Source organism: Marinobacter sp. MBR-99 (assembly GCF_040547575.1).
In the GTDB taxonomy this organism is placed as follows: domain Bacteria; phylum Pseudomonadota; class Gammaproteobacteria; order Pseudomonadales; family Oleiphilaceae; genus Marinobacter.
In genome coordinates this window covers 115344-230686 of record NZ_JBEPPY010000004.1, presented here as the reverse complement: position 1 = coordinate 230686, position 115343 = coordinate 115344, and the positions used below count along the sequence as shown (strand labels likewise).

Sequence of the window (115343 nt, the reverse complement as noted above, 5' to 3'; positions counted from 1 at the left end):
AGTCATCCCCATGGCCCGCAGCCATGTTGGCCGGGAAATCGTCAAGCTGGGCGGTGATCCCGTGTACCGTGACGGTGTTACCACCGACAACGGCAATATCATTATCGACGTCCACAATCTGGACATCTCCCGCCCGATCCAGATGGAAGAAAAACTGAACAACATCGTGGGCGTGGTCACCAACGGTCTGTTCGCCCGCCGCCCGGCGGACCTGTTGTTGCTGGGCACCAGCGAGGGCGTGAAGAGCATCCCCCGCAACGGCGCCTGACACCTTACGGACCGCCCCCAGAAAGCTGGCCAACCGGGCCAGCTTTTTTGTGCCCGGCGAAATGCAAACCAAGCGCTTGCTTGGTGACAGAGATTGCGCGACACTCGTCCCATCGAAAAACAAGTACACAGGGAGCGAATCCGTGTCTGACTACTTCAACGAAACCCACGAACAGGTGCGCCAAACCGCACGCAAGTTCATCGAAACCCACGTTCGCCCTCACATAGACGACTGGGAAGAAGCCGGTGAATTTCCCCGGGAAATCTACCAGTTGGCAGGCGATGCCGGGCTACTGGGCATTGGTTTCCCGGAGGCTCTGGGCGGTATCGCTGAGGGCGATATTTTTATGAAAGTGGCGGTTTCCGAGGAACTGATGCGCTCCACCTCCGGTGGTTTTGTGGCCAGCATCGGCTCCCTGGACATTGGCCTGCCGCCGGTGGCCAAGTGGGCAAAAAAAGAGATTCGGGAGCAGATCGTGCCTCCCGTTCTGCGCGGTGAAAAAATCGCTGCGCTCGCCGTTACCGAGCCTGGCGGTGGTTCCGATGTGGCGAACCTGAAAACCCGAGCGGTGAAAGACGGCGATCACTACATCGTCAACGGCAGTAAAACCTTCATCACCAGCGGCATCCGCGCCGACCACTACACCGTGGCCGTGCGCACCGGCGGCGAAGGCCACGCCGGCATCAGCCTGCTATTGATCGACCGGGATACCCCTGGCTTCTCCACCGGCAAAAAACTCAAAAAAATGGGCTGGTGGGCCAGCGACACCGCCGAACTCTTCTTCGAAGACTGCCGGGTACCGGCAGACCGCCTGATCGGCGCCGAAAACGCCGGCTTTATCGCCATCATGAGCAATTTCCTGGCCGAACGCCTGAGCCTGTCCGTCATGGCCTACATGACAGCCCAACTGGCCTACGAGGCGGCCCTGGATTACACCAAACAACGCCAGGCCTTCGGCCGCAACATCGCCGGCTTCCAGGTCACCCGCCACAAGCTGGTGGACATGGCCACCCAGATCGACATCGCCCGGGAATACACCTACCGCTGCGCCGCGTTGATGCAGGCGGGCAAAAACCCGATCAAACAGGTGGCCATGGCCAAGAATTTCTCTGTGGACGTGTGCGAAAAGGTTACCCGCGAAGCGGTACAGCTGTTCGGTGGCATGGGTTATATGCGGGAATCGGTGGTAGAGAGGCTTTATCGGGATGCCAAGATTCTGTCCATCGGCGGCGGCACGACGGAAATCATGAAGGAGCTGATTGCCAAACAAATCAAGCTGTAGCCCTCTTATTCGGTGCATGGGGCATGTTGGGAGCCTTTCCCAAAACACGCTCCTTCGGCACGTCCATGTGGCGCTTGGGCTCCGCCATCCATGGCTCCGCACAGTTTTGGGAAAGGCTCCCAACACGCCCCCTATGAGCTTGGAGGGGCCTCTGAAAGTATGCCTGAGAATTTGGGCGTCGGTGAGGCGAACCTTCCTAAAACGCTTGAGGGCTGGAAGCTACTGCGAAGGTTCGGACGACCATCAGGCAGCACTTTCCGAAAACGTGGAGCGCCATGGACGGCGCGACCGAGCCCTACAGGGATGTATTCACGGGCGTTTTTCGGAAAGTGCTGCCTGATGGTTGTATGCACCACAGTCAACGACCAAGGTTTAGTTTCGAATGGCAAGAGACTTCCGTATAATTGCGCCCACTTTTTGAACGCAGTTAAACGTACCTCAACGTAGCAGGAAGGATCGCACATGCAATTCGACAACATCCCCGCTGGCAAGAACCCGCCAGAAGACATCTACGTAGCCATCGAGATCCCGGCTAACAGCTCCCCGGTCAAGTACGAGCTGGACAAAGACATGGGCGCCCTGCTGGTTGACCGGTTCATGGCCACCCCCATGTTCTACCCGGCCAACTACGGTTTCATCCCCCACACCCTGGCTGATGACGGCGATCCCATCGATGTGCTGGTTGTTACCCCCTACCCCATTCAGGCCGGCTCTGTTATCCGCTGCCGTCCGGTAGGCGTACTGAATATGGAAGATGAAGCCGGTGGCGACGCCAAGCTGGTTGCGGTGCCCCACGACAAGCTGACCACCACATACCACGACATCAAGGAGATCGACGATCTGCCGGAGCTGCTGCGCAACCAGATCCGTCACTTCTTCGAGAACTACAAGACACTGGAACCCGGCAAGTGGGTGAAGGTACAGGGCTGGGGCAACGCAGCCGAAGCCAAAAAAGCCATTGAGGACGCGGTTAACGCCTACAAAGGCTGATCGCACTTCAGGTAAAGAAAAGCCGGGCAGTCATCACAACTGCCCGGCTTTTTTTGTGCGCGAGATCCGGACTCTTAGCCCCTGGACAGCAGATCCCGCATATCACTTATGGCCGCGTTCGCCCGCGACAGATAGGCCGCCATGGTGAGTGAGTGATTCGCCAGCACCCCGAAGCCGCTGCCGTTCAGAATCACCGGGCTCCACATGGGCTGTTGCGTGCCCTCAAGCTCAATAATGATCTGCTTCACGCTGGCCATGGCATTCTTGTCCTGCAACACCTTGCGGAAATCCACCTCAATGGCCTTGAAGATGTGCAGCAATGCCCAGGCGCTGCCCCGTGCCTCATAGAAAACGTCATCAATCTTGGTCCAGGGCGTTTTCACGTCATCACCACCGGTGTCTTCCGCCAGCGGATCATCCGGGTTCAGGTTAGCCAGGGCTTCCGAAACCGAGGCTTTCCCAACACTCTCGCTGAGCGTTCGTGACAGGCTGCCCAACCGGGTTTCAAGGTCTGCCAGCCAGTTATTGAGGTTGTCAGCACGGGCAAAGAACTGGGCGTTAGGCTGCTCCGGGTGAGACAGCCGGTCCAGGTACCGTTTCAGCGCATTGATGCCCCGGCGGTACTCCCGCTCCGTGGAGGGAATGGCCCAGCTACCGCTGTCAAAATGAAACTGCGGTTCGGCGATGATCAGGTCCGCGTCTTCAGCAGACTGGCTCTGGGAGCGGCTGATGTCCTTACGCATAGCTCTGGACAGATCCCGCAACTGCACCAGCACACCAAACTCCCAGTTGGGCATATTGTCCATCCACAACCCAGGCGGGAAGATATCGTTGGAAATGTAGCCACCGGGTTTGTCCAGCAAGGTTTCGGCAATCTTGATCATCGTGGCCGTGGTGGCAAAACCGGTCACCGGCTCCCGGCCCATGTCACTGGCGAGAGCACGGGTGTGCTCTCGCACAGAAAAGGTATCTGGCTCACTGCTCCAGTACATACCGAGAATGGTGGTTACTAGCAGATATACCAACAGGATCGCCAGAACAAACTTGCCAATGACACCGTTGCCTCCGGTGTAATCCTGCATATCGTCTTTCTTGTCCCTGAAGTACTGTGTGATTTTGCCCGGCATAAGGCTGCAAGTCTCCCGTCAGTTGTCAATCAGCGGCAAATGGCCTGCCAAGATGGTATCCCATGGCTCCATCAATACCCAGTTTACAGAGTACCGAGTATTCTGCTGCCGTTTCCACTCCTGTCGCAAAAACCTTCACTCCCCGGCTGCGCGCAATGGCCAGCACGGACTCCAGCCAGAAACGATTTTCATCATGGCTGTCCAGGTTATGGATGAAGCTGTTATCGATACGTATGGCCCGGAACGGCAGATTCTTCAGGTAGCTGAACGGCACGCCCCCCACCCCGAAACGATCCACCAGAACCGGCACCCCGAGCCGGACGAGCTCTCGAACCAGTGTGCTGACATCCTTGCGGTGATGGTGAATGGTCTGCTCGGCCACACCAACCCAAAGACGACTAACCAGAGGCCCTGCCTGCCCAAGACTCGCCAGCAAATCACTCCGGAACTCCGGGTCAGCAACAGACGCACTCCCCAGGGATACCGCCAGGCGCTCCCCTGGATGGCTCGCCAGGCGCTCCAGAACCCGCTCGATCAGCAGCCGGTCAATGTCCTTGATTAGCCCAAGGCGCTCGGCCACAGGTACAAACAAACCTGCCTTGAGAACCCCTTCAGGACTGTTGATACGGGAAAACACCTGATAGTGAACCACCGACTGTTCACCGCCCTGCACCATGGGCTGTAACCACAGCGACAAACTGCGGTCACGTATCGCCTGGCTGATGATCACCCGCCAGGTTTCCATGTTGTGGTGATTTTCCAGGCCGGTTTCGGCCAGCCAGCAGCAGGATTCATCCCGCTGCTGGGCCGCCACCAAGGCCTCATCGGCAGCCGCCAACAGATCCCGGCTAGACAGCCCGTCGGCCGTCACCGCCAGCCCCGCATGCACAATGGTATCCATCGGTGCGGCATGATCGGCGTAAAGCCCGTCAAGTTCCGCCACCAGCTCCTCGGCCCACACCCTGACATCCACCGCTGACGCACCGGGCAGGAAAACAGCGAACTCGGCGCCAGTCCTTCGCCCGGCGAAGGATTCAGCATGCCGTTTGACAAACCTCTGCAGGCAGCCAGCAATCTGTTTCAGGAGCAAGTCACCTTCGCTGCGACCGTAGGCACGATTGTAATCAACGAAAAAACCCAGCTGGATCATGACCAGAACCCCCGGGGCAGCCTTTTCTTCAGACTCAAGCTCAGCCCTCAGCCGCTGATCAAAGGCACTCCGGCTGGCCAGGCCCGTCACCGGATCTTCGTTGTTCACCTTGCGCAAATGCTGGATCAGCTTGCCTTGGCCTTCAAACAACTGGCCGAGGTCGTCTGCCATCAGGTTCATGGCTTCGGTTACCTGATTCAGTTCCCGGGTGGATTTAATATCGACCCGTTTCCTAAAATCCCGCTGCCCCAGGGCTCTGGCTTGGGCCTCCAACGCTTTCAGGGGGCTGAGTATTCGCCCCAGCAACAGGTGCAGGACGACCAAACCGGCACCACCGATCACCAGCACCCCCACCAACAGCCCCACCGTAATGCGCCACAGGTCATCGTAGGCCCGGCCTGGGTGACTGACCACACGAACCTTGCCCAGACGACTCCAGCCACGCACGACTTCGGCCTCAGCCATTGGCCGAGGCAGGGAGGCCAAACGGATAAACCAGTCAGGGGCGGCAGTACCCTGAAGCGGCATTCTTCTGCCCGCAATCAGGCTGTCACTGTGATCAAGGTATTCCACAGACAAGTACCGGCCGCTGTCGAATACGGCATCAATCAGCGACGCAGCTGCTACCGGATCTGAGCCATCAATGGCATTGGATAGGGATAGACCTGTAGCCGTCGCGCCATCGCGGGCATGATCACCAAGTTGATCGGCTACATAGTCCCGGAAATAACCGAAACTGGTGATGAACGCCGCCGTGAGAATAAGCACCAGCAAGCCACCGGTAAACACCAGCAATAGCCCCTGTAGCGTAATCACGCCGTGTTGCTGAGCTCTCTTTCCAAACATCCCCGCCATAGCTGCTGGGGCTCCGGTCCGATAATTGGTTTGATGAGTGTCTGTGACCTGTACCGCAGAGTTGACAAACATTTACATAGCGCAACCTACGCCGACAACATTAAACACTATAGACTCTGCAAAAGGACTAAGGTTAAAAAGTTCGTCCTGCCGGATCGGACCATCAAAAAATGAAAACAGACAGGCCGGAGCACAATGAACGACGAAAGCCAGAAAGAAAAACTCAGGCAGCATTTCGCCCGCCGTGTGACCACCCAGGCCAGGGTGGTTCTGGATACCTGGCAGAAAATTCGCGAAGACCGCAGTCAGGCGGCGGTATACCGTGACGAGCTGGTCTCGGCAACGGACAAACTGGTCCGCTACGCAAAACGCTTTGAAATGGAGAGCCATGCCGCCGCAGCCGAACACATCCTGGGACTGCTGGAGCACTGGCACCAGAGTGATCCACTGGACGATGACCAGGCACGGCAACTGGAAGATGCCACCGAGACTCTGCGCCATTGCACCCAACGCCGTACCGACCAGGAAACCTCCGACACGCCCCAGCAATACCGACGCACACCGGTTTACATTGCGCTGTCCAACGGTGAAATGGCCGCCCGCCTGATCCGCCAGCTGGAATTTTTCGGGTTCCGGGCCTCCGCGTTCAGCAGTGCCTCTGACCTGATTGAAGCCTGCGCCCTGAGCAAGCCGGAAACCATCCTCATGGATGTCAACTTTGGCGGCGACACCAACAGTGGTATTGCCACTGTGGAGCAGCTACAGGAGCAGCACGACACGCCCATACCGATCATCTTCATGAGCGATGAAGACGGCAGCATTGAAACCCGCCTGCGAGCATCCCGGTGTGGCGGCGAGGAGTTTTTCTACCCGGCGGTGGACCCCGGCCAGCTGATCGAAAAGATCGAAACCTACACCCACGGCAATACGGTCGAGCCCTACAAGGTGCTGGTTCTGGATGACTCCCGGGCCCAGGCCAAATACATGGAAACGGTGCTGAAGAAGGCGGGCATGACCGCCCACATCATCACCGATCCGATGCAGATTATTCACGCCCTGGAAGAGTTTTCGCCGGAAATCATCATTCTGGACATGTACATGCCCGGCTGCACTGGTATGGAGATCGCCCGGGTGATCCGTCAGCAGGATCGCTTCCACAGCGTTCCCATCATTTACCTGTCCGCGGAAGAAGACGTCAGCAAGCAGCTGCACGCCATGAGCCTGGGGGGCGACGACTTCCTGACCAAGCCCATCGACCCCAAACACCTGATTGCCACCCTGCACAACCGTGGCCGCCGGGCCCGGTCATTACTGGCACTGATGATTCGCGACAGCCTCACCGGCCTGTATAACCACACCCATACCCTGCATCTGCTGGAGCAGGAAATCGTGCGGGCCCGGCAGAAAGACCAATCCCTGTGTTTCGCTATGCTCGACATCGATTACTTCAAAAAGGTAAACGACACCTTTGGCCATCCCATTGGCGACCGGGTGCTGCGAAGCCTGTCGATGTTTCTCAAGCAGCGACTGCGAAAATCCGATCACATCGGTCGTTATGGTGGTGAGGAATTTGCGATCATTCTGCCCAACACACGGCCCGGTGACGCCCGCAACGTGTTGAATGAAATCCGCGAGCGCTTCTCCGAGCTGGTACAGCCGGCCGGCGACCGGGAATTTAACGTCACCTTCAGTTGCGGCATCTCCGCCTGGCAGGGTGACAGCGCCCAGTCCCTGTGCGAGCGCGCAGACCGGGCGCTTTACACGTCCAAGGAACACGGGCGTAATTGCGTTTCCCTGGCAGAATCCTGATCACTTCGGGCCGGGCGCCCTGCCCGGCCCCATGAAACCAATGTCGAATACCGACACGGCTCACCTTCATCGACAATGATTGTCATCAACGAAATGTCATCGCGTACACGGCGATTGCTGTGTAACCTTTTTAAGACCAATGTACGACAGGCAAGATTGTCAAAAAGTGTTGATCTGAGGCTAACAAGTACGCACCATTGAGGTAACGTGCCGTTATCTTCGGCGATCCTGTAAAACACCAAGGCAGACAGAACCATGTCGACCATACTTGTGCTCCATGGCCCCAACCTCAACATGCTCGGCACCCGGGAGCCCGAGGTCTATGGCTATGAAACACTGGCCGATATTGACGACCGCTTGCACCAGAAAGCGGCCGAGCAAGGTCACCACCTGCTGCATTTGCAATCCAATGCAGAGTACGAATTGATTGAACGGGTACATGAGGCCCGGGGTGAGGGCGTGGATTTTATCATTATCAATCCTGCCGCCTTTACCCATACCAGTGTCGCCCTGCGGGACGCCATGCTGGCCTCCGGCATACCGTTTATAGAAGTGCATTTATCAAATGTGCATGCGCGGGAACCTTTCCGCCATCACTCCTATTTTTCAGATATCGCCGAAGGGGTTATCTGCGGGCTGGGCAGCCAGGGCTACGACCTTGCCCTGCAGGCTGCACTGCAACGAATTCACCGATAGACCAGAGACAACGGGACTGGAACAGTTATGGATATTCGTAAAATCAAGAAACTGATTGAACTGCTCGAGGAGTCAGACGTCGAGGAGCTGGAGATTCACGAGGGTGACGATTCAGTTCGTATATCGCGCCGTCGGGAACAGGCCTCCGGTGGCCATTACGTGAGCCACTACTCAGCACCCGCGCCCCAGGCTCCGGCACCGACCCCAGCACCCGAGGCAGCGCCGGCTGAACAAACCTCTGCGCCAGCTGCCATCAATGGCCATGCAGTGAAATCTCCGATGGTGGGCACCTTCTACCGCTCACCGTCCCCGAGCGCTGCAGCGTTTGTCGAAGTTGGCCAGAAGGTAAACGTTGGTGATGTCATCTGCATTGTGGAAGCCATGAAGATGATGAACCAGATCGAGGCTGACAAAGCCGGCACCATCACCGAAATCCTGGTCGAGAATGGCCAGCCGGTGGAGTTTGACCAGCCCCTGGTCGTCATTTCCTGAATTCGGTGATTGTTAACCATGGCCATGTTAGAAAAAGTTCTGATCGCAAACCGCGGTGAAATCGCCCTGCGAATCCTCCGCGCCTGCAAAGAGCTGGGCATCAAGACGGTTGCGGTGCACTCACAGGTCGATCGCGATCTCATGCACGTTCGCCTTGCTGACGAAACCGTCTGTATAGGTCCCAACAGCCCTACCGAAAGCTACCTGAATATCCCGACCATCATCAGCGCCGCCGAGGTGACTGACTCCGTTGGTATTCACCCGGGTTATGGTTTTCTGGCGGAGAACGCCGACTTTGCCGAGCAGGTTGAGAAAAGCGGCTTTCGTTTCATCGGCCCCCGCGCGGAAACCATCCGACTGATGGGCAATAAAGTTTCTGCCATCGAAGCCATGAAAAAGGCAGGCGTGCCGACGGTACCGGGCTCCGACGGCCCGCTGACGGACGATGACGAGCGCACCCTCAAGCTGGCGAAACAGATCGGCTACCCTGTCATGATCAAGGCGGCCTCTGGTGGTGGTGGTCGAGGAATGCAGGTGGTGCACTCTGAAGCTGCCCTGCTTAAAGCAGTACAGATTACCCAGAGCGAGGCCAAGAATGCCTTCGGTGATCCCACTGTGTATCTGGAGAAGTTCCTGGAAACCCCACGCCACGTGGAAGTCCAGGTTCTGGCCGACATGCACGGCAACGTCATCCATCTGGGTGACCGGGACTGTTCCATGCAGCGCCGGAACCAGAAAGTCATCGAAGAAGCGCCCGCACCGAACGTCAATCCGGAGTCCCGGGAACGCACCCTCAAGGCCTGCGTCGACGCCTGTAAGGAAATCGGCTACGTGGGTGCCGGCACCTTTGAGTTCCTGTACCAGGACGGCGAGTTCTATTTCATCGAGATGAACACCCGGGTACAGGTTGAGCACCCGGTCTCCGAGATGGTGACCGGTGTTGATATCGTCCGTGAGCAGCTGCGCATTGCCAGCGGCCTGCCGCTGCAATACAGCCAGGACGAAATCCACATCTCCGGCCATGCCATCGAGTGCCGGATCAACGCCGAAGATCCGCAGACCTTCGTGCCGAGCCCCGGCAAGGTCAAGCACTTCCATGCACCGGGTGGCAATGGCATCCGTGTCGACTCCCATCTGTACAGCGGCTACACCGTGCCGCCGTACTACGATTCCCTGGTGGCCAAACTGATCACCTGGGGCGATGATCGGGAAATCGCTCGCCGGCGCATGAAGAACGCGCTGGACGAAATGCTGGTCGACGGCATCAAGACCAATCAACCTCTGCATCGAAAACTGGTACGCGATGGTGGCTTTAAACAGGTAGACTTCACCATCCACTACCTCGAGAAACTGATGCGGGATTAACCATGCCCTGGATACAACTCCAGATTCCAGCTGATCCGGACACTGCGGATCAGCTGGAAGACCTGTTAATGGAAATGGGCGCAGACGCCGTTTCCATGGAAGACGCAGCCGACCAGCCCCTGTACGAGCCCGACCCGGGCACCACACCCCTTTGGAGCCAGACCACGGTTACCGGACTGTTCCAGTCTGACCGCAACACCGAGCAACTGTGCGCCGATATCCGCGACGCCTGGCACCAACAAACCCAGCAAACCCTCGCTGAAATCGACGTCACCCTGGTGGAAGACAAAGACTGGGAGCGGGCCTGGATGGACGACTTCCACCCGTTGCAGTTCGGTGAACGCCTGTGGATTGTACCCAGCTGGCACGAAGCGCCAGACCCGGATGCGGCCAACCTGTTGCTGGACCCGGGCCTGGCCTTTGGCACCGGCACCCACCCCACCACGGCCCTGTGCCTGGAATGGCTCGACGGCCAGGATGTCGCGGGCAAACAGGTGACCGACTACGGTTGCGGCTCCGGCATTCTGGGCCTGGCCGCACTGCTACTCGGCGCGGACCATGTGGTTGGTGTAGATACCGATCCGCAAGCCCTGGAGGCCAGTCGGGAAAATGCTCGCCGTAACGGCGTGGAAGACAACCGGCTGGATCTGTTCCTACCGGGCAACGACCCCGACACCCGTGCCGATATCATGCTGGCCAACATCCTGGCCCAGCCACTGATCGGGCTGGCACCAAGACTGGCCGAGCTAACCAAGCCCGGCGGTGACCTGGTGTTGTCCGGTATCCTGTTCAATCAGGCCCGGGACGTCATGGACGCCTACGAGCCCTGGTTCATCATGGACGAGCCGGAACAGAAAGAAGACTGGATACGCCTCACAGGACGGCGCAAGGACGGATGACGAGCCCGGGCTTTACGACTAAACTGCCCCCTTTGTAATGGTAGATGTAGTGATAGATTAATCTTCGAGTATCGATTTATCCGCGATCAAGCTTTCAGGAACGAAGCATGACCCAGAGCAGCCTGCAGACTCAGTGCCCCAATTGCGAAACCCGCTTCCGGGTGACTGACGAACAACTCAGCATCGCCGGGGGTAAAGTCCGTTGTGGCAGCTGCCTGAAGGTTTTTAACGCAATCGAGCATCAGGTTCTTAAATCAGGCAGCAGCTCTGCGCCAGCCGCACCGGGCGAGAAAACAGCCGGGGAGACCGCCACCCCACCCTCGGACACGCAAACCGGGCACAATGAAGACGACTTTATCTTTGCCGACAACCCGGAAGAAGATGCCACAGAAGGCCGCTATGCCGGCAGCAAGCTGACGTTTTCCGATGACGAACTGAGCGACAGTTTCCGCTCGTTTGATGAACCGGAAGAGTCCGGCTACCACGATGACGATCTGACCCCGGAAAAGCAGGACGTTGACGAAAGCTGGGCGGAAGCCATGCTGGCGGACGATCAACCGGTGCGCGCACCGGATAAGCCAGCCGAACCCGAGCCACCAGCACCGAAAACACTGTCTGTTGAAAGCAAGCCTGAACCGGATCGTCAACCGATAGCCCCGGATACACCACCACCCGGCGCACCTTCCGCCGCCGGCAGCGATGAAACACCCGAGCCGCCAGCGCCAGGCAAAAGCGAGCCTGCCAGCCCCGCACCCCCTCCCGAAGAACTTACGCTTGCGGCAACCGATGACGACCGGCCTGTAGTCCCAAAAGAACCGTTACGTAAGGCTGATCAGGCGCCTGACACCCTGTATCGGGATCTGCGCCGCGACCCGGTATCGGTTGGCCAGGGCCGCAGTCGCCTGAGAACAGCCCTGTGGACGCTCGTCGTTGTCGCCTTACTGGGCGCCCTGGTCGCCCAGGTTACCTGGTTCCAGTTTGATCGGCTGTCCGCCGTTCCCCAGCTCAGACCGTTCTACGAGAAAGGTTGTGAGCTGGCCGGCTGCCAACTAAAGCCCCTGATCAACGTCGACGCCATTCAGAGCCGAAAACTGGTGGTCCGGACCGATCCTGACAACCGCACCCAACTGATCGTCGACGCCGTCATCATTAACCGGGCGGCCTTCGAACAGCCGTTTCCGGCCATTGCCCTAACCTTTTCCAATCTCAACGGTGATGTGGTGGCCCAGAGCACGTTTACCCCCGAGGAATACCTGGCCGGTGAAGCGGAAGCCCTGAGCGCCATGCCCCCGGAGACTCCGGTGCGGATTGCCATCAGCATCCGCGATCCAGGCCGCGACGCGGTGAATTACAATCTGAGCTTCCGGCCCTGGACACCCTGAGAGGGAACCTGGACGTCAGTTGACAGCGCAAAAGTCAACCAAAAAGCACGAAAAATAATCAATTTTTTCAGCACTTTTCCCCTTCAATCAGGCCCCCTCCGGCGGTATCATTACCGCCCTTCGGAGACTGAAGCGGTCATAATTTAACCAACCACTTCTATCCGAACCTTGCTTAACTCGCTGTGACACGGACTCAGATCATGCTGCCGACGGCAAAAATCGGGCCGTATACCCTGCCCAACCCATTGATAGTTGCACCCATGGCCGGTGTAACCGATCGCCCCTTCCGGCAGCTTTGCCGGCGGATGGGAGCGGGCCTGGCAGTATCAGAAATGGTCATAGCAGACAGCAAACTTTGGCATACGCGCAAATCCCAGACTCGCCTGAACCATCAGGGCGAACCGGAACCCCGGTCCGTCCAGATTGCCGGTGGCGACCCGGACATGTTGGCCGATGCGGCGCGGCAGAATGCAGCCTTCGGGGCCCAGATTATCGATATCAACATGGGCTGCCCTGCCAAGAAGGTCTGCAACAAAGCGGCGGGTTCCGCCCTGATGAAAGATGAGAAACTGGTCAGGGCGATACTGGAAGCGGTGGCCAGCGCGGTGGACATTCCCGTCACCCTGAAAATGCGCACCGGCTGGGATCAGGACAACCGGAACGCACCGGTGATCGCGAGAATGGCCGAAGACGCGGGCATACAGGCCATCGCGGTACACGGTCGTACCCGTGCAGACAAATACAACGGCGACGCGGAATACGACACCATCGCAGAAGTGAAAGCCAGTGTTGGCATTCCAGTGTTTGCCAACGGCGACATTACCACGCCGGAGAAAGCCCGGCGGGTGTTGGAATACACTGGCGCAGATGGTCTGCTGATTGGCCGCGGTGCCCAGGGCCGGCCCTGGATCTTCCGGGAGATCCTGCACTATCTGACCACCGGAAAACACCTTCCGGAACCGCCTCTGGATGAGGTGGAGCAGATTTTGTCGGAACACCTGGCAGAGCTACATGCCTTTTATGGCGAGAAAATGGGCGTGCGTATCGCCAGAAAACACGTGGGCTGGTATCTGCAGTCCCACGATCAGAGCAAACAGTTCCGTAAACGCTTCAACGCCATCGACGATGCGCTGGAGCAAAAAGACAGCATCGAGCAGTATTTTTCAGGCTTACGAAATGGAGAGGTATTCGCAGCATGACCGCTGAGACTTTGGCAAACGACACTCTGAGCACACCAGCAAACGATGATCTGCATCAGCTGCATACGGTGAATAACAGCGGCAACAGCGTCACCCTGCGTGACAGCGTGGAAGTTGCTCTGAAGAACTACTTCGCGCAACTGGATGGCGCCCCCGTATCCGACGTTTACCAGCTGGTACTGTCGGAAGTGGAAGCCCCGCTGCTGGAGCAGGTGATGAAATACACCCGCAACAACCAGACCAAGGCTTCGACCATGCTCGGACTGAATCGCGGCACCCTGCGCAAGAAACTCAAGCAGTACGGTCTGCTATAATCAGACTTGTCCCTGAAGGGCCTCCCGGATGCGTTCGCGAGGCCCTTGTTCTTTATATCCAGGCTATCCCCGGCTTATCTGAACAGCGAAGAAAGTGACCCATGGCAAACCAGGCTAATACCCCCGTCCGTCGCGCCCTGATCAGCGTGAGTGATAAAACCGGCATCGTCGATTTCGGCCGTGCCCTGACTGAACGCGGCGTTGAGCTGCTCTCCACCGGCGGCACCTTCCGCCTGCTCAAGGAAAACAACGTAGCGGTCACCGAAGTGTCCGACTACACCGGTTTTCCTGAAATGATGGACGGCCGGGTCAAAACCCTGCATCCGAAGATCCACGGTGGCATTCTGGGCCGTCGCGGTACCGATGATGCCATCATGGGCGAGCACGGCATTAACCCCATCGACATGGTGGTGGTGAACCTGTACCCGTTTGAAGAAACCGTTGCCAACCCGGACTGCGATCTGGCCACCGCCATCGAGAACATCGACATTGGCGGTCCCACCATGGTCCGCGCCGCCGCCAAGAACCACAACGATGTGGCCATTGTGGTCAACGCCTCCGACTACGGCCGTGTACTGAAGGAACTCGACAGCAACGACGGCCAGCTGACCTACAGCACCCGCTTCGACCTGGCGGTAAAAGCCTTCGAACACACCGCCGGTTACGACGGAGCCATCGCCAACTACCTGGGCGGCCGCACCCCGGACAACGACAACGCCGACTTTCCCCGCACCTTCAATGCCCAGTTCGTGAAGGTTCAGGACATGCGTTACGGTGAAAACCCGCACCAGCGGGCCGCTTTCTATGCCGAGCGCAACCCGAAGGAAGCCTGTATTGCCACAGCCAAACAGCTGCAGGGCAAGGAGCTGAGCTACAACAACGTGGCCGACACAGACGCCGCCCTGGAGTGCGTGAAGCCCTTCGCTGACCCGGCCTGTGTGATCGTCAAACACGCCAACCCCTGTGGTGTGGCCATCGGTGCCGACATTCTGCAGGCCTATGACCTGGCCTTTGCCACCGACCCCACCTCGGCGTTCGGCGGCATCATCGCCTTTAACCGGGAACTGGACGCGGCCACCGCCAAGGCCATCGTGGATCGCCAGTTCGTGGAAGTGATCATCGCCCCGAGCGTGGCCGCCGAAGCGATTGAGATTGTCGCTGCCAAGAAGAACGTGCGTCTGCTGGCCTGCGGTGAGTTCGACGGCGAGCGCGCCCAAACCATGGACTACAAGCGCGTGACCGGTGGCCTGCTGGTGCAGGACCGTGACCTGGGCATGGTCGCCATGGAAGACGTGAAAGTCGTGACCGAGCGCCAGCCCTCCGAGCAGGAACTGAACGACCTGCTGTTCGCCTGGGAAGTGGCCAAGTACGTGAAATCCAACGCCATCGTGTACGCCAAGGCCGGCCGCACCATCGGCGTAGGCGCGGGGCAGATGAGCCGCGTTTACAGCGCGAAGATTGCCGGCATCAAGGCAGCGGATGAAAACCTGGAAGTGAAGGGTTCCGTGATGGCCTCTGACGCGTTCTTCCCGTTCCGGGATGGCATCGACGCCGCTGCAGCGGCCGGCATCACTGCCGTTATCCAGCCGGGCGGCTCCATGCGCGACCAGGAAGTGATTGACGCCGCCAACGAGCACGGCATCGCCATGGTCTTCACCGGCATGCGCCATTTCCGTCACTGATCAAAGAATTCAGGAGCAACATATGAACATTCTGGTTATTGGCAGTGGCGGGCGCGAACACGCCCTGGCCTGGAAAGCCGCGCAATCCCCGCTGGCAGATAAAGTCTTCGTAGCGCCCGGCAACGCCGGCACCGCCCGGGAGCCGAATCTGGAAAACGTCGACCTGGACGTGATGGACCTGGACGGCCTGGCGGATTTTGCCGAGCAGAATAGCGTGGGCCTGACCATCGTCGGCCCGGAAGCCCCGCTGGTAGCCGGCGTGGTGGACAAGTTTGAAGCCCGCGGCCTGCGCATCTTCGGCCCCAGCGCCGGCGCCGCCCAGCTGGAAGGTTCCAAGGCCTTCACCAAGGACTTCCTGGCCCGCCAGAAGATCCCGACCGCCGACTACGCCAATTTCACTGATGTGGACGAAGCCCTCGCCTATGTACGTGAAAAAGGCGCACCGATTGTGGTCAAAGCCGACGGCCTGGCCGCCGGTAAAGGCGTGATTGTCGCCATGACCCTGGCCGAAGCCGAAGATGCCATCCGCGACATGCTTGCGGGTAACGCCTTTGGCGATGCCGGCAGCCGCGTGGTGGTGGAAGAATTCCTCGACGGCGAAGAAGCCTCGTTCATCGTGATGGTCGACGGCAAAAACGTGCTGGCCATGGCCACTTCACAGGACCACAAACGAGTGGGCGATGGCGACACCGGCCCCAACACCGGCGGCATGGGCGCCTACTCCCCCGCCCCGGTGGTCACCCCGGATGTGCACCAGCGCATCATGGATGAGGTGATCTACCCCACCGTCAACGGCATGGCCGCTGAAGGCCACCCCTACAAGGGCTTCCTATACGCTGGTCTGATGATCGACACCAATGGCGCTCCCAAAGTGATCGAATTCAATTGCCGGTTCGGTGACCCGGAAACCCAGCCGATCATGCTGCGCATGAAGTCGGACTTGGTGGAACTGTGCCAGGCCGCCGTGGATGGCAAACTGGACCAGAGCGACTCCGAGTGGGACGAGCGCGCCTCTGTAGGCATTGTACTGGCTGCCGGTGGTTATCCCGCCGACTACAGCAAGGGCGATGTGATCTCCGGCCTGCCGGAAGGTGAAACAGAAGGTGAGAAAGTCTTCCACGCCGGTACCAAGCTGGATGGTGATAACGTGGTGACTGCCGGTGGCCGGGTTCTGTGCGCCACCGCTTTGGGCAACACCGTGACTGAGGCCCAGCAGCGGGCTTACCAGCTGGCGAAGAAAATTAGTTGGAACGGCATGTTCTATCGGAACGACATTGCCTACCGGGCCATTGCCCGGGAACAGTAGAGCTGCCTGCTAGCGAGTCACAACCCGGCCCCGCGCCGGGTTTTTTATGGCCGAAAGCCAATAGTAAATTTAAATCTACATCATAATAATTTCTTGTTGTTAACGCTTATCATTTGTATAGTTGCAACCCTTATTCAATAACACCTACACAGGATGCGATTATGCAACAACGATTTACCCGCCGTTTTATCGTAGCCGCCATCATGGCCGCCTCCCTTCCTGCCGCTGCCCAGGAGCACACACTGAAGGAGCTGGTCATCATCGGTGACGAGACCTCAGCCGCCAGCCTGCCGGGCTCAGCCCATGTGGTGACAAACGAAGACCTGGAAACTATGAAGTACACCGACGTGCACCGAGTGGTAAAGCAAGTGCCTGGTGTTTATCTGCTCGAAGAGGAAGGCTACGGCCTGCGTCCTAACATCGGTATTCGTGGCTCCGGTTCCGGCCGGTCCGGCAAGGTTACCCTGATGGAAGACGGCGTGCTGATGGCCCCTGCTCCCTACTCTGGCCCAGCCGCTTACTACTTCCCGTCCTTCGGCCGCATCAACGGCGTTGAAGTGCTGAAAGGACCAGACCTGCTCCGGTACGGCCCGGCCACCGTTGGCGGCGCCATTAACCTGCGCTCCACGCCAATTCCGACCACGACCGGCGGCCGGGTAACGGCGGAAGTTGCCGAAGATAACGGCAAACGCATCCATGCCTGGTATGGCACCAACAGCGAACAAGCCGGCTGGCTGATCGAAACTCACCAGCATGAGAGCGACGGCTTCAAAGACATTCGCCAATCAGACCGCGAAGCCGGCTTCGACAAGCAGGATTACGTCGCCAAGCTCCGTCTGAACACCCGCGCAGATGCCGACATCTACCATCAGCTCGACCTGAAAGTGGATTACAGCGAAGAGCTGAGCCTGGAAACTTACCTCGGTCTGACCGACGCGGATTTCAACGCCAACCCGGACCAGCGCTACTTTGCCTCTGAACGGGATAACATGGATACCCAGCGCACCGGTTTCATGGCCCGGCACCTGGTGGATTTCAACAACGATGTAACCCTGACCACCACCGCCTACCGCAACGAATTCAAACGCAACTGGTACAAAGCTGCGGGGCTGAACTCCCTGATCAACGACGCCAATGGTGGTGACGCCCTGGCCCAGCAGCAGCTTCGCGGTGAGACAGACCTGGCCGGCATAGAGATCAAGAACAACGCACGTGAGTACGAATCACAGGGTATCGATTTTGTAGCAGATTGGGGTCTCAATCTGACAGGCATGCGCCACGACCTCACCTTCGGCCTGCGCTACCACGAAGATGAAGTAGACCGCCTGCAGCCGGTAGACACCTTCGACCAGGTGATCGTGAACGGTCGCCCGGTTCTACAGTATGTCTCAACCACCTCCGGAAGCGGCATCAGCGGCAGCAACAATGCCATCGAAAAAGCCGAGGCCTGGAGTGCCTACATTGCCGACCGCGTTGAGGTTAACGATCGCCTTACCGTCACCGGCCTGCTCAGGTACGAGGATATTGAAACCAGTCGTGTTCGCTATCAGCAAGAAGCCCGGACCGATGTGCAAGACCGCGCCTCAAACAGTACCGGTGAACTGCTACCTGGCCTGGGCGCAACCTACAAACTGGATGGCGGCGTAACCCTCCTGGCCGGTATTCATCGGGGCATGGCCCCGGCGGGCGCAGGCAGCACCGATGTTGAACCCGAACTCAGCACCAACTACGAGCTCGGCGCCCGGATTCAGCGTGGCGCCGGTCGCTACGAGCTGATCGGCTTCTACAGTGACTATGAAAACACGGTCCAGAACTGCTCCGTGGCCACCCCTTGCGCTGGCGGCCAGGACACTGGCTCGGTCAGTCAGGGTGAAGCCCGCATTCAGGGTATTGAAGCCCTGGCAGGCTACGAGTTCGCTCTGACCAACGGCCTGTCGGTTCCGGTTGAAGCCACCTGGACCTACACCGATGCCGAGGTCACCAAAGACAGCGATTCCGGTACCGTTCTGAAGGGCGACAACCTTGTCTACCTGCCGGAGAACGTCCTGAACCTGCGCACCGGGCTGCGCGCCGGGGACCAGTGGGACGCCTACCTGAACGTGTCATACGTCGACGAGATGTGTATCGATAATACCTGCGATCGCAGCGGCACCGACAACACCTTCAGAAAGACCGAATCTCTCACTGTAGTTGATCTTTCCGGCAGCTACCGCGTTGCCGAAGGCGCCCGCGTCTTTGCCAAGCTCGATAATGTGTTCGATACCCAAAAAATCATCGCTCGCTCACCGGATGGCGCCCGGCCGAACCTGCCTCGCACCGCATCTGTGGGCGTTACCGTCGATTTCTGATCGAAGTCTCCACGCAAAAGGCTGACGGACCAGCCTGACTCAGGAAAACTTCAGCCCGGCCATTGACCGGGCTTTTTTCTGGGGTAGTGTTAGCGTTCACAACGACCACAATGAAAAGGAGTTCTCCGTGCCCCGAAACGCACTCAACCTTGCCCTGCTGCTTGTCACCACCCTTCTTGTCAGCGCCTGTTCCAAACAGGGCATCTACGACAGCGCCATCGGCTGGGAGCGTTCCAGCGCCGGCCTTGAGACAGCGGAAGTCACAGTCGGCGAGTTGGACATTGCCTATCTGCGCAGCAAAGAGGCTGTAGAAGGTGACACCCTGGTCCTGATACACGGCTTCGGCGCCAACAAGGATAACTGGACGCGGCTGGCCAAGGAGTTCAAGGGCGAGTTCAACGTCTACGCCATCGACCTGCCCGGCCATGGCGACAGCAGCAAGCCTCTGGACATCGGCTACCGGTTTGAAGACCAGGTGAACTACCTGAACCAGATCCTGGCTGAACTGGGCGTAAGCCAGTTCCACATGATGGGCAACTCCATGGGCGGCGCCATCACCGCACTCTACGCCGCCACACACCCGGATCAGATCCAGACTGCCGTTCTGTTCGACCCCGCCGGGATCTTTGAATACGAGAGCGAGCTGGTGGATCTGGTAATGGAGGGCGACAACCCCCTGATTCCAAAAAAGGAAGGCGACTTCGACAAGCTTCTGGACTTCGCTCTCGAAAAGCGCCCGTTCGTGCCCTGGCCGATTTTTGATGTGATGGAAGAGAAAGCCATCGCCAACCGGGAAGTGAACGAGGTTATCTTTGCCGCCATCCGCGACACTGGATTTGAGCCAGACTTCCGCAACGCCATTACCCGAATCCAAGCCCCGGTGCTGGTGGTCTGGGGCAAGCTGGACCGGGTGATCGACTACCGCAACGCCGATGTGTTCGTTGACGCCATCCCGAACGCACGCAAAGTGATCCTGGATGACGTCGGTCATGCCCCCATGGTTGAGGTTCCCGAAGAGTCGGCACAGCTTTTCAGGGAGTTTATGGCCAGCACACAACCCTGAAACCAAGTGCTACTACATTTGGCATCGGAAAAAGGGTAGGCTTCAGGCTTTCTTTTCACCCCTCTACAAGAACATGACATGCCTGAAGCTATCTGGATCACCTTCGCCTTTGTCCTAGGACTGCTCGTAAAAGCTGTTGGCCTGCCCCCGCTGGTGGGCTATCTGGCAGCAGGCTTTGCCTTGAGCGGCATGTCGGCGATGACTGGCATCGAGATTGAAGAAACCGCTGTTTTGCAGCACATCGCGCACCTTGGCGTTCTGCTGCTGCTATTCACCGTTGGCCTGAAACTGAAGCTCCGGTCCATCGTCAGCCCGGAAGTCATCGGCGGCAGCTTGCTGCATTTCTCGATAACCTGTCTGGTCTTTACTCCTGGGCTCTACTGGCTGCTGGATCTGGATTGGACTACGGCACTGATGCTGGCCATCGCCCTCTCCTTCTCCAGTACAGTTCTGGCGGCCAAGGTACTGGAAAGCAAACGGGAGCTCCGCGCGTTCCACGGCCGCGTCGCCATTGGGATTCTGATCATGCAAGACCTGATCGCCCTGGTGGTGATGAGCGTGGCAGCCGGAAAATCCCCTTCCGAGTGGGCGCTGATGATCTTCGGCTTACCGCTGATCAGACCGCTGCTGTTCAAACTGCTGGATGCCAGTGGCCACGATGAATTACTGGTTCTGCTGGGCCTGCTGCTGGCCCTGGTTGTTGGCGGCCTCGGTTTTGAGGCCGTTGGCCTGAGCTCCGAACTGGGCGCACTCATCTTCGGGGCCATGCTCGCCAACCATCCCCGCTCACAGGAGCTGGCCAAATCACTGTGGAGCGTCAAGGAAGTGTTCCTGGTAGGATTCTTCCTGCAGATCGGTATCGGCGGCCTGCCAGATCAGCAGGCTCTGATGTTTGCACTGGTTACCGCTCTGGTTCTGCCGCTAAAAGGTATCCTGTTCTACTTCCTGTTGCTGCTTTTCCGTTTGCGGGCCCGCAGCAGCTTCCTGACCTCTCTGTCTCTGACCAACTACAGCGAATTTGGCCTGATCGTCGCCAGTGTGGCCCTGCCGCAATGGCTGGTACCGCTGGCCATAACGGTATCTCTATCATTCGTGATTTCAGCTCCGCTGAACCGATTTGCCCACGGCATCTATGAGCGAATCGCTCACCGCATTTCACGCTTTGAGAGCCATAAACGCCACCCGGATGAACAACCGATTTCGCTGGGCGACACCCGGATTCTGGTGATGGGAATGGGCCGCACGGGCACCGCCACCTATGACTGGCTGCTGCCTCACGAACCTCGCCTGATGGGGCTGGATTCAGACCCGGCGAAAGCAGAAACACATCAGAAGGAAGGGCGCAACGTGGTGTTTGCCGACGCCGAAGACACGACCTTCTGGGAGGGCTTGCACATGCCGGACTTGGAATCCGTGGTGCTGGCCATGAATGATATCGAGGGCAAACTGATTGCGGCCAGAATGCTCCGCAAGCTGGGCTTTACCGGCTACGTGGTGGCACACACCATGTACACCGATGAAGCAGAGAAAATCCGCGAAGCAGGCGCTGACGATGCCTACCTGACCATGAGCGAAACCGGGGTAGCCCTGGCAAGCCACCTGATGGAGAACACCGAGCTTCAGCCCGCGCAGGTGCGGAACCCGGTATAGACATCACTGCGGAACGGCAGATAAGCCTGCCGGTAGGTGCCACGAATCAGGTTGGATGACGTGACACAGCTGCCACCCTTGGTGACCTTATGGGTGGCAAACTGCAAGGTGGACATAAACGGGTACATGTCCACCTTGAAACCGTCATAGGGCAAGAAGTCGTTGGTGGTCCACTCCCACACCGAGCCAATCATCTGCCGGCAACCCGACCGACTGTCCCCGGCGGGATAATCCCACACCGGATTACAGGCTATGGAGCGGCCGTCCATATCCGCCCTTGAACTGTCCGGAGCCTCATTGCCCCAGGGGTAACGGCGGAACGGTTCCCCGGGCTTATTGCCCAGCGCCGCCACTTCCCATTCGTACTCCGTCGGCAACCGACGCCCCGCCCACTTGCAGTACGCCTCTGCTTCCCAATAGGTGACGTGGGAAACCGGCGCGTCTGGCTCCAGAGACAGCCACCGGTCAAACACTCGCTCCTGCCATTGGCCATCATGCCAGCGCCAGTACAACGGATGCCGGGGTACATGCATCAGAGGCTCCTTTACCCCGTGCACCAGGCTGACATCCTGCTCAGACTCCAGCCATTTCCTGCCACCAAACGACCACAACTCTGGCCGCTGGTAGCCGCAATCGTCCACAAACGCCTGAAACTCCCGATTGCTCACCAGCGTACGACTGATGGCAAACGCCGGTAGTTCAATCTCGAAGCGGGGTTTCTCGGCATCAAAGGCAAAGTCGTCGGTTGCGTAGTGTTGAGACTCGCCGGGCATACCAATTACCCAGCGCCCGGCTGGGATTTCCGCATCACCCGCTATGGCCTCACCCGGTGCCGGACGGTCGCCCTTGAAATCTGCAGGCGCCGGATACCCCACCGTCTGCCGGCACCAGATCAGCGACTCGATGTGCATGTTCTGGTGATAAATCGCGTAGCGGTAGAGATACAACTCCCGCTCGGTCAACTCCCGGTTCTTGATGCGCTCTGCAACCCGATCGTAAATGGCATTGAAGTACGTGAGCGTTTCCTCACGGCCGGGAAACAAATCCCGGCGCCAGCGATCCGTGTGATCCACATGAAAGGAATCCCAGAGGTCGTCCATGGCAGGATTATAACTTAGCGTGCCATCCAGCAGGTTAAACACGAAGACCTCATAGAAGAACGCAGAATGCCCCATTTCCCAGAGCGGAGGGTTCACACCGGGATGGTAGGGAACATCGAGTTGCTGCTCCGCCAGCGTGCGGATCAGTTGCTCCGTGCGGGATCTGGCTAACTCTAACTCTTCCAGCAGCTGAATCTTATTGTCCTCGGCAACCATAAGCCCTAACTCCAAAGCGTCTCACTCCCAAAGTCTGGGAAGACGTGTCGGGAAGGCCTGTCCAAAAATTTGCGGAGCCATGGATGGCGGAGCAGAAGCGCCACATGGATGTGCCGCAAGGAGCGTTTTTTGGACAGGCCTTCCCGACACGGCTTCGCACTCCAATGAAGGATAACAAAGAAAAAACCGCCGAGGTCGGAAACCCGCGGCGGTTTAGTCGCTATCAATACGATAGGCGCTGAAAATCAGGCCACCTCAGGCAGCCTTCTTGCGGTTACGCCGCCAATCGGCAAGATCTTCGATCAGCTTGTAGAACAACGGCACGAAGAACAGCGCCAGGGTACTGGCAGCCAGCATACCGCCCACCACTACGGTACCGATTTCCTGACGGGAAACCGCACCCGCACCGGTACTGAAGGCCAGCGGCATGGAACCCACGATGAACGTCAGTGCTGTCATCATAATGGCCCGGAAACGCTGCCGTGCAGCGGTGCTGGCAGCATCAAAGGAACTCATGCCACTTTTCCGGTTCTGGGCGGCAAATTCCACGATCAGAATGGCGTTTTTCGCAGCCAGGCCAATCAACACCAGCAGGCCCACCTGGAAATAGATATCGTTGGGGAAACCACGGAGTAACGATGCCAGAGCAGCACCAAAGACACCGAACGGCACAGCCGTCGCCACCGCTACCGGCAAGCCCCAGCGCTCGTACTGCGCCGCCAGTATCAGGAACACCAGCAGCAGGCCCATGCCAAAGGCGAGAATGCCGGAATCGGCGGAATCCTGCAGCTGATAGGCTTCACCGGTCCAGCCCAGCAGGGTATTGCGATCAAACTGTTCAGCAGCAACTGCCTGCAGGGCTGTCAGGGCATCACCGGTCGTATAACCGGGCGCCGGGTCAGCCAACAGCTTGGCCGCCGGATACACATTAAACCGGTTCAGGATGTCCGGGCCGCTGACCCGTTCCAGTTCCACCAGGGAACTCAGTGGAATCATCTCGCCGTAGCCCGAACGGACAAACACCCGGCGCAGATCGTCCGGATGACTGCGGAACTCACCCTCCGACTGCAGGTTTACCTGCCAGTTACGGCCCTGCAGAGTGAAGTCATTCACGTACAGGCCACCGAAGGTGCTCTGCATGGTGGTGAAGATCTGATCGATTGGCACGCCAGCTGCCTGGGCTTTTTCCCGATCCACGTTGGCCTGGTAACGGGGAATGCCTGTGTCGAGAGTAACCCGCACGTTTTGCAGCTCTGGCCGGGCATTGGCAGCCTGAGTGAACTGATCAGCGATAGCCTTTATCTCGGTCGACGTCCGACCACCCCGGGCCTGGATGTAGCCCTCGACGCCACCGGTCGTGGACAAGCCCTGAATAGGCGGCGGAGTGAAGGCAATCACGAAGGCTTCCGGCATACCAAAGCCGATGCCCATGATTTTATTGGCAATATCGGCGGCCTTCTGTCCCTCGCCTTCCCGCTCGGCCCAATCCTCCAGAGTCACGAAGGCGACACCGCTGTTGGTGCGCAAGGCGCTGGAGATGATGTCAAAGCCGGCAAAAGACACCACATCTTTCACTTCCGGCAACTGCATCATCTGCTCAGCCAGCTCGTCTCGGGTATTGGCTGTTCGGCTCAGGGCCGATGAAGGAGGCAACGAGTAGGCCGCCAGCACAAACCCCTGATCCTCCTGGGGCACCAGGCCCGAGGGCATTTTGTTCAGCAGAAAGGCAGTGCCGCCAATCATCGTTACAAACAGTAGCACGCCTATAACGGCATGCCTCAGCAGCCAGTCCACTACGGCGGAGAAGCCCTTGGTGAGCTTTTCAAAACCGGCATCGAACCAGCGGAATACGGTCAACTGTTTGCCCTCGTGACCCAGCAACAGAGCACACATTGCGGGGGTCAGCGTGAGCGCCACCACGCCTGAGATCACCACCGAGACAGCAATGGTGATGGCAAACTGCCGGTACAACTCACCACTGAGCCCCCCCAGGAAGGCCACCGGCGCGAACACGGCAACCAGCACCAGGGTGGATGAGACCACCGCGCCCGATACTTGCTGAATGGTCTCCACCGCCGCGTCGTAGGAGGACATGCCCTGCTCTTTCATCAGGCGCTCGGCGTTTTCCATGATGATGATGGCGTTATCCACCACCACCCCGATGGCCAGTATCAGCCCGAACAGCGTCAGCAGGTTGACCGAGAACCCAAGGGCCTGCATGCCGGCAAACGTGCCGATCAGGGATACCGGGATGGCAATTAACGGAATCAGGGTCGCGTTGAAATGTTGCAGGAACAGGAAGGTGACCAGCACCACCAGTAATACCGCCACGATAAAGGTAGAGATCACCTCCTGAATGGAGATATCGATGAACAGGGTCGTATCGTAAGGAGCGTCGTATTCCAGCCCTTCCGGGAAACGTCCCGAAATTTCTTGCATAGCGGCATTCACTGCTTCAGCAGCATCCAACGCATTGGCCCCGGGCTGCAGATACACACCAATGGGCACCGTCGCACCGCCATTGTAGGTGGCCGAAAAATCGTAATTCTGCGCACCCAACTCGATGCGGGCAACATCCTTCAATCTCAAGGATGCTCCCTGTTCATCACTGCGCAGAATAACTTCGCCAAACTCTTCCGGAGTGGTCAGGCGACCCGGGGCCGACACGCTGAAGGTAAATGCCTGCCCCTCCGGTGCCGGTTCCGCTCCGATACGGCCAGCGGCAAACTGGGCATTCTGGGCGCGCAAGGAATTGGCCACATCGTCAGGAGTCAGCTCGAACTGAGCCAGCTTGTCGGGACGCAGCCAAACTCGCATGGAGTAATCCTGGGCACCGAAAAGAGAAGCATCACCAATGCCTGGCAAACGCACCAGCTCGTCGAGGACATTCAGCAGGGCATAATTTGAGATTTCCACCACATCCATGCTGTTATCTGGCGAAGAAAGGGTAACAACCTGGAGGATCGATGTGGAACGCGCCTCTACCTTCAACCCTTGGTCACGTACCGATTGCGGCAAGCGCGCCAGCGCTTGCTGAACGCGGTTATTGACGTTAATGGTTGCCTGGTCAGGATCCGTTCCGATCTCGAAAGACACTGTTATCTGGAAAATGCCTGAGTCGGTGGCGCTGGACTCCATGTAGATCATGTTATCCACACCGTTGATTTCCTGCTCCAGCGGTGCCACCACCGAATCAGAAATCACATCCGCGCTGGCGCCCGGAAAACGCCCATCAACCACAACCTGAGGCGGCACCACATTGGGGTACTGCTCTACAGGCAATCCGATCAGTGCCAGAAGGCCGCCGAGGGTGATGATGATAGAAACAACTGAAGCAAAGATAGGACGATCAATGAAAGTACGAAGCATCAGCCAGCACCTCCCTCGTCGTCCGGGTTGGTCACTTCAACCCGGGAGCCATCGCGCAGGTTAACAAGACCACTTACGATGTAAAGATCTCCGTCTTCCAATCCGCTCAGTATGATCTGGCGGCCGCCACTCACCGGACCAAGCTCAACTTGACGAGCCTGAGCGGTGTTTTCATCACTTACTGTAAATACCACAGGGCCATCAGGGCCCTGAGTCACCGCCTTCTCAGGAATAGCGACGGCATTTTCAAAATTCTGCAATTCAACCCGCACACGCACAAACTGGCCGGGCACAATCTCATTTTCCGGATTGGGGAAGATTGCCCGCGCCGACACCGTGCCTGTTCGAGGGTCCAGAGTGGATGCCGTAAAGTCTATCCGGCCATCCAGCTCATACTCCTGGCCGTCAGCGAGGACAAGGCGGGCAGCCACTTCCTGCTCTATCGCATCGCGCATGCCTTCGCGCGCAGCTCGGCGAATGCTGGCATCGTTCTCCGGCAAAGCAAAGCGCACATGGATAGGATCCAGCTGAACAATCGTGGTAAGCAGGGTACCCGTGCTGATCAGGCTGCCCTCCGGAAAATCCTCAAGGCTGGTGACCCCACTGATCGGGGCTTTCACCGAGGTATAACCAACATCCAGCTCTGCCTGAGAAATCCCGGCACTGGCAACCGCGAGGTTAGCCTGAGCCAGTTCCAACGCTGACTGGGCAGCATCCCTTTCACGCTCACTGACTGCATTACGCTGGAACAAAGACGATATCCTGTTCCACTCGCGCTCCGCCTGGCGCAAATCTGCCTCGGCCATTTGGCGTTGAGCTTTAGCCCCCTGCAGCGCAGCCTCCGCAGGCTTTGGATCGATCCGGAACAGCGAGTCACCCTCTCGCACCATCTGACCTTCTTCGTAAAGGCGCTCTTCAAGAATACCCTGGATACGCGCCCGAACTTCGACCTCCCGCGCTCCACGCGCGCGGCCAGCGTAGTCTTGCCGTACACTGATGTCTGACGCCTTCGCCCGCTCAACTACAACAGCCGCCGGGGGCATACCATCGCCCTGCTGGTCTCCTGCATCGTCGTTACTGCATGCGCTGACAATCAACAGAGAGGACAATACTGCACAAACCTTTGCGGTGCGGGCCCATGGCCCGGATGCGTTATCAATACGCATGGCGGTGTCTCCTGAAAACCGGTTGACTATGTTAAACGCCCCAACTATGAAAGGAGGGCGGATTTCCTATACCCTGAACGTCGTGCCAAAATACATCCAATCATGTATGTAAGCAAACAAGATTCCTTTATACTTCGTTTTTCCACAATTAGATGACTGTGATTTACCATGGCCCGTAAAACAAAAGCCGAAGCCGAAGCTACGCGGGAAGCGATTCTTGATGCGGCTGAATGCATCTTTATGGACAAAGGGGTTGCAAAAACCTCACTGGAAACAATTGCCCGCAAGGCTGGTGTTACCCGAGGCGCCGTGTACTGGCATTTTCGTAACAAGGCAGACGTCCTGGACGCCATGCTCGAGCGGGTCAGGGCGCCGCTGAGCAAGATGATGGATGAAACCGCAGAAGCAGATCAGGGGCTTGAAAGCCTGAAAAACCTGTGCATTATCGCTCTGCGCAAGCTAGCCGAAGATACCCGCTACTTTCGGGTATACAAGATCCTGTTCCATCGCAACGAATCTGACCAGGCCATCGCCAAGCATAGGGAACTGGCCCTGGAAGCCACCGAGTTTTTGACCGAAATCCTGGAGCGCCCGAGCAACCGAGCAAAACTACACCCTGAACTGACTCCGGCGCAAGCCGCCTACCTGCTCCACACACAGATGCTGGGTCTGTTCTTTGACTGGCTGGCAGATCCGGAAAAGTGGCCGCTAAATGACATTGCCCCCATATTTGTCGAAAGTAGTTTCCGTGGCCTGCTGTTACGGCCCTGAACCCTTACGAACCTGCGCATTTGCGCTTTCCTTGCTGATATTGGCAGGCTGCGCCCTGCCAGTTCTCGAACAAAAAACGCAACATTATGTGGCCCCTGATCATGTTACCACTGATACCCGCCTGGGCCGCGCCTGGCTTTCCAAGCGCCAGACCAACCCCGATTTATCCGGCATCCACCCGCTGGCCGATGCTCACGACGCCTTCACGGCCCGAATTCTTCTCACGGGGGCTGCCGAGCAGACGCTAGACATTCAGTACTATATCTGGCGTGCCGACATTACCGGCACGTTATTGCTGGAGTCTTTGTTGTCCGCAGCTGACCGCGGTGTTCGCGTCCGCCTGCTGCTTGACGACAACGGTATTCGAGGCATGGATGACGCCCTCGCGGCCTTGGCTGAACAACCCAACATACACATCCGGCTGTTCAACCCCTTTGTGGTTCGCTCGCCCAAATGGCTTGGCTATATCACCGATTTTTCACGACTTAACCGGCGAATGCACAACAAATCTTTTACCGCCGACAACCAAGTTACTATTATTGGCGGCCGTAACATCGGCGATGAATACTTCGGCGCCACAGACGGCCTGCTATTTTCAGATCTTGATGTCCTGGCTGCGGGCGCGGTCGTGGACGAGGTCTCAGCCGACTTCGATAAATACTGGAACAGTCCGTTCAGTTATCCGGCACAAACACTGCTACCGAAAGCAAGTGGGAGCGCAAAACACATGCTCCACCGGCTCAAGCAACAACAGAATGCCGCCAGGGCCCAACATTACCTGGAAGCCATTGAAAACTCAGAACTAACGGAACAAATAGTTGATGGCAATCTCTCTTTATTGTGGGCACCAACCCGCATGATCAGTGATCCACCCGGGAAAATCGCAGACAAAGCCCAACAAAGAGCCATGCTCAGCCATCAGCTACGTAATGCCATTGGCGAGCCGAAAACCGCCCTGACCCTGATCTCACCCTACTTTGTTCCGACCGCCGAAGGCTTGGATTATTTTCGGAATCTGGCCGGACAGGGCATTCGGGTCCGCATCCTGACCAACTCCCTGGAGGCGACCGATGTTGCCGCTGTTCATTCGGGATACGCAGGCTACCGTAAACCACTGATCAAGGCCGGAGTGGAGCTGTTCGAAATGCGCAAACTGGGCAGCGATTCCATAGAACCCCACGAATCTAAAAGGCCCTTTGGCAACTCAGGTTCCAGCCTGCACGCAAAGACCTTCATTGTGGACCACAGAGACGTGTTTATCGGCTCGTTTAACTTCGATCCCCGGTCAATTAACCTCAACACTGAACTTGGCTTTGTCATTGAAAGTGAAAAACTCGCTGGAAATATGGAACGGGAGATCAGTTCATTGCTGCCGAGCAGCAGCTACCGGGTGCGACTTGATTCCCGCGACCGCCTGTATTGGGTTGAACAGAACCCGGATGGCAAAACCATTCACACCAAAGAACCCTATACATCGGCAGGCATCCGCACACTGGTATTCCTGATGTCACTACTTCCTCTTGAACCGCTCCTCTGATCAGAAACTGAATTGCGATACAGTTCAAGCATCTGAAAGAAAACCCCGCAAAGCAAAAGCCTTGCGGGGTTTCTGGTAGCTGGCAGGCAATGAGTGCCTGCCGGACAACCGGAACCGGTCGATTAACCGAACTGGTTCATGGTGTTGTCTTTACCACCGGCCTTCAGAGCCGCTTCACCAGCGAAGAACTCTTTGTGGTCATCACCGATGTTGGAACCGGCCATGTCCTGGTGCTTCACAGTCGCGATGCCCTGACGGATTTCCTTGCGCTGAACACCTTCAACGTAGGCCAGCATGCCTTCGTCACCGAAGTAGCCTTTGGCCAGGTTGTCGGTAGACAGGGCTGCAGTGTGGTACGTCGGCAGAGTGATCAGGTGGTGGAATACACCAGCTTCACGGGACGCATCACGCTGGAAGTTACGGCACCACTCGTCAGCCAGCTGGCCCAGCTCAGTGTTGTCGTACTCGGCGCTCATCAGCTTGGCGCGGTCGTAGGCAGATACGTCTTTGCCTTCTTCCTGCATGGCATCGAATACCTGCTGACGGAAGTTCAGAGTCCAGTTGAAGGACGGGCTGTTGTTGTAAACCAGCTTGGCGTCGGGTACCACTTCCTTGATGCGGTTAACCATGGCAGCGATCTGGCCAACGTGCGGCTTTTCAGTCTCGATCCACAGCATGTCGGCGCCGTTCTGCAGGCTGGTGATACAGTCCAGAACAACACGGTCTTCGCCAGAGCCCGGCTTGAAGCAGAACAGGCCAGAGGCCAGGCGCTTCGGCTTCAGCAGCTTGCCGTTGGACTTGATCACAACGTCGCCGTTCTCGATCTGGGAAGCGTCTTCGATGTACTCGCCGTCCAGGAAGCTGTTGTACTGGTCACCCAGGTCACCCGGCTCGTTGGTGACAGCGATCTGCTTGGTCAGGCCAGCACCCAGGGAGTCAGTACGGGCAACGATAACACCGTCGTCCACACCCAGTTCCAGGAACGCCAGACGAACCGCGTTGATCTTGGACAGGAAGTCGGCGTGCGGAACGGTTACTTTACCGTCCTGGTGGCCACACTGCTTCTCGTCAGATACCTGGTTTTCGATCTGGATACAGCAAGCACCGGCTTCAATCATCTGCTTGGCCAGCAGGTAGGTTGCTTCGGCATTACCGAAACCAGCGTCGATGTCGGCAATGATCGGCACAACGTGAGTTTCGTGGTTGTCGATCTGCTTGATCAGCTCAGCGGCCTTGGCGCTGTCGCCAGCGTTTTCAGCTTCTTCCAGGGCACGGAACAGGTGGTTCAGTTCCCATGCGTCAGCCTGGCGCAGGAAGGTGTAGAGCTCTTCGATCAGGCCAGATACAGCAGTCTTCTCATGCATGGACTGGTCAGGCAGCGGGCCGAACTCAGAGCGCAGGGCGGCAACCATCCAGCCAGACAGGTACAGGTAACGACGCTTGGTGGTACCGAAGTGCTTCTTGATGGAGATCAGCTTCTGCTGACCGATGAAACCGTGCCAGCAACCCAGAGACTGAGTGTACTGGGAAGAATCGGCATCGTACGCAGCCATGTCTTCACGCATGATCTTGGCGGTGTACTTGGCGATGTCCAGACCAGTCTTGAATTTGTTCTGGGCGCGCATACGGGCAGCGTGCTTCGGGTTGATGGCATTCCAGGTCGGGTTCTGCTTCAGGATGGAAGCGATTTGGTCGACGTCTTGTGCGTAGGGCATGATCTCTATCCTTTCTACGTTTATATTCAAAAGGGTCGGAAACGCTGCTGCCAGCAGCTTCCGGAGCCAGCCACCTGCTTATACAACCCGGCAGGGGATGACGTTGGGCGTAACTTTAGTGCTTTCCGATTTATAATTGAAATTTATATGGTGTATTTTCGGCATTTTTTGTATGAATATGGAAGGCAGGGCGTCGTAGGATTGAGCGGGGTCATTGTCCCGGACGCCCACCATGCTACTATGCCCACTGACCATGACACTTTTCAGAAACGGACGCCGCACCGGGGCAACAAGACTCCCAAGTGTTTTACCTGAAATCGTTTGGCCGCGCACTGCTGCACGCACTCAAGAACCTGCTGCCGATCGTTGTTGTGGTCGCTTTCTTTCAGTGGGTTATCCTGCAACAGATTCCCGATGACCTCGGCAGCATGGCTGTTGGCTTGCTGGTTGTCGCTGTCGGCGTTGCTCTGTTCCTTCAAGGCCTGGAGCTCAGCATCTTTCCCGTTGGTAAAAGCCTTTCCAACCAATTCACCAGGCGCGGCTCCATCACCATATTACTCGGTTTCGGCTTTGCCATGGGATTCTCCGCCGTGATCGCTGAGCCCGCTCTGATTGCCGTTGCCGAACAGGCTCAGAGTATCAGCGGGGGCCGGATTCAGGCCTTCACACTGAGGGTACTGGTGGCACTGTCGGTGGGACTGGTGGTGGCGCTCGGAATATTCCGGACCATCTTCGGCTACCCCCTTCACTGGTTCATGATCGCCGGTTATGTCACCGTGGTGATCGTGACCTGGTTTGCGCCGGAAGAGATTGTCGGCCTTGCCTATGACTCCGGCGGTGTCACCACCAACGTGGTTACAGTGCCTCTCATTGCCGCTCTGGGCATCGGCCTGGCCGCGTCCATCCGGGGGCGCAACCCGCTGATTGATGGCTTTGGGCTGGTTGGGCTGGCGGTCATGGTTCCGATGATTACCGTTCAGATCTACGGCATGGCTGTGTACGCGGGCAGCCCACCAAGCGGTGAACTGCTTATTACCGATGACGGCGACAATGAAGCGCCTGCCGGAGCAGTCGCCATGCTGCTGGATCTCGCGGAACTTGTCCGGGATGTCCTGCCCATCATTCTCACCGTGATAATCTTTCAGTACCTTGTGCTTCGCAGGAAACTGAGTAACCCACGCAAAGTGGCTTTCGGCTTTTTACTGGTGATACTCGGCCTGTACGCCTTTGTCGTCGGCCTGAAAATGGGCCTGTTCCCGATCGGCACCAGCATGGCCGAGCAACTTACGGCCCGGGATAATCTGGCCTACATTTACCTTTTCGCTTTGTTGATTGGCTTTGCCACCACGATGGCCGAACCTGCCCTGATCGCCATCGGCAAACAGGCGGAGGAAGCCGCTGCTGGCGAGATCAACGGAAGTGTCATTCGCTTTCTGGTGGCGGCTGGGGTCGCCATTGGCATTACCATCGGTGTGCACCGCATTATCACCGGAGATTCCATCCACTACTACATCATGGGCGGCTATGTTCTGGTTATCCTCCTGACCGCACTCGCTCCAGGGTATATTGTCGCCCTGGCCTTTGATCTGGGTGGGGTGACCACATCCGAAGTCACGGTTCCGCTGGTGACAGCGCTGGGCATTGGGCTGGCCTCCAGTATCGAGGGGCGAAATGTATTGATTGATGGTTTCGGGTTGATTGCATTTGCATCCATTTTTCCCATTGTTACGGTGATGGCATACGCCATCCTTTCGCAACTTCTTTCAGATCAAAGGAAGGCACTCCAATGAAATTTTCGGCATTGGTCGCGATCGTTCCGGAAGACCTTGAACAGGAATGCATAGACGAAGCCCGGGAACTGGGCGCCGGAGGCATCACCGTGATGTCTGGCCGGGGGATCAGTAACACGGCCCATAAGACGTTTTTCGGACTTACCTACGATGGCAGCCAGAGTGTCTTGGTGATGGTGCTTGAAAAAGCACTGTCGCTGGAGATACTCAAAGCCCTGCAAAAGGTGGTCATGCCCGATCGCAAAGACTCTCAGGGCCTGATTTTCACCGTGCCTCTGGAACATCTCGGGGGCATCGATATGGCCCAGGTCGAAAAGTTCGAACAACACCTGAAAGATTCACTCTGATCGGAGCGCTGCGATGAAGCTGGTCAAAGATGTAATGGTTACCGAGATCATCAGGACTTCACCCTTCTCGACACTGCGTGAGGCCCTGTCACTGATGAAACGCCACAAAGTGAAGTCTCTTGTGGTTGACCGCCAGAACGAGCATGACGCCTGGGGGCTGATCACTTACACCAACGTGCTTAAGGCTGTCATCGCTGAAGACGGTGATATTGATCTGCTGAACGTTTATGACGTGTGCGCCAAGCCGGTGATCAGCGTTGGTGAGAGCCTTTCGCTCCGACACGCCGCCAGCCTGATGACAGAGCATCGGGTAAAGCGCCTGCTCGTTCTGGCAGACAACGAACTGAAAGGCTTCGTGGTGATGGACGACATCATGCAGGCACTTCTGGACACCATTGAATAAGCGCCACCACCACAGGGATATCAATTTCTGGCGAGTACCAGCAACTGGTCACCTTCACCCAGATCCAGATAATAGTTCCGGGGCGGGTTCATCACGAGGCGACGACCACGTTCATCGGCCACCATGCGGTAGAGACCGAGTGCGATCTCCCCTTTTTCCGCGACGATTTTCTCAAGCAACTGGAAATCCGTGCTGGCGGGCAAAGGATAATCGTGAGGGTCGCGGAACTGAATCTCCGCGCCACCCACGGTGAACAGTTCATCCAGCACCACCCGAAGCTCGCGACGCAGGGCGACCTGAGCCAGCACATGACTGAGCACCATGGGTGTAATCAGCATCTCGCTTCGATTCGCGTATAACAGGTGCCGGTTATCAGGATCGCTGAGTTCCATGATCACCTGTGGCCGGCGGGGCGACTCTGCCAGCAGATCTTCCAGCTGCAGGTAGCCCACCATGGCCCTGGCATCGGCTTCTTCACCGGAACCAACCCGATCACTGCTCAGTAGCATAACCGTGTCATAGCTGGCAGGGTCAAGGCGGCGCAGATCATCCTCAACCATGTAATCCGCTTCGAGCAGTCGGCCATTAACCGCCAGCAAGTCTGCGCCATATCGACTGATCTCACGCCGCCGCTCATCAACCGGCACGGTGGATACCAGATCCAGCTCAAACCTCCGGCCACGATAACTGCCGAATTCCGATATAAGGCTCGGTACCCGCCGGCTCCAGCCCAGCACCAGTATCCGCTGCCCTGCGGAAGTACCCTGAACAGGCGGAACCACCTCCCCCCGTTCAATCAGGTCAAGGGACTCGGCCTTCGGATCGGGCCCGGTATCATCATAATCCCTGGCCATCAGAACCACCCGGTCCTCATTACCAACAATGGTATCTGTCGGTGCCAGCAGGTTCACATGCCAGCCACCCTCAGGCCTCGATTGAAGTAGGCCGAGCACAATGGCTTTCGGCCGGTTGGCCGCCAGCTCCGCCAGGGTTTGACCTTCTGCTGTTTCTCCCCCACGAACGAAAATTTCATTGCCGTCACCCGCCGTCAACAGCTCGTTGTATACCTCAGAGAGGTGAGGGTGGAGCACGTTCTGAACCAGCAACCGACTGATCGTTGCATCACCTGCCACCACCTCGATAGCCCCAGGATAGGCACGCTCGATCACCGATAACTTACGCATATCCTGAATTTCAACCACTACGAAAGGCAAGGGCACATCCAAATGACGGGCTTGAGCGGCGATGGATAACAAGGCCTTCACAGATTCAACGTCAGAGGTCACCAGACTGCCCACATCGTGAACATGGCTCGGCACAATCACCGCCGCTGCATCCAGGCAGGCCACACGATGAAGGGCCTCGGGCTGGATTGCGGAGCCTGACCGCAGAATGACCTCCCGGGCGCGCCGACCGACGCCGGGTTCGCTCATCAGGTCGTGCACTTGCGCCGCACTCGCCTCGTGCGCCAGTACAACCATTCGGAGTTTATGGGTATCGTGTTTTTCCAGAAAGCGTCGCATTCGCCCGGTGGAGCCGAACAACTCAGACACCAGCGGCGGTGTTTGCGCGCTCCAGCCAAGGACCACGAAGTGATTTTTCAGCGTAACCGGGGTCAACCCGCGCTCCAGCTCCGCCATTTTGGCGATCAGCCAGCGGGTCAGTATGGCGACCAGGGTGCCCATGAACACCACATAGCCAAGCACGGTCAATAGCGTAGAAACGATCCGCTGCCAGGTGCCGACATCGTCTCCCAGATACCCAGGGTCCGTCAGGCGCAGGAATGCCCACCAGACGGCGGAGCCGGGGTCGTCAAACTCCCCACCCTGAGGCACCACCAGTAACCCGCCGATCAATGATATGAGGCCGATAAAAAACCCGACCACCAGCAACTGAAACCCGGCCCCCTTGACGAGCTGGCGCTCCAGGACGAACTTCAGGCGATCAACAACCCGGAATGGCAGCATGGAGCCCTCTTTTTTTGCGAACGGTGAATGTTGCACATAGGATAGAACAAAGCCCGGCCGTAAGGTGTCCTGACCCGTGACTAAAATCTCAATCTGCCGCTGGCGCTTGCAGTGGCCTGCCCTGCTCCTGGCTTCGGCGCTGGCGTCCACGGCCAGCGCCAGCAGCACCGCCCATATTCCACAGCCCTGGCGGGCCGATGCCGTGGTGCTTGGTAGGGATGAGCCCTACGACACCGAGCGTTTTCTGCATGAACTCACCTTTGACCACCGCCAGCACATGCCGGCAGCCACCGACAACGGAATACGCGGCACCGGCGGCAGCGTCAGCAGTCGACGGCTCTATTACGATTTCCGGTTTCGCCAGGATTTCGGGTTCCGGGACAACCAGAACGGTTTTCTGCTCGACATTCAGCGCAGTGAAGACCTGGACGGCCCTTATCAGAGACAACTGGTCGGTTTCCGTCAGAATCTGGGCCAAAACACCGAAGTCTGGCTACAGGGTGATGTGTATTCCGACAAGGCAGAGTCCGACATCTATCTGAGCGCCCGCCACCACCTAACAGACCAGAGCTGGCTTCACGGCAGCGTGATATTGCCAGACTACTACTTTAACGAAAAAACCGACACCACCGACCGTTTCGACAAAGAACCCAGGTCCTTTTTTCTCCAGTGGCACCGGGAAGCACACCACGCCGGCGCGGGCACTACTGTATCGATCAACGCTTCTCCGGATGCCCGCTTCATCAGCCGGCGGCAGAACCTGACCGTCAGCAACGAAACGCTGAGAGTGGCCATCAGCCATGGCCAAACGGCGGGGCAATGGCTAGTCCGGATGCATCTGGAGGGAGAGCATACCCGGCGAGAGTATCAGTTACAGGCACCAGAGGAGAATCAAGCTTCGGCATTTGAGCGGGATCATCTCCGCGCCCATGTTTCAGCTTCCCTGACGCATCACCACTTGTCGCCAACGCTGGGGCTGGCCTGGCTGCAACTGGACGAGACAGGGTACTTTGGAAGAGAGCTGAATGATCACGGCAACATCCGCCGGCGGGAACCGACCGTGTTCGGTGAAATCACCTTGCAGGCAAGCCAACACACCAGCATCAGCCCCGGCATCTATCTCAGTGCGCCGGAGATTCGACAAACCTTTGAACGCGCGGAGGATCAGCGCAGGCACACCGGCTTTACCGGCAAACTGGCGGTGCCCATCGAAACCCGGCTCACTGCCGACAACCAGTCAGTATTAACCCTGAACCCCACCTTCTATCTGCACAAATTCGGCTTTGGCGGCGGGAACCTGCAACTGCACTGGCCGATGTAAGCGGATCAAAGCATCTGCGGGGCACTGCGGCGGGAACTGAGAGTTTCAAGAGCCGAGGCCAGTGATGGATAGAAACTGCTAACACCCGGTTCTGGCTTGAGCCCTGCCCGGGCCAATGTTCGAAGCGGCTGAAACTGAAGATCGGCAATCATCACTTCGGCGCCGGTTCTTCGGCACTGGTCAATCAGTTTGTTCAACGCTGCCAGCCCGCCAGCATCCAGTACGGTCACGCCGTCCATATACAGTACAAAGCCGCGAGTTTCCTGCGACAGGTCCGCCAACTCACCGAACACCCGGTCAGCGGCAGCAAAGAACAGCGGACCATTAATCTTGAACACCCGCCAGCCTTTCGGCAGCCCGGCCTGCACCACGCGCTTGTTGTCGGTTATGTCTGTCACCTTAGTCATTTGTGCCATTTCACGCATGAACAGAACCGCCGCCAACAACACCCCGGTGGTGATGGCAATCACCATATCCAGCGCGACTGTCAGGCTGAAACAGGTCAGGAACACGAGTACGTCGCTGCGTGGGGCGGTTTTCAGCAAATGCACGGCTTTGGGGGCTTCGCTCATGTTCCAGGCCACCATGATCAACAGGGCAGCCATGGCCGGCATGGGCAGGTAAGCCAGAATACCCGCCAGTGACACCAGCGCCAGCAACACCACGAGGGCATGAACCATGGCCGCCACCGGCGACTGTGCCCCGGCCCGATAGTTGGCAGCAGACCGGGCGATGGCGGCGGTGGCAGTAATCCCACCGAAAAACGGCACCACGATATTGCCTATACCCTGCCCCATCAGCTCACTGTTGGCGCTGTGGCGCTTGCCAGTCATGCCATCCAGCACAACAGCACACAGAAGGGACTCAATGGCCCCGAGCATGGCAATGGCAAACGCAGCCGGCAGCAGCTCACGAATCATGCTCCAGGACAGGCCCACCGGCTCACCCTGGGCATTCAATTGCTGCCAGGGCCAGACAAACTCGGGAAGAAAGGGGGGAATACCGGCACCGGTACTGCCATCAGGCAACAGATAACTGAACCGGGAACCGATGGTCTCTATGGCAGCGCCATTGGCATTGAACCAGATTGCCAACAGGCTTCCGATAATCACCGCAGGCAAATGCGGCGGCACCGGCGTTTTCAGCCGGGGCCAAAGCAGCATGACAGCCAGGGTAATGGCCGCCACCAGTGTGCTCATGGAATCCAGCGCTGGTAACTGCTGGGCCAGCACCGCCAACTTGTCCCAGTAGTGCTCCGGCATGACCTCCACGGACAGGCCGAAAAAGTCTTTCACCTGCAGGGTGGCGATGACCACGGCAATACCGCCGGTGAACCCCAGGGTGACGGATTCCGGGATATACTCGATAAAACGGCCCAGGCGCATCACCGCCATGATCACCAGCAGCACCCCGGACATCAGGGTGGCCAGTAGCAGGCCACCGAGCCCGTAACTCTGGGCAATCGGGTACAGGATCACCACAAATGCCGCAGTGGGGCCAGAGATGCTGTAACGGCTGCCGCCGAACAGAGCAATCACAAAACCGGCAATGAAGGCGGTATAAAGGCCATACTGGGGGGCAACACCGCTGGCAATCGCCAGCGCCATAGCGAGGGGGATGGCAATGATGCCAACGGTAACGCCGGCCATCAGGTCTTTCAGGAAACGGCTACCGGTATAACGCTCATCCACACAGGCTTCACGGACTGCATGGGCCATTCTCAGTGAAAACAGATGCGAGCGATGCGACATGGGCACTTCCCGGTTGCGACTATAGCTCAGTCATTATATGCTCATTGATATTACATTCAATGTTAACTTGATTAACATAAGTGAGCGCTAAGACCAATGTCCAAGGAAAACCGCACCGCCCGACTGACTTTGCTGATTGACCCGGAGAAAAAAGCGGCCTTCGAGGAACTGTGCAAGGCAGAAGATGTCACCCCGTCACAGAAAGTCCGCCAGTTTATCCGCGAATATGTGGAGCAGAGACTGGGAGACAACTGGCGCGAAGGGCGCACCAACAAACCTGATTGAGATTGCCGATGGCCACACCCAACCGCGTTCGCCACCCTGTGCTGGCCATCTGCCTGGCTCTGATGGCCGGTTGTGCCCAGCTGCCCACGCCGTTTGGCGCGGAGCCAGCGCAACCTCAAATCCTTTATGACAGCGTACTGTTCGACAGCCATTCCAGCCAGCCAGTCACTATCGATAACCTGGCACGAGCACTGGCCAGCACCGATGTGGTGGTGATTGGCGAGTATCATGGCCACCAGGCCTCACACCTTTTGCAGGCCCGGTTACAGCAACAGCTTTACCATTATCGCCCGCGCCAGGTGCTCACCCTCGAACAGTTCAACCTGGACCATCAACCGGCCCTGGACAGCTACCTTGAGGGTATTACCGGCGAGACCGAAATGATCGAAGACGCCAGTGCCTGGAACAACTACCGGGCTTCTTACCGGCCGCTGGTGGAATTTGCCCGCCGCCATGATCTTCCCGTTGTTGCCGCCAATGCCCCTGCCGATGTGGTTCGTTGCGTGGGCCGCACCGGCCCGGACTACCTCGAGCGCTTGCCCGCCGACCAACGGCAAACGCTGCCTGAGCAGCCCTTCCGCGACACGCCCGCCTACCGGGAAAAGTTTGTCGAGGCGATCAGCAGCAGCCACGGCCAGGGTGATCCCTCCATGGCCGAGCGCATGGATAACACCTACAAAGCCCAACTACTGCGCGACAACACCATGGCCATGCGCATCCTGCAGGCCCATCAACAGCACCCGGACCACCAGGTAGTGCACCTGACCGGCACCTTCCACAGTGAGCAGGGGTTGGGCACGGTGGCGTTGCTCAAACAACAGGCGCCGGAGCTTTCCGTGGCGGTGATCAGCCCGGTGTTCTGGCCAGACGAGGAACGAAGGGCACCTTTGGCCGGCAACCTCGACAAGGGCGATTACCTGTATCTGATCCAACCCCTGCCTCCAGAATTCCGGGACACGGATCGGCGCCAGAAAGCCATGCGGGAACGCTTCAGCAGTGGACCCGAGGTCCGGTGCATTACAGAATAGGCACGTTGATTCACACAAGGGACTGAACCATGAAAGTTGTTGTTGCCATTATCCTGGGCATAAGCCTCATTCTCTCTGCTTCGTTACTGAAAGAAGGGCTCACCGGCCTGAAAACATCGGACCGCTATGTCACCGTCAAAGGTGTTGCTGAGCGGGAGGTGCAGGCCGACCTGGCACTCTGGCCAATCCGCTTTGTCGCCACGGGCAACACCCTGGAGCAAGCCCAGGAAAAAGCACGCAACAGCCGCGAAGCCATCTATGCCTTCCTGGAGTTGCAGGCCATCGACAAGAACGCGGTTGAACTGCAACGGCTGGACGTAACGGATACTCGCGCCAACCCCTATCAGGGTGAGGGCGAACAGAAGTTCATCATCAACCAGACACTGATGGTGCGCAGCACCCAGATTGAGCGCATTCGCCAGGCGGCCCAGAACGTCAGTGAACTGGTGGATTCCGGGGTACTGCTGACCACCGATTACGGCCCCGGTGGCCCCACTTACCTGTTTAGCGGCCTGAACGATATCAAACCGGCGATGATTGCCGAAGCCACTGCCTCCGCTCGGGAAGCCGCCCAACAATTCGCCCGGGACGCCAACGCCAGCGTTGGCGGTTTGCGGCGGGCCAATCAGGGCGTGTTTCAGATCCTGGCGCGGGACCAGGCACCCGGAATTTCTGAACAACAGCAGCCAGTGAAAACCGTGCGGGTGGTGTCCACCGTCGACTACTACCTGGAGTAATTCCCGGTTACTGGGTTTGCACCATTTCGTCGGTTACCTGATAGTCTCCCGCCAGCCAGCGCAGAATCTCGTTGGCGGCCGGGTGGTCAAAGGCATCGTAGGTGTGGATCAGGGCCTGTTTCTTTTCGTCACTGATCCGCTCGAGCCCGGCATCCTGGAGAACCAGCAGGTCTTTCTGCAGCTGATTGGCCAGGTCTACCCCCAGCAGCTCCCGGGCGGCATGATGAAACGCCTGGCCATACTGATAATTCGGCCCCTGCCGGTACGATTCCGCCAGGGTGAGCGCCGGAATAGCCGTCAGGGCCGGCTGTAATGCCGGATTGATGGCATGGCCCGCCAGATGGGCCGCGTTGTTTGCAGGCCGCCCGGTAAAGGCCCGCAAATGCAGATGCCGGGACATCCGGTCACCATCATTCACCGGGTAGTTATCCCACAGCACCGGTTTGCGGCCCAGACGATCTCCCACCCGCTTCAGGTGCCCTGGCGAGATTTCCCGTGAGCAGACTTCTTCCCCAGTCCAGAATACCCTTACCTCTTTCGGCAACTCGGCTCCCAGGGTTTCCAGATAGTCCGCCGGGCGCTCTCCGAACACCCGGTCCAGCACCGGGTCGTCGGAATAGTAGGTGGGGCACATACTGATGGTGGTGGCCTTGGTGTTATCCCGAATCCAGCGGACAATCTCGGCCTGGGTGCGAGCCAGTTCCGGCACTTCCGAACGCATGTCATCAAACAGGATAGCCAGTTCCTGAATGCCCACCCGGTCGAGCATCCGGAGCTTGGCCGCCAGCGCTTCCCGGGCGGCATCATCAAACCGGTTGAAAATCTCGAACGGGCTCAGGCCTATCCCGAAACGTACCCCCTCATGACGGCACAAGCGGGCAAAGGATTCCAGCTCTGCCGCCTGGTCTGCCGGGTGGGGTTCCTGCCAGCGACGGCGCAGGTAGGGGTCCGCTTTCGGGGCATACAGGTAAAAGCTGTAGCCATGGGCCGCCAGCGAGGTCATCAGGCGCCCCCGCTCTGCCCAACTCCACATTGGGCCGTAGAAACCTTCGATAACACCCAGCTCAACGGTCATGACCTGCTCGCTCCCTGATTACTGCATTCACTCATCGTATCCTCAAGTGTACTCCGGATCGGGCGAATCACCATGAACGTTCAGCGCGACGGAGCGCCCTCAAGAATAATCTCAACCCGCCGATTGCGGGACCGGCCCTGCTCGGTGTCGTTCCGGTACAGGGGCCGGGTGTCTGCATAGCCGGCAGCCTGCAGGCGGCTGCGGGCAACACCCGCGGCTTCAAACAGGCGCACCACACTGCCCGCCCGGGCGGATGACAGCTCCCAGTTGGAAGGAAAACGCGGAGTTTGTATCGGCAGGCTGTCGGTATGGCCGGCAACGGTAACCTGATAGTCCGAGTCCGCCAGCAGTGGTACCAGATTCTCCAGCTGCCGGACGCCCTCGGCAGACAACACCGCCTCCCCGGAACCAAACAGAATATCGTTGCTGATCCGGAAACGAACGCCGTCCTGTTGCGGTATCACCGTAATATCGTCGCCCAGGCCCGCCGCCTGCAGGGTTGCCCGCGCCCGATCGGCGAAGGCCTCAGACTCACTGCTCGCCGGAGTCTGCCCTGTTGCCGGCTCCGGAACCGTTGCTAACGGCTCGACCACCGGTGGGGCAAGGCTGATCTGCTCACCCGGTTCCTCCGACGGCCCCCCGGATAACGCCAGCATGACCACGAACATCACCAGCAGCAGGGTAATGACATCCAGGTAGGTCACCAGCCAGCTATCTTCCTCGGTACTTTGGGTCACCGGAATCCGCAGGTGGTCTGCCCGCTTGGCCACCCCGGAGGTGCCCGGGTCCAGCTCAGGCATCCGCTGCGCCACCCGCGCGGCCAGATTTCACCTGCACCCCGGCGCCATTCCCGCCTGCCGGGTGCATATCGCGGATCTCATCCTCATAACTGGCCACAAAAGATTTCAGGGTTTCCCGCATCAACGACGGGCTGCGTTTTTTGCACATCATGGAGATCCCCTGCATCACCATTCGCATCAGGATAATGCGCTGTTCGGTGCGGCGTTCCAGCTTGACCGCCACCGGCTTGAAGATCAGGTTCGCCAACAGAATGCCGTAAAAGGTGGTCATCAGTGCTATGGCCAACTGCTGGCCGATCACCGTCATGTTGCCATCCCCCAGCAGGAACATCATGTTGATCAGTCCCACCAGGGTTCCGATCATGCCAAAAGCGGGGGCAAAGCTGGCCATCACCCGGAACAGCTGGGCTTCTGCATGCTCCCGGGCGCGCAGCCGGGCCACCCGCCACTCCAGAAAATCCATGATGTCTTCTTCCGGGTTCAACTCAATCACCAGCTGCACGCCGGAGCGTAGGAACGGGTTGCGGACATGCTCCAGCTCCCGTTCCACCTGGGGCAGTTTGCCGTCAATCCACAACCGGGAAATCCGCACCAGTTCGTCGATGTCTTGCTGGGTGTAGAGCTTTTCGTTGCGCACCACGGTACCCAGCAACTTGAAGACCCTCAGCACTTCTTTCAGCGGAAACGAGATAAATGTCGCGGCCAGGGTGCCCCCGATCACAATCGCCAGGCCAGGCAGGTTGAGAAACAGCATTGGGTCTTGTGCCGACCACAACAGCACACTGGCCAGGACCGCCAGACCGGCAACCATGCCGATGAGGGTAGAAGGATTCATTTACAACTCCGTATGACGCACATCATCACCAACCCGGTCTAGACTGATAGGATAAACGCATAAAGGCAAACTCAACTCTGACCGGAGTATAACAACATGGAAATTAAAACCTTCGCAGATCTGATCGACTGGACCCGGCAACTGCACGCTCATCTTGCCCGCTGCCTGCACGAATCGGCGGCTCTGAACCAGGATGAGCGGGCCAGCGCCCTGCTGGATTACATCAGCCGCCACGAAGACCTGCTGGCAAGAGCCGTGGCCGAGTATGAAAAACAGGCCGATTCGAAAGCCATGAACACCCGCCTTTATGACTACGGTGTGCACAAACCCATTGAGAATGAACGCACCTGCGACACTCACTACAACGACCTGGACTTTGCCGGCATTGCCCGGGAAATTTTCGATTTCCATGATCAGGTCATGAACCTTTACGACAACCTGATTGGCAAGGCCGAGATTCCCGAGGCCAAGACCCTTCTGGAAGACCTGAAATCCCTGGAAGAACACGAGGCCATGCGCATGGCCAGCCAGATCGGCCGCATGCAGGATATGTGACGCTCTCACCAGCCGCTGTTCTTAGACCTATGTCGTACATGGGTCATTTTTTGCTGCAGCAGGGCCACGGTAGTTGCTACTCTGAACTAGACTGTCCGGACGGTGGTTTCCTACAGGGAACCGGGTCCATCGAAAACGACAAATACAATAAGACAAGAGGATAGAAGAGCAATGAAGATCCGTTCTGTTCTTTCCGCGGCTGTGCTGGCTGTGGCAACCACCTTTGCCGCCACTCAGGCGCTCGCCCAAGACAAATTCACACTCAAGATGGCCGAAACCTGGGGCCCGAATTTCCCGATTTTCGGTGACACCACCAAACGCTTCGCAGAAACCGTCGAAAAAATGTCCAATGGCAGGCTGACGGTACGCATCGATTCCGCCAACAAGCACAAGGCCCCGTTGGGCGTGTTTGATATGGTCAAGGCTGGTCAGTATGACCTGGGGCACTCGGCCTCCTATTACTGGAAGGGCAAGGTACCTGAGACCCTGTTTTTCACCAGCATGCCATTTGGTATGAACGCCATAGAGCAATACGCCTGGTTCTACCATGGTGGCGGCATGGAGCTGATGCAGGAAGTGTACGAGCCCCACAACATGCTGTCGTTCCCCGGCGGTAACACCGGCGTTCAGATGGGCGGCTGGTTCCGCAAGGAAATCAAATCGCTGGACGACCTGAAAGGCCTGAAAATGCGTATTCCGGGCTTTGCCGGTGAAGTCTTTGCAGAGGTTGGCGTTAACCCCACCAACATCGCCCCCGGCGAGCTGTACACTGCACTGGAACGCAACACCATTGACGCCGTTGAGTGGGTAGGCCCGGCGCTGGACCTTCGCCTTGGCTTCCAGCAGATTGCCGATTACTACTACACTGGCTGGCACGAGCCGGCCACGGAACTGCAGTTTCTGGTGAACAAGCGAGTGTGGGACCGCCTGCCAGCGGATCTCCAGGAAATCATGCGAGTGGCCATGCGCACCGCTTCCTACGACATGCTGGTTCACTCCCAGCACGCTAACGCGGAAGCCTGGGCCAACATCAAGGAACAGTATCCGAACGTGCAAATCAAGCGGTTCCCGGATGACATCTTCCAGGCCATGTATGACGCCAACAAGAGGCTGCTCAAGGAAGCTGCAGAGCGCAATGACCTGTCAGCCCGCATTGTTGAATCCCAGGAGAATTACCTGCGCCAGAGCCGCGCCTACACAGACATTTCTGAGCGCGCGTACCTGAATACCATGGCCGAAGTCGAGTAAACTGAGGATAAGAAGTAACAGAGCCGGGATCGCTCAACGCAGTGATCCCGGTTTTTTCGTTTCACAGATACGCATCCGCTTTGCGGAGGAAGACGCTCCATGCACTGGATAATCAAACTCGACAAGAGCCTGGCCTGGCTCTCCAAACTGTGCGGCGTGATCGCCTGCGTGGCCATGATACTGATGGCCCTGAACGTGTTTTATGATGTGGTTGCGCGGTACGCCTTTAACGATGTCTCCATCGCCATGCAGGAAATGGAGTGGCACCTGTATTCCGTGGTCTTTCTGCTCGGCATTCCCTACGCCCTTCGCACAGACGGCCACGTTCGGGTAGACGTGTTCTATACCCGATGGAGCAACAAAACCAAGGCCTGGGTGAACATTCTTGGCGCCCTGGTTTTTGTCATTCCTTTTGCCTACCTGATTGGCCGTTATGGCTACAGCTTCGCCCTCGACTCCTTCCAGATGGGTGAAGGTAGTGGCGATCCGGGCGGCCTCCCTCATCGCTGGGTCATCAAAGCGCTCATCCCACTTAGCGCTGTCTTCATGGCCACCGCTGGCCTGAACATGGTGACCTACGCCATTCGGGTGCTGTCGGGCGAGAAAGGATACGTTGGCGAGCACAGCGCGGGAGGCCTGGCATGATCGGTATGATTATGTTCGGCGTGGCCCTGATCATGCTGATGTTCGGTTTCCCGGTTGCCTTCACCTTTGGTGGTGTAGCGCTGGTGTTTGGCATCTACGCCGAGGGCATGGACCTGTTCGCCTTCATGCCGTTCCGCATCATGAGCGTGATGCAGAATACGGTTCTTATGGCGGTGCCACTGTTCATTTTTATGGGGGTGGTGCTGCAGCGCACCAAACTGGCGGAACAACTGCTCACCTCCATGGGCAGGTTGTTCGGCGGTTTGCCGGGCGGGCTCGCGATTTCCACCATTCTGGTGGGTGCATTACTGGCGGCCTCTACCGGTGTGGTGGGCGCCAGCGTGGTGGCGATGGGGTTGATTTCCCTTCCCGTGATGCTCGCCCACAAGTATGACAAACGGCTTGCAACCGGCACCATCTGTGCATCCGGCACTCTCGGGCAGATTGTGCCTCCCTCCATCATCCTGATCATCCTGGGTGATGTGCTGGGACTGCCCGTTGGCGACCTGTTCAAGGCCGCCGTCGGCCCCGGGGTGCTGCTGATTGGCCTGTACATTGTTTACATCCTGGTCCTGACCCGGCTAAAACCCCAGACCGCGCCAGCCATGCCCAAGGAAGACGACACAGTCAGCCGGGGCAAGGAAATTCGGGACGCCCTGCTGGCGATTATTCCACCATTGGCTCTGATCGTGGTTGTACTCGGTTCCATTTTCACCGGCATCGCCACACCCACCGAATCCTCTGCCCTGGGCGGCATTGGCGCGGTGGTCCTGGCCCTGATCTACCGGCAGTTCTCCTTCAAAATGGTCTGGGATGCGGCAAAAGATACCGTTAGCGTGACTGCCATGGTCTTTGCCATTCTGATTGGCGCCACAGCCTTCTCGATGGTGTTCAGCTATACCGGTGGCGACTACCTGCTTGAAGAGTGGCTGTTGATGCTGCCAGGTGAGCAATGGGGCTTCATCATTCTGGCCATGCTGGTGATTCTGGTTCTGGGCTTCTTCATCGACTTTGTGGAGATTTCTTTCATCATCGTGCCGATTCTGGCGCCGGTGGCGGAAGCCCTGGGCATCAACATGCTGTGGTTTGCCATTCTGGTGGCCATGAACCTGCAAACCAGCTTCCTGACGCCGCCGTTCGGGTTTTCGCTGTTCTATCTCAAGGGGGTGGCGCCACCGAATGTCCGCACTGTCGATATCTATAAAGGCATTGTGCCATTCATACTGATCCAGATTCTGGTGTTGGCGCTGATCGTCATCTTCCCGGAATGGTTTGGCATGAGCTCTACTTATTAACCTCTCCGCAGGGTCGGGCGAGCAACCCGACCCTGCCTGCTGCTCTCCTTAGCCAATAAACCTGACAAACTCTGATCATTTCCTATACTGATTCAGAAACGCGACTCTCAGTGATGCATTCGGGAATACGCCGGAGATTTAACGCGAAGGGAGAGAGGTTTCATGGCACAGGGCACAGCTCCAAAGACGGACTATTCTGACAGCAATACCAAAGCACATGTTCTTAGCCTGCCATTGGAAAATAGCCAGGCTGATCGGCAACCACACAGCTATGAACGCTGGCTGATTGCCAAGCTGATGCGAATGGCCGGCTCCCCCCCCATACGCTTCCAGCTATGGAATGGTGAGGCCATTGAGCCAGAACAGGCGGCCGCCCGCTTCACCTTGCACCTGAAGGATCACAAAGCTCTTTATTCTCTGGTCGCCAACCCCAATCTGGCTTTTGGCGACCTGTACAGTGCTGGCCGGTTGGAAGTGGACGGTGACCTGCCAGATCTGATGGAAACTCTGTACCGCTCTGTTCATGCCGCCCGCCAGAAGTGGCCCAGATGGCTGGACGCTCTGTGGCGGAATCATAACCCCAGAGCAACCGGCATTTCCGAGGCCAAAGAGAACATTCACCACCACTACGATCTGGGCAACGAGTTTTACCAACTCTGGCTGGATCAGGCGGAAATGCAATACACCTGCGCCTACTATGAAAGTGCCGACAAAACCCTGGAACAGGCACAACTGGCCAAGCTCGAGCACGTATGCCGTAAGCTGCGCCTGAAACCGGGTATGACGGTGGTGGAAGCCGGCTGCGGCTGGGGCGGGCTGGCCCGATATATGGCCCGCAACTATGGCGTGAAAGTTCACTCATACAACATATCCCGGGAACAACTGTCGTACGCGCAGTCAGAAGCTGAGCGACAGGGACTGGACAATCTCATTACCTATGTTGAAGACGATTACCGCAATATCACCGGCCAGTACGATGCGTTCGTTTCCATCGGCATGCTGGAGCATGTCGGCAAGGAAAACTACCCCGCTCTGTCCGAGCTGATCAAACGCAGCCTGAAACCCAATGGCATTGCCCTGCTCCATAGCATCGGGCGCAACCGGCCCATGCTGATGAACGCCTGGATTGAGAAACGGATATTCCCCGGTGCTTATCCCCCCAGCATCGGCGAGTTCATGGAAATCTGTGAGCACGGCGACTTCTCTGTGCTGGATGTGGAGAACCTGCGATTGCACTACGCGCAGACCCTGAGCCACTGGACGGAGCGCTTCGAAGCCAACGCCGATCGCGTTACCGAGATGTATGATGAACACTTCACCCGCGCCTGGCGGCTCTACCTGGCCGGGTCTGTTGCCGCGTTCCGGGCGGGTTCACTGCAGCTGTTCCAGGTGGTGTTCACCCACGGTGACAACAACCAGCTCCCCCAGAGCCGGCAAGACCTGTACGCTTTTCCGGCAACACCGGAGGACAGCTGATGGACTACTACGACGTGATCATTGTTGGTGCCGGCCCGGCGGGCTCTACGCTGGCACGCAGCCTGGAGACCGCCGGGAAGAACGTATTAGTCATCGACAAAGCCAGCTTTCCCCGGGACAAAACCTGCGCCGGCTGGGTAACGCCTGCCGTCATGGAAAGCCTGGAAATCAAACCGGAGGATTACGCCACTGGCCGGACCCTTCAACCCATTCGTCGTTTCCGCATCGGCATGATGGACCAGCCTGCCGTGGAGAATGACCATCACGGCATTGTCAGTTACGGCATACGCCGCTGCGAATTCGATGCCTTCCTGCTCGACCGTGTGAATTCTCCGAAGCAACTGGCCACCCCGGTTAAATCCATCGACCGGAACAACGGCAACTGGGTGATTAACGGGCAGTGGCAGGCCCCGCTACTGATCGGCGCCGGGGGGCACTTCTGCCCGGTCGCCAAATTGCTCGGCAATGGCCCCGGTAAACACGAAACGGTGGTGGCCGCCAAGGAAGTGGAATTCGAGATGACACCGGAACAGGCCAGCGCCTGTGAAGCCCGGGGAGACACTCCGGAGCTCTGGTTTTGTCGGGATCTCAAGGGTTACGCCTGGGTATTCCGTAAAGGCAACTTCCTGAATATTGGTCTGGGGCGGGAAGACAATCACCGGCTAACAGACCACCTAGAAGCCTTCGTGGACGAGATGAAGCAGCAAGGACGGATTCCGGCCGACCTGCCGGGCCGGTTCAAGGGCCATGCCTACCTGCTTTATGCCCACGCCGATCGGCCACTGGTAGACGACGGTGTGCTGCTGATTGGTGATGCGGCCGGGCTGGCCTATACCCAAAGTGGCGAAGGCATCCGGCCGGCCATTGAATCAGCCCTGATTGCCGCCGATGTCATTCTGCATGCCTCAGACTTTTCCGCGGTCTCGCTCCAGCACTACGGTGAGCGCATTGCCGAACGCTTTGGCAACCGTGCCACCGAACAGCCACCCGGCTGGGAACTACCTGAGTGGCTGAAACAGCCTGTTGCCAGCACGTTGATGCGTTCGCACTGGTTCACCCGCAAGGTGGTGACCGAAAAATGGTTCCTGCATCAGGATGTACCCACCCTGAAACTGGCGGTCTGAAACGCAAAAAGCCGGGCCCTTGCGGGGCCCGGCGAAGTGACGCGACATGAAAAAGGTATTACATGGAAAACTTGTGGTCGAAGCCAATACCGAAGGTGGTGTCTTTGTCTTCGCTCAGGTCTTCCTCAACTTCGGTCAGGAACGCATAGACCTTGCTGTTTTTGCCAACCTTGTAGTCAGCACCCAGCGCCCACAGGCTGCGTTCTTCATCAGTGAGGTCGCCCTCGGTCAGGCCATACTGAGCCTTCAGCTTCAGATTTCCAGTTTTGAACGCACCGCTGACCAGATAGCTGGTGTCTTCCATGTTGTTGTTGGCGCCTTCAGCCAACTGATACAGGAAACCGGCTTCAAAGGCACTGGTATTGACACCCGCTACGAATCGAAGGATGTCGTTCTGCGGATCCTGAGCGCCACCGTCTGAGTCAACGAAACGGCGAGGCGTGCTGCTGCCGCGAGTACGAGTGGTTGTCTCGGAGTCGTAGGCGATCGCGCCGTAGAAGATGTCCTTCTGGAACGTCAGTGACGCAGAGATAGCATCGGCAGGGCCATCGTTGATGTCTGCATTGCCTGAATTGTCGAATTCCTCGCCCGGAATGAACGCTACGTTCAGGGTCAGTACATCAGCCAGTTTAGGAGAACTGTACTGAATGATATTGGTGGCGCGCAGCTGACCAGCCATCAGGAAATCAATGTCTCCCGGGGTATCGTTGAACTGGTCAACACCCATTTCGGCGCGCTTGAGCGGGGTGTCAAAGTTACCGGCAATCAGGGTACCGGCGTTAGCATGCTTAAAGCCACCGAAAATGTTGCGCTGGCTGAACGGGGTGCCGCCATCATCAACGTTGATCTGATATTCAGCCTGATAAACAGCGACCACATCTTCAATGTTCAGGTCCAGCTCACCCTTCACACCCAAACGGGAAGAATTGCTCTGCAAACGCCAGGCGTCGTTGGAAAATGATGCACGCTCACGGTCCTGATTCTCATAGGACACGTTCACCTTACCGTAAACGGTCGGACCCTTGTCAGCCATCGCTACGGGAGCGACAACCATGGAACCAATAGCCAGTGCCAGCAATTGCTTTTTCATTACGTTCTTCTCCATCAGTGATCATCATTGATCGGTGTTGAATTTCGTGATGTCACTATGGCGATGGTTTATGAACGATTTGTTAACTAAATATGTCAGTTATATGAAACCTGACACCTAACCCCATGAAATGACGAACCCCGCCACATGGGCGGGGTTTAACGTGTGGCTGAACCGATCTCAGGTCATTCTGCGTACTGCAGAACCACCCGGTAAACAGCTGTTGTGCCGCTCACTTCATTACCAGTAAGCAAGAGCACCTCGCCGTTGGGCGACTGGTCCGCCGGAATCACGGTAATATCCTCGACCCCCAGATCACCGGCGATGGCCAGGTTGGTTTCCGGGTCCATCACCCACTCTTCCCGGGTGTTCAGATAGTCCACAATAGACGGCGACTGCGGATTGGTTACGTCAAACACCATGACACCACCCATGCGCTCAAGGCCCAGGAACGCAAAGGTACGATCTCCAAAGGTGGCCGCTGTTACCGCTTCCGGCTCTGGTCCCTTGTTATCCGAGCGGTTCAGGAACGAATCCCCGGCACTGTGGTTAGAGTTAAAGAACTCAGCACAGGGGACATCACGCTGCGATCCGGCCATGCAGGCGTCATTGGCCAGATACTGCTCAACCATGTCGCCGGAATCCCACACCAGGTCACCGTCAGCGGACCAGATCGCCAGGGAGCGGCCACCAAATGCGTAAACCGCGTCATACATCAGGCGGTCACCTACCGGGTCCTCAACACCGGAAGTGTTGAACATTACAGGGTCGCCGTTTTCATCAGTACGGTAGCCCATGGTCCAGGTCACCGTGAGGCGGCCCAGTTGTTCATCTTCCCGACAGCCGCCTGGCTCACCGGCACTGGCGCCGCAGTAGTCGAACACCTCGGGGTTCAACAGTGCGCCTTTGGCCAGAGCGTAGAGCTGTGGCGGCATGTCATTACCCACACGGCGGTCAAAACCGCTCTTGTGGAACAAGTGCTTGAATCGTATTTCCTCGACAAAGCCCTGACTGGCGTCACCACCAAAGTCAGGGTCCTCCGAATCTCCCGGCCCCCAATAGGCTGGGTTATCCTCACCCCAGGCCCGGGCATCGCCCTCGTTGGCGGTCAGGATGTATGTCTCGCCGTTACTGCTGAAGCTGGCGATGGCATCCGGATGGTACATACCGAGAATCCCCGGCCAGGGTTTGATGTCGATGGCATTGTTGCTATCGCTGGCATCCAGACCCTGACCTTCAACGCCATGATCCTTGTAGCCCAGCGGCAGGATCTCAGTGATGGTGGCCGAGGCGATGTCCACTTTCGCGAGTGCGTTGTTCTCCTGCAACGCCACCCATGCAGTGGTGCTGTCGGCGCTCACTGTGATGTACTCCGGCTCCATGTCCTGGGCGACACTGGCACCCGGCCCGAATACCCGAACACCATCCGCCACCAGCTGCGCTCTCTGGCTATTGAAGGCGGTAAAATCTGCGGTCCTGACCTGCAGGTTGTCAGGGTCAGTCACATCGATGACGGAAACAGAGCCTTCCGGATCAATCTGGTAGTCGTCGCTCGGCTCGCCCTCATTGGCCACCAGAAGGTATTTGCCATCCGGGGTGAAGGTGAGCATATCCGGCTGAGCACCAACCTCTATAAAGCCGCGCAGGGACAGTGTCGCAGCATCGTATAGGGCAGCGAATCCCGGTTCTGTCTTGGGTGAAGATTCGATGGCGACAGCAACCAGTCCGTTCCGGACCGCGACACTGTTAACAACGGCGTTATCGGCAATACCGCCAACCGTCAGGGTATCAAGCAGGGTTGGTGCTGATGGGTCACTCAGATCCAGCACGTTCAGCGCCCCTTCCTGGGCATTCACCACAAACGCTCTGCGGCTGGCGGAGTCGTACGCGGTGATCTCTGCGGCACTTTCACCAAACACACCGGAGCTGTATCGACCGACGAATTCGAGTGTCAGACCAGTGACCGCCGGAGGCGCCTCTGGTGGCGGGGTGTTGTCATTGCTCGACGACAGACAACCGGTCAACAATACGGCAGAGACACCGATTGCCAGCAGTGATGGTTTGAAAATATTTTTCGGTTTTTGCACAGAACGCTCCTTTGCTTTGTTAGAAATCTAACTCGGTAGCAAAGAAACCTATTTCACCGCTGTTACAGGATCGGGAAGGAAATAAGGCAGGACAATGACAGTTTTGTGAACAGCGCATGGCGGCTGAGTGCCACCATGCGTTACTCGAATCACTCTACGACAACTTACTGCCCCAGATAACTCCGGTACATCCACACCGTTTTTTCCTGCTGCGAGATGTAGTCACTCATCAGGGCAACCGTGCCTTCGTCTTCAGCCTCACCAGCCAGGCTAAGCAGTTCACGCTGCTTGGCGATCAGCTTGCCAAAGCTTTCTACGATGTTGCCCACGGCTTCTTTGCCGTCAGACACATCTTTGCGCTCGGGCACATCAGACTTTTCGATGTAAGTGCTGTAAGCATGGGCCGGGCGGTGTCCAAGAGTCAGTACCCGCTCGGCAATTTCGTCGATTTTCAGCAGAAGATCATCGTAGAGTTCTTCAAACTTGGCGTGAAGTTCAAAGAAGTTATCGCCCTTGATGTTCCAGTGATAACCGCGAACGTTCATATAGAAGATCTGGTAATTGGACAGAAGCTCGTTGAGCGAGTCTGCCAGCTTCTGGGTTTTTTCGGTATCCAGTCCAATAAAGTTCTTACCCATCTTGAACCTCCTGATTCACGTTTGGGATTTGTTGACGCTTACTCTATTCACTCACTGGCTATAGCTGAAGTTTAGTTCTTCAATACCTGCGATAGCGATAGATTATATGGAAAAAGCAAAACTAATAGCCCTTCACTATCAAAGGCAAGCATAAGATCTATTTGGAAACAATTATCGTTTGATCTTTAATGACTCCATAGCCCTTCTAGTTATGGAGTTGATCATGAGTGCGCTGAAGCTGTTTGTTCACAATCACAGTGCCGCAGGTGACCAGTCACTGATGAAAACCATCACCTTTGCAATCACTCACTTTGTGGTGGCGTTCTCTGTAGCCTATCTGCTGACCGGTGACATTCTGATCGGCAGCCTGATTGCCATGGTGGAACCAGCCATTAACACCGTTGCTTACTTCTTCCATGAGAAGATATGGGCGCGCCATCAGCGAAATGCAACCGCTAACGCTTTGACCATACGATAAATTATGGTCCAAAGCCGCTGATTCAGATCAACTGTGGGACGGGTCAGACACCCGGCCCACAGTCCATACAACCCTCTGCGGGCTCCGGTCCCAGCTTCAGTTTACGATTCAGGTCTTTCAGCGCGGTGCGCAGCCCCTCCTCGATCACCGGGTGGTAATAAGGCATTTCCAGCATCTGGCTTACCGTCATACGCTGCTGCGCCGACCAGGCCAGGAGATGGGCAATATGTTCCGCAGCAGGGCCAAACATCTCGGCGCCCATGAACAAACCACTGCCGTGTTCACCATACACTCTCAGCAGCCCCCGGTTTTTGCCAATCACCTTACTGCGCCCCTGATTTTCAAAGCTCACCTCACCCACGGCGAAACAACCCTGGCACTTCTCATCCACCTGATGCAGGGTCAGCCCGACTGAGGCAATCTGCGGGTCACTGAACACCACGGCAAGCGGTGTTTTGCGCAGGCCGGTCCGTACCTCGGGATACGCTGCAGCGTTGTCACCGGCGATCCGCCCTTCATCAGCGGCCTCATGCAACAGAGGCCGATGGTTGTTCACGTCTCCGGCGATGAAGATATGGCTGTCGCCACAGCGCAGAGTGTAGGGGTCAAACTCCGGCATGCCCCGGTCATCCAGCTCAATACCCGCGTTCTGGATGTCCAGGTTATCCACATTGGGACGGCGGCCGGTGGCCGCCAGCAGGTAATCATAGGTGTCCTGATGCTCCTCGCCGTTCTCCAGCCAGGTGACGTGAACACCGCCTTCGGTGCGCTCGACCCGGCGGGTCTCGGCGCTCAAGCTCAGTGCCAGTTCTTCCCCGAACACACCTTTGGCATAATCACGGATCTTCTCGTCCCGAAGGCCACCAATACCTCCACTCATGCCAAACAGGCGCACCCGTACGCCCAACCGGCTCAGTGCCTGACCCAATTCCAGGCCGATAACGCCGGGGCCGAATACCGCCACAGACTCCGGCAGATCCTGCCAGTCAAAGACATCGTCATTAACGATGAGTCGGTCTTTCGCTTCTTTCAGAATACCCGGTACGTTGGGCCGGGAGCCGGTGGCAATGATGATGCGATCGGCGTGCACCTCGGTGTGTTCACCTACCACCAGGCGATGGCTGTCGACAAACCGGGCATGGCCCATCAGCCGGTGTTCCTCCGGCAGCTTTTCCATGGAACGGACGACCGGGGCCACAAAGTTGTCCCGCTCTGCACGCACCCGCTCCATGACCAGCCGGCCGTCAATGCGCACGTCTCCCGCCAGTACCCCGAAGCTATCAGCGGTGCTCAGGTCGTGGGCCCGTTCCGCCGCCGCAATCAGCAATTTGCTGGGCATACAGCCCACCCGGGCGCAGGTTGTGCCGTATTGTTCACCCTCTATCAGCACAACCCGGTCGGTGACTTTGCGAACCCGCTGATACGCCACCATGCCGGCAGTCCCGGCACCGATAATGGCCACATCCACTTCACGCTTGTTCATTTTGCCTCCCGGTAAGCTAGAATTCGGCAATTCAACTGAAAGTATAGAAACCTTATCATTGCCTGACAGGTGAAGCCGGCAAAAAATCCCTTGGTGTTTGTGGGTTTAGTCGGGAGCCTGACGCAATATTCACATTACCCGGAGATATCAGGTGCAGAATTACTGGCTGGAATTCATGACGGTGGCGCTGGTTCATCTGTTGGCCGTGGCCAGCCCGGGCCCGGACTTTGCCATCATGCTGCGCCAGGCGCTAACCCAATCCCGGCGCAATGCCCTGTTCAGTGCCGTGGGTATTGGCCTTGGCATACTTCTGCATGTTGGTTATTCCCTGCTGGGTATTGGCTTGCTTATCCAGCAGTCGGTGATGCTGTTCACCGTGCTGAAGATCATTGGTGCGCTGTACCTGTTGTGGATTGCCTGGCATTGCCTGCGCGCCAAACCCGGCGGTATTCACGTGGATGCCAGAGGCGGCAAGGTGCAGACAGGATGGGCAGCGTTCCGGCTGGGTTTCCTGACCAACGTTCTGAACCCCAAGGCCACACTGTTCTTCGTATCGCTGTTTTCGGTGATCATCAACCCCGGCACACCGGTACTGTTACAGGCGGGCTACGGACTCTATATGGCACTGGCGACCGGCCTGTGGTTTGCCATGGTGGCGGTGTTCTTTACCCACCCCCGTGTCCGCCGGGGTTTCAACCGGTTCGGACACTGGCTCGACCGGGCCATGGGGGGCATCCTGGTGCTGCTGGCCGGGCAGCTGTTGCTGTCTACAGTGAGCGGATCAGAGCCTCCGTCTGCTCCCAGCCCAGGCACGGATCGGTGATGGAGCAACCGTAGAGCAGGTTGTCGCTGTCGTCCTGCCGGCCGAATTCCAGGAAGCTCTCCAGCATCAGCCCCTTGATGTGCCGGTTGCCGCTGCGCTTCTGGGCCAGCACTTCACGGGCAATGTCTACTTGCCGCTCGGCCTGTTTGCAGGCGTTGTCGTGGCTGCAGTCCACCATCACTGCGGTCGACACGCCGGCTTTCTCCAGTTCCGCCACGGCCTTGGCAATACTCAGTTCATCGTAGTTGGTCACGCCCCGGCCACCGCGCAGTACCAGGTGGGTATCCGGGTTGCCGGCAGTGGAGATCATCACCGGTGCGCCACTGTGGGAGATGCCCATGTGATGGTGCGGGTGAGCAGCAGACTTCATGGCATGGCTGGCCACGGTAATGCCGCCGTCGGTACCGTTCTTGAAGCCAGTGGGCATGGGCAAGCCGCTGACCATTTCCCGGTGGATCTGGGATTCGGTGGTGCGGGCACCGATGGCAGTCCAGCTCACCAGGTCGCCCAGGTAATCCATCATGAACGGGCTCAGGGCTTCCGTCGCCAGCGGCAGGCCCAGCTCAGACAAGGCCAGCAGAAGCTTGCGGGAGCGCTCCAGACCCTGCTTCAGATCGCCCTGGCCCGTGCGCTCAGGATCGTACAGAAGGCCTTTCCAGCCGACCGTGGTGCGTGGTTTTTCCAGGTAGGCGCGCATCACAATCAGGAAGCGATCACTCACCTCGTCCGCCAGGGTTTTCAGACGGGTGGCGTAATCCAGAGCGGCCTGCTCATCGTGAATCGAACACGGGCCCATCACGATCAGGGTCCGGTCGTCCTGACCGTGCAGCACGGCGCGGATCTGCTCACGGTAACTGGCTATGGCCCGAACCAGGTGCTCACCGGCAGGAAACTGCTGGCGCAACTCGCCCGCCGTTGGCAGTGTGGCTTCCTGTCGGTGCTGGCAAGCACTTGCAATTTGCTCGCCCAGCGTTTCGGATTTCAGCGGCATGTTCATGTCTGTGTTCCTGTTTCCCTGTGTCAGAATCAAAAAAGCCCCGGCTGGGCTACCAGTCGGGGCTTTTTGGAGTCCGGTGGCAGCCTGGGTTGCTTGCCGGGCTGCCTTCCTCGTTAAATTCGGTCGATGAAGATCTTACGGGCGGCCCGGGCTCTGGCTAAAATAAAAGCCATAACCAAACCACCAAAAATACACAGCAGAACCTGCAGCCTTCAGTTTCTCACCGAAAGCTTTCAGAACATTCAATTGACAGGCTGCGTGTAGGGTCTTCATGCTTTTCACTATAACCCCGCGGTTTTCAGATTGGCAACCCGCAATCCGGAATATTTTTGGCGGGTATGTGTAACGGCTCCGGAGGCCCAGATGACTGAACGCATGACCCGCTCCATCACAACCAGCCTGTTGGCACTGGTGTTTGCCCTGTTTTCAACCCTTGCCCTCGCCCAGGAGTCTCGCGTTTACCAGCTCAACAACCGCACCTCTGCCGACGTTGCCAGCCAGATTAAAGAACTCTATCAGCAGGCTCCCGTCTCGGTGTCCGCCCGGGGCCAGCAACTGGTGGTTCGTGGGGAGCCCGGATTACTGGATGAGATCGGGATGTTGATTGAGTCCATCGACGTACCGCCCGTGCAGATGCGCATCAGCGTTCGCTACCGGCAGGACATCGGTGGCAAGCAGTCCGGTGGTGGTGTGACGATCTCCGACAACCGGGCCGGCGCCAATATCGAGCGCCGCACCATCACCACCAATTCGAACACCGAACGGCAACTGGTGGTTCAGGATGGCCAGTCCGCCCACATCACCTCCGGCAATGTGCGCACCATACCGTTTGCGGTACAGGGCGGGCGCAACCCGGCGGCGATACTCGAACAGGTAGAAACCCGCAGCGGCTTTATCGTGACGCCCCAGGCCATATCCGACCAAGCGGTAGAGCTGAACATCGTGTCGTTTGAAGAAGATCCAGCCAGTATCCAGGGCTATGAAACCGAAGCCCTGATGACCATTCGACGGGTCGAACCCGGTCAATGGGTGTCCCTGGGCGGCACCCGCACGTCCCAGAGCCACCGGCAGGATGGCATTACTTACCGGGTGACAGGCAACCGGTCTGAAAACCAGTCGGTGGATGTAAAGGTCGACATTCTGCCCTGATCACGCTGCCCGTTTGCCGAGCAGCAGGTCCCGGGCCTCGTTGAGCTTGGCCGCCAGGTAATCGTTCCCGCCCCGGTCCGGGTGCACCTTGAGCATCAGGCGGCGGTGGGCGGCGGTTACATCTTCCCGGCTGCAGCCGGGCTTTACACCGAGGATGTCACAGGCTTCCTGTTCGGTCATCGGGCCCTGAGCCGCGACACTGGCTCCGGCACCCGACGCTCCACCCGGAGCTGGCCCTTCGTTATCGCCCATCGCCCGGCGCACCAGGGGGGCAAACTTCAACAGCGCCGGCAGCTTGCGCAGCAACGGAATGATCGCCGCAACCGCCGCCGTCAGCACATGCACCCGCCCGGTCAGCACCATAAACAACAACAGGGCGCCGCCCACCACCAGAACGGCCTTCCATATGGCGGCTTTCTGGCCTTCCGGTGACAGGGCACCCCATTTCTTCAGAATGATAAACACGGCCGCCGCCAGGGCCAGGCCGAGAATTAGCTGCATTCGATCCTCTCACCCGTTCACATCGTGACCGGAGCATAACAGATAACACGTCTATACTATTGCGCCAGGCATGCCGGATAAACAAAGACAAAGGCGACAGAAATCTGTCCAGGCCATTTCCACGTACTCAACGCGCAGTAGTTTTACCGCGTTTTCGCGGCAAACTAATGACAAATCCAGATGCTTTTTGTAGCATCCTATTGTTTATCGTCTAGCCGGCGCTCTTCGCAGCACGCGCCGGCACAATCGCCGTACACTGATGCGCAAGGACAGCTGTCAGCCTTCCCATCCCGGCGACGTTATCAGCACCAGGAACCCTAGCCCCAGGAACAGACCTATGCGCACCGCATCCCGTTTTGTCATCGTTATCATTTTCTTGGGTGTCGTCCTTGGCGGCATCTTTGGTTACAAATTCTACGAATTTGGCCAGATGCAGGAAATGTTCTCCCAGCCGCAGCCGCCGGCCATCATTTCCGTTACTGACGCCACCACCGAAAACTGGCAACCCAGCATCAAGGCAGTGGGCAGTGTTGAGGCGATCAATGGCATTGAGGTGGCCAACGAGGTGCCCGGGGTCATTGAAAGCATAAACTTTGAATCTGGCGACACCGTCCAGAAAGGCGACGTGCTGATCCGCCTGGACGCCGCCATCGACGAAGCGGCCCTGCGCACTCGCCGCGCCGAGGCCCAGCTGGCCGAGCAGGAGTTCAAACGGGTATCAGACCTACTGCCCAGGCGCGCCGTCTCCCAATCCCAGTATGATGAATCCAAAGCCAATTACGATGCGGCCCGTGCCCGGGTAAACGAAGCCGAGGCACAACTGAGCAAGAAGGTGATACGGGCACCCTTCGATGGCACCCTGGGCATCCGCATGGTGGACCAGGGCCAGTACATTGCCACCGGCACACCGATTGTTGAGATCAACATGCTGCACCCGATCTACGTGGACTACACCCTGTCTGAAAAGTACCTGGCCGAGATTGATCGGGGTTATCCGGTTTCGGTTACCGTTGCCGCCGTGAAAGATGAAGAATTTACCGGTGAAATCAGCGCAATCAATACCTCCGTTAACCCGGAAACCCGCACTGTTCGCATTCGCGCCACTCTGGACAACCAGGACGGCAAGCTGCGGCCAGGCATGTTCGCAACGATTCAGACCGGCCAACCACGAGACAACGAAGTGGTCACCGTGCCGAGAACCGCCATCTCCTACAACACCTATGGCAACTTCGTGTTCATTGTTGAAGACAACGACGACGGCGAGCTGATCGTAAGCCGGCGTTCAGTTACCACGGGTGAAGTACGTAATGAGCGGGCGGCGGTGCTGTCTGGTCTGGAGGCCGGCGAAACGGTTGTGGCCAAGGGCCTGCTGAGGCTGCGGGCGGGCCAGCGTGTGGAAATCCAGGACGAGTCCGGCCGGGAGGCGTCTGAGTAATGAAATTCACCGACATATTTGTCCACCGGCCGGTCCTGGCCACCGTGGTCAGCCTGCTGATTCTGCTGATCGGTGCCCGGGCCGCCATGGAAATGGAAATCCGCCAGTACCCGAAACTGGAAAGCACTACGGTAACCGTGACCACCGCGTACCCGGGTGCCAGTTCAGACCTGATCAAGGGCTTTATTACCACGCCTCTGCAGCAAGCGATTGCGGAAGCCAGCGGCATCGATTACCTGAGTTCCACCAGCTCCCAGGGCGTCTCCACCATCGAGGCCAAGATGGTTCTGAACTACGACGCCAACGCTGCCCTGGCTGAGATCCAGTCGAAAGTGGCCAGCCAGCGCAACGTGCTGCCGGGCGATGCCGAAGATCCCGTCATCACTTCCAGCACAGGCGATGACAACGCTCTGATGTATATCGCGTTTTACAGCACCGAGCTGGACGTGCCGCAGATCACCGACTACCTGAGTCGGGTGGTGCAGCCTAAACTGCAGGCGCTGGCCGGGGTTGGCAAGGCCCAGTTGCTGGGGCGCACCTTCGCCCTGCGGGTGTGGCTGGACCCGGAACGACTGGCGGCGGTAGATCTGACTCCGGTCGAGGTGGCGGATAAGTTACGGGCCAACAACTACCAGGCGGCTGTGGGGACCACCCGGGGCAAATACACCGAGATTGCCCTGACCAGTGATACCGACATTGCAGATCCGGAAGCCTTCCGAGACCTGGTGGTCAAGCAGCAAAACGGTACCCTGATTCGGTTGCGGGACATTGCCGAGGTGGAGCTTGGCTCTCAAACTTACAATCAGCTGGCGCTTTACAAGGGCGAACCCGCCACCTACGTGGCCATTGAACTGGCCCCCGGCGCCAACCCGCTGACCGTGGCCGGCCTGGTAAAAGACGAGCTGCCCGACATTGAAAGCCAGCTACCCAGCGGGCTGGACGTGCGCCTCGCCTACGATGCATCAGACTTTATTGAAGACTCCATCAACGAAGTGATCGCCACTCTACTCGAAGCCATGCTGATTGTGCTTGTGGTGGTGTTCCTTTGCCTGGGCTCCATTCGCGCAGCCATCGTGCCTTCCGTCGCCGTGCCGCTGTCGCTGATTGGCGGTGCCTTTATCATGCTGATGTTCGGTTTCTCCCTGAACTTGCTGACCCTGCTCTCCCTGGTTCTGGCCATCGGGCTGGTGGTGGATGATGCCATTATCATGGTGGAAAACGTGCACCGGCACATCGAACAGGGCGAATCCAGGTTTGACGCCGCCCTCCACGGCGCCCGCGAGATGGCCACACCGATCATCGCGATGACCACCACATTGGTGGCGGTGTACGCCCCGATCGGTTTCATGGGCGGCCTGGTGGGCTCCCTGTTTACCGAATTTGCCTTCACGCTGGCGGGCACAGTCGTCATTTCCGGCATTGTCGCCCTAACCCTGTCCCCCATGCTCTCGGGCAAGGTGCTGAAACCCCACGGCAACCCAGGCAGGTTCGAACAACTGGTGGAGAAAAGCTTCAACGGACTGGCCAACCTTTACAAAGGGGCCCTCACCTCACTGATGCAGACCAAATCGGTGGTAGTATTCTTTGCCGTCGTGGTGCTCGGTTCCATCTACTTCATGGTGATGATGAGCCAGAATGAGTTGGCCCCCACCGAGGACCAGGGCATCCTGTTCTACCAGGGGCTGGGGCCTCAAACCTCAACGCTGGATTACCTGTTTGATCACGGCCAGGAAGTGCAGCAGCGGATGTCGGGCGTGCCCGGCTACAACGAAGACTTCATGATTCTGGGCATTACTAGCCCGAATGCGGTGTTCGGCGGCTTCAAGTTGGCGCCCTGGAGTGAGCGGGAGATCAGCCAGTTTGAAGTCCAGCCCATGCTGGATGCGGAACTGAAGAAAGTCACCGGCCTGCAAACCGCGGTGTTTCCTTTGCCGGCACTGCCGGGCTCCGGTGGCGGCCTGCCATTCCAGTTTGTCATCACCACCGGTGGCGGATACGAGCAACTGGATGAAGTGGCGGACGAACTGCTGGGTAAAGCCATGCAGAGCGGTAACTTCATGTTCCTGCAGAAGTCCATCAACTTCGACAAGCCGGTTACCCGCATCAACGTGGATCGTGACCGGGTAGCAGACTTGGGGCTGTCCATGCGTGACGTGGGCCAGTCACTGGCCAGCATGCTCAGCGGCGGCTACGTCAACCGCTTCAATATGGAGGGCCGCTCCTACCAGGTCATTCCACAGGTGGGTAACGACTTCCGCGCCAGCCGTGAAGCCCTGGACGACTACTACATTCGTGCCGGCAACGGCCAGTTGGTGCCGTTGTCCAGCGTGGTCAGCTTCAGTGAAGATGTGGAGCCCTCCAACCGGACCCAGTTCAACCAGCTCAATTCGCTGACCCTGCAGGGCGTTGTCATGCCCGGCGTGGCGGCCGGCACAGCCATGGACTTCATGGAGCAGACAGCCGCAGAAGTGTTCCCCCAGGGCTTCAGTTTCGATTACACCGGTGAGTCCCGGCAGTTGGCCACTCAGGGCAGTGCCCTGATGGTGACGTTCTTCCTGTCACTGCTGGTCATCTATCTGGTACTGGCAGCGCAGTTCGAGAGCTGGCGCGACCCGTTCATCATCCTGGTGTCGGTGCCCATGTCCGTCGCCGGTGCCATGGCGTTTATCGTGCTGGGCTTTGCCTCCATGAACATTTACACCCAGGTGGGGCTGATCACCCTGATTGGTGTGGTGTCGAAGAACGGCATTCTGATCGTGGAGTTCGCCAACCTGCTGCAGAAAGAGAGGGGCTTGAACAAGGTGGACGCGGTGATTGAGGCGGCGGCCATTCGCCTGCGCCCCATCATTATGACCTCTCTGGCCCTGATCTTTGCCATGGTGCCACTGCTGATCGCCGTGGGCCCGGGCGCCCAAAGCCGGTTTGCCATCGGCCTGACCATCAGTGCCGGGCTGGGTATCGGCACCCTGTTTACCATCTTCGTGCTGCCGGCGTTCTACATTCTGCTGGCCCGGGATCATCACGGCTCCGCCGCCGATGAATACGCAGAAGAAGACGGTAACCAGAAAGGAGCAGCCACTACCGGAAGCCACTGACCACACGAAACAAAGCCCGCGACGGAGCATCCCCGCGGGCTTTGTTGTATCAGGTTATCGCCCACCGGGCTGGCTCAACCACCGGCTGCTCCCGGAGTCTCCGCCGCCACTGGACGGTTTCGCTGGGCAGTTCGCCGAAGTGTTCCCGGTACAGCGCGGCAAACCTTCCCAAATGGGAGAACCCCTCGTCAGCGGCGTACCAGGAGATATGAGGCACATCGCACTGACAATCCACCAGGCGCCGGCGCACTCGGATCAGCCGGCATCGCTGGTAGAGGCGGTATGGGGTCATGCCGGTTTCCCGTTTCATCAGGTAATAGAGATTCCGTTCACTGGCACCAGAATGTTGAGCCAAAGCCTGAAGATCGAACTCCCAGTCACGCTCGCTGCGAATTTTCTCAATCACCCGAACCAGCCGCCGGTCCAGCACCGGCAGGTCCTCAGGAAGGTCGACCTGCCCTGAGACCAACTGCTGTTCCAGCCGGTCAAACAACGCCAGGGTTTCGTTGCTGGCGTGCTGGTGATCCTGAAAATAGTTTGAGCGCAGCAGGAACCGATGGATATGGCCCGCGAGGGCGACTTCCAGCCCTGGCTTCGGCCAGGCCGGCACAGCCTGATTAACCGGATAGACCAGCACCACACGGCTGCCCTCAGCCGCCCGCAACGTAAATTGCTGCCCGGCGGGAATCATGGCCAGTGGAAAGGTTGGAAGCCGGGAACCGTCCTGCAGGGTTATCTCGCTATGGCCCTGAATGGCGTTCACCAAAAGGGTCTGGGACACAAGGCACCCATGCAACTCCATATCCTGGGACACATCCAGAACGCAGACGATCCCGGCCTCCACCGCCAATGCCGACAGCGAGCCCACAACTGCCTGCGGGCGGGGCAGGCGACATTCTGCCTGGGGGCAAGCCAGCAATTGTGCAATGGCGGCAAGCCACTCCTCACACCCGGCATTATTCAGGCGCAGATAGGCTTCCAGTTCAGGGTTGGCATTGAGGGTTCGCATACAGCTCAACGAGGCAATGAGTGAGCCTGCCGTTTTAAGATACCGGCGCGCAAAGCCCTAGCCAAATCTTGCAAAATACCCGATAACTGCACACAAAATCCGTTTTTTTTGACACTTATCAAGCTGACCGGACAATCATCCCAGTGCCAATTCGGCCAGCGGCTGTGGCCTGGCCATCAGATAGCCTTGCCCGCGATGACAATTCAGGTCTCGAAGCAGGGTCCGCTGGGTCTCGGTTTCTATCCCTTCTGCCACCACTTCCAGATTCAAGGCCTCCGCAATCGCCAGAATGGCGGAGACAATCCGGGAGTCATGGCCGTCCGCCCCCAAACGCTGGACAAACTGGCGATCAATTTTCAACACGTGCACCGGCAAGGTGTGGAGATAGGCTAACGACGAGTATCCGGTGCCAAAATCGTCGATGGCCACCCGGATGCCCCCGTCCCCAAAGCTTTTGAGCTTGGCCAGACAGGCCCGCGACAGGTTCATCAGGTGGGTTTCGGTGAGCTCGATCTCCGGCAACCAGCCAGCCGACCGGATCGAGGAGAAAAAGGGTTCCAGCAGCGACTCCAGCCGCCCGTCCGAAATCTGCCGGGCGGAAATATTGATTGCCAACCGGAGCCCATTACCCCACCCGATTTCGCATCGCTCAAAGTCCGCCATGATATGCCTCACGAGCTGTTCTGTGAGTTCATGAATGTGGCCACGCTGCTCTGCCACCGGAACAAAATCTGCGGGCGACACTGCCCCGAGTTCCGGGTGGCACCAGCGCATCAGGGCTTCCAGCCCAACCATGGCACCAGTTGCCAGATCGTACTGCGGCTGATAGACCACGGCAAACTCCTCCGGAGCCACCTTGAGCGAGGCAATCAGCGCTGCAGACAAACGCTGCTGGAACTGCCCTTCTTCACCATCCACGGCACTGTATATCCGGTAGCAGGCGCGCCCCGAGCGCTTGGCCGCATGCATTGCCCTGTCAGCATTCTGTAGCAGGTCCGAAGCCGTTTTCCCGTGTGTCGGAAACACTGCTGCCCCCACAGACGCCGACAGGAAATGCGCCCGGTGCTCCACCAGCATTGGCGCCTGGAATATCCCGCTCATGCGCTGACACACCACCGGTAACTCCGCTTCATCCTCCAGCTCAACGATGGCTGCAAATTCGTCTCCGGATAGCCGGGCAACCAAATCGCACTCACGAAGCACACTCCTCACACAGGCCGCCGCCTGCTGGAGCACTCGATCACCACATTCATGGCCATGCAGATCGTTGACGGACTTAAAAAAATCCAGATCGATGTAGAGCACGGCGAAACACCTGCTTGCTGACTTATGTTGTCCGACTCTTGCTTTCAGAAACTCCTGAAACAGCGAACGATTGGGCAGCTCAGTAAGCGGGTCATAGTAGGCCAGTGCTGCCAGGCGCTCGTTATTGGCCGTCAACTCACCGACATCCATAAACACGCCGGCAAACAGCCTCTGCCCCTGACAATCTACCGGGTAGATGTTAAGCCACTGGGGATAGTTCTCACCATTTTTACGCCGGTTCCAGATCAACCCCTCCCAGCACCCGGTCTGGTTCAGGCTGCACCACATGGTCTGATAGAACTCTGGCGAATGCAGTCCGGAACTCAGCACCGATGGCCTCTGCCCAACGACTTCCTCTCGTGGGTAGCCGGTCACTGCCTCGAACATTTGATTGACGTAGGCAATCCTGGCATCCGGCGTGGCCAGCATGATGGCTCTGGGGTGGTTGTCCACCAACGCTTTGAAATCCTGTTCTCTCAATGCCTGCATCGTTATGGTTCCTTTCGTGCCGGGCCTGCGGTAACAACAGGCTTTCGACCCAGCATAGATTCAAACTGTCGCAAACCTATCCATATTCTGCAAAACCCCCCGACCTTTGACCAAAGAAGTAGAAAAATGTGACTCGTATTTGGCAATTTGCAATATAGGGATACCCCGCGCATAGCGACAGGTCGATAGTATCCAAGCTATAACTATAAAAGGTCAAAGGAGAGATCCATGCGCAGGAATGAACCGGTCACCGGCAAAGAGCGCGACTTTCCCGCTCAATACCACCTGATCACCACCACGGACCTGAAAGGCAAGATCACCGCGGCTAACGATGAATTTGCAGAAGTTGCAGGGTTCACAGTTGATGAACTGGTCGGTCAGCCTCATAACATGATCCGCCATCCGGACATGCCTCGGGAAGCCTTTGCCAATATGTGGCAAACCATTCAGGCTGGAGAATCCTGGCGCGGCCTCGTCAAGAATCGCTGCAAAAACGGCGACCACTACTGGGTGGACGCCTATGTCACGCCCATTCTCAAGAATGGCGAGCTGGTCGAGTTCCAGTCGGTGCGCTCGCGTCCGACCCGGGGCCAGATCCATCGCGCCGAGAAAGCCTATGCCGCCTGGAGCAAAGGCAAATTACCGCGCCGTTTTCAGGCCATCAGCCCACCCCTGATTTCCAAGCTCGCTTGCCTGTATACCTCACTTGCGGGCGGCCTTTTGCTGTTAGGGCTAGACGAGCTGACGTTATCCCATATGGTGACATTGCAGGCGCTGGTAATGGGCGTCTTTGGCGTACTGTTCTGGCTGACCCTGCCATTGATGCAAACCGCCCGCGAGACCGGCAGCGATGCCCACCCGGTTATGCCCTGGATTTATACTGGCCGGCGGGATGAAGGCGCCTGGATTGAATATGACAGACAAAAACGTGACAGCACCCTCAGGGCTGTGTCGGCACGGATGCACGCCAATATCGGCGTGCTGCATGGCCGCAAGCAACGCACGATGGAATGGGTATCCAGCTCGGTTGCCAGCATTCGCAGCCAGCAAACCGGCATCGAAAGCATTACCCGGGCGTTCGAAGAACTGGCCCAGAGCGTTCACCGGGTCGACGAGATGACCAACCGGACCCAGCAGGCCAGCGCAGACGCACGACAATCCGCACACCAGTGCCAGAATCGGATGAATGGTGTAAATCAAGCAATCTCAAGCCTTCGCAGCCAACTGGCGGGCGCCAACCAGGAAATGGAAAAACTCACAGAGCGCAGTAACACCATCAGTCTGGTGCTTGAGGTAATTTCCGATATCGCAGAACAAACCAACTTGCTTGCCCTGAATGCCGCCATTGAGGCTGCCCGAGCCGGTGAATCCGGGCGGGGCTTTGCCGTAGTAGCGGATGAAATCCGGGGACTGGCACAACGCACCCACGAGTCTACCCGGCGCATCGACACCATGATTGAGGACCTGCAAGCCGAAACCCGAACCGTTGTCGGGGTAATCATGGAGGGCGGCAAGGCCTGCGAGCAAACTGCCTCGATGGCCGACGAGGCAAGCCAGGCTTTGGAAACCACGCTCAAAGATATCGACATCATCGATGATTGCGCCCGGGAAGTGGCCGGAGCCTCGGGCCAACAGTCGGCGCTGGCCCTGCAAGTGGAGCGACAGGCCGAACACCTGTTGCAGTTGGGCAACCAGTCGGTACAAAGCAGTGAAAGCGCCCATCAGGAGTCGGAGCAACTTGGCAACAATGTCGACCAGGCACAGCTGCTGACCAGTCACTTCCTGAAGATGCTCTGCGACCGACTGCTTGCCGCCCGGCCCGAGCGGGGCAAACAGCAATTTCCTGAACCGGCACAATGAGGTAGTCTGGCAGTCCAGCGGTTGAATCAACCGGCCCATAAACAAAACCATCGGGATCGCCAGCACCTTGACCCTCGGAAACCTCTTCTGGCTGTTCGTTGCCGGCTTTGCCATCTGGTACTGGTGGAAAGCCAAAGACATCAAAGACTTTGTGTTACAAGCGGCACACCGTTACTGCAAAACCATGGATGTGTTATTGCTGGATGATGCCGTATACCTGCGCGGACTCTGGTTCAAGCGTGACCGGCACGGCAAGCTCCGGGTATGGCGTCGCTTCCTGTTTGATTTCACCACCACCGGCGAAGAGCGTTATACCGGGCGGATCATCATGCTCGGGCGCCATATAGAGCACATGGAACTCGAACCCCACCGATTCTGACCCCACGCTTCAGACCATTCCGCCTCACCCAAATGGGCGATTACGTCAGACCTGGCGGCCGGGTCATACTCCTCGTTGCATTACGACAACCAAACAAAAACAACAGGAGTCTCTTATGCGAATTGCCATGCCTTTCCGGCTGATGGCCGCGGCCCTTATGCTGATTTTCTCAATGGTGAGCCACGCCAGCTACACCCAGACCCGCCACCCGATCGTGCTGGTCCATGGTGTGACCGGCTTCAACACCATCGGGGGTCTGGTCAATTACTTCCACACTATCCCCTGGAACCTGGAGCGCAGCGGTGCAAAGGTTTACACCGCCAGCGTTTCGTTTGTGAACAGCAGTGAGCAGCGCGGACAGCAGCTCGCCAACTATGTGAACAGCCTGGGGCATTCCAAAGTTAACCTGATGGCACACAGCCAGGGTGCCCCCACCTCCCGGGTCACCGCTGCCCTGATTCCCCATCGTATTGCCTCCGTCACCTCCATTAACGGCGTAAACAAGGGATCAAAAGTCGCAGATGTTATCCGGGGCGTCCTTCCTCCCGGTAGTTACGTTGAAGGTGGCGTCGATGCCATCGCCAATGCCCTCGGCGGGCTGATCAACGCATTGTCCGGTTCCAACAATCCCCAGGATGGCGTTGCCGCGCTGGAAACCCTGACCACTCCGGGCACCACCAGCCTGAACAACGCCCTGGGCTGGAAAGGGGTTAATCGAAATGCCTGCGCCGGCACCGACGAAGACGTGTGGATCAATGGTAACCGGGTGAAGTTCTTCTCCTGGACCGGGCGCGGCATCTGGACCAACCTGTTCGACATCACCGATCCGTTCCTGGGTGTGACGTCTCTGGCTTTCGGCAGCGAGCCAAGCGACGGCCTGGTGGGTGTTTGCTCCACCATGATGGGCAACGTCATCGGCACCCATTACGACATGAACCACGTCGATGCCATCAACCACCTGCTGGGTGCACGCTCACTCTGGACCAATCCAGTCAGCCTGTATCGCAGCCAAGCTAACCGTTTGAAGAACCGCGGATTGTGAGAAGACTATGACGAAAAAACCCATCGCATTGCGTCGATGGGTGCTTCCCGGAGCACTGCTGGTCGTTATGGCCGGCAGTGGCTTCTGGTGGGCACTGACGCCGCAAGCAGACACGGGCAATACCACCGCAACACAAAATCAGGCACCTCAAAAAACCGCGCAGCATTCTGGTTCGACCAACCATGATGCCCCAGCCGTCAATGCCATCAACTCACCCGTTGCTGAAAGCCGAACTCCGGCGTCCCTGGGCCCGAATCCGTTTGCACCCTCTTTGCAGGGCACCGATATAGACGGTGTTCTGCAGGCCGACGACAACGGTCAACTGATCGTGAACCTGGAAGTCAGGGATTTCTTCGATTATTTCCTCAGCACCGTTGGCGAGGTGTCACCGGAAACTGCCATTGGCCAGATTCAGCAGATGGCTCGCCAACACCTGCCCGAGAGCGCGGCACAACAAGCCCTGGCGTTACTGGACCAATACCTGGACTACAAACAGGCGTCCCTGGCGGTCATGCAAACGGAGCTGGACCCGGCCCGCCAGCATGAGCCGGCTTATCAACTGTCCGCCCTGGGTAATGCCCTGGCCCAGTTGAAAGGCCTTCGGCAGCAGACTTTTTCACCCGAGGCTCACCAAGCCTTCTTTGGCATGGAAGAAGCCTACAGCGAATACACTCTGGCCACGCTTGCCATCCAGCAGCGCACCGACCTGACCGATCAGGGCAAACAGGCCCTGGTGGAATGGCACCGTAACCAGCTGCCAGACACTCTGAAATCCACAGAACAACGGCTGCAAGCCAGCACACAACTACATCAGGAGCGGGTTCTCGCCGTGGAGTCCGCGACCTCACCGGAGGCAGCAGGCCAACGACTTACCGAGCTGGGGCTTGATCGCCAGAGCGTTGACGGCGTCGTCAGTTATCTGCAGCAGCAGGAAGCCTTCCAGGCCCGGTTCGAAAGCTTTCGGAACGAGTTGCAAGGCAGTGTTGCCGGCGGACTGGTGGATGCCGAGCAGCAGCAACATCGGGAACGGCTGCTGCAACAATACTTCCAGAATGAGCAGGAACAGACCTGGGCACGACTGAAGCTGCTGGATCAAAGCTGATCATAATGTGCGGCAGCGCCTGAACTCGGCGCAGCCGCGTATTACAATCGGGCGAATACGCAGTAGGACCCGATATGAACGCTGAACAAATCCAACAACAGCAAGCGCTGGGCTTCAGGTCGCTGAACTTTACCCCCGACCTGGAGACGGTTTACCGGGCATCCAGGTCGGCCATGATTCGGCAACGGGCGAGGCCAGTGTCGATTGCCGGCCTGATGCTGTATCTGGTCTATGCGATCGTCGACATTCTCACCCTGCCCCCGGATCTGGCCAGCATCACCGCCGGGGTTCGTCTGGCTGTGGTCTGCCCGATGATCATTCTGGTGCTCGTACTGGCCTATCAGAACAAGCCTTCCGACCAAACGTTCGAGAGACTTTACACCATCGCCTATCTGGTTGGTGGAGCCGGCGTGATCGCCATCATCCTGGCCGCCCGTCACAAGAGCTTTCCGCTGCCCTACGAGGGCATGATCCTGATACTCATGTTCGGCTACTTTGCCATGGGCCTGCCCTTCAAAACCGCCACCATCGCCTCCGGCTTTCTGGTGGTCGCTTACCTGAGCGCAGAGGCGTTTGCCGGCACGCCTGTCGCCGCCATCCTGAGCAACGGGTTCTTTCTGGTGACCGCCAACGCCATCGGCATGATCGGCTCCTGGGTCAGCGAATACCGACATCGCGCACACTTTCTGGACCGCCAGCTACTGGACCTGATGCACCAGGCCACTGAGGATGAAAACCGGCGTAAAACCGAACTGATTACCGCTGCCAGCCATGATCTGCGCCAGCCGCTGAACGCCATCCACATCACCCTGGAGAACCTGAAACCAGGCGAACAGGGTGGCCACCAGAGTGTCGTCATTGCTCAAGTCAAGGATATGGTGGGGCAACTGCGCCGCTTGCTGGGAACCGTGCTCGACAGCGCCCGCCTGAGTGAAGGAATGATCCAGCCAGATATAGTGCCGGTAAGCCTTGAGGCCACGGTTCAGGAGCTACATGACCTGATGAACGAAACCCTCGGCCAACGCAATATCACTATGATCATCGAACCGCAGCCTGCCGGCTATCCCGTTCTGGCCGACCCGGGCCTGTTGCTGCGAGTATTGCAAAACCTGGTGATCAATGCGGCCGACCATAGCGGTGGCAATATCATCACCGTCAGCAGCCACTGCCAGGACCACCGGGTGAGACTACAAGTAGCCGACAACGGCAAAGGGGTGGCGCCGGAACTCGGCGACCAGCTGTTCCAGCCCTATGTCCGTGGCACCAGCCCGGCGCCCTGCCCGGGGCTGGGACTGGGGCTGACCATCGTCCGGGAATTCACCGGCCTGATGAACGGCCATTGCGGCGTGGATTCCCGGCCTCAACAGGGTAGCGTGTTCTGGGTTGAGCTACCGACCACTAAAGCCAGCCGAGCGCCCGGGCCTTGTTAACGCACTCCGTCCGGTTGTGGACACCCAACTGAGTGAAGATGGCCTTCAGGTGGGTTTTTACGGTGTGCTCGGTCAGGTCCAGGCTCTGGCAGATGCGCTTGTTGGGGAAGCCCTGAGCCAGCAGGGATAACACCTCCAGTTGCCTTGGGGTCAAAGGAAAGTCGTCGGTAGAGATAGCCGTCAGCCCGCCGGGGAAGTAGCTATGCCCCTGCCCCAAGGCACGCATCATCCTCACCAATGACGCCCTGCTGGCAGATTTGGCGAGAAAGCCATTGGCACCGGCGGCCCTGGCGGCCCGCACCGTGCCTTCATCATCGCTGCTGGAAATAATGACAATGGGTGGCCTGGCACTCTGGCCAGACAGCCGGGCGAACAGAGAGAGGCCTACCTCACCGTTCAAGGCAACATCCAGCAGCACCAGATCAATGCCGTCATCCTGCCGGAGGGCATCGGCAGCTTGTTCAACCGACGAGACAATGTTCACCTGCGCTGCCAGCATCTCCTGCTGAATCAGACCCGCCAGTCCTTGAGCAAACAGCGCATGGTCTTCCACCAACAGCACCCTTTCAAAGAGCGATGCTGCCGGCACCGGGGCAGATTCGGCACCCCGACCAAGCGTTGTCGCAATCATTCACAGTCTCCCGCACTGTTTATTTTTGTTTCCGGGGATACGCCACTATAAGCCAGCCAGACCAATCACTCAGCGGCCTGCTTAACATTTTATGACATAGGCAGTTGCTCTTCTTCCCCCACGGCAGCGGCCCGAAACACAAATGTAACAATTCTGAAGCATGCTTTCCGTTACTCAACCATATGTTATAAGTAGGTTTTTCAACTAATGGCGAAACCATCAAGGAAGCTCCTCACCCTCTGCCTGTTCGTTCTCGCGACGGTCGTACTAACTCCGGCATCCGCCCATGAGCTTGAAATTCACGGTTCGAATACCGTTGGCGCCACACTGGCCCCCATGTTGGTCTCCGGCTATCTACAACAACTGGGCGACAGCAACCCCAGCAGCCGGCCCACTGGAGAGGAAAATGAACAGATCCTCAGTGTCAACGCCGGTGGCCGCAATCTCAGCGTTCTGGTGGCGGCCCACGGCTCGAGCACCGGCTTTCGAACCCTGGCCAGCGGCCAGGCCGGCATATGGGCATCCTCCCGGCCAGTGAAGCCATCCGAAGCCGAGCAGGTACGCATGCGGGCCGATCTCACCGCGCTTGAGAGTGAGCATGTGATTGCCATTGATGGCCTGGCAATCCTTGTGCACCCCTCCAACCCCATCAACCAGCTCAGCATCGATACCATCGGCAGAATTTTCGCCGGCGACATTCGCAACTGGGCAGAACTCGGCGGCAGTAACCGGCCCATCAGCCTGTATGCCCGGGATGATCGTTCCGGCACCTGGGACACCTTCAAATCCCTGGTGCTGGGCAAGGATTACCAACTGGATGCTTCGGCACTGCGTTACGAATCCAATGATCAGCTCTCCGATGATGTCTCCCGGGACCCGGGCGGCATTGGCTTCTCCGGGCTGGCCTCAGTGCGCCGCAGCAAACTGGTCGCAGTATCGGACGGTGACGCCCCAGCTTTGCGCCCCAACCAGCTCACCGTCGCCAGCGAGGACTACCCGCTGTCCAGGCGACTGTTCATGTACACCATGGGCAGCCAAACCCCGGACTTTGCCAAAGGCCTGATCGACTTTGCCCTCGGGGCGGATGGCCAGGCCCTGGTGGCGGAGTCTGGTTTCGTTTCCCAGAACCCCATCGCCGTGAAGCCAGAGTTTGACGCTTCAGTACCCCAAACGTTCCGGCGACTGACCGAACAATACCAGCGGCTGACGGTCAATTTCCGCTTTGCCGAAGGCCGTACCAAACTGGATAACAAAGCCCGCCGGGATCTGCTGCGAGTAAAACATTACCTCGAACAGGAAGGGCGATCAGCCGATGATCTGTTGCTGATTGGCTTCGCTGACACCCAGAGCCACGAACTGCGGGCCCAGATGATCTCTGAACTGCGGGCGCTCTCTGTGCGTAAGGCGTTAAACGAGGCAGGCCTGCCCCAGGTCGCCTACACGGGTTATGGCCACTATATGCCAGTGGGCGGCACCGGCAATCAACGCAACGGCCGGGTAGAAGTCTGGATAAAGGACCGCTGAACCGCTGCGCCGGGGGGATTCGACGAAGGTCTGCCCATAACCTTCGGCAATCCCCTATCCGCATCGGTATCGCGGATATGTTTGGGTTTCCTATACTGCCGTTGTCACCACCAACCAACAGAACGGGACAATGGACATCAAAAACGATCACCGCTTCGCCATCAACCTGAACGTCCGGGGCATCCAGCCCTCTTCCACCCTGCGCATCAACGAGCTGAGCAACCAGCTGAGATCCGAAGGCAAGGACATCATTAAACTGGGCCTGGGCCAATCGCCGTTCCCGGTACCCGAGCGCGTGGTTGATGCCCTCAAAAAGCACGCCCACGAGAAAGACTACCTGCCGGTGAAAGGCCTCAAGGGCCTGCGCGAGGCCATTGCCGGTTACATTAACCGGGCCGAGCGTATGCGTTGCACCTGGGAAGACGTGCTGATCGGCCCGGGCTCGAAAGAGCTGCTGTTTATTCTGCAACTGGCCTACTACGGTGACCTGCTGATTCCGCGCCCGAGCTGGGTATCCTATGCGCCCCAGGCCCGAATCATCGGCCGCTCGGTACACTGGCTGCCCACCCACGCGGAAAACAACTGGCAGCTGACCGCAGAAGAACTGGACATCATCTGCCGGGACGACCCGTCGCGCCCGCGTATCCTGATCCTGAACTACCCGTCCAACCCCACCGGTTGCACCTACACCGACGACCAGTTGCTGGCCATCGCCAACGTGGCGCGCAAGTACAACCTGATCCTGTTGTCGGATGAGATCTACGGTGAAGTGCACTTTGAGGGCAAGCATAAATCCATCGCCCGTTATTACCCGGAAGGCACCATCATCAGCACCGGCATGAGCAAGTGGTTGGGTGCCGGCGGCTGGCGCCTTGGCGCCTTCATCTTCCCGCCGGAACTGCGCCCGCTGCAGGATGCCATGGCCATAATTGCCAGTGAGACCTTCACCTCCACCGCAGCGCCTATCCAGCATGCCGCCATCACCGCCTTTGACGGTGGCGAGGATATCAACGAGTACCTGAAACAGTCCCGTCGGGTGCTGAAAGTGGTGGGTGAATACGTTTACACCCGTTTGAGCGCCATGGGTGCAGTGGTGCAAAAGCCGGAGGGCGCCTTCTACCTGTTCCCGGATTTCTCCAGCTTCAGCGACAGACTGGCCCGCAGGGATATCAAGACCGCCCAGGCGTTCTGCACCGCTCTGCTGGAGGACACCGGCGTGGCCATCCTGCCCTCCAGTGACTTCGGCTTTGTGCCGGACCACCTGGGCGCGCGCCTGGCGTTCGTGGATTTCGACGGCACCCAGGCCCTGGCTCTGGCCGGCGGTGACTATGCAGAACAGGCGCTGGGCGACGACTTCGTCAAACAGGCCTGCCCGCGTATTGTGCTGGCCATGGACAAGATGGAGAAGTGGCTGAACAGCCTGTAAGCCTGCCGTGTTAGACTGGCACCCTCACGTTTTTGAACCGGGGGTGTCATGTCTGATTCTGTTTCTCTGCGCGAAATAACCGATTTCGCAGAAGCCCTGGCGAAAGAGGCCGGCGAACTGATCCGCCACGAGCGCCAGGAAAACACCCTGCGCACCGACTACAAGCAGCAGACCGAACTGGTCACCCACGCCGATGTGATGGCCGACGAGTTCATCACCGGCGCCATCCGCGAACGCTTCCCCGATCACCGCATTCTGTCCGAAGAAACCATGCCGGACCTGTCCCAGGCAGAGGAGCTGGACACCCCACTATGGATCATCGACCCGATCGACGGCACGGTAAACTACGCCTATGGGCACCCGCAGGTGGCGGTGTCGATTGCCTATGCGGAACGAGGGCAAGTGCAGGTGGGCGTGGTACACGCGCCGTTCCCGAATGAGACCTTCCGGGCCACCAAGGGCGAAGGCGCCACCTTGAACGGCCAGTCCATCCGCCACAGCGGCGCTACGGAACCGCGGCAAAGCCTGTTCGCCACGGGCTTCCCCTACACCAAGGACAACCTGGAACCGCTGGTACGCCGGCTGGATGCGATGATTCACCAATGCCGGGACCTGCGCCGCATTGGTTCGGCGGCCCTGGACATCTGCTGGGTGGCCTGTGGCCGGCTGGATATCTACTACGAGAACGTCAGCCCCTGGGACTTCGCCGCCGCCCGCCTGATCGCCTGGGAAGCCGGCGCCACCGTGGGCCACTTCGGCGACGTGCCCGATGACTACCCGGCCGACCTCTGGGGCCGCGACATCCTCATCTCCGCCCCGGCGGTATGGGAGCCCGTGCGGGCCACACTCCGTTCTGCTTCGGGTTATGACTGAAGCTGGGGTGTTTGTTTCTGGCGGTCTGGGTTGGGAGTTTGGGCACGCCTAGCCTGCCAGTTTGGGAGTATGGGTACACGCAGCCTTTGAGTTTCGAGAGTGTTGTGGGCGGGGGTTGCCTTCGCAGAAACGCTACAAGCACGTCCGTGTGCGCTTCGCTCCGGCCATCCATGGCCTTCGAGATTCTGCGAAGGCAACCCCCCCCCACAACGATCGAGCTCCGGTGAGATACCGGTTCTAGCGAAACTGAACTAATCGACCTGGATGGATGCGGAGACCGCCTTAGCCTGTCCGTTGCGATTTCCGTGAGGTCAGAAAGGCATTGGCTGGGGGCCCTTTCCCGAAATCTCGGAGGCCAGGGATGGCCGGAGCGAAGCGCACATGGATGTGCTCGTAGCGTTTTCGGGAAAGGGCCTCCAGCCAATGCCTAACCACCAAACCGATCAGGCTAGGCGTAGACGAACGCCAAAACTCAACCCCAAACAGACTCGGAAACCAGACTCCAAGCCTCGTCGAAATCAGCCGAAGGCAACCGGGAGAACGAGGAACGCACGAACCGCTGGATGCGGCCTTCCAGAACAACCATCACGAAATCTGCACCACGGGCCGCGCTGGTTCGAGGCCGCAGGCTCTGGCGGATCTCGCCTTCCTTGAGCGTCTGGCGAAACTGAGTTTCCAAACGCTCGAAGAACTGCGAGGCACGCTTGCGCAGGGACTCATCCTCGCCCATCAGGGCATCGCCGGTCAGCACGCAACACAAGCCTGGATTGCGCTCGGCGAACACCAATACCAGATGCACCAACTGCTGTAAGCGAACCCGCACGTCTTCCTGCTCCTGCAGAACCACCTGGCAGCGGGAGAACACCGCCTCCTCAGCAAATTCGATCAGGGCTTCGAACATTTTCCGCTTGCTGGGAAAGTGCCGGTACAGGGCCGCTTCGGTCACGCCCACGGTTTTGGCGAGGCCAGCGGTGGTGATCCGGGCCCCGGGGTCGTTTTGCAGCAATTCAACAAGGGCCTGCAGGATGGTGTCCCGCCGGCTGGGTTTCTGAGTGGTCATGTCAGTACTACAGCGCTCTGTTTTTTTTGGCCACGGACAACACGGACCTGCACGGACACTGCGAATACGTTTTTGTCCGTGTCAGTCCGTGCCGTCCGTGGCTAAGGTTTTATATTCTTTTAGAAGAAAGTGCCGTCAATCGGTGACGACGCACTGGCGTACAGCTTCTTCGGCATACGTCCAGCAAGGTAGGCCTCGCGGCCGGCTTCGATGGCCAGGCGCATGGCGTTGGCCATTTTGATCGGGTCTTTGGCCTGGGCGATGGCGGTGTTCATCAGTACGCCGTCGCAGCCCAGTTCCATGGCAATGGTGGCATCCGAGGCGGTACCGACGCCTGCGTCTACCAGCACCGGCACTTTGGCGTTCTCAACAATCAGCCGGATGTTGTAGCGGTTCTGGATACCGAGGCCGGAGCCGATGGGCGCACCCAGAGGCATGATGGCCACGCAGCCCATTTCTTCCAGGCGCATGGCCAGCAGTGGGTCGTCCGAGCAGTACACCATCACCTTGAAGCCGTCTTTAATCAGCTCTTCAGCGGCGGTCAGGGTTTCCGGCATGTTGGGGTACAGGGTTTTGTGTTCACCCAGCACTTCCAGTTTCACCAGGTCGTGGCCATCCAGCAGTTCCCGGGCCAGTTTGCAGGTGCGGACCGCATCCTTGGCCGTGTAACAGCCCGCCGTGTTGGGCAGGATGGTGTAGGTGCTCGGGGAGATGACATCCAGCAGGTTCGGCTCGTCCGGGTTCTGGCCGAGGTTGGTACGGCGCACGGCAACGGTCACGATCTCCGCGCCACTGGCCTCGATGGCGTGGCCAGTTTCCATCAGATCATGATACTTGCCAGTGCCTACCAGCAGGCGGGACTGGTAAACCTTGCCTGCGATTTCCAGTGGTTTGTCTTCGGGGAGCTGGATTTCCGGGGTATCTGTCATAACCTACCTGAGTTCAGTGAATAGAGGGTGCGTTCGGCTGAACGCAAACTTAACCGCCGCCGATGGCGTGCACCACTTCCACCCGGTCGCCATCGCTCAGGGTGAAACTCGGGTGCTGACTGCGGGGCACAATATCTTCGTTGACCTCAACCGCGACCCGCTTTCCGGCCAGCGTGAGGTGTTCAATCAAGGTCGCAATGGTTGCTCCACCGGGGAGTTCCATGCGTTCACCATTTACCTGAACCTGCATGGTTCGGATCACCTCCGTTACTTTGTCAGGGCCGCCGCAACCAGCAGGGCCCAACCAATCATGAAGCAGACACCACCAACGGGCGTGACCGGCCCGAGCCAGTGATGGCCGGATAACACCAGGAGATACAGGCTGCCGCTGAACAGTACGATGCCAGCCAGCCAGAAAGCGCAGGCCACGGTCAGCAGCCGTCGGGACAAGCCCAGGACGGGCATCAGGCCGGCCGCGATCAGTATCAGCGCGTGGTACATTTGGTAACTGACGCCGGTCTGGAATACCTCCAGGCCCCGAGCGCTTACCACCTGGCGCAAACCGTGCGCGCCAAAGGCGCCCGCCATCACCGCCAGCAGGCCGGCCAGCGCGCCCATTACCAGCGCCCAGCGAATCACAGATTCTCTGGATTTAAGTGCAGTCACAGTGAATCAGCTCCCCGGAATCCATATTCATCAGGGTCAGTGCACCACCCCAGACACAGCCGGTATCCAGGCCGATGAACCGGTCGCTACCAGTGTTGCCCTCCAGCGCAGCCCAGTGGCCGAAGATCACCTTTACATCGTCTTGCCGGGGGTAGGTAAACCAGGGCGCGAAGCCCGCCGGTGCATTATCGGCCGACTCCTTGGTGGCCAATTCCAGGCTGCCGTCTTCGGAAACAAAGCGCATACGGGTGAAGTAATTGGTGATCACCCGCCAACGGTCCATACCAGTGAGGGTATCACACCACCGTTCCGGCTGATTGCCATACATTTGGCTGAAATAGTCCTGCGCCTGTTCGCCCCGGATCACAGCTTCTACTTCCCGGGCACAGGCGACCGCTTGTTGCACGGACCAGATGTGAGGCAGCCCGGCATGGGCCATAACCAGGTTACGGTTTGCGTCGTGCACACACAGATACTGTTGACGCAGCCAGTGGATCAAGCGGTCATGGTCCGGTGCATCGAGGATATCGTTCAGCGTGTCTTTGCGCTTCGGGCTGTGGCCACCCAGGGCAACCGCCAGCAAGTGCAAATCATGGTTACCCAACACCACCACGGCAGCGTCGCCCAGGCTTTCAATGTAGCGCAGGGTTTCCAGTGAGGCCGGCCCGCGGTTAATCAGGTCTCCTGCCACCCAGAGCCGGTCACGGGAGGGCGAAAAATCCACTTTCGCCAGAACATCCCGCAACCGGTCATAACAGCCCTGAATATCGCCAATGGCGTAGTCAGTCATTACTTACCTCATCCACCTCGACATTAAGCGGGCCGGAGTCCGCCAGCAAATCGGCAATCTTGACGTAATCGGCCAGGCTCAGGTTCTCAGGCCGCAGGCCGTCGTTGATACCCACAGACTGCAACTGCTCCACCGTCACCAGGGCCGCCAGCGCCTTGCGCAGGGTTTTCCGGCGCGCGTTGAAGGCGGTGCGCACCACGGCCTGAAGGGTCTTCAGGTTCTTGGCCGGGTGCGGCAATTCCTTGTGGGGCACCAGGCGGACGATGGCAGAATCCACTTTCGGAGCCGGCCGGAAAGCGCCCGGGCCCACTTCAAACAGCGGCTGCACCTTGCAGAAGTACTGGGCCATGATCCCCAGGCGGCCATAATTGTTGTCGCCTGGCGTGGCCGCCAGCCGCTGCACCACTTCTTTCTGCAGCATGAAGTGCATGTCCTGGACCACCCCGGACTGCGCCAGGAGATGGAAAATCAGTGGCGTTGAAATGTTATAGGGCAGGTTGCCGACGATTCGCAGTGGGCGACCATCGACCACCAGCTGGCTGAAATCGAAACTCAGGGCATCGGCTTCGTGAATCCGGAACTCCGGATAATTGAAGAACTTGGTTCGCAGCACCGGAATCAGGTCACGATCCAGTTCCACCACCTGCAGACGCGGGTTGACCGCGAGAATCTCTTCGGTAATGGCACCGAGACCAGGGCCAATCTCTACGATGGCGTCTTCCGGTTTCGGATTGATAGACCGGACAATCTTCTCGATCACGCCCGGATCATGCAGGAAGTTCTGCCCGAAGCGTTTACGGGCCTTGTGGCCCGGATGATTACTCATGATGACTCTCCGGCAATAGCCGCCCGGCGGCAACGGGCCATGTGTTCGCCTACGCGAATGGCGGTGTGCAGGCTGCCGGCGTCGGCCTTGCCGGTGCCTGCCAGGTCCAGGGCCGTGCCGTGGTCTACGGACGTACGCACAATGGGCAGCCCCAGGGTGATGTTAACGGCCCGGCCAAAGCCCTGGAACTTCAGTACCGGCAGCCCCTGGTCGTGGTACATGGCCAGCACGGCGTCAGCGTTATCCAGCCAATGGGGGGTGAACAGGGTATCGGCGGGCAGTGGGCCGGTCAGTTCAATACCTTCGGCGCGAAGTTTGTCCAGGGTCGGCTCGATCACCTCGATTTCTTCCCGGCCCAGATGGCCGCCTTCACCGGCGTGGGGGTTCAGGCCCGCCACCAGAATGCGCGGCTGCTCGATGCCAAAAAAGGTTTTCAGATCGGCGTTGAGAATGCGCGTTACCTGGCTCAGACGTTCGGGGGTAATAGCCGCAGATACGTCCTTCAGGGGTAAGTGGGTGGTTACCAGCGCCACCCGCAATTCCTCAGTAGCCAGCATCATCACCACCCGTTCAACACCGCAAAGTTCCTGCAGAAACTCGGTGTGGCCGCTGAACGCGATTCCGGCTTCATTGATCACGCCCTTATGCACGGGCGCGGTCACCATACCGTCGAAATTGCCATCCAGGCAGCCCCTGGCGGCGGTGGTCAAAGTATCGAGCACATACTGGCTGTTGCCCGTATGTAACTGACCCGCCACGGTCAAGGCGCAACCTTCCACATGGAAGACCGACACGTGGCCGGCCCGGGTGTCCGGCGCCTTACCTGGGTGCCAGTCGTGCAACTGCACCGCCAGGCCAAGCTGCCGGGCACGGTCTGCCAACAGTGCTTTGCTGGCCACCACTACGATGCCTGCCTGGCGCGGCTCAAGAGCCAGTTGCAGGCACAGTTCCGGCCCGATTCCCGCTGGCTCGCCGGCGGTCAGAGCCAGAATCACCGGTGTCGTCATGACGCGTCGTTTTCCTCACTGGTCGGGTTCAGGTCTGCGTATTCTCCCTTGAACTCGACAAAGGCTTCATCGCGGATTTCCCGGAGCCAATTCTGCAGCTCGGTTTCAAACTTGCGCTGGTAGATGGCCTGCCGGGCCTGAGACTCCCGGTTTTCAGCAGTCACATCCTGCTGCCGACGCTCTTGCACCTGCAGAATGTGCCAGCCAAACTGGGAGCGAACCGGCCCATAAATTTCACCCACCTCGGCGTCCATCATGGCCTGCTCGAAAGCTGGAACCATCTGGCCGGGGCTGACCCACCCCAGGTTGCCGCCATCAGAGCCGGAGACCGGATCATCAGACAATTCCCGGGCCAGCGCGGCAAAGCTCTCGCCGTCCTGCAATTGCTGGTAGATATCGCGAATGCGGTTTTCAGCCTGGATTTCTGTCACCGCTTGCGAGGGACGAATCAGGATATGACGCACCCGGTGCTGCTGGATCACCGTCTGCTGCGTGCCACCGCGCTTGTCCATGACCGTCACCAGGTGGAAGCCGCTGTTGTTCTCCAGCACCGCTGAGGGCATACCCACTTCCATATTCGGCACCACCGGCGCAACCAGAGAGGGCAACTGACTCTCTGTACGCCAGCCCATATCGCCGCCTTCAAGGGCATTGCCGGCATCCGATTCGGCAACTGCCACCTCACGGAAGTCGCGACCGTCAATGATCTGTTGGCGCAGATTCTCCGCTTTGGCGCGGGCCTGCTCAACAGACGCCTCGTTGCCAGGATCATCTACCTGGATAAAGATATACGCAAGGCGATACTCCTCAGCGTCTGGCCCCCGGCCAGCCTGAGCCTGGAGATAATTCTCAACTTCCCGATCGGTGATACGTACCCGGCTGCCAACCCGGCGCTGCTGTACCCGGCCAGACAACATTTCGTTGCGGATCTGTTCCCGGGCCTGCTGGTAGGTGACCCCCTCTTCCGCCAGTTGCTCTTCAAACTGCTCGAGGGTCAAGCCGTTACTGCGTGCAATGTTGGCAAGAGTTTCGTTCAACTCGTTATCGCTGATGCGCATCCCCATCTGATTCGCCATCTGCAACTGAAGTGATTCAGAAATCAGCTGTTCCAATACCCGCTCTTCCAGCAGTTGCCGAGGTGGCAAGCCAGTCCCCTGGGCACTGAGGCGACCGATAATGGTGTTCACTCGAGCATCCAGTTCGGTCTGGAGGATGACATCGTCATCTACAATGGCAACCACCCGGTCCAGCACTTTTCGCTCGGCGTGGGCAGAAACCGACACAGCCAGCATGGCCAGGGTCAGCAGCAGTGTCAGTCCGTGGCGCAACGTCGCCTTCATAATCACCTCTTGATGTGTACATTCCCAGCCAGGCATTCGAAACAGACTGACTGATGACATTGGTTCGTTTTAACGGCGCGGAGTTCCAAAACGGCGGCGCTCGCGCTCGTCATAGCCGTAGATGGCATCGGCAATATTGTCGGAGGCGCCACCACTACCCCCGAGACCTTTCAGTTCAATACGGAACAACACACGGTTGTCCAGCTGTTCATCGTCTGTCAGGTAGTTCTGGTGAACCACCTGAACGCTCCAGCAGCAGTTGTTATATTCAATGCCCGCCAGGGTACCCACGGTGCGGTCCAGGCCGGAATCATACACCCACCGGCCGATCCCGCTGACACGGTTGGTCACCGGAAAAACAACACCGACGTCACTCTGTTCCAGCTCGTCCGGTCGGCTGTAGGTGTGACCCAGGGTGGCCAGGTAGCGGTAGTCCCGGGAATGAAACGTCAGTTGGCTTCGGCCTTCTTCGGTTTTCTGGGTGTCGGGGTCCCACAGGCCGGCACTGCGAATTTCAAGATTTTCCAGCGGATTCAAAACCAGCTCGCCTGCCAGCGGTGAGCGGCTTCTGTCGGACGCGCCCTGACCGAACAGATTCACTTCCCGGTCATCAAAATAGCGTACCTGCCCAACGCTGACCCTGGCACGCTCGGCCCCGGTCAGCAAGTCATTGAACCGGCTGGTCAGGGCTACGGTCAACTGGTTGGCGTCGCCCACCCGATCACCGCCAGTGAAGCGGTCCCGCTCGAACAACTGGTCGAAACGGAAGCTTCTGAGACCGGTATCAAAGTCGGGGATGTGGTTCTGATCTGCGTCGGCATCAGCCCAGGCGTAATACAGCCGGGGCTCCAGGGTCTGGTTGTACGGAACGTCGAACAGGCTGGAGCGGCGATCGAAATACAGCCCGTTATCCCATTCGAACACCGGTACCGTTCGATCAAAGCTGCCATTGCCCTGAGTATAATCTTCCAGATCATAGCGGGTGTAATCCAGGCTGACCGACGGCCGGGTAAAGCCCCAGAGAGCGCGGGCCGGCAGAGCCAGCTCCGGAATAGCACGAATCCGCTGGCCATTGGCCCGATCCAGGCCGGTCAGGTTCTCGTTGTCGCGATAGAACCAGGTGTACTGGCTTTCGAGATTAGCCTCCACATGCCCGAAGTCGCCGGTTCCGGCGTAAACAATCTCCGGCAACTGGGCGTATGGCTTGTCGACATCGGCAATGCGATCCCGAATGGTCTGGTAACCGTTCAGGTAAGCATCAAAATAATGGTTGCTGCCGGAATAACGCACACCACCCCGGCGTTGCAGGTGCGTTGCCTGATCAATTTCCAGAGAGCGGTTAAGGTCGCTGAGGTAGTCCTGGTCGGAGACCACCGAATAGTCTCCGTAACCGGTCCAGCCGCTGCCAAAACGTGCCCGGGTTGTGAAATCCAGGGCCCAGCGGTCGCCTCCCTCGCCTGGATTATCGGCTTTGAAGGCGGAATCATTATCAATATACCCAAGCTGCAGAACCGATTCGCCAAAACGGCTCAGGTAACGCCCTTCTGCCTCGTTAAACAGACCGCGGCCATGAATGTACTGAGGTGTCAGGGTAGCATCGTAATGGGGTGCCAGGTTCAGATAATACGGCAGGGCCAGATAACCACCGCTGCCGGCACTGGAGGAACCGAACTGGGGGTACAGGAAACCGGTTTTGCGGCGGTCATCAATGGGAAAAGTGATGTATGGCCAGTAGAACACCGGGGTGTCCAGCACTTCCAGGCGAACGTGGCGGGCGGTGCCAAAGCCTTCGTCCTGATCCAGAGCAATATCGGACGCGACGATAGACCAGTCGTTCTGATGGGGCCCACAAGTGGTCAACATGCCATCGGTAATCAGTACCTGGTGCTCCCCAACCCGGGACAGCGACGATGCCCGCCCCCGCATCTCGGAGTCGTGCAGCAGGAAGGTGGCGGTGTTGATATCCAACTGCCCGGATTCCACGGAGTAGCGGGCGCTGTCACCGGTCAGCAAAAACCCTTCGCCACGGCTTACCAACGGGCCGACAAGGTCAAGCTTCCCCGTTTGCTGGTTATACCGTGCTTCGGAGCCCGTGGCCTGGAACTCCCCCTGACGCAGGCGCACATCGCCCTGAAGGAACAGCTCAGAATCCAGCTCATAGCGAGCGTTCAGGGCGCTGGCCTCCAGCGGTGCCCCGCCGGCCTCCGCTCCGGACAGCAAGGGCATCTGGCCGCCAGCCGCCGACGACGGCAGGTATCCTCCTTCGCAAAATACCGGTAACCGATCCCTCTCCTCGGGCGGCAGCTCACTGCGGGGGCGCCAGTCGATTTCCGCCGCGCTGGGAGCCTGCCCCTGGGCGCTGGCCACTCCGGACACAGGCACAAGCGCCATTGCCAACAGGAGCCTGGCGAACCGGTGCTGGGGCCACGACAGGTAACGGTAACGGCTGGGCACGGTAGCGAAGTTCCTGTTCCGGGTGAATGGGGGCGCGAAGAAAACAGCTGCCTAGTTTACACGCGCCCCACGGGCTTGTTAACGGAAACACCGCTGCAAATCCGTTTTACGCTCTTTATACTGCTCTGCTAACGTTTGCACTCAGACACTGAACTCAGGAAGCGCTGCATCATCATGGATACCCGCCTGCAACGGCTGACCGAATGGGTCAGGCACATACCCGGCTTTGAAACCGCCAGCCCCGAGCCGGTTTCCGGTGACGCCAGCTTCCGCCGGTACTTCCGGGTGTGGCAGAACACCACTGACAAAGCTCCAGTGCCGTTTATCGTCATGGATGCCCCGCCGGAGCATGAAGACTGCCGGCCGTTTGTGGCTGTTGCCCGGCACTGGCGCCAGCAAGGCATTATGGTCCCGACCATTGCCGCTGAAGACCTGGCCCTGGGTTTCCTGCTGCTGGAAGACTTTGGCGATCGGCTGATGTTGTCAGCCCTGACACAGGGCAACGCCGACGCCCTTTACCGGCAGGCCCTGGACGAGTTGGTCATGATCGGCCAGGCGTCCTCCCCGGGCGATTACCCGCTGCCGCCTTACGATGAAGCCCTGCTGGACAGGGAGATGGCGCTGTTCCCCGACTGGCTGCTGGAGCAACACCTGCAACTGACACTGAGCAACCAGGAACGGGCACTGCTGGAGACCACCTTTGCGCTCCTGAAGGAAAGCGCCCTGGCACAACCGGAGGTGACTGTTCACCGGGACTACCATTCCCGGAACCTGCTGATCCTGGCCGGCAGCCTGCGCCCGGGGGTGATTGACTTCCAGGATGCAGTACGCGGGCCGGTCACCTACGACGTCGTTTCCCTGCTGAAAGACTGCTACCGCCGCTGGCCAGAACAGCAACTGGTCGACTGGCTGGAATATTTCCGCAGTGCCAGCCTAGCGGCCGGCCTGCATCGGGCCGACCCGGACACTTTCCGGCAATGGTTTGAGCTGATGGGCATGCAAAGGCACCTGAAAGCCGCCGGTATCTTCGCTCGCCTGGCAATACGCGACGGCAAGACCGGGTACCTGGATGACATCCCCCGCACCGTTTCTTACCTGCGAGACGCCAGCGCCCGGCAACCGGCACTCCGGCACTTTCATGAATGGCTGTGCGACCGCGTACTGCCCGCCATTGAACAGCATATTGGCCCCGTTCCCGGGCAGGAGAACGGCCAGCAGTGAAAGCCATGATCCTGGCCGCCGGCAAGGGCGAACGCATGCGCCCGCTCACCCTGACTACCCCGAAGCCCCTGCTGAAGGCCGGCGGCAAACCGCTGATCGTTCATCACCTGGAACACCTGCGTGACGCAGGCTTCCGCGACGCCGTCATCAACCACGCCTGGCTGGGTGAACAGATAGAGCAGCAGCTGGGCAATGGCAAACAGTTTGACCTGAGCATTCGCTACTCCGCCGAAGGCGAGCCGCTGGAAACCGCCGGCGGCATCGTCCGGGCGTTGCCACTGCTTACCGACCAGGGAGACGACTGGTTTCTGGTGATCAATGGCGACATCTGGACCGATTTCTCGTTATCGGACCTGCAGAGGCCAGAGCAGGATGACTGCCTGGCCGTTCTGGTGATGACGGATAACCCGAAGCACCACCCGGAGGGGGATTTTCGCCTGGAAGCCGATGGCGCCCTGACCACCAATGGCGGCAGCAAACTCACCTTTACCGGCATCAGCCTGCTGCACCGGAAGCTGTTTAATGGCCTGGATGACACTGCCGGCAAACTGGGCCCGGTGCTCCGCCGGGCCATGACCAGTCATCAGGTACGCGGCATCTACCATAAGGGCGGCTGGGTGGATGTCGGCACCCCCACACGACTGGCGGAACTGGACCGGCAACTCACCGGCGGCGGACAACCGGCATGAACAAATCCAGCACGCCACCATCACCCGGAAGACTGGAACCGGTGTTCTCCGACCTGCTGAGGGAACTGTCCAGTTGCGGACACCAGGCCAGCACTCTGATGGAGAGGGCACGGCTGCCAGGCTGGTGCCGCAAACCCCTGTTCTTTTTCCTCGGCTATATTGCCAAGGCCGACGGCCGGGTGATGGAAGCGGATATCCGTTACGCCGAGGCCCTGATGAAGGCCCTGGGCCTCTCCAACCGCCAGCGCAAGAAAGCCATTGATCAGTTTCAGCGGGGCAAGGCCGCCAGCCAGCTCCCCCTGAGGCAGGGCCTGCTGTTCCGTTTGCTGGCAGCGGTATCGCCCGGACCAGCCTTGAAGACTGCCATCTGCCTGTGCCACGGTGCCCAGGTACTGGGCCAGCCCGGCAAAGCCCGGCGCTATCGCTGCGAAGACGCCATCGACCACATCGGTCTGCCGGTGGTGGTCAGCGACGACATCTTTGAAAGCTACGCCAGCAAAGTCTGGATTCGTAACGCCGGCCCTGCTGCCAAACCGGATACCTATGAACAGGCCTGCCAGATCCTCGGCGTAACCCGACGGGACGACCTGGAATCCATCAAAAGGACCTACAGAAAAAAGGTGTCCGAATGTCATCCAGACAAACTGGCCCAGCAGAAACTGACACCATCAGAACTGGCCATGGCCAAGGATCGGCTGCTTCGCTACCAGCAGGCCTGGGAACTGATCAAGCAGCGTCACCGGCCGCTTTAACCCGGACTCTGCGCCGGTGCTGCCCCGGTCATCGATTCAACCAGGCCTGAATCCGGCTTGCCACCCGTTCCGCATCAGCCCGTTCCGGTGGGTTTGACAACGCCACGGGTTGGCGCCGATAACCGCTGACCTGCTCCCGCCCCAAGGCAGCGCCGCGTGCGACCGCCGGATGCCGGCTGGTATCATCCATGGCATGCAAATCCAGCACCCGCCAAGGCCTGTCTGCCGACAACACCCCGGGCAAATCTGACTGCCGTTCAGCAGAGAAACGCGGTGCCAGCCAGATCACTCCGGACAGCGCGCCCTGGCCCAATGCCCAGGCCGTCACATAATCAGCCGACCAGCCAATGCCCGCCACCGCTGGCTGCTGATAACCGCGCCGTTCCAGGTCACGGGCGGCGGCATCCAGCAACTCCCGAACCGAGTTTCGGTAGTCTGACATCACCTCCTCCGGAGCATCCTCCTCCGCCACATCAATCATCACTGACGATGACTGCGGCTCTTCCCCAGGCGGCATCGACTCGCTCGGCGCCGGAACCAACAACAGTTGTCGACGCCGGACCACACTCTCCGGAGGCGTCCGAAGCCCCAGTGTCATCACTGCCACACCGCGCTCCGCCAAAGTATCAAGCAGCCCACCTGCCAGACCTTCAGCCGCGGTTTGCCCTTCATCCGCCAGCACAATCAGTGCACCCCGTGCCGGTGTTATCAGTTCTGGTTGGAACAGCGCCAGTGCCCGGCTGTTGTCATCCAGGTCCAGCCACACCGCCCGCTCAGGAAACATCCGCGCCAACGACCACTCACCCAGGCCAGTCACCGCCGTCGCCCTGCGCTCCGCGGCTTGTGGTGTAACCTGACCCGGTTCCGGCTCGCTCTCCTGGGCCGAGACCGTCAACGCCAGCGCCGTCAACAGTAACCAGAGAACCCCAACACCTGCTCGACCTGTGATCAAAACCGATTACCTCACGCTGCGAAAATGCCTGGCAAACTGATAGACTAGCAGGGTTCCTGTGCCGCCGATAACTCACCTGATCAAGAGAGCCTTTGATGAACCCTTACCTGATTGCCCCATCCATTCTCTCCGCTGATTTCGCCCGCCTGGGCGAGGAAGTCGACAACGTACTGGCCGCTGGCGCTGACGTGGTTCACTTTGATGTGATGGACAATCACTATGTCCCCAACCTGACCATCGGCCCCATGGTGTGCGAGGCCCTGCGCAAGCACGGTGTGACTGCACCCATCGACGTGCACCTGATGGTCTCCCCGGTGGATGACCTGATCCGCATGTTCATTGACGCCGGTGCCAGCTACATTACTTTCCACCCGGAAGCCAGCAACCACGTAGACCGCTCGCTGCAACTGATCCGCGACGGCGGCTGCAAGGCCGGGCTGGTGTTCAACCCCGCCACGCCCCTGAGCCACATGGATTACGTGATGGACAAGCTCGACATGGTGCTGCTGATGTCGGTAAACCCGGGCTTCGGTGGCCAGAAGTTCATCCCCGGCACCCTCGACAAGCTCAAGGAAGCCCGCAAGAAGATTGATGCCAGCAACTACAACATCCGGCTGGAAATCGACGGCGGCGTGAAAACCGACAATATCCGGGAAATCGCCGAAGCCGGCGCCGACACCTTCGTGGCCGGCTCTGCCATATTCAACACCCCGGATTACAAGGCCACCATCGACGCCATGCGCGAGGAACTGGAGCAGGCCCGCAAGGTGATTGGCGGATGAGCCTGAAAGGTCTGTTCAACGCCCGCTGGCCGGGCGTGGCCCTGTTTGATCTGGACGGCACCCTGGTGGACAGCGCCCCCGACCTGGCCGCTGCGGTAGACCAGATGCTGGAACACCTCGGCAGGAGCCCGGCCGGGCTTGAGAAGGTGCGCAACTGGGTGGGCAATGGTGCCCCTATACTGGTACGTCGTGCCCTGGCCGGGCAAACCGACTGGGAACCCGCTACGCCCAGAGACGATGCTCTTTTCAAAGATGCACTGGCGATCTTCTACCACGCCTACGGACAACTGAACGGCCGTCATGCGGTGGTGTTTGACGGCGTCAACGAATGCCTTGAGCACCTGAAAGGCCTGGGTTGCCGGATGGCCGTGGTGACCAACAAGCCGGACCAATTTGTTCAGCCATTGCTGGAGAAAACCGGCCTGGACCGGTGGTTTGAGCTGTCGGTCGGCGGCGACACCCTGCCAGTGAAGAAGCCGGACCCAGCGCCCCTGGTGCACGCCATGGAACAACTGGGCGGCACACGGGGCACCACGGTGATGGTTGGTGACTCCAAAGCCGACGTAAAAGCCGCCCTGGCCGCGGGCATCCCATGCGTAGCCGTGCGGTATGGCTACAACTTTGGCGGGCCAGTCGACAGCCTCGGCGCGGATGCTGTTGTTGATTCGCTGGCCGAGCTTTTGTAATCTCGCAAGGACGTTTTACTTTGAACACATCCATTCGGGAGATTCCTGCCGTGCAGGGACTGAATCTGACTGCAGCGCGAGGCATCCTGACAACCCGCGCAACACGATGGTGGCGATGGCGCACCGGCTGAGCAAGCCACGGGGCGGATGGCGCATGCCTGCTTGCCCGCACCACCGGTCACAGCGGTGTAACACCGTTCTGACAAAACGCAGATCAGATTTCAGGAAACCGAACCATGACACTCGAGCAATTTCACGAGCTCGCTGAAGCCGGCTACAACCGTATCCCCGTGTACCGCGAAGTACTGGCGGACCTGGACACGCCCCTCAGCACCTATCTGAAACTGGCCAGCGGGCCTTACTCCTACCTGTTTGAATCGGTACAGGGTGGAGAGAAATGGGGCCGCTATTCCATTATTGGACTGCCTTGCCGGGAGGTGCTGAAAGTCTTCGACCATCGCATTGAGGTCAGCCGCCACGGCGAGGTGGTTGAACAGGCCGAAGTGGCCGACCCCCTGGTTTTCGTGGACGACTACCAGCAACGGTTCAACGCCCCGGACCTGCCGGAACTGCCCCGTTTCAATGGCGGCCTGGTGGGTTACTTCGGTTATGACACCGTGCGCTACATCGAGAAACGCCTGCGCCACAGCTGCCCGCCCGACAAGATCGGCACCCCGGATATCCTGCTGATGGTGTCCGATGAAGTCGTGGTGTTCGACAACCTGCGCGGCAAGCTGCACCTGATTGTGCACGCCGACCCGTCAATTGACGGTGCCTACCAGACAGCACAGGCCCGCATCGACGAACTGGAAAGCCAGCTGCACCGCCAGACCGCCAACGCACCCCGCACCCCGGAACATCTGCGCGGCAAGGTGGTGGACGAAAGCGACTTTATCTCCGGCTTCAGCCAGGACAAATTCGAATCGGCAGTAGACAAGATCAAGGGCTACGTCCTGGACGGCGACGTGATGCAGACCGTCATCTCTCAGCGCATGTCGATCCCGTTCGAGGCACCACCGCTGAACCTGTACCGCTCACTGCGGGTGTTGAACCCGTCTCCCTACATGTATTTCCTGGATCTGGAAGACTTCCACATTGTTGGCTCCTCTCCGGAAATCCTGGCCCGGGTGGAAGACGAAGAAGTCACCGTGCGGCCCATCGCCGGCACCCGCAAACGCGGCGCCACCGATGCCGAAGACAAGGCTCTGGAAAAAGAACTATTGGCGGACCCGAAAGAGATCGCCGAACACCTGATGCTGATCGACCTGGGCCGTAACGACGCCGGCCGGGTATCAGAAACCGGCACCGTGAAACTGACCGACAAGATGATCGTGGAGCGCTATTCCCACGTGATGCACATTGTCTCCAACGTCACCGGGCGCCTGAAACAGGGCACCAGCTGCCTGGACGTACTGCGCGCCACCCTGCCCGCGGGCACCCTGAGCGGCGCCCCGAAAATCCGCGCCATGGAAATCATCGACGAACTGGAACCGGTGAAGCGTGGCGTGTACGGCGGCGCCGTGGGCTACCTGTCGTTCAACGGCAACATGGACACCGCCATCGCTATCCGCACTGCGGTGATCAAGGACAACACCCTGCACATCCAGGCCGGCGCCGGCGTGGTGGCAGACTCCATTCCCCGCCTCGAATGGAAAGAAACCATGAACAAGGGCCGCGCGATTTTCCGTGCCGTGGCGATGACCTACAACGACTACGACCATTGAGGCGGAGGAACAGATTATGTTGCTGATGATCGATAACTACGATTCCTTCACCTACAACGTGGTGCAGTACCTGGCGGAGCTGGGTGCCGACGTGCAGGTATACCGGAACGACGAAATTACCATTGAGCAGATTGAAGCCCTGAACCCGGAGCGGCTGGTGATTTCCCCGGGCCCCTGTACACCGAACGAGGCGGGCATCTCCATGGACGCCATTCGCCACTTCGCCGGCAAACTGCCGATCCTGGGCATCTGCCTGGGCCACCAGTCCATCGGCCAGGTGTACGGCGGCGACATCATCCGCGCCGGGCGGGTGATGCATGGCAAAGTATCGGCGGTGTACCACAATGATATAGGCGTGTTCCGGGGCCTGAACAATCCCTTGCAGGCCACCCGTTACCACAGCCTGGTGATCGATAAGAACACCCTGCCCGATTGCCTGGAAGTCACCGCCTGGACCCGCAACGAAGACGGTTCCATCGAGGAAATCATGGGCGTGCGCCACAAGACCCTGCCCATCGAAGGTGTGCAGTTCCACCCTGAGTCGATCATGACCGAGCAGGGTCACGAACTGCTGCGCAACTTCCTGAGAACATAACAAGAGGCCGACCCCATGGACATGAAACAAGCCCTGAACCGCATTGCCTCCAACCTGGACCTGTCCCGGGAGGAAATGAAGGATGTGATGCGCATCGTGATGAACGGCGAGGCCACCGACGCCCAGATCGGCGCCTTCCTGATGGGCCTGCGCCTGAAAAGCGAAACCATCGATGAAATCACCGGCGCCACCGAAGTGATGCGCGAACTGGCCACCGGTGTGACGGTTAACGCCGAGCCTTTGGTGGATATCGTCGGCACCGGTGGCGACGGCGCCAACCTGTTCAACGTATCCTCCGCCGCCTCGTTTGTAGTGGCGGCTGCCGGCGGTTATGTCGCTAAGCACGGCAACCGGGGTGTGTCGTCCAAGAGCGGCAGTGCCGACCTGATCGAGAAGGCCGGCATTAACCTGAACATGAAACCGGAAGAAGTGGCCCGCTGCGTCGAGCAGATCGGTGTCGGCTTCATGTTTGCCCCGGCCCACCACGGCGCCATGAAACACGCCATTGGCCCACGCCGGGAACTGGGCTGCCGGACTATCTTTAACATCCTGGGCCCCATGACCAACCCGGCCGGGGTGACCCGTCAGCTGATTGGCGTGTTCTCCCGGGAACTGTGCCGGCCGATGGCGGAAGTGCTCCAGCGGCTGGGCGCCGAACACATCATGGTGGTGCATTCCAAAGACGGCCTGGATGAAATCAGCCTGGCGTCGTCCACCCATGTAGCGGAGCTGAAAAACGGCGAGATCACCGAGTACGATCTGACGCCGGAAGACCTTGGCATCAAGAGCCAGTCGCTGGTGGGTCTGTCGGTGGATGGTGCCGACGAATCTCTGAAACTCATTCGCGCCGCTTTCGGCCGCAACCATGACGAAACCACCGAAAAAGCCCGCGACATGATCGCCCTGAACGCCGGCGCAGCCATTTATGTCGCCGGCCTGGCCAGAACCGCCAAAGAAGGGGTCGATATGGCACTCGATGCCATGGGTTCTGGCCTGGCTGCCGGCAAGATGTCGGAGCTGGCTGATTTTTCACAGTGCTTTTGATGACGCGCCTTTAACTTTGCTGCTGGGCGACCGGCTGCGGGAAGGCTTTCCAAAACACGCCCACAAGTACATCCCTGTAGGGCTTCGCTGTAGCCATCCCTGGCTACAGCGAGTTTTGGAAAGCCTTCCCGCAGCCGGTCTCGCATACTTTAGACAGGCCTGCTATGACTGACAGACATTTGGATAAGACTCCTACCATCCTGCGGAAAATCGTTGACCGGAAATGGGAAGAAATTGATGAGCGTAAGCCCAAGGTTTCGATTGCGGACCTGAAAGCCATGGCGGGCGACCAAGCTCCAGTACGCGGGTTTGCCAACGCCCTGCGCACCCGCATCGACGCGCAGCGTCCGGCGGTCATCGCCGAAATCAAAAAGGCCTCCCCCAGCAAGGGCATCCTGCGCGATCCGTTCGAACCGGAACGCATTGCCGAGAGCTATGAACAAGGCGGCGCTGCCTGCTTGTCAGTGCTCACCGACAAAGACTTCTTCCAGGGCCATGAGGACTACCTGAAAGCCGCTCGCGCGGCCTGCAGCCTGCCGGTGATCCGCAAGGACTTCATGGTGGCGCCCTACCAGGTTTACGAAAGCCGGGCCATAGGCGCCGACTGCATTCTGCTGATTGCCGCCTGCCTGACCAAAGACCAGATGCAGGAGCTCGAAGGTATTGCCCATGAGATCGGGCTGGATGTGCTGGTGGAAGTGCATGACGGCGAGGAGCTGGATGACGCTCTGACTCTGAGTACCCCACTGGTAGGCATCAATAACCGTAACCTGCACAACTTCGAGGTGTCGCTGGACACCACCTTCAATCTGCACCAGCGTATCAGTGCCGACCGGCTGACCATTACCGAGAGCGGCATCATGACCCGTTCAGACGTGGAAGCCATGACCAGCCGGGGCATCTACGGGTTCCTGGTGGGCGAGTCGTTCATGCGCGCGCCCGAGCCGGGCGAGAAACTACAGGAGCTGTTTGGCTAACCAGCATCGTGCACGGCTCTTTATTCGCTCTGACCAGGGACAGCTTGCGCTTTTAATAACAAAATAGAATATCATATTCCCCCATATTATTGGCCTATCCACGGCCTGGCCCAGTAAATTAGCTGTTCTATCATCCAGTTAATCCGGGCAGGCCACTCCATGAAAACAAGTTTCGCTCTGACCTTTGCCTTGCTGCTGCCGGCCTTGCCGGCACTGGCTGACGACCAAGCCAATACAGCGCAAACTGCGCTTCTCGCCGCATCCTGCGCCAATTGCCATGGCACCGATGGCAAACAGGCCGGCGTTATCCCGGCGATTGCGAACCGGCCAGCCACTGCGCTTGAAAATCAGTTGATGGAGTTCAAGCATAGCGACTCCACTCGGGCCACCGTCATGCCTCGCATTGCCAAGGGCTATTCCGATGACGAGCTGAAAGCCCTCGCCCAGTATTTCTCGCGCATCGGCTCCGCCCAGCAGCGCTGATAACCACCACGACAGAAGAATCGAGACCATGACCAAATCAAACATCAAGAATCAGGGCCTGAGCTCGTCCCGTCGTGATCTGCTCAAGCTGATGGGTGCTGCCTCTGCCTTACCTTTGCTGGGGGCCTGTAGCAGCCTGGGCGGGCCACGCAGTAAGGACCTGTCGGCACGGGTTGTGGTGGTCGGCGGCGGCTTTGGCGGCGCCACCGCCGCCAAGTACCTGAAGCGAAACGCACCGGATCTGGACGTCACCCTGATTGAACCCAACAAGGTGTTCTACACCTGCCCGTTCTCGAATCTGGTACTGGCGGGCATGCGCACCATGGACAGCATTGGCCACAACTATAACGAGCTTCGTGAGCTGGGTGTCCGGGTCGTTCATACCACCGCCCAGGACGTTGACCCGGTTTCCCGCACGGTCAGCCTCGGCGATGGCAGCAGCATCCGCTACGAGAAACTGCTGTTGTCCCCGGGCATTGATATCCGCTGGAACGCCATCGAAGGCTATGACCAGGCCGCCGCAGAGCAGGCCCCCCATGCCTGGAAGGCAGGCGACCAGACCCGGCTGCTGCGCCGCCAGATCGAAGCCATGGATGATGGCGGAGTGTTCGTACTGACGGCGCCAGCCAACCCGTTCCGGTGCCCGCCCGGGCCCTATGAACGGGCCAGTCTGGTGGCACACTACCTGAGCCAGCAAAAGCCGCGCTCGAAAGTGCTGATCCTGGATGCCAAGGACAACTTCTCCAAGCAGGGCCTGTTCATGCAGGGCTGGAAAGACGTACACGGCGACCGTATTGAGTGGGTTGGATTGTCTGGCGACGGCAAGGTGACTCGTGTTGATGCCGGCAAGCGGGAAGTGGAAACGGAATTCGGCACCATACACAAGGCCTCGGTACTGAACGTGGTGCCGCCCCAGAAGGCCGGCTTTATTGCTGACCGGGCGGGCGTAACCAATGAGTCCGGCTGGGTGCCGGTGGACCCGGTTACCTTCGAATCCACTCAGGTAAAAGACATCTACGTTGTGGGTGATGCGACCATTGCCGCCCCGATGCCAAAATCCGGCTTTGCCGCCAACGCCCAGGGCAAGGTGGCCGCCGCGGCCATTATTGCCGCCCTGGAAGGTCAGCGGCCGCTGGAGCCGTCCTGGGCCAACACCTGCTATAGCCTGATCAACCCGGAATACGGCATTTCCGTCGCGGCGGTGTACCGGATTCAGGAAGGCCTGATTCACGAGTCGTCCGGCGGTGTCAGCCCCAGCGATGCTAATGCTACCTTCCGCAAACTGGAAGCGGATTACGCGTCGGGCTGGTACAGCGCCATTACTCAGGACACCTGGGGCACCCGCCGCTAGGCCGGATTTATGGGCAACCCGTTTGCAGACCATCTGAGCGACGTGCTTTGGGCCGGCGCTCTACTCGGTGTGGTGTACGGCATGATCGCCCAGTGGAGCCGTTTCTGCCTGTTGCGGGGCCTGCTTAATCGTTGGCAACAAAACGACAGCCGCCGGCTCAGGGCCTTTGCCCTGGCCATGGCGGTGGCACTGATCGGAAGCCAGTGGCTGGCCTGGCAGGCTGGCATCAACCTCACCCGCACACCTTACCATCCCACCAGTTTGCCGGTGGTCGCCCTGATTGCCGGCGGCTTGCTGTTTGGTTACGGCATGGCCCTGGCCAACGCCTGCGGTGCCCGCTCGCTGGTGTTGCTGGGCACTGGCAATCTGCGCTCGTTACTGGTGCTGCTGGTTCTTGGCATAACTGCCTATATGACCATGTCCGGCGTGCTGGCTGAATTCAGGTTATGGATGGAAGATCTTTACCGCCCTACCCTCCCTGCCACCGATCTGACCCTGATTACGACGCCCATGGGGCTCGACACCACTACCGGTCGCCTGGTTCTGTCCGGAGTTCTGTCTCTGGCATTGATTGCCTGGGCACTGTCTTCCCAAGCATTCCGGACCTCGCCCCGGGACTGGCTTGGCGGGCTGCTGATCGGGCTGCTGGTTGCCGCCGGCTGGTGGATCACCGGGGTGCTGGGTGCCGACGACTTTGACCCGGTTCGGCTGGCGTCTCTCACCTTTGTCGCACCGGTGGGCGATAGCCTTCAGTACCTGATGCTCTCCACCGGCACCTCACTGCGCTTCGGGGTTACCGTGGTAGCAGGCATCGTGATGGGCAGTCTTCTGGCGTCGCTGCTCACCCGGGAGTTTGCCTGGCAAAGCTTCACCAGCCCGGGCCACAATGGCCGTGCCATCGTTGGCGGTTTCCTGATGGGCGTGGGCGGCATCATGTCGATAGGCTGCACACTGGGCCAGGGGCTCAGTGGTTTTTCTACTCTGGCAATTTCCAGTTTTCTGGCCCTTGCCGGTATAGTAGCAGGCTCACGCCTGGCGCTTCGTTTCAGTGGCGGCAGTGCTACCAGCCGCTAAGCGCACGGCCAATGGTTCTGATCAATTCGAGGTAGTCATGATATCCCGTTTCCTGCTCGCTGCTCTTGCCCTGATGTTCGTGATGGGTACCGCCAACGCCGATCAGCGTTGGCAAAGGGTAGAAGCCGTGACCCAGGCACTCGACGATCGGGTACCTGAACTGGAAGGCCTGAGCCTTGAGCTTCCCCTGGTGGCGGAAGACGGCAGCAGCGTTGCGTTATCCGTGTCGTTTACCGGCAGCCTCGAAAATGGCGAACACATTGAAAAGATCCGCCTGTTTGCCCCCGGCAATCCCCGCCCTGAGGTAGCCGATATTACCCTGAGCGCGCTGGCTTCACCCGCCAGCATCGCCACCCGGATTCGACTGAGCGAAACCCAGCAGGTGGTGGCGCTGGCCGTCACCAACCAGGATCGCGCCTTTCTGACAACCCGGGATGTAAGAGTGACGGTCAGCGGCTGCCTGGTGGGGGGCGGTGATGCGTCCACCATGGCCATGGCCAATCCGCGCCTGGCCCTGGCTGGCAGTGCGCGCCAGGGCCAACCGGTTACCGTGCGCTCGCTGATCAATCACCCGATGGAAACCGGACTGCGGCCAGATGGACAGGCGGATGACGACATTGAACAACAGCTGGTTGAATCGCTGACGGTTACCCTGAACGATGCGCCGGTATTGACCGCCCGCTTTTTCACGGGCACCTCCGCCAACCCCTACCTGCAGTTCCAGCTGACACCGGAAGAAGAAGGCGAGCTGAAACTGGTCTGGCAGGATCAGAAGGGTGAACAGATGGAAACCAGCCAGCCGGTCAGGTTCTGACCCGCACCGGCAGCTGGCGTCATTCGGCCAGGGCCTCCTGCATCAATGACTGAAGGTGGTCTGGCAGATTGCCGGCCAGCTTCAGAGCCGCCTCGTGGCCACGTGGCGTCATCTTGCCCCAGGTGCGGCGCGCGATGCGCAGCCACTTCTCTTTGTCGTAGTCCGGCTTTTCCTCGAAGAACTGTGCAAAATAGCGCTCCAGAAACACCATGCACGCCACGTCTTCCAGCAACTGGGTGTCTTCATCCTCCCGCAGCTTGCGCTTAGTCAGAATCAGCTCCACCCGATCGCATTCATCCTGGGGGTAACCACACTGGGCCATAATCTCCGCCGCCCGCCGGCCATGCATCCGGCCACAGGCCTGGCGCCACTGGTAGTAATTTTGCCGGCCCTCCCCGTAATCGCTACGGGGCATGGTCCAGCGTTCTATATGCTGGGCCCGACAGGCAATCTGCATACGCTCGGAAGGCGCCGGTTCCAGCGCGAACAGCCAGCGGGTCATATGCAGGCTGTAGGCATATTCCCTGGGCAGCGTCTCGCCCTCGACCAACTCCCGATTCGGATCGGCCAGGTTGGCTTGGTCAATGGTACTCAGGGTGCAATCCAGTTTCTGACTCATGGCTACCTTTAATGTTGGTCAGGCCTGCGCCGAAGGCCGGGCCTTAACCCGGTCATACCAGGCCTGCAGGTTGGCCTGTTCCGGTTTGATTCGGATATTCACCACCCGGGCAAAGGCGATGGTGGTGAAGGCATTGATGTCGGCAGCGGTGAAGCGGTCACAACAGATGTACTCTTTGCCATCCAGATGCTTGTCCAGGAAGTGCATGAACTTCTCCACACCCTTCCCGCATTCCTCGCCCCATTCCTTGATCGGGTTCATCCGGTCCTTGAAGTATCCGGTGGTGTGCTGGAAACACATACCGGTGGGCATGAAGAAATAGAATTCCAGCCAACGCAGCCATTGCTCCACCAGCGCTTTTTCGACCGGGGTTTCCCCCAGCAGTTTCGGCGTATCCGGGTAGGCTTCTTCAAAGTAGCGGCAGATAGCCATGGTTTCCGCGATGCAGGTGCCATCGTCCAGTTCCATGACCGGCACTTTCTTCATCGGATTGCGGGCCACGTATTCCGGTGTCAGGTTCTCGCCCTTTTCGATATCCACCTGCACAAATTCAGCCTTATCCAGAAGGCCCTTCTCCGCCATGAATATGCGTACGCGACGAGGGTTGGGGGCAGACTTGGTCTCAAAGATTTTCATATTGTTATTTGCTCCGTTGATCTGGCATCAAGGCCTTGAGAGTGAACGGAAAAAACGGTTGCGTCAAGCAACTGCCATTACCCCGGCAGCCAATCCCGAATCTGCCGGATAACCCAGGCTGGCTCGTCCAGCGGCAGGTCGTGGCCGGCGTCCGGGTGCAGCTTCAGGGTCCAGCACCAGCGCCGTTCCAGCTCGGCACTGCACTGCCAGTGCACAATCCGGTCGCCTTTGCTGGCCAACAGCAAGGCATCCGCCATAGGCGCCTTGGCGTCAGGTTTGTAACGAGCGGCGGCCATCAACTGCCGGACCGCATTGCGGAATGACACCGGGCGCTGTCGCTGAATGCTGTACCAGGATTTGCAAAGAGCCAATGGCACCTCGCGGTTGGAGGTCAGCTTCAGGATATCCCGCTCCCGGTGAAACAGCTCGCGCCGGGCCAGCAACCGAAGCACTCTTGGCCAGGTACCTGGCCGCATCCGGCGCCAGGGCGGGCTGAAGCCTGAACTGGAGTTGATCAGAACCAGATGCTGCAGTTCACCGCACTCAGCGTGTTGCGCCCAGTCCAGCGCCACCATTCCGCCCATGGACAAGGCCACGATAGAAAACGGGCGCGGAATGTGGCCAACCTGCTCCAGTACCCTCTGCCGAATGCCTGCAATGGTTCCAGGGCTTTCATCCCGATAGTGAACACCGGTGCCTGGCAGGTCGACCAGGTGCACCCGGTCATCAGGCATGGCTGCCCGCAATTGCTCGGCAAAAGCCCCCCAGTGCCCGTGTTCTCGCGTTAAGCCCCTGAGCAATATCCAGTGCATATCATCGAGTATCCCTGTACCAGTGCATGATGGCCGCCTCCCTCAGCATGGACTGCTGTTCACCGGTAGGCAACCAGCTCCGGTGGCTGGCCGCCGCACTGATCAGGAAATCCATCCAGGTCAGATGGCTGCGCAGTACGCGCTGATGCCGGTGCGGTACCAGCGGGTTGAAAAAACCATCCAGCCGGAACAGTTGCCTCGGGCGTTTGCGTATCCAGCGCCAGGAGCCCATTTCCAGGGTCAGGGGCAGAAACACCCCGCTGTTTTCCCGGTTCACCTGTTTGTAGAAGTAATCCCACAGGTCACCATGGGTCAGGTAGTGGGCGGACTGGGGTTCAAACCGGTAATTGTGATTGGGATAGGCCTGCTCCCATATCAGCTTGAGTGCCATGACCGAATCAATACGTCGCATCGGGCGTCGGCGATAGGCATAGGGAAACCAGATCTGGTCCTGCCAGCCAAACCCGGAGTGACAATCCAATGCCAGACTGAAAGGACGATTGGGTAACAGGTCCTGAATCACTGCTTCAAGTGCCCGGTTCTCCGCCTCCATACCCTGTTCTGGGCGGCCCCGATACCAGGGTAACCGGGGCGACCATTGTTGCCCGCCCAGTAAAAAGGTGCTGCCGTCCTGGGCGTTAATGGGGGCATTGCGCATCAGATCCACCCCACTGGGATTGCTGCGCTGGTTCAGATACATACCACCGGGATTCACGATCGGTAACAGGGTAATGTGGACTTTCTCAAGCAGAGCGTTGAGATGCTGGTCCCAACCCAGGCGGGCCAACAGGGAATCCAGCCAGGCCATCACCACCTGGCTGCCAATACGCTCCAGCCCATGCACCCCCCCCACAATCAGCACCACCGGCACATCAGTCGCGGGCGTGCCAAGGTCCACCCGATAAATTGGCAACCCCATGGGACCAACCGCTACTCGACCAGCCACCTGTGTGCTGACGAAATCCGGCGCTTCCGCCAACTGCCGCTCCAGTTGCACCAGCTCCGGCAGAAAGGTTCTGAGCAGTCGTTTTTGCTGGCGATTCCGGCTGGTCTGCTCAGCCGGAATGACGCTGTGGGGAGTCAGTGCCCGTAGTTCGGTCATAGTGCAATCTCTGGTCGCTGAATCCCGGAGTTTATCGCCGGAATGCTGCAATAGGTTGACAGCGTCACAGCCAAAAATATGCAATACAAACTATTCAGGAAGCGATATGATTGCAGTATCTGCCCCCATACTGATGGCGGTTATACCTTCCATGTTCAGAACCCTGCTGCTCTGTGCGCTGTTTCTTCTGTCGGCCTGTTCCGACCAGCCCCCACCAGATTTGCCCGCAACTGAGACGCCAAGCCAGCCCGAACTGTCCAGTGCGCCGCCAGAATCGGAAGTAACCACCAACACAGCTATTCGGAGAGTGATACTCGCAGCTGACCCATGGTGCCCCCACAACTGCCTGGCAGGAGCGCTTCAGCAGGGCTATATGGTGGATATCGCCAGGGAAATCTTCTCAGAGGCAGGCTACGAATTTGATTACCAGAATTATGGCTGGGCGCGCTCGCTGCAATTGGCGCGGGAGCAACTGATTGATGGAGTGGTTGGCGCCCTGAAGGGCGACGCACCGGATTTCATCTTCCCGGAAACCGGGCTTGGCGAGGCCCGTATCACCCTGTATACGCACCCGCAAAGCCAATGGGTGTTCAACGGTATTGACTCCCTGAGGGGCAAGACCTTACTGGTGATTAACGGATACTCCTACTCTCCGGAACTTGATCGCTATATCAGCGAAAACACGGATGATCCCGAGCGGATCTGGATTCTGTCTGGTCCGGCACCGCTGGCCCGCGCCCTCCAGCTTCTGGAACGCGAACGCACCGACGTGTTTGTTGAAGACAGCGCCGTGATGTCCTGGTTTCTGGCTCAAAACACCTCCTTTGCTGCCCCCAGAAGTGCTGGGTTGGCCCATGAGGCACCGCTGTTTATCGCCTTCCCACCGGAAAACCCTGACGCCACCGAACTGGCGAACCTGCTGGACAGCGGCCTCGCCAGGCTGGCGGCCAATGGCAGGCTGGCCGCCATCCTGTCGGCTTACAGGCTCTCTGAGCCGGACTTATAGGCGGTAATCGTGTCACCGGACGCCGTCCGCAACAGCAGCTCGCCATGGCGGCCAATTCGGCCATCGACCACGTCTGACATCAGGTCAAGAAACCGCTGTTCCTGATTCATCAACGCCGGCGCGCAGGCCATCAGCGTGGTGGCCGGCGGCGTGAAGCTCAGACCTTCTCCGGTCAGCCGGAAACCGCCGGAATAGCGGTTACAGGAGGCCCGGCCCGCAACCCGCCCCTCGTCAAGAAACTCGATCGTGATCCGTGACCGGTCGATGATACCACTGCCGGCAAGATCCTCGACAACCCATTCCGCACCGCGGAACAAACGTTCCCGGTCACCACCGCAGCCCATGAAGGTGTCACCGTTCAGGGTCAACCGAACCTGCGCCGGATACTGGGCCCCGGCCATATCGTCCTCGCACAGCTGGTGGGCGATACGGAATTCCAGTGCCTGACCGTCGAACCTTGCCTCGTAGGTTCGCCCGTGCCGGTTGGCCAGAGTTTCATTCAGCACGATCTGTTCGGTGGACTGCTGATCGTAAGGACGGCTCAGAGTCATCTGGTTCTGCTCAATCTGCACCGACCAGAAGGGTTCGGTACCGATCGCACGAAACGGGCTTTCGATTGCCCCTGGCTCCAGGCACTCAGGGTAAACCTGCCCACGCAATGTCAGCGTGCCCCGCTCACCCTTACCCCAGAAACTGGTATCCGGGTCTCCCGGCGCCTTGTAGAACGCACCAGAGGCAGCAACCGCCGGCTTCAGGAGCACCCGTTTATTCAGGTACTCCAGCCCCACCAGATCGCTGCCCTCGGAGCTGGTGATCCGGACATCCAATTGGCCACAGCGATACTGGCCAAAATCGGACAAACCCTCGGTCTGGGGGTGAGAGGCACAGGCTGCCAGATTCAGGCCCGCCAGCCCCACGACGGACAACGGCAAAACTCGTCGCAAAAACATGAACACATCCTCTGTTGTTCCACACTACAGATCGTTAGTGTAGAGATTCCCGGCCCGTTTAACCATCGTTGTGGACCCGGGAACCTGGTGTCCGGGAAGGCAACTTCGACGTGTCTCAGACAGCCAGCGCAGCGGATTACTCCTGCTTGCTGGCTCGCCGTACCGCTGTAATCCTGGCGCCATCGACGGTCTCAAGAACTAACCGGCCATCGGCCTCGAACTGATAGCGCCGGACATCCCCCAACAGTTTCAGAAACCGGCTCTCCTGTTGCATCAGGGGCGCAGGACACGCCATACGGGTTGCCGCCATGCGGGAGAGTTCGAGTTGGTTACCACTGGCATACCAGCCACCCTGATAGCGGTTGCATGAGGAAGTCCCGGAAACCCGTCCTTCCTCAGAAAAAGCAATAGTGACCTCGCCGTCCTGGGACACCGGGTCGCCGTCGATCTCCTGAACCTGCCACTGACTCCCTGCCAGGCTCATGGTTTTTCCCGTCGCCCGCTCCTGAGACAGGGAACATCCCCATAGCGACCCGGTGACCAACAACATAGCGAGGATATTCTTTGCAAGACTCATATAACCCCCTGAAATTTATGGAACAACCCTCACAGTCTACGCCTCGCCTATTGGGAAATCCCTGACATAAGCGTTAATCTTGCGTCATCAAAACATCGGGAGCACACCCATGACCGTCAAGCTTTATCAGTTCTGTATTTCCCACTATTCGGAGAAAGCCCGCTGGGCACTGGACTACAAAGGTGTCAACTACAAGGCGATCAATCTGCTGCCCGGCCAACACGCGCGAACCATCACGCAAATGACCAGGGCGGACTCTTCGGTACCGGTGCTGGACCATGATGGCCAGATCATTCAGGGCTCCGCGCAGATTGTGGATTACCTGGACCAGATGTTTCCCGACAACGCCCTGACACCGGAAGACCCTGTACTTCGGGAACAGGCCCTCGAATGGGAGAAAAAACTGGATGAAAAGGCCGGGCCTGCCATCCGCACCTGGGTCTATCACTACTTTCTGCAACGGCCCAAAGTAGTGGTTCCCCTGCTGGCTGCCGGCACCCCGTTCTATAACCGGATTCTGCTTAGCCTGGCCTTCAGCCGGGTGGATGAGATCATGCGTAAGTGGATGAAGATCAATCAGAAAACCGCGGACGCGGCGCAACAAACCCTGGAACAGCTGGTCACCGAACTGACCGACCTCTACCGCCAGCGGCCCTACCTGGTGGGCGACCAGTTCAGCCGGGCAGATCTGGCCGCCGCAGCTCTGCTGGCGCCGCTGTTCCAACCGCCTCAGTATCCGGTGCCCTGGCCAAAACCGGCCCGTATTCCCAAACCGGTAAAGAGCTGGCTGGACGAGTGGCGCCCCAAACTCGAGCCGATTGAAGCCCTGTACCAGAAACATCGCTGAGGTCGGTCATTTGTCGGAAACCGCCACTTTCACTGGCGCAATAGGACAGTGCGTTTGGCGGTGACTGTGCCAAGATAAACCCTGAACAAAAACAATACCGGGTTCCTTGATGGCGTTGATAGACATGATGCAGGCGGTGCTGGAGAACAGCGGCCTGCTGGCACTCTGGCAAACCGTAGCTCCCTGGCTGGCACTGGATGAGCGCCAGCTTATTTTTGTGGTGGCCACACCCATTTTCGTCGGCGTTACCCTGTGGGAATACCTGAAAATCCGCCATGACCCCGCACTGATGGATACCCGCGAGGCGGTCCGGAATTTCGCCCTGGGCGCCGGTTACCAGACCACGGAGTTGCTGTTCGCCGGCATTATCGCGTTCCCGGTTTATGCACTGTGTTATCACTTCCGCCTGTTTGATCTGGAGCTTAACTGGTTCACTGCTTTCCTGACCTTTCTGGGTGTCGACTTCTGTTTTTACTGGATGCACCGGGCCAGTCACCGGATGCGCTGGTTCTGGGCCGCCCACGTGGTGCACCACTCATCAGAGCGGATGAACTTCTCCACCGCGATGCGCCAGAACGCCACCAATATTTTCAACGGCATGTGGGTGTTCTATCTGCCTCTGGCCCTGATCGGTTTCAACCCGGTATGGATTGGCGTGGCCTATGCGTTTTCACTGGTCTACCAGTTTTTTATCCACACCACCCTGGTGGGGCGACTGCCCGGCTGGGCCGAAACGGTGTTTAACACGCCAAGTCATCACCGGGTGCATCACGGTCGCAACCCCGGCTACATCGATCGTAATTATGGCGGCACCCTGATTCTCTGGGATCGCCTGTTCGGCACCTTCGTGGACGAAGACGCCAAAGACCCGCCCGAGTACGGCATCACCCGCCCTGTGGCTTCAAATAACCTGATTGTGCTGTGGACCCACGAATACGTGGACCTGTTCCGCGACATGCAGCAGCCAGGCGGATTATTGTCCAGACTCAGACACCTATGGAAACCGCCGGAGTGGCAACGCCCGGCCGCAAAGGAACCCGGCCAGGACCATGCGCAAACAGACCCTGCAACTGACAAGCCCTGACAATCATCAGATCAACGCCACCCTGTTTGAACCAGGGCCGTCACCAGACTGCTGCCTGATCATCAGCCATGGCATGGCCGAACACGGCGACCGCTATGCTGCGCTGGCCTCGTGGCTGGCTGGCCAGGGAGTGGCGGTCATCAGCTATCACCATCGTGGGCATGGCCCCGGCAGCGAGCACCCCGGTCACTACGCAGACACCGACGGCTGGCAGAAAGTGGTGGGCGACCTGAACCTGGTGGTTGACCACGCCAGAGAACGGATGCCGGCCGCTCCTGTCGCCCTGCTGGGGCACAGCATGGGCTCGTTCATCGCACAAAGCTATGCCCAGCAATACGGGCAGAACCTGGATACGTTGATCCTCAGCGCCACCAATCGCATCCACACCCCCGAACTGCGGCTTTCGCTGATACTGGTCAGCCTGATACGAGCGTTGCGGGGGCAACGGCACGCCAGCAAGACCATTGCCCGGATGACCTTCGGGAAGTTCAACCGGCAGTTCGAGCCTACCCGCACCAGCTGTGACTGGCTCAGTCGAGATCCGAACCAGGTGGACCTGTACCTGGCCGACCCCTGCTGTGGATTCGAATGCACCACCGGGCTCTGGCAGGACTTCATCCGCGGTATGCTGTCGATCAACCCTGCCCAGTGGCGCCCCGACCTGCCCGTTCACCTGTTCGCCGGCACCGATGACCCGGTGGGCGAAATGGGCAAAGGCATACGCCGCCATTTTCAGACCATCCGGGAAGCCGGTGTGGAACAAGTCACCCTCCGGCTGTTCGAGGGCGGGCGTCATGAAATGCTGAACGAAACCAATGCGGAAGCGGTCTGGCAGCATCTGTTGCAATGCTTACCGGGCCGCGAGCGGAACCTGACGGGCGACGAGGCTCTGGCGGGCTGACATCATCGGCATGGTTTCTGGCCTGATTGGCCGCTGAGCCAATCCGCGGATACCGCTAACCTGATCACACTCCAACGCCACCAGAAGGTAATGATCAGCGTGAGCATTGAACAAGAACATTGGGTGACCAGTGGTGACCTGCTCCTTTACGCCAGAGTCGAAGGCAATCCGAAAGCCACTCCTCTGGTGCTGGTACACGGCTATCCTGACAATCACCGTGTCTGGGACAAGGTCACCGAACAACTGAAAAAGGATTATCTGGTCGTGCGCTATGACGTTCGGGGTGCCGGCCGCTCTGACAAACCCAGCAGAACCAGCGCCTATCATATGAAGTGGCTGACTCAAGACCTCAAGGCCGTGGTCAACGCGGTGATACCAGACCGCAGCTTCCACCTGGTCGCCCACGACTGGGGTTCCATCCAGAGCTGGGAAACAGTCACCACAGGAGCCCTGGAGGGGCGCATACGATCCTACACCGCCATCTCTGGCCCTTGCCTGGATCACGTGGGCTACTGGCTGCGGGACCAGATCATGGCACCGCGTTCCGGGGGCACCACCAAGGTGCTGAAGCAGTTGGCAAGCTCCTGGTACGTGCTCATGTTCCAGTTGCCGGTGCTGCCAGAAACACTATGGAGGGCCGGCCTTGACCGCTTGTGGCCGGGGTATCTTCGCAAACACGAACAGATTGCCGATGCCCAGTTCAGCGAATACCAGAAAGCCGACGGGTGTTATGGGGTAAAACTCTATCGGGCCAACTTTATCCGCAAACTGCTGAGGCCGGAACCACGGCTGGCCGGTTGCCCGGTACAGGTGATCATCCCCACCCGGGATGCCTATGTGGGCCGCCAACTCACCGAGAACCTGGCGCGCTGGACCGGCAAGCTGACCCTGCAGGAACTGGATACCACGCACTGGGCACCCATCACCGAACCAGCGGCCGTGTCACGGTCTGTGCGGGAGTTTGTCGAAGCCCATCACTGAAATAGGCGACCACCACAACGCAAAAGGCCGCTGAATTTCAGCGGCCTTTGAGGCACTTGCCTGGCGAGAATCGTTCAGCGGGTGCCGTACACCACCATGGTTTTGCCCTTCACCCGAACCAGGCCCTGGTCTTCCAGCGTTTTCAGAACGCGACCCACCATTTCCCGGGAACAGCCAACAATGCGGCCGATCTCCTGGCGGGTGATCTTGATCTGCATACCGTCGGGATGCGTCATGGCGTCCGGCTCCTTGCACAGATCCAGCAGGGTGCGCGCCACCCGGCCAGTCACGTCCAGAAACGCCAGGTCACCGACCTTGCGGGTGGTCTGGCGCAGCCGGGAGGCCATCTGCTCGCCGATGAAATAGAGCACCCTCGGGTCCTGCTGGGCGATCTCACGGAATTTGGTGTAACTGATCTCCGCCACTTCACACTCAGTCTTGGCCTTGACCCAGGCGCTGCGGGAATCCATGTTATCAAACAGGCCCATTTCGCCGAAAAAGTCTCCGGCGTTCAGGTAGGCCATAATCATCTCGCGGCCATCATCATCCTCAATAATGACGGTGACGGAACCTTTGACGATATAAAACAGGGAGTCGCTTTTGTCACCGGCATAAATAATGGTGCTTTTGGCGGGGTAACGCCGACGGTGGCATTGGGACAGGAAATAATCCAGGTGTTTGGTTTTCTGCTCAACCGGCTTGACGATGGTAGCCATAGTGCGGGACATGCCTCCTCAGAGTCTGGCGATTCCTGATGTTTTTCTGCCCCGCATTTCCTTGCGGGTTTCACGGTTTTTATTGTTTGCAGCGCAACTTATAACAAGAAGGTCATCTTTCGGCAACTCGAAAGCGGATACAAGATGTATCTGGGATCAATGCCTCTTTGGTCGCAAGCGATAGCTGTCGCCACTAACAGACTGTGCTAGCATCCTCCGTCAGGCTCCGGAGCAACCTTGATCACATCCGGCCATGAACCACCACCCATGGGAGAACCCGATGAAAGCAACCGTCGACTGGACCGGCAACGCCAGCTTCAGGGCTATCAGTGGCAGCGGCCACAGCGTGCAGATGGACGGTCCGCCCGATCATGGCGGCGAAAACCTCGGGCCACGCCCCATGGAAATGCTGTTGATGGGGGTGGGCGGTTGCTCGGCTTTTGACGTGATGAGCATCCTGAAAAAGAGTCGTCAGGACGTCACCGCCTGCCACACCGAACTTGAAGCAGAGCGGGCCGATGCCGTACCCGCAGTGTTTACCAGGATCCACCTGCATTTCGTGGTCACCGGCCACAACCTCAAAGAGAAACAGGTGGAGCGAGCGGTGAGTCTGTCTGCTGAAAAATACTGCTCGGCGTCCATCATGCTCGGAAAAGCCGGCGTAGAAATCACCCACAGCCACGAAATCCGCGCCGCAGAGTAAGCGATTTCCGTAGCCAGCGGACGCCATACCGCCATTGGGGCCACGGTAACCAAAAATGTCATTGTAGATACTATTCATTGACACACACGGTATGCATAATACGCAACTTTCTCCGCAGGTCTGCGCAAAAGGTGAGCAATTATTATGGAAACCAAACTCCAGCTGCACGGTTTCAACAACCTGACCAAATCCCTGAGCTTCAACATCTACGACATCTGTTACGCGCAGACCGAAGAACAGCGTGAAGCCTACATTGACTACATCGACGAGATGTACAACGCCGAGCGGCTGACCCAGATCCTGTCTGACGTGGTCAAAATCATCGGTGCCAACATCCTCAATATTGCCCGCCAGGACTACGAGCCCCACGGCGCCTCTGTGACTATGCTGATTGCCGAGCATGAACTCACCGACAGCGAAGCCAACAACGAAGAATCTCCGGGCCCCCTGCCGGACACCATCGTGGCGCACCTGGACAAGAGCCATGTGACCGTTCACACCTATCCGGAAAGCCATCCCCACGATGGCGTCAGCACCTTCCGCGCCGATATCGACGTATCCACCTGTGGCCTGATTTCACCGCTGAAAGTGCTGAACTACCTGATCCACAGCTTTGACTCCGATGTGGTCACCGTGGACTACCGGGTGCGCGGCTTCACCCGTGACGTGGACGGCACCAAGCACTACATCGACCACGACATCAACTCGATCCAGAACTACCTGACCGAGGACACCCAGAACGCCTATCAGATGATCGATGTGAATGTGTACCAGGAAAACCTGTTCCACACCAAGATGATGCTGAAAGAGTTCAACCTGGATAACTATGTCTTCGGTGTGAACGCTGACGAGCTGGACCCGGCCGAAGCCCAGTCCATTGAAGACCGCCTGCGTCGCGAGATGCTGGAAATCTTCTATTCCCGGAACGTGGAATAAACCCGAGCCGGCGGTGGCCTCTGGCCACCGCCACTCTTCTTCAGTTTTTTTGATCTGTCCCGCCAGAATTCTGCGTTTTCATCCTTCGTCTCTCCCCGGTTTAATAGAATCATCGTCAACGAGAGGAGAACGACATGACGCTTCGCTCCCTGAAACAGATCATCCCCGCCCTTGGCACCTCCGATGGCGCCGGCGTAAAAATCAAGCGCTCACTGGGTCAGAGCCAGGCCGTTCGCATGGACCCGTTCCTGATGCTGGACGAATTTGGCTCCGATCAGCCCCAGGACTATATTGCCGGCTTTCCGGCGCACCCGCACCGGGGTTTCGAGACCGTCACCTACATGATCGAAGGGCACATGTTGCACGAAGACCACCTGGGCAATCGTGGCAATCTTCGTAATGGCGGCGTGCAGTGGATGACCGCCGGACGGGGCATCGTGCATTCTGAAATGCCGCAACAGGAATCCGGTGTCATGCGCGGTTTCCAGCTGTGGCTGAACCTGCCAGCAGCCGAGAAAATGAAGCCGGCAGGTTACCGGGATATTCAGCCGGAAGACATCCCGGTGTTCAACCAACCCGGGGCCTCCGTAAAGCTGATCGCCGGAGAGGTGAGTGTGAGCGGCGTGCAGGTATCCGGCGCCGTGACCGGCGGCAGTACCGAACCACTATACGCCGACATTCACCTTGATCCCCATGCCCAGCTTTCGCTGCCGGTGGCACAAGCCCTGAATGCCCTGCTGTATCTCTACGAGGGCGATGCGAGCCTGGTCACCGGCGAATCGCAAACCGAACTTCGGCTGTCGGCTGCCAACCTGCTGGATGACGGCGATGAAATCCTGCTGGCAGGCGGTCCAACCGGTGCCCGGCTGCTGTTGATTGCAGGCCGCCCGATCGGTGAGCCGGTTGTTCAGTACGGGCCGTTCGTCATGAATACCCGGGAGGAAATCGAGCAGGCTCTGAGGGATTACCAGACCGGACGGTTAACCGCCGCCTGAGTGTCAGGCGAAGGTTCGGCCCGCCATCAGGCGTTGAATCATGGGGCGGATAATCAGCTCCATGGCCAACGCCATCTTTGGCCCCGGAATCACCAGCGTGTCGTGGCGGGACAGCGTGCTCTGGGGAATGGCCTGTAACAGCCAGGAGAAGTCCACCCCATTGGAGTCGCGGAAGTGTATTACCACCATGCTTTCATCTTCACTGGGCACATCCCGGGCGATGAAGGGGTTGGAGGTATCCACCAGCGGTATGCGCTGGAAGTTGATGTGGGTATGGGAAAACTGGGGCACGATATCGTGCACGTAGTCTTCCATGCGGTTAATGATGGTCTGCACCACCGCCTCCTGGCTGTACCCCCGCTGGTTGGTATCCCGGTGAATTTTCTGGATCCATTCCAGATTGACAATCGGCACCACGCCGATCAGCAGGTCAACGTACTGGGCAATGTTGTAGCTCTCGCTGATCACTCCCCCATGCAGCCCCTCGTAGAACAGCAAGTCTGTATCGGCCGGTAGCGGCCCCCAGCCAGTGAAGGTCCCCGGCTTGTGACCGGCCGCCACCAACTGGCGATCTTCATCGTGCACATACTGGCGATAGCGACCATTACCGGTATGGCTGTAGTCGTAGAACAAGGCTTCCAGGCGGTCGATGTGATTGGCCGCCAATGCAAAATGGTTACGCTCGCCAAACTGCCCCTTGGCCGCCAGCCGGGCCATCTGCTCTCGAGTGTACCGGTGAAAACTGTCACCACCCACCATGGCGGCGTTCAACTCTTCACTGGCGAACAGCCGTCGGAATATCTGGCTGGTGGTGGTCGTGCCGGCCCCGGAGGAGCCGGTCACCGCAATAATAGGGTGGCGTTTGGACATGACAGCACTCTTCCCGGATCAGCTCAGGCTGGTGAGCAGGCGTGGTTTTTCGACAACAAAACCCTGAGCGTAATCAACACCCAGCTGCCTGAGCATATCCAGAACCTCTCGGGATTCAACCTGGGAGGCAATAACTTCCCGGTTCATGTAGTGCGCCATGTCCACCATGGATCTCACCATTGCCTGGTCAGTCTCGCTCGACACCAGCTGGGTGGTGAAGGCACTGTCAATCTTGATCAGATCCACCGGCAGCGAACGCATAAACTGGAACGAACTGGGGCCACTGCCGAAATTACCCAGGCAGAACCGGCAGCCCAGTTCTTTCATCTCCATGATGAAATCGGCCACCGCCTGCACATCGTGGATCGCGGATGCCTCGGTCAGCTCGAACCAGAGCCGTTCAATGGGAGCGTCTTTTTCGCTGAGCTTCTCGTAGATGAATTCCAGCAGGCTCTGGTCATTCAGCGAATAACCGGACAGGTTAATACAGACACCACCCACATGGCGCGGGTCCGGGGCCTGATCCCTCAGCCAGTCCAGCATATGGCCGACCACCCAGCGGTCAACCGCCTGCATGCGATCATAGCGTTCGGCCATACGCACAAAGTCCTGGCCGGTTATCAGGGCACCGCTGTCATCGTACATGCTGATCAGAATCTCATACTGGGCCGTCATCCGGGCGTCGGCATGCAGCGGTATGATTTTCTGGCACCGTAGCAGCATGCGTTCCTCATCGGGATCCGACAGGCTGGCGACGCGCGCAGCGATCTGCTCCTGGCGGGCCTGGTCGTCGGCATCCAGGGTGTATTCGGCCACTTTGCCCGGCCCCATTTTCCGGGCCTGAGCTAACGCCTGTTCGGAACTTCTCAGCCAGCGTTCGGCGCTCACCAGAGCCGGCAACTCGGCCACCAGGCCAACGTTGGCCGACAACGTGCACGGGCGGCCGTCAAAGGAAAACTCTGCCGCCTCAATGGCCTCGATCAGGGCCGCGGCCACATCCTGGCCCTGTTCTTCCGCAACCAGCATGGCAAACTCATTGCCGGCCAGGCGCGCCACCGGCATGCCGTCACCCACGTGCCGGCACACCAGCTCCGCAACCTGTTTCAGGGCTTCATCGCCAGCCTGATAACCGGCGGTATCATTAAGCAACCGGAAGCCACGCAGGTCCAGGTGCAACAGGGTACGACTGTCTTCCCGGCGTGCCAGTTGCTGTTCCAGCATCCGCTCGAACTCCCGGCGGTTGAGCAAACGCGTCAGCTCGTCGTGGGTAGACGCCCAGGACAGCTGGTCGTAGACGTTACGGACCATGCGATCGATACTTTCGTCCACCAGCGGCCGGTCGTACTGGTTATCCGGCACAATGATGCCCTTGCGCATCTGTCGGGCCAGAGCTTCCAGCTCCAGCTCCACCACCCGCATACCCTGGTGATTGACGAAAACAAAGCGGCTAAAGCCCCGGGCAACCCAAACCAGCCGGATATACTGGGGCTCATCGGGCCGGGTCTGGTCTCGCAGCCAGTCTCCGGTACGCAACTGCTGTGACCGGTTGATCCAGCGCTGCAGGCTGCGCTGTTCCCGTTCACTCAGGGTTTTCTGGTCCTTTTCGGCCGGTTTTACCGGCGGCATCTCGACCATTTCCGGCGTCTTGTCGGGCCGGCGAACCAGGAAGTGCTTCAATTCATCGCGAATCTGGGAAGACGGCATGTGATTGCTGGATATCGACGCCAGGCCGTCCTGGATCAGCCGCAGAAGCTCCGGCAGGTTGATACTGCTCTCCGGATCATCGGCAAAGGCCAGCAGCGAATCAATCACCGCCAGGTAGTCCTGCCAGAGCTGACTGTCTGGCCCCTGACGAATCCAGGTCAGTGACAACAGGTCCCGCCAGCCGCCTTCCAGCAAACTGACCAGCGCCCGGGGAACCTTGCGACCGGCAATGCGCTGATCAATCGCGGCGCTCACCGCCGCCTTGGACTCAGACACCTTCTGGGCACCCTCGGCCGCTGCCGTTACACGCTCGACGTTCCGGCGGTAGACCAGATTCTGCCGGTCAATCAGGGTGTCCAGCTCGGTCACTGTCTGTTCAAACACGCCGGTGTCCTGCTCGAAATCCGTG

General features: G+C 58.7%; 105 protein-coding genes (2 of these 105 cut by a window edge). 66 read left to right on the top strand and 39 right to left on the bottom strand.

Translation table 11 applies throughout. The annotated features are described in order from the left end of the window. The 3 genes from rpiA to ppa form a co-directional block, all read left to right on the top strand. Positions 1–268: the final stretch of a ribose-5-phosphate isomerase RpiA gene (gene rpiA, locus ABIE59_RS05375; protein ID WP_354444946.1), read on the top strand. Its footprint begins 413 nt before the window's first position; 268 of the gene's 681 nt are visible here — the last part of the coding sequence; its start codon lies off the left edge, out of view; it ends in the stop codon at positions 266–268. A 142-nt stretch (positions 269–410) separates the two neighbouring features. Beyond that, the gene (locus ABIE59_RS05370; RefSeq protein ID WP_354444944.1) at positions 411–1550 is read left to right on the top strand and encodes an acyl-CoA dehydrogenase family protein; all 1140 of its coding nucleotides are present in this window, start codon (positions 411–413) and stop codon (positions 1548–1550) included. Between the two features lie 462 nt (positions 1551–2012). Further along, the gene (gene ppa, locus ABIE59_RS05365; RefSeq protein ID WP_354444942.1) at positions 2013–2540 is read left to right on the top strand and encodes an inorganic diphosphatase; all 528 of its coding nucleotides are present in this window, start codon (positions 2013–2015) and stop codon (positions 2538–2540) included. A 74-nt stretch (positions 2541–2614) separates the two neighbouring features. Here ppa and ABIE59_RS05360 read toward each other — a convergent pair whose 3' ends face one another. Continuing rightward, positions 2615–3667 carry a DUF2333 family protein gene (locus tag ABIE59_RS05360; protein ID WP_061330718.1) on the bottom strand — a complete coding sequence of 351 codons (1053 nt, stop codon included), beginning with the start codon at positions 3665–3667 and terminating at the stop codon, positions 2615–2617. 25 nt (positions 3668–3692) lie between these two features. Next, positions 3693–5672, bottom strand: coding sequence for an EAL domain-containing protein (locus tag ABIE59_RS05355; protein WP_502915331.1), 1980 nt, complete (start codon positions 5670–5672; stop codon positions 3693–3695). Between the two features lie 195 nt (positions 5673–5867). Between ABIE59_RS05355 and ABIE59_RS05350 the strand changes: the two genes are divergently transcribed. The 13 genes from ABIE59_RS05350 (at position 5868) to ABIE59_RS05290 (ending at position 21877) form a co-directional block, all read left to right on the top strand. Next, a complete protein-coding gene (locus tag ABIE59_RS05350; RefSeq protein WP_354444938.1) occupies positions 5868–7481 on the top strand; it encodes a diguanylate cyclase in 1614 nt (537 codons plus the stop codon). A gap of 255 nt (positions 7482–7736) precedes the next feature. Beyond that, positions 7737–8177, top strand: a complete 441-nt coding sequence (gene aroQ / locus ABIE59_RS05345) for a type II 3-dehydroquinate dehydratase (RefSeq protein ID WP_061330721.1) — start codon at positions 7737–7739, stop codon at positions 8175–8177. A gap of 27 nt (positions 8178–8204) precedes the next feature. Next, entirely contained in the window at positions 8205–8669 is a 465-nt protein-coding gene (gene accB, locus ABIE59_RS05340; protein ID WP_106693879.1) for an acetyl-CoA carboxylase biotin carboxyl carrier protein, read from the top strand. Positions 8670–8693: 24 nt separating this feature from the next. Beyond that, positions 8694–10034: an acetyl-CoA carboxylase biotin carboxylase subunit gene (accC, locus tag ABIE59_RS05335; protein WP_354444978.1), complete on the top strand. Its 1341-nt coding sequence runs from the start codon at positions 8694–8696 to the stop codon at positions 10032–10034. A gap of 2 nt (positions 10035–10036) precedes the next feature. Next, complete coding sequence (prmA, locus tag ABIE59_RS05330) at positions 10037–10933, top strand: 50S ribosomal protein L11 methyltransferase (RefSeq protein WP_354444935.1); 897 nt, start codon at positions 10037–10039, stop codon at positions 10931–10933. Positions 10934–11040: 107 nt separating this feature from the next. Then, positions 11041–12315 (top strand): DUF3426 domain-containing protein, encoded by a 1275-nt coding sequence (locus ABIE59_RS05325; protein WP_354444933.1) that lies wholly within the window; start codon positions 11041–11043, stop codon positions 12313–12315. Positions 12316–12518: 203 nt separating this feature from the next. Beyond that, positions 12519–13514, top strand: a complete 996-nt coding sequence (dusB, locus tag ABIE59_RS05320; RefSeq protein WP_244178190.1) for a tRNA dihydrouridine synthase DusB — start codon at positions 12519–12521, stop codon at positions 13512–13514. Then, complete coding sequence (gene fis, locus ABIE59_RS05315) at positions 13511–13828, top strand: DNA-binding transcriptional regulator Fis (RefSeq protein WP_106693883.1); 318 nt, start codon at positions 13511–13513, stop codon at positions 13826–13828. Before dusB ends, fis begins: the two co-directional genes overlap by 4 nt. A gap of 101 nt (positions 13829–13929) precedes the next feature. Then, on the top strand, positions 13930–15510 hold the full coding sequence (gene purH, locus ABIE59_RS05310; RefSeq protein ID WP_354444931.1) for a bifunctional phosphoribosylaminoimidazolecarboxamide formyltransferase/IMP cyclohydrolase: 1581 nt from the start codon (positions 13930–13932) through the stop codon (positions 15508–15510). A gap of 22 nt (positions 15511–15532) precedes the next feature. After that, complete coding sequence (gene purD, locus ABIE59_RS05305; RefSeq protein WP_106693885.1) at positions 15533–16816, top strand: phosphoribosylamine--glycine ligase; 1284 nt, start codon at positions 15533–15535, stop codon at positions 16814–16816. 161 nt (positions 16817–16977) lie between these two features. Then, a complete protein-coding gene (locus ABIE59_RS05300) occupies positions 16978–19164 on the top strand; it encodes a TonB-dependent receptor family protein (RefSeq protein ID WP_106693886.1) in 2187 nt (728 codons plus the stop codon). Between the two features lie 127 nt (positions 19165–19291). Then, complete coding sequence (locus ABIE59_RS05295; protein WP_354444928.1) at positions 19292–20227, top strand: alpha/beta fold hydrolase; 936 nt, start codon at positions 19292–19294, stop codon at positions 20225–20227. Between the two features lie 78 nt (positions 20228–20305). Further along, a complete protein-coding gene (locus ABIE59_RS05290; protein ID WP_354444926.1) occupies positions 20306–21877 on the top strand; it encodes a cation:proton antiporter domain-containing protein in 1572 nt (523 codons plus the stop codon). Here ABIE59_RS05290 and ABIE59_RS05285 read toward each other — a convergent pair. Further along, complete coding sequence (locus tag ABIE59_RS05285) at positions 21847–23193, bottom strand: SUMF1/EgtB/PvdO family nonheme iron enzyme (protein ID WP_354444924.1); 1347 nt, start codon at positions 23191–23193, stop codon at positions 21847–21849. The two genes, ABIE59_RS05290 and ABIE59_RS05285, sit on opposite strands and share 31 nt — an antisense overlap. A gap of 83 nt (positions 23194–23276) precedes the next feature. Here ABIE59_RS05285 and ABIE59_RS05280 point away from each other — a divergent pair, with 83 nt between their 5' ends. Next, positions 23277–23435, top strand: coding sequence for a hypothetical protein (locus ABIE59_RS05280; RefSeq protein WP_167392876.1), 159 nt, complete (start codon positions 23277–23279; stop codon positions 23433–23435). A gap of 13 nt (positions 23436–23448) precedes the next feature. On the opposite strand, the gene ABIE59_RS05275 is transcribed toward ABIE59_RS05280, so the two are convergent. Together ABIE59_RS05275 and ABIE59_RS05270 are read right to left on the bottom strand one after the other, a co-directional pair. Further along, the gene (locus tag ABIE59_RS05275; RefSeq protein WP_106693889.1) at positions 23449–26562 is read right to left on the bottom strand and encodes an efflux RND transporter permease subunit; all 3114 of its coding nucleotides are present in this window, start codon (positions 26560–26562) and stop codon (positions 23449–23451) included. Beyond that, complete coding sequence (locus ABIE59_RS05270) at positions 26562–27728, bottom strand: efflux RND transporter periplasmic adaptor subunit (protein WP_354444921.1); 1167 nt, start codon at positions 27726–27728, stop codon at positions 26562–26564. Before ABIE59_RS05270 ends, ABIE59_RS05275 begins: the two co-directional genes overlap by 1 nt. A 168-nt stretch (positions 27729–27896) precedes the next feature. On the opposite strand from ABIE59_RS05270, the gene ABIE59_RS05265 reads away from it, so the two are divergent. Next, positions 27897–28499 (top strand): TetR family transcriptional regulator, encoded by a 603-nt coding sequence (locus ABIE59_RS05265; protein ID WP_106693891.1) that lies wholly within the window; start codon positions 27897–27899, stop codon positions 28497–28499. Positions 28500–28587: 88 nt separating this feature from the next. Continuing rightward, the gene (locus tag ABIE59_RS05260; RefSeq protein WP_244178176.1) at positions 28588–30036 is read left to right on the top strand and encodes a phospholipase D family protein; all 1449 of its coding nucleotides are present in this window, start codon (positions 28588–28590) and stop codon (positions 30034–30036) included. 122 nt (positions 30037–30158) lie between these two features. Here the strand turns inward: ABIE59_RS05260 and ABIE59_RS05255 are convergent, their stop codons facing one another. Then, positions 30159–31751, bottom strand: a complete 1593-nt coding sequence (locus ABIE59_RS05255) for an isocitrate lyase (protein WP_354444918.1) — start codon at positions 31749–31751, stop codon at positions 30159–30161. Positions 31752–32053: 302 nt separating this feature from the next. On the opposite strand from ABIE59_RS05255, the gene ABIE59_RS05250 reads away from it, so the two are divergent. From ABIE59_RS05250 to ABIE59_RS05240, 3 genes are read left to right on the top strand one after another with little or no spacing between them, the layout of a single operon-like run. Further along, positions 32054–33541: a DUF1538 domain-containing protein gene (locus ABIE59_RS05250; protein ID WP_354444916.1), complete on the top strand. Its 1488-nt coding sequence runs from the start codon at positions 32054–32056 to the stop codon at positions 33539–33541. Further along, a complete protein-coding gene (locus ABIE59_RS05245) occupies positions 33538–33888 on the top strand; it encodes a P-II family nitrogen regulator (protein ID WP_354444914.1) in 351 nt (116 codons plus the stop codon). Before ABIE59_RS05250 ends, ABIE59_RS05245 begins: the two co-directional genes overlap by 4 nt. Before the next feature lie 13 nt (positions 33889–33901). Continuing rightward, positions 33902–34291 (top strand): CBS domain-containing protein, encoded by a 390-nt coding sequence (locus ABIE59_RS05240; RefSeq protein WP_354444912.1) that lies wholly within the window; start codon positions 33902–33904, stop codon positions 34289–34291. Positions 34292–34311: 20 nt separating this feature from the next. Here the strand turns inward: ABIE59_RS05240 and ABIE59_RS05235 are convergent, their stop codons facing one another. Next, entirely contained in the window at positions 34312–36258 is a 1947-nt protein-coding gene (locus ABIE59_RS05235) for a CASTOR/POLLUX-related putative ion channel (RefSeq protein ID WP_354444910.1), read from the bottom strand. A 76-nt stretch (positions 36259–36334) separates the two neighbouring features. Here ABIE59_RS05235 and ABIE59_RS05230 point away from each other — a divergent pair, with 76 nt between their 5' ends. Then, positions 36335–37579: a hypothetical protein gene (locus ABIE59_RS05230; protein WP_354444908.1), complete on the top strand. Its 1245-nt coding sequence runs from the start codon at positions 36335–36337 to the stop codon at positions 37577–37579. A gap of 5 nt (positions 37580–37584) precedes the next feature. Here ABIE59_RS05230 and dauA read toward each other — a convergent pair whose 3' ends face one another. Then, positions 37585–39330, bottom strand: coding sequence for a C4-dicarboxylic acid transporter DauA (dauA, locus tag ABIE59_RS05225; RefSeq protein ID WP_354444906.1), 1746 nt, complete (start codon positions 39328–39330; stop codon positions 37585–37587). A gap of 96 nt (positions 39331–39426) precedes the next feature. Between dauA and ABIE59_RS05220 the strand changes: the two genes are divergently transcribed. Genes ABIE59_RS05220 through ABIE59_RS05210 form a run of 3 tightly spaced genes read left to right on the top strand, consistent with a single transcriptional unit; the run spans position 39427 to position 41380 of the window. Beyond that, on the top strand, positions 39427–39615 hold the full coding sequence (locus ABIE59_RS05220; protein ID WP_354444904.1) for a ribbon-helix-helix protein: 189 nt from the start codon (positions 39427–39429) through the stop codon (positions 39613–39615). Between the two features lie 8 nt (positions 39616–39623). After that, on the top strand, positions 39624–40643 hold the full coding sequence (locus tag ABIE59_RS05215) for a ChaN family lipoprotein (RefSeq protein ID WP_354444902.1): 1020 nt from the start codon (positions 39624–39626) through the stop codon (positions 40641–40643). 29 nt (positions 40644–40672) lie between these two features. After that, positions 40673–41380 carry an SIMPL domain-containing protein gene (locus tag ABIE59_RS05210; protein WP_354444900.1) on the top strand — a complete coding sequence of 236 codons (708 nt, stop codon included), beginning with the start codon at positions 40673–40675 and terminating at the stop codon, positions 41378–41380. 7 nt (positions 41381–41387) lie between these two features. Here ABIE59_RS05210 and ABIE59_RS05205 read toward each other — a convergent pair whose 3' ends face one another. The 3 genes from ABIE59_RS05205 to ABIE59_RS05195 all read right to left on the bottom strand — a co-directional run bounded on the left by ABIE59_RS05205 (position 41388) and on the right by ABIE59_RS05195 (position 44090). Then, the gene (locus ABIE59_RS05205; protein WP_354444898.1) at positions 41388–42455 is read right to left on the bottom strand and encodes a beta-N-acetylglucosaminidase domain-containing protein; all 1068 of its coding nucleotides are present in this window, start codon (positions 42453–42455) and stop codon (positions 41388–41390) included. An 80-nt stretch (positions 42456–42535) separates the two neighbouring features. After that, the gene (locus ABIE59_RS05200) at positions 42536–43255 is read right to left on the bottom strand and encodes an OmpA/MotB family protein (protein ID WP_354444896.1); all 720 of its coding nucleotides are present in this window, start codon (positions 43253–43255) and stop codon (positions 42536–42538) included. Beyond that, positions 43248–44090, bottom strand: coding sequence for a motility protein A (locus ABIE59_RS05195; RefSeq protein WP_354444894.1), 843 nt, complete (start codon positions 44088–44090; stop codon positions 43248–43250). Before ABIE59_RS05195 ends, ABIE59_RS05200 begins: the two co-directional genes overlap by 8 nt. Before the next feature lie 96 nt (positions 44091–44186). Here ABIE59_RS05195 and ABIE59_RS05190 point away from each other — a divergent pair, with 96 nt between their 5' ends. The 6 genes from ABIE59_RS05190 (at position 44187) to ABIE59_RS05165 (ending at position 50433) form a co-directional block, all read left to right on the top strand. Further along, positions 44187–44645, top strand: a complete 459-nt coding sequence (locus tag ABIE59_RS05190) for an ATPase (protein ID WP_354444892.1) — start codon at positions 44187–44189, stop codon at positions 44643–44645. Between the two features lie 171 nt (positions 44646–44816). Continuing rightward, positions 44817–45893: a TRAP transporter substrate-binding protein gene (locus tag ABIE59_RS05185; RefSeq protein WP_354444890.1), complete on the top strand. Its 1077-nt coding sequence runs from the start codon at positions 44817–44819 to the stop codon at positions 45891–45893. Positions 45894–45992: 99 nt separating this feature from the next. Then, positions 45993–46538, top strand: coding sequence for a TRAP transporter small permease subunit (locus tag ABIE59_RS05180; RefSeq protein WP_354444888.1), 546 nt, complete (start codon positions 45993–45995; stop codon positions 46536–46538). After that, positions 46535–47833 carry a TRAP transporter large permease gene (locus ABIE59_RS05175; RefSeq protein WP_354444886.1) on the top strand — a complete coding sequence of 433 codons (1299 nt, stop codon included), beginning with the start codon at positions 46535–46537 and terminating at the stop codon, positions 47831–47833. Before ABIE59_RS05180 ends, ABIE59_RS05175 begins: the two co-directional genes overlap by 4 nt. A 162-nt stretch (positions 47834–47995) precedes the next feature. Next, positions 47996–49309 carry a class I SAM-dependent methyltransferase gene (locus tag ABIE59_RS05170; protein WP_354444884.1) on the top strand — a complete coding sequence of 438 codons (1314 nt, stop codon included), beginning with the start codon at positions 47996–47998 and terminating at the stop codon, positions 49307–49309. After that, positions 49309–50433: an NAD(P)/FAD-dependent oxidoreductase gene (locus ABIE59_RS05165; RefSeq protein WP_354444882.1), complete on the top strand. Its 1125-nt coding sequence runs from the start codon at positions 49309–49311 to the stop codon at positions 50431–50433. Before ABIE59_RS05170 ends, ABIE59_RS05165 begins: the two co-directional genes overlap by 1 nt. Before the next feature lie 58 nt (positions 50434–50491). Here the strand turns inward: ABIE59_RS05165 and ABIE59_RS05160 are convergent, their stop codons facing one another. From ABIE59_RS05160 to ABIE59_RS05150, 3 genes are all read right to left on the bottom strand, one after another. Then, positions 50492–51523: a porin gene (locus ABIE59_RS05160; RefSeq protein ID WP_354444880.1), complete on the bottom strand. Its 1032-nt coding sequence runs from the start codon at positions 51521–51523 to the stop codon at positions 50492–50494. 185 nt (positions 51524–51708) lie between these two features. Next, complete coding sequence (locus ABIE59_RS05155; RefSeq protein WP_354444878.1) at positions 51709–53610, bottom strand: choice-of-anchor I family protein; 1902 nt, start codon at positions 53608–53610, stop codon at positions 51709–51711. A 164-nt stretch (positions 53611–53774) separates the two neighbouring features. Then, on the bottom strand, positions 53775–54248 hold the full coding sequence (locus ABIE59_RS05150) for a Dps family protein (RefSeq protein ID WP_354444876.1): 474 nt from the start codon (positions 54246–54248) through the stop codon (positions 53775–53777). 223 nt (positions 54249–54471) lie between these two features. Between ABIE59_RS05150 and ABIE59_RS05145 the strand changes: the two genes are divergently transcribed. Then, positions 54472–54726, top strand: a complete 255-nt coding sequence (locus tag ABIE59_RS05145) for a DUF2061 domain-containing protein (protein ID WP_354444874.1) — start codon at positions 54472–54474, stop codon at positions 54724–54726. A gap of 43 nt (positions 54727–54769) precedes the next feature. On the opposite strand, the gene ABIE59_RS05140 is transcribed toward ABIE59_RS05145, so the two are convergent. Next, a complete protein-coding gene (locus ABIE59_RS05140) occupies positions 54770–56209 on the bottom strand; it encodes a dihydrolipoyl dehydrogenase (RefSeq protein WP_354444872.1) in 1440 nt (479 codons plus the stop codon). A 151-nt stretch (positions 56210–56360) separates the two neighbouring features. Between ABIE59_RS05140 and ABIE59_RS05135 the strand changes: the two genes are divergently transcribed. Next, entirely contained in the window at positions 56361–57032 is a 672-nt protein-coding gene (locus ABIE59_RS05135; RefSeq protein WP_354444870.1) for a LysE family translocator, read from the top strand. Here the strand turns inward: ABIE59_RS05135 and ABIE59_RS05130 are convergent. Further along, positions 56977–58029: a 3-deoxy-7-phosphoheptulonate synthase gene (locus ABIE59_RS05130; protein WP_354444868.1), complete on the bottom strand. Its 1053-nt coding sequence runs from the start codon at positions 58027–58029 to the stop codon at positions 56977–56979. The genes ABIE59_RS05135 and ABIE59_RS05130 overlap by 56 nt on opposite strands. A 363-nt stretch (positions 58030–58392) precedes the next feature. Between ABIE59_RS05130 and ABIE59_RS05125 the strand changes: the two genes are divergently transcribed. Continuing rightward, positions 58393–59178 (top strand): secretin N-terminal domain-containing protein, encoded by a 786-nt coding sequence (locus ABIE59_RS05125; RefSeq protein ID WP_354444866.1) that lies wholly within the window; start codon positions 58393–58395, stop codon positions 59176–59178. Here the strand turns inward: ABIE59_RS05125 and ABIE59_RS05120 are convergent, their stop codons facing one another. After that, positions 59179–59679 carry a DnaJ domain-containing protein gene (locus ABIE59_RS05120; protein ID WP_354444864.1) on the bottom strand — a complete coding sequence of 167 codons (501 nt, stop codon included), beginning with the start codon at positions 59677–59679 and terminating at the stop codon, positions 59179–59181. It lies immediately after the preceding gene. A gap of 337 nt (positions 59680–60016) precedes the next feature. Here ABIE59_RS05120 and ABIE59_RS05115 point away from each other — a divergent pair, with 337 nt between their 5' ends. Continuing rightward, complete coding sequence (locus ABIE59_RS05115; protein WP_354444862.1) at positions 60017–61114, top strand: efflux RND transporter periplasmic adaptor subunit; 1098 nt, start codon at positions 60017–60019, stop codon at positions 61112–61114. Then, complete coding sequence (locus tag ABIE59_RS05110) at positions 61114–64209, top strand: efflux RND transporter permease subunit (RefSeq protein WP_354444860.1); 3096 nt, start codon at positions 61114–61116, stop codon at positions 64207–64209. Before ABIE59_RS05115 ends, ABIE59_RS05110 begins: the two co-directional genes overlap by 1 nt. Before the next feature lie 49 nt (positions 64210–64258). On the opposite strand, the gene ABIE59_RS05105 is transcribed toward ABIE59_RS05110, so the two are convergent. Then, positions 64259–65077 carry an AraC family transcriptional regulator gene (locus ABIE59_RS05105; RefSeq protein ID WP_502915332.1) on the bottom strand — a complete coding sequence of 273 codons (819 nt, stop codon included), beginning with the start codon at positions 65075–65077 and terminating at the stop codon, positions 64259–64261. Between the two features lie 276 nt (positions 65078–65353). Further along, positions 65354–67012: a putative bifunctional diguanylate cyclase/phosphodiesterase gene (locus ABIE59_RS05100; protein ID WP_354444856.1), complete on the bottom strand. Its 1659-nt coding sequence runs from the start codon at positions 67010–67012 to the stop codon at positions 65354–65356. Between the two features lie 228 nt (positions 67013–67240). On the opposite strand from ABIE59_RS05100, the gene ABIE59_RS05095 reads away from it, so the two are divergent. The 5 genes from ABIE59_RS05095 to ABIE59_RS05075 all read left to right on the top strand — a co-directional run bounded on the left by ABIE59_RS05095 (position 67241) and on the right by ABIE59_RS05075 (position 72825). Then, positions 67241–68872, top strand: coding sequence for a methyl-accepting chemotaxis protein (locus ABIE59_RS05095; RefSeq protein ID WP_354444854.1), 1632 nt, complete (start codon positions 67241–67243; stop codon positions 68870–68872). 67 nt (positions 68873–68939) lie between these two features. Then, positions 68940–69251, top strand: a complete 312-nt coding sequence (locus ABIE59_RS05090) for a DUF3301 domain-containing protein (protein WP_354444852.1) — start codon at positions 68940–68942, stop codon at positions 69249–69251. 115 nt (positions 69252–69366) lie between these two features. Continuing rightward, positions 69367–70293 (top strand): esterase/lipase family protein, encoded by a 927-nt coding sequence (locus tag ABIE59_RS05085; RefSeq protein WP_354444850.1) that lies wholly within the window; start codon positions 69367–69369, stop codon positions 70291–70293. Positions 70294–70300: 7 nt separating this feature from the next. Next, on the top strand, positions 70301–71395 hold the full coding sequence (locus tag ABIE59_RS05080) for a lipase secretion chaperone (protein WP_354444848.1): 1095 nt from the start codon (positions 70301–70303) through the stop codon (positions 71393–71395). Positions 71396–71469: 74 nt separating this feature from the next. Then, a complete protein-coding gene (locus ABIE59_RS05075) occupies positions 71470–72825 on the top strand; it encodes a sensor histidine kinase (RefSeq protein ID WP_354444846.1) in 1356 nt (451 codons plus the stop codon). Here ABIE59_RS05075 and ABIE59_RS05070 read toward each other — a convergent pair. After that, a complete protein-coding gene (locus ABIE59_RS05070) occupies positions 72794–73456 on the bottom strand; it encodes a response regulator transcription factor (RefSeq protein ID WP_354444844.1) in 663 nt (220 codons plus the stop codon). The genes ABIE59_RS05075 and ABIE59_RS05070 overlap by 32 nt on opposite strands. A 207-nt stretch (positions 73457–73663) precedes the next feature. Between ABIE59_RS05070 and ABIE59_RS05065 the strand changes: the two genes are divergently transcribed. The 3 genes from ABIE59_RS05065 to ABIE59_RS05055 all read left to right on the top strand — a co-directional run bounded on the left by ABIE59_RS05065 (position 73664) and on the right by ABIE59_RS05055 (position 77279). Then, on the top strand, positions 73664–74980 hold the full coding sequence (locus ABIE59_RS05065) for a substrate-binding domain-containing protein (protein ID WP_354444842.1): 1317 nt from the start codon (positions 73664–73666) through the stop codon (positions 74978–74980). Positions 74981–75110: 130 nt separating this feature from the next. Continuing rightward, positions 75111–76406: a pyridoxal phosphate-dependent aminotransferase gene (locus tag ABIE59_RS05060; RefSeq protein WP_354444840.1), complete on the top strand. Its 1296-nt coding sequence runs from the start codon at positions 75111–75113 to the stop codon at positions 76404–76406. A gap of 48 nt (positions 76407–76454) precedes the next feature. Beyond that, a complete protein-coding gene (locus ABIE59_RS05055) occupies positions 76455–77279 on the top strand; it encodes an inositol monophosphatase family protein (protein WP_354444839.1) in 825 nt (274 codons plus the stop codon). Between the two features lie 472 nt (positions 77280–77751). On the opposite strand, the gene slmA is transcribed toward ABIE59_RS05055, so the two are convergent. The 9 genes from slmA to ABIE59_RS05010 all read right to left on the bottom strand — a co-directional run bounded on the left by slmA (position 77752) and on the right by ABIE59_RS05010 (position 86288). Next, positions 77752–78339 carry a nucleoid occlusion factor SlmA gene (slmA, locus tag ABIE59_RS05050; RefSeq protein ID WP_354444837.1) on the bottom strand — a complete coding sequence of 196 codons (588 nt, stop codon included), beginning with the start codon at positions 78337–78339 and terminating at the stop codon, positions 77752–77754. Between the two features lie 119 nt (positions 78340–78458). After that, positions 78459–79268, bottom strand: a complete 810-nt coding sequence (locus ABIE59_RS05045) for a thiazole synthase (protein WP_058091455.1) — start codon at positions 79266–79268, stop codon at positions 78459–78461. A gap of 49 nt (positions 79269–79317) precedes the next feature. After that, positions 79318–79518, bottom strand: coding sequence for a sulfur carrier protein ThiS (gene thiS, locus ABIE59_RS05040; RefSeq protein ID WP_354444835.1), 201 nt, complete (start codon positions 79516–79518; stop codon positions 79318–79320). Positions 79519–79535: 17 nt separating this feature from the next. Beyond that, on the bottom strand, positions 79536–79886 hold the full coding sequence (locus ABIE59_RS05035; RefSeq protein WP_354444976.1) for a DUF423 domain-containing protein: 351 nt from the start codon (positions 79884–79886) through the stop codon (positions 79536–79538). A gap of 34 nt (positions 79887–79920) precedes the next feature. Next, entirely contained in the window at positions 79921–80724 is an 804-nt protein-coding gene (locus tag ABIE59_RS05030; protein WP_354444833.1) for a symmetrical bis(5'-nucleosyl)-tetraphosphatase, read from the bottom strand. Next, complete coding sequence (gene rsmA, locus ABIE59_RS05025) at positions 80717–81550, bottom strand: 16S rRNA (adenine(1518)-N(6)/adenine(1519)-N(6))-dimethyltransferase RsmA (RefSeq protein WP_354444830.1); 834 nt, start codon at positions 81548–81550, stop codon at positions 80717–80719. Before rsmA ends, ABIE59_RS05030 begins: the two co-directional genes overlap by 8 nt. Next, complete coding sequence (pdxA, locus tag ABIE59_RS05020) at positions 81547–82557, bottom strand: 4-hydroxythreonine-4-phosphate dehydrogenase PdxA (RefSeq protein WP_354444828.1); 1011 nt, start codon at positions 82555–82557, stop codon at positions 81547–81549. Before pdxA ends, rsmA begins: the two co-directional genes overlap by 4 nt. Then, positions 82554–83897, bottom strand: coding sequence for a peptidylprolyl isomerase (locus tag ABIE59_RS05015; RefSeq protein WP_354444826.1), 1344 nt, complete (start codon positions 83895–83897; stop codon positions 82554–82556). The genes pdxA and ABIE59_RS05015 overlap by 4 nt, the downstream gene beginning before the upstream one ends. A gap of 69 nt (positions 83898–83966) precedes the next feature. Beyond that, complete coding sequence (locus ABIE59_RS05010; protein ID WP_354444974.1) at positions 83967–86288, bottom strand: LPS-assembly protein LptD; 2322 nt, start codon at positions 86286–86288, stop codon at positions 83967–83969. Between the two features lie 237 nt (positions 86289–86525). Here ABIE59_RS05010 and ABIE59_RS05005 point away from each other — a divergent pair, with 237 nt between their 5' ends. From ABIE59_RS05005 to ABIE59_RS04995, 3 genes are read left to right on the top strand one after another with little or no spacing between them, the layout of a single operon-like run. Beyond that, the gene (locus tag ABIE59_RS05005) at positions 86526–87572 is read left to right on the top strand and encodes an aminoglycoside phosphotransferase family protein (protein WP_354444824.1); all 1047 of its coding nucleotides are present in this window, start codon (positions 86526–86528) and stop codon (positions 87570–87572) included. Beyond that, positions 87569–88261: an N-acetylmuramate alpha-1-phosphate uridylyltransferase MurU gene (murU, locus tag ABIE59_RS05000; protein WP_354444822.1), complete on the top strand. Its 693-nt coding sequence runs from the start codon at positions 87569–87571 to the stop codon at positions 88259–88261. The genes ABIE59_RS05005 and murU overlap by 4 nt, the downstream gene beginning before the upstream one ends. Then, positions 88258–89013: a DnaJ domain-containing protein gene (locus ABIE59_RS04995; protein ID WP_354444820.1), complete on the top strand. Its 756-nt coding sequence runs from the start codon at positions 88258–88260 to the stop codon at positions 89011–89013. The genes murU and ABIE59_RS04995 overlap by 4 nt, the downstream gene beginning before the upstream one ends. Before the next feature lie 28 nt (positions 89014–89041). Here the strand turns inward: ABIE59_RS04995 and ABIE59_RS04990 are convergent, their stop codons facing one another. Further along, entirely contained in the window at positions 89042–89965 is a 924-nt protein-coding gene (locus ABIE59_RS04990) for a DUF3530 family protein (protein WP_354444818.1), read from the bottom strand. A gap of 95 nt (positions 89966–90060) precedes the next feature. Here ABIE59_RS04990 and rpe point away from each other — a divergent pair, with 95 nt between their 5' ends. From rpe to soxZ, 10 genes are all read left to right on the top strand, one after another. Continuing rightward, positions 90061–90747 (top strand): ribulose-phosphate 3-epimerase, encoded by a 687-nt coding sequence (gene rpe, locus ABIE59_RS04985; protein ID WP_072676164.1) that lies wholly within the window; start codon positions 90061–90063, stop codon positions 90745–90747. Further along, positions 90744–91433 (top strand): phosphoglycolate phosphatase, encoded by a 690-nt coding sequence (locus ABIE59_RS04980; protein WP_354444815.1) that lies wholly within the window; start codon positions 90744–90746, stop codon positions 91431–91433. The genes rpe and ABIE59_RS04980 overlap by 4 nt, the downstream gene beginning before the upstream one ends. A 236-nt stretch (positions 91434–91669) precedes the next feature. Beyond that, positions 91670–93157: an anthranilate synthase component I gene (gene trpE, locus ABIE59_RS04975; protein WP_354444813.1), complete on the top strand. Its 1488-nt coding sequence runs from the start codon at positions 91670–91672 to the stop codon at positions 93155–93157. Between the two features lie 16 nt (positions 93158–93173). Continuing rightward, the gene (locus ABIE59_RS04970) at positions 93174–93752 is read left to right on the top strand and encodes an aminodeoxychorismate/anthranilate synthase component II (protein ID WP_354444811.1); all 579 of its coding nucleotides are present in this window, start codon (positions 93174–93176) and stop codon (positions 93750–93752) included. A 15-nt stretch (positions 93753–93767) separates the two neighbouring features. After that, the gene (gene trpD, locus ABIE59_RS04965) at positions 93768–94796 is read left to right on the top strand and encodes an anthranilate phosphoribosyltransferase (RefSeq protein ID WP_354444809.1); all 1029 of its coding nucleotides are present in this window, start codon (positions 93768–93770) and stop codon (positions 94794–94796) included. 164 nt (positions 94797–94960) lie between these two features. Then, the gene (trpC, locus tag ABIE59_RS04960; protein WP_354444807.1) at positions 94961–95773 is read left to right on the top strand and encodes an indole-3-glycerol phosphate synthase TrpC; all 813 of its coding nucleotides are present in this window, start codon (positions 94961–94963) and stop codon (positions 95771–95773) included. 159 nt (positions 95774–95932) lie between these two features. Next, a complete protein-coding gene (locus ABIE59_RS04955) occupies positions 95933–96256 on the top strand; it encodes a c-type cytochrome (protein ID WP_354444805.1) in 324 nt (107 codons plus the stop codon). 28 nt (positions 96257–96284) lie between these two features. Continuing rightward, a complete protein-coding gene (locus ABIE59_RS04950) occupies positions 96285–97607 on the top strand; it encodes an FCSD flavin-binding domain-containing protein (RefSeq protein WP_354444803.1) in 1323 nt (440 codons plus the stop codon). Between the two features lie 9 nt (positions 97608–97616). Then, entirely contained in the window at positions 97617–98681 is a 1065-nt protein-coding gene (locus tag ABIE59_RS04945; protein ID WP_354444801.1) for a YeeE/YedE family protein, read from the top strand. A gap of 37 nt (positions 98682–98718) precedes the next feature. Continuing rightward, entirely contained in the window at positions 98719–99495 is a 777-nt protein-coding gene (soxZ, locus tag ABIE59_RS04940) for a thiosulfate oxidation carrier complex protein SoxZ (protein ID WP_354444799.1), read from the top strand. Positions 99496–99514: 19 nt separating this feature from the next. On the opposite strand, the gene ABIE59_RS04935 is transcribed toward soxZ, so the two are convergent. From ABIE59_RS04935 to ABIE59_RS04920, 4 genes are all read right to left on the bottom strand, one after another. Next, positions 99515–100114 (bottom strand): DUF4202 domain-containing protein, encoded by a 600-nt coding sequence (locus ABIE59_RS04935; RefSeq protein ID WP_354444797.1) that lies wholly within the window; start codon positions 100112–100114, stop codon positions 99515–99517. 18 nt (positions 100115–100132) lie between these two features. Further along, positions 100133–100750 (bottom strand): glutathione S-transferase family protein, encoded by a 618-nt coding sequence (locus ABIE59_RS04930; protein WP_354444795.1) that lies wholly within the window; start codon positions 100748–100750, stop codon positions 100133–100135. A 77-nt stretch (positions 100751–100827) separates the two neighbouring features. Beyond that, positions 100828–101562, bottom strand: a complete 735-nt coding sequence (locus ABIE59_RS04925; protein WP_354444793.1) for an alpha/beta fold hydrolase — start codon at positions 101560–101562, stop codon at positions 100828–100830. 1 nt (position 101563) lies between these two features. After that, positions 101564–102664, bottom strand: a complete 1101-nt coding sequence (locus ABIE59_RS04920) for a M14 family zinc carboxypeptidase (RefSeq protein WP_354444791.1) — start codon at positions 102662–102664, stop codon at positions 101564–101566. Positions 102665–102770: 106 nt separating this feature from the next. Here ABIE59_RS04920 and ABIE59_RS04915 point away from each other — a divergent pair, with 106 nt between their 5' ends. Further along, positions 102771–103670 carry a substrate-binding periplasmic protein gene (locus ABIE59_RS04915; protein WP_354444789.1) on the top strand — a complete coding sequence of 300 codons (900 nt, stop codon included), beginning with the start codon at positions 102771–102773 and terminating at the stop codon, positions 103668–103670. Here ABIE59_RS04915 and ABIE59_RS04910 read toward each other — a convergent pair. Further along, on the bottom strand, positions 103643–104620 hold the full coding sequence (locus ABIE59_RS04910) for an META domain-containing protein (protein ID WP_354444787.1): 978 nt from the start codon (positions 104618–104620) through the stop codon (positions 103643–103645). The two genes, ABIE59_RS04915 and ABIE59_RS04910, sit on opposite strands and share 28 nt — an antisense overlap. Before the next feature lie 136 nt (positions 104621–104756). Further along, the gene (locus ABIE59_RS04905; RefSeq protein ID WP_354444785.1) at positions 104757–105197 is read right to left on the bottom strand and encodes an META domain-containing protein; all 441 of its coding nucleotides are present in this window, start codon (positions 105195–105197) and stop codon (positions 104757–104759) included. 109 nt (positions 105198–105306) lie between these two features. Here ABIE59_RS04905 and ABIE59_RS04900 point away from each other — a divergent pair, with 109 nt between their 5' ends. The 4 genes from ABIE59_RS04900 to ABIE59_RS04885 all read left to right on the top strand — a co-directional run bounded on the left by ABIE59_RS04900 (position 105307) and on the right by ABIE59_RS04885 (position 109010). Next, complete coding sequence (locus ABIE59_RS04900) at positions 105307–106044, top strand: glutathione S-transferase family protein (RefSeq protein WP_354444783.1); 738 nt, start codon at positions 105307–105309, stop codon at positions 106042–106044. Between the two features lie 109 nt (positions 106045–106153). Further along, positions 106154–107128, top strand: coding sequence for a sterol desaturase family protein (locus ABIE59_RS04895; protein WP_354444781.1), 975 nt, complete (start codon positions 106154–106156; stop codon positions 107126–107128). After that, complete coding sequence (locus tag ABIE59_RS04890; RefSeq protein WP_354444779.1) at positions 107094–108029, top strand: alpha/beta hydrolase; 936 nt, start codon at positions 107094–107096, stop codon at positions 108027–108029. Before ABIE59_RS04895 ends, ABIE59_RS04890 begins: the two co-directional genes overlap by 35 nt. A 99-nt stretch (positions 108030–108128) precedes the next feature. Next, positions 108129–109010: an alpha/beta fold hydrolase gene (locus ABIE59_RS04885; protein WP_354444777.1), complete on the top strand. Its 882-nt coding sequence runs from the start codon at positions 108129–108131 to the stop codon at positions 109008–109010. Positions 109011–109084: 74 nt separating this feature from the next. On the opposite strand, the gene crp is transcribed toward ABIE59_RS04885, so the two are convergent. After that, the gene (gene crp, locus ABIE59_RS04880; RefSeq protein WP_007153756.1) at positions 109085–109726 is read right to left on the bottom strand and encodes a cAMP-activated global transcriptional regulator CRP; all 642 of its coding nucleotides are present in this window, start codon (positions 109724–109726) and stop codon (positions 109085–109087) included. A gap of 280 nt (positions 109727–110006) precedes the next feature. On the opposite strand from crp, the gene ABIE59_RS04875 reads away from it, so the two are divergent. From ABIE59_RS04875 to ABIE59_RS04865, 3 genes are all read left to right on the top strand, one after another. Next, complete coding sequence (locus tag ABIE59_RS04875; RefSeq protein WP_354444775.1) at positions 110007–110429, top strand: OsmC family protein; 423 nt, start codon at positions 110007–110009, stop codon at positions 110427–110429. A 144-nt stretch (positions 110430–110573) separates the two neighbouring features. After that, the gene (gene speD, locus ABIE59_RS04870) at positions 110574–111365 is read left to right on the top strand and encodes an adenosylmethionine decarboxylase (RefSeq protein ID WP_058091492.1); all 792 of its coding nucleotides are present in this window, start codon (positions 110574–110576) and stop codon (positions 111363–111365) included. A gap of 134 nt (positions 111366–111499) precedes the next feature. Next, positions 111500–112360 carry a pirin family protein gene (locus ABIE59_RS04865; protein ID WP_354444773.1) on the top strand — a complete coding sequence of 287 codons (861 nt, stop codon included), beginning with the start codon at positions 111500–111502 and terminating at the stop codon, positions 112358–112360. Positions 112361–112363: 3 nt separating this feature from the next. On the opposite strand, the gene ABIE59_RS04860 is transcribed toward ABIE59_RS04865, so the two are convergent. Together ABIE59_RS04860 and ABIE59_RS04855 are read right to left on the bottom strand one after the other, a co-directional pair. After that, on the bottom strand, positions 112364–113230 hold the full coding sequence (locus ABIE59_RS04860) for a phosphoribulokinase (RefSeq protein WP_354444771.1): 867 nt from the start codon (positions 113228–113230) through the stop codon (positions 112364–112366). An 18-nt stretch (positions 113231–113248) separates the two neighbouring features. Continuing rightward, a protein-coding gene (locus ABIE59_RS04855) for a DUF1631 family protein (protein WP_354444769.1) crosses the window boundary here: on the bottom strand, positions 113249–115343 show its 3' portion. Its footprint extends 1658 nt past the window's final position; the window shows 2095 of its 3753 coding nt (coding positions 1659–3753); its start codon lies beyond the right edge, outside the window — the gene reads right to left on this strand; the stop codon is at positions 113249–113251.

Excerpts from the sequence above, each read along its gene's own strand:
- ppa (WP_354444942.1), top strand. The coding sequence starts at position 2,013 with ATGCAATTCGACAACATCCCCGCTGGCAAGAACCCGCCAGAAGACATC.
- ABIE59_RS05360 (WP_061330718.1), bottom strand. The coding sequence starts at position 3,667 with ATGCCGGGCAAAATCACACAGTACTTCAGGGACAAGAAAGACGATATG.
- ABIE59_RS05355 (WP_502915331.1), bottom strand. The coding sequence starts at position 5,672 with ATGGCGGGGATGTTTGGAAAGAGAGCTCAGCAACACGGCGTGATTACG.
- ABIE59_RS05350 (WP_354444938.1), top strand. The coding sequence starts at position 5,868 with ATGAACGACGAAAGCCAGAAAGAAAAACTCAGGCAGCATTTCGCCCGC.
- aroQ (WP_061330721.1), top strand. The coding sequence starts at position 7,737 with ATGTCGACCATACTTGTGCTCCATGGCCCCAACCTCAACATGCTCGGC.
- accB (WP_106693879.1), top strand. The coding sequence starts at position 8,205 with ATGGATATTCGTAAAATCAAGAAACTGATTGAACTGCTCGAGGAGTCA.
- accC (WP_354444978.1), top strand. The coding sequence starts at position 8,694 with ATGTTAGAAAAAGTTCTGATCGCAAACCGCGGTGAAATCGCCCTGCGA.
- prmA (WP_354444935.1), top strand. The coding sequence starts at position 10,037 with ATGCCCTGGATACAACTCCAGATTCCAGCTGATCCGGACACTGCGGAT.
- ABIE59_RS05325 (WP_354444933.1), top strand. The coding sequence starts at position 11,041 with ATGACCCAGAGCAGCCTGCAGACTCAGTGCCCCAATTGCGAAACCCGC.
- fis (WP_106693883.1), top strand. The coding sequence starts at position 13,511 with ATGACCGCTGAGACTTTGGCAAACGACACTCTGAGCACACCAGCAAAC.
- purH (WP_354444931.1), top strand. The coding sequence starts at position 13,930 with ATGGCAAACCAGGCTAATACCCCCGTCCGTCGCGCCCTGATCAGCGTG.
- purD (WP_106693885.1), top strand. The coding sequence starts at position 15,533 with ATGAACATTCTGGTTATTGGCAGTGGCGGGCGCGAACACGCCCTGGCC.
- ABIE59_RS05300 (WP_106693886.1), top strand. The coding sequence starts at position 16,978 with ATGCAACAACGATTTACCCGCCGTTTTATCGTAGCCGCCATCATGGCC.
- ABIE59_RS05290 (WP_354444926.1), top strand. The coding sequence starts at position 20,306 with ATGCCTGAAGCTATCTGGATCACCTTCGCCTTTGTCCTAGGACTGCTC.
- ABIE59_RS05285 (WP_354444924.1), bottom strand. The coding sequence starts at position 23,193 with ATGGTTGCCGAGGACAATAAGATTCAGCTGCTGGAAGAGTTAGAGTTA.
- ABIE59_RS05280 (WP_167392876.1), top strand. The coding sequence starts at position 23,277 with ATGGCGGAGCAGAAGCGCCACATGGATGTGCCGCAAGGAGCGTTTTTT.
- ABIE59_RS05275 (WP_106693889.1), bottom strand. The coding sequence starts at position 26,562 with ATGCTTCGTACTTTCATTGATCGTCCTATCTTTGCTTCAGTTGTTTCT.
- ABIE59_RS05270 (WP_354444921.1), bottom strand. The coding sequence starts at position 27,728 with ATGCGTATTGATAACGCATCCGGGCCATGGGCCCGCACCGCAAAGGTT.
- ABIE59_RS05265 (WP_106693891.1), top strand. The coding sequence starts at position 27,897 with ATGGCCCGTAAAACAAAAGCCGAAGCCGAAGCTACGCGGGAAGCGATT.
- ABIE59_RS05255 (WP_354444918.1), bottom strand. The coding sequence starts at position 31,751 with ATGCCCTACGCACAAGACGTCGACCAAATCGCTTCCATCCTGAAGCAG.
- ABIE59_RS05245 (WP_354444914.1), top strand. The coding sequence starts at position 33,538 with ATGAAATTTTCGGCATTGGTCGCGATCGTTCCGGAAGACCTTGAACAG.
- ABIE59_RS05240 (WP_354444912.1), top strand. The coding sequence starts at position 33,902 with ATGAAGCTGGTCAAAGATGTAATGGTTACCGAGATCATCAGGACTTCA.
- ABIE59_RS05235 (WP_354444910.1), bottom strand. The coding sequence starts at position 36,258 with ATGCTGCCATTCCGGGTTGTTGATCGCCTGAAGTTCGTCCTGGAGCGC.
- dauA (WP_354444906.1), bottom strand. The coding sequence starts at position 39,330 with ATGTCGCATCGCTCGCATCTGTTTTCACTGAGAATGGCCCATGCAGTC.
- ABIE59_RS05220 (WP_354444904.1), top strand. The coding sequence starts at position 39,427 with ATGTCCAAGGAAAACCGCACCGCCCGACTGACTTTGCTGATTGACCCG.
- ABIE59_RS05215 (WP_354444902.1), top strand. The coding sequence starts at position 39,624 with ATGGCCACACCCAACCGCGTTCGCCACCCTGTGCTGGCCATCTGCCTG.
- ABIE59_RS05210 (WP_354444900.1), top strand. The coding sequence starts at position 40,673 with ATGAAAGTTGTTGTTGCCATTATCCTGGGCATAAGCCTCATTCTCTCT.
- ABIE59_RS05205 (WP_354444898.1), bottom strand. The coding sequence starts at position 42,455 with ATGACCGTTGAGCTGGGTGTTATCGAAGGTTTCTACGGCCCAATGTGG.
- ABIE59_RS05200 (WP_354444896.1), bottom strand. The coding sequence starts at position 43,255 with ATGCCTGAGCTGGACCCGGGCACCTCCGGGGTGGCCAAGCGGGCAGAC.
- ABIE59_RS05195 (WP_354444894.1), bottom strand. The coding sequence starts at position 44,090 with ATGAATCCTTCTACCCTCATCGGCATGGTTGCCGGTCTGGCGGTCCTG.
- ABIE59_RS05190 (WP_354444892.1), top strand. The coding sequence starts at position 44,187 with ATGGAAATTAAAACCTTCGCAGATCTGATCGACTGGACCCGGCAACTG.
- ABIE59_RS05185 (WP_354444890.1), top strand. The coding sequence starts at position 44,817 with ATGAAGATCCGTTCTGTTCTTTCCGCGGCTGTGCTGGCTGTGGCAACC.
- ABIE59_RS05180 (WP_354444888.1), top strand. The coding sequence starts at position 45,993 with ATGCACTGGATAATCAAACTCGACAAGAGCCTGGCCTGGCTCTCCAAA.
- ABIE59_RS05175 (WP_354444886.1), top strand. The coding sequence starts at position 46,535 with ATGATCGGTATGATTATGTTCGGCGTGGCCCTGATCATGCTGATGTTC.
- ABIE59_RS05170 (WP_354444884.1), top strand. The coding sequence starts at position 47,996 with ATGGCACAGGGCACAGCTCCAAAGACGGACTATTCTGACAGCAATACC.
- ABIE59_RS05165 (WP_354444882.1), top strand. The coding sequence starts at position 49,309 with ATGGACTACTACGACGTGATCATTGTTGGTGCCGGCCCGGCGGGCTCT.
- ABIE59_RS05160 (WP_354444880.1), bottom strand. The coding sequence starts at position 51,523 with ATGAAAAAGCAATTGCTGGCACTGGCTATTGGTTCCATGGTTGTCGCT.
- ABIE59_RS05150 (WP_354444876.1), bottom strand. The coding sequence starts at position 54,248 with ATGGGTAAGAACTTTATTGGACTGGATACCGAAAAAACCCAGAAGCTG.
- ABIE59_RS05145 (WP_354444874.1), top strand. The coding sequence starts at position 54,472 with ATGAGTGCGCTGAAGCTGTTTGTTCACAATCACAGTGCCGCAGGTGAC.
- ABIE59_RS05140 (WP_354444872.1), bottom strand. The coding sequence starts at position 56,209 with ATGAACAAGCGTGAAGTGGATGTGGCCATTATCGGTGCCGGGACTGCC.
- ABIE59_RS05130 (WP_354444868.1), bottom strand. The coding sequence starts at position 58,029 with ATGAACATGCCGCTGAAATCCGAAACGCTGGGCGAGCAAATTGCAAGT.
- ABIE59_RS05125 (WP_354444866.1), top strand. The coding sequence starts at position 58,393 with ATGACTGAACGCATGACCCGCTCCATCACAACCAGCCTGTTGGCACTG.
- ABIE59_RS05120 (WP_354444864.1), bottom strand. The coding sequence starts at position 59,679 with ATGCAGCTAATTCTCGGCCTGGCCCTGGCGGCGGCCGTGTTTATCATT.
- ABIE59_RS05115 (WP_354444862.1), top strand. The coding sequence starts at position 60,017 with ATGCGCACCGCATCCCGTTTTGTCATCGTTATCATTTTCTTGGGTGTC.
- ABIE59_RS05110 (WP_354444860.1), top strand. The coding sequence starts at position 61,114 with ATGAAATTCACCGACATATTTGTCCACCGGCCGGTCCTGGCCACCGTG.
- ABIE59_RS05100 (WP_354444856.1), bottom strand. The coding sequence starts at position 67,012 with ATGCAGGCATTGAGAGAACAGGATTTCAAAGCGTTGGTGGACAACCAC.
- ABIE59_RS05095 (WP_354444854.1), top strand. The coding sequence starts at position 67,241 with ATGCGCAGGAATGAACCGGTCACCGGCAAAGAGCGCGACTTTCCCGCT.
- ABIE59_RS05085 (WP_354444850.1), top strand. The coding sequence starts at position 69,367 with ATGCGAATTGCCATGCCTTTCCGGCTGATGGCCGCGGCCCTTATGCTG.
- ABIE59_RS05080 (WP_354444848.1), top strand. The coding sequence starts at position 70,301 with ATGACGAAAAAACCCATCGCATTGCGTCGATGGGTGCTTCCCGGAGCA.
- ABIE59_RS05075 (WP_354444846.1), top strand. The coding sequence starts at position 71,470 with ATGAACGCTGAACAAATCCAACAACAGCAAGCGCTGGGCTTCAGGTCG.
- ABIE59_RS05070 (WP_354444844.1), bottom strand. The coding sequence starts at position 73,456 with ATGATTGCGACAACGCTTGGTCGGGGTGCCGAATCTGCCCCGGTGCCG.
- ABIE59_RS05065 (WP_354444842.1), top strand. The coding sequence starts at position 73,664 with ATGGCGAAACCATCAAGGAAGCTCCTCACCCTCTGCCTGTTCGTTCTC.
- ABIE59_RS05060 (WP_354444840.1), top strand. The coding sequence starts at position 75,111 with ATGGACATCAAAAACGATCACCGCTTCGCCATCAACCTGAACGTCCGG.
- ABIE59_RS05055 (WP_354444839.1), top strand. The coding sequence starts at position 76,455 with ATGTCTGATTCTGTTTCTCTGCGCGAAATAACCGATTTCGCAGAAGCC.
- slmA (WP_354444837.1), bottom strand. The coding sequence starts at position 78,339 with ATGACCACTCAGAAACCCAGCCGGCGGGACACCATCCTGCAGGCCCTT.
- ABIE59_RS05045 (WP_058091455.1), bottom strand. The coding sequence starts at position 79,268 with ATGACAGATACCCCGGAAATCCAGCTCCCCGAAGACAAACCACTGGAA.
- thiS (WP_354444835.1), bottom strand. The coding sequence starts at position 79,518 with ATGCAGGTTCAGGTAAATGGTGAACGCATGGAACTCCCCGGTGGAGCA.
- ABIE59_RS05035 (WP_354444976.1), bottom strand. The coding sequence starts at position 79,886 with ATGGGCGCGCTGGCCGGCCTGCTGGCGGTGATGGCGGGCGCCTTTGGC.
- ABIE59_RS05030 (WP_354444833.1), bottom strand. The coding sequence starts at position 80,724 with ATGACTGACTACGCCATTGGCGATATTCAGGGCTGTTATGACCGGTTG.
- rsmA (WP_354444830.1), bottom strand. The coding sequence starts at position 81,550 with ATGAGTAATCATCCGGGCCACAAGGCCCGTAAACGCTTCGGGCAGAAC.
- pdxA (WP_354444828.1), bottom strand. The coding sequence starts at position 82,557 with ATGACGACACCGGTGATTCTGGCTCTGACCGCCGGCGAGCCAGCGGGA.
- ABIE59_RS05015 (WP_354444826.1), bottom strand. The coding sequence starts at position 83,897 with ATGAAGGCGACGTTGCGCCACGGACTGACACTGCTGCTGACCCTGGCC.
- ABIE59_RS05010 (WP_354444974.1), bottom strand. The coding sequence starts at position 86,288 with ATGGCGCTTGTGCCTGTGTCCGGAGTGGCCAGCGCCCAGGGGCAGGCT.
- ABIE59_RS05005 (WP_354444824.1), top strand. The coding sequence starts at position 86,526 with ATGGATACCCGCCTGCAACGGCTGACCGAATGGGTCAGGCACATACCC.
- ABIE59_RS04995 (WP_354444820.1), top strand. The coding sequence starts at position 88,258 with ATGAACAAATCCAGCACGCCACCATCACCCGGAAGACTGGAACCGGTG.
- rpe (WP_072676164.1), top strand. The coding sequence starts at position 90,061 with ATGAACCCTTACCTGATTGCCCCATCCATTCTCTCCGCTGATTTCGCC.
- ABIE59_RS04980 (WP_354444815.1), top strand. The coding sequence starts at position 90,744 with ATGAGCCTGAAAGGTCTGTTCAACGCCCGCTGGCCGGGCGTGGCCCTG.
- trpE (WP_354444813.1), top strand. The coding sequence starts at position 91,670 with ATGACACTCGAGCAATTTCACGAGCTCGCTGAAGCCGGCTACAACCGT.
- ABIE59_RS04970 (WP_354444811.1), top strand. The coding sequence starts at position 93,174 with ATGTTGCTGATGATCGATAACTACGATTCCTTCACCTACAACGTGGTG.
- trpD (WP_354444809.1), top strand. The coding sequence starts at position 93,768 with ATGGACATGAAACAAGCCCTGAACCGCATTGCCTCCAACCTGGACCTG.
- trpC (WP_354444807.1), top strand. The coding sequence starts at position 94,961 with ATGACTGACAGACATTTGGATAAGACTCCTACCATCCTGCGGAAAATC.
- ABIE59_RS04955 (WP_354444805.1), top strand. The coding sequence starts at position 95,933 with ATGAAAACAAGTTTCGCTCTGACCTTTGCCTTGCTGCTGCCGGCCTTG.
- ABIE59_RS04950 (WP_354444803.1), top strand. The coding sequence starts at position 96,285 with ATGACCAAATCAAACATCAAGAATCAGGGCCTGAGCTCGTCCCGTCGT.
- ABIE59_RS04945 (WP_354444801.1), top strand. The coding sequence starts at position 97,617 with ATGGGCAACCCGTTTGCAGACCATCTGAGCGACGTGCTTTGGGCCGGC.
- soxZ (WP_354444799.1), top strand. The coding sequence starts at position 98,719 with ATGATATCCCGTTTCCTGCTCGCTGCTCTTGCCCTGATGTTCGTGATG.
- ABIE59_RS04935 (WP_354444797.1), bottom strand. The coding sequence starts at position 100,114 with ATGAGTCAGAAACTGGATTGCACCCTGAGTACCATTGACCAAGCCAAC.
- ABIE59_RS04930 (WP_354444795.1), bottom strand. The coding sequence starts at position 100,750 with ATGAAAATCTTTGAGACCAAGTCTGCCCCCAACCCTCGTCGCGTACGC.
- ABIE59_RS04925 (WP_354444793.1), bottom strand. The coding sequence starts at position 101,562 with ATGCACTGGATATTGCTCAGGGGCTTAACGCGAGAACACGGGCACTGG.
- ABIE59_RS04920 (WP_354444791.1), bottom strand. The coding sequence starts at position 102,664 with ATGACCGAACTACGGGCACTGACTCCCCACAGCGTCATTCCGGCTGAG.
- ABIE59_RS04915 (WP_354444789.1), top strand. The coding sequence starts at position 102,771 with ATGATTGCAGTATCTGCCCCCATACTGATGGCGGTTATACCTTCCATG.
- ABIE59_RS04910 (WP_354444787.1), bottom strand. The coding sequence starts at position 104,620 with ATGTTTTTGCGACGAGTTTTGCCGTTGTCCGTCGTGGGGCTGGCGGGC.
- ABIE59_RS04905 (WP_354444785.1), bottom strand. The coding sequence starts at position 105,197 with ATGAGTCTTGCAAAGAATATCCTCGCTATGTTGTTGGTCACCGGGTCG.
- ABIE59_RS04900 (WP_354444783.1), top strand. The coding sequence starts at position 105,307 with ATGACCGTCAAGCTTTATCAGTTCTGTATTTCCCACTATTCGGAGAAA.
- ABIE59_RS04895 (WP_354444781.1), top strand. The coding sequence starts at position 106,154 with ATGGCGTTGATAGACATGATGCAGGCGGTGCTGGAGAACAGCGGCCTG.
- ABIE59_RS04890 (WP_354444779.1), top strand. The coding sequence starts at position 107,094 with ATGCGCAAACAGACCCTGCAACTGACAAGCCCTGACAATCATCAGATC.
- crp (WP_007153756.1), bottom strand. The coding sequence starts at position 109,726 with ATGGCTACCATCGTCAAGCCGGTTGAGCAGAAAACCAAACACCTGGAT.
- ABIE59_RS04875 (WP_354444775.1), top strand. The coding sequence starts at position 110,007 with ATGAAAGCAACCGTCGACTGGACCGGCAACGCCAGCTTCAGGGCTATC.
- speD (WP_058091492.1), top strand. The coding sequence starts at position 110,574 with ATGGAAACCAAACTCCAGCTGCACGGTTTCAACAACCTGACCAAATCC.
- ABIE59_RS04865 (WP_354444773.1), top strand. The coding sequence starts at position 111,500 with ATGACGCTTCGCTCCCTGAAACAGATCATCCCCGCCCTTGGCACCTCC.
- ABIE59_RS04860 (WP_354444771.1), bottom strand. The coding sequence starts at position 113,230 with ATGTCCAAACGCCACCCTATTATTGCGGTGACCGGCTCCTCCGGGGCC.